This is a genomic window from Komagataeibacter sp. SM21, assembly GCF_041402665.1.
GTDB classification, from domain to species: Bacteria; Pseudomonadota; Alphaproteobacteria; order Acetobacterales; family Acetobacteraceae; genus Komagataeibacter; species Komagataeibacter saccharivorans.
The window spans coordinates 57,020-170,136 of the sequence record NZ_JBGLOV010000003.1; the positions used below are offsets into that span (position 1 = coordinate 57,020).

Below are 113,117 nucleotides of genomic sequence, written 5' to 3' on the forward strand. Positions count from 1 at the left end.
TGGAAGTCAGCAATAGCGGCCGCGTCGGCTACGGCTTCTGAGCGCGGGGGGACCGATAGATATGCCCGATACTGTATCCGTGTCCCCCTTTTCCCGGCTCGGGATCGTGGTGGGAATGGAAGCGGAAGCCTCGCTGATCCGTCCCTTCCTGCCCGATGCGCGTTTCGGGCTGAGCGGCGCGACCCTGTCCGGCGCGCGGCAGGTGGTGCTGGACCTGCTGGAAAGTGGCGTTGACGCGCTGCTGTCCTTTGGTCTGGCGGCGGGGCTTGATCCGGCACTTGCCCCCGGCGCGGTTGTCATCCCGCAGAATGTGATGGTGAATGGTGAACGTCTGCCCGCCTCCCCTGCCCTGCTGTCATGGCTGGGGGCCGACCGGGCGGACGTGGTTGGCGGCGACCTGCTGCATAGCGACGTGATCGTCACCGCCGCGACGCGCAAGACCGCCCTATTCCGCCAGACCGGCTGCGTGGCGCTGGATATGGAAAGTGGCGTGGTCGCGGAAATGGCCGCCGCGCGCAAGGTGCCCTTTGCCGTGATGCGCGTCGTGTGCGACCCGGCGGACCGCACCCTGCCGCCTGCCGCCGTCGTGGCCCTGCGCCCCGATGGCCGACTGGCCGTTGGCGCCCTTACGCGCAGCATCCTGTGCGATCCGTTGCAGATTCCAGCACTGATGCGCGTCGGTCGGGATGCGGGCCATGCCCGCAAGGCGGCACAGGCCGCACTGGCCCGGCGTTTTGGCTGATCCGGTCGCGTCCTGCGCCACGCGGATGTGATATGCGCGCCCCCGCCGCCCATGGGAACATGGCGGGCAGTCATGAAGAAAGCAGGGGCAGAAATATTTTAACACGCTGATTTAAAAATACTTTCTGACCATACGCCGCGTGATCCACCACTCCGGGCGTATGTGCTGAAGGGAAATCTGCCAGCACGCACCCTTCCTTGACGCTGCCCGCGATGCAGGCAATTGATTCGCATCAATGTCAGACACACCATATCGGCGTGACATGGCGCAGGCCAGACAAAGACATTAAGGGGAGACAGGCATGACACGCGCTGTACTGGCGCTGAACGCAGGATCGTCCAGCCTGAAGTTTGCCCTGTTTTCCATAGAAAAGGGCGAGGGGGCTACAGCGCCCAGCCACCGCATTGCATCGGGCGAACTGGAAGGCATCGGCACCCACCCCCATTTCATCGCCCATGATGCCAGCGGCCATACGCTGGTGGACGAACGCTGGGACCCCGCCACAACCGGACAGGCGGGCGACGATGCCCATCACGGCCCCATGGCCACCCTTATGGACTGGGTCGGCAGGCAGCTTGGGGATGTAGATCTTATGGCGGTTGGCCACCGCGTCGTGCATGGCGGGCCGGAATTCATCGCCCCCGTGCGGATCACGCCCGACATACTGGACCGGCTCACGGCCCTGACCCCCTTCGCCCCCCTGCACCAGCCCGGCAGTCTGGCCCCGATCCGCGCCCTGCTGGCACAGAAACCCGACCTGCCGCAGGTCGCGTGTTTTGATACCGGTTTCCATCACACCATGCCCGCCGTGGCGCAGGCGCAGGCCCTGCCCCGCGAATATGCCGCGCGCGGGGTGCGCCGGTACGGATTCCATGGACTGTCCTATGAATATATCGCATCGGCCCTGCATGACTGCGCGCCCCGCCTGTCGGAAGGGCGGACCATTGTGGCCCATATCGGCAGTGGCGGCAGCCTGTGCGCCATGCGCGGCGGCCGCAGCGTGGATACGACCATGGGCTTTTCAGTGCTGGACGGGCTGGTGATGGGCACGCGCTGCGGCCATCTGGACCCCGGCGTGATCCTGTACATGCTGCGCGAGGAAGGGCTGGGCGCGGCGGAAATCGAGAATATTCTCTATCATCGCTCCGGCCTGTTGGGTGTTTCGGGCGTCTCTGCCGATATGCGCGACCTGCACGCACGTGCGGCGATCAGCCCGGAAGTGACGCAGGCGCTGGACCTGTTCACCTACCGCTTCGCCCAGGAAGCAGGCGCCATGATGGCCGCGCTGCAGGGACTGGACGGGCTGGTGTTCACCGCCGGCATCGGGGAAAATGATGCAATTATCCGCGCTGCGATCTGCGCGCGGCTGGAATGGGCGGGTATCCGCCTTGATGCGCAGGCCAATGCCGCGCATCGGGACATCATCAGCACGCCCGACAGTGCTGTGGAGGTGCGGGTCATTCCCACCGATGAGGAAACAACAATCCGTCGGCATGTGCTGATGTGCCTGGCCTGAACGCAGGCCGCACAGGGATGGAATATCTCGGAAGGAACGCAAATGAGTGAAACTGCATCCGCGAACCCGCTGTCCACAGCGGATGTCGCGCTTTTCAACAAGTGGTGGCATGCAGCAAACTACCTCTCGATTGCCCAGATCTACCTGATGGCGAACCCGCTGCTGCGTGAACCGCTGAAGCTGGAACATACCAAGCCGCGCCTGCTCGGGCACTGGGGCACCACACCGGGGCTGAACTTCCTTTACCTGCACCTCAACCGCATCATCCGTGAACAGGACCGTAGCATCCTGTTCGTGGCGGGGCCGGGCCACGGGGCGCCGGGTGTGATCGCCAGCACCTATCTGGAAGGGACATACAGCGAGTATTTCCCCGCCGTGACGCAGGATGCGGACGGGCTGGCCAGACTGGTCAAGCAGTTCTCCTTCCCCGGCGGGATTCCCAGCCATGCGGCCCCCACCACGCCGGGTTCCATCCATGAAGGCGGCGAACTGGGCTATTCCCTGTCCCATGCCTATGGCGCGGCGTTCGACAATCCCGATCTGGTCGTGGCCTGCGTCGTGGGCGATGGCGAAGCCGAAACCGGCCCGATGGCGACATCGTGGCACAGCAACAAGTTCCTTGACCCCAAGACCGATGGCGCGGTCCTGCCGATCCTGCACCTGAACGGTTACAAGATCGCCAACCCCACCGTGCTGGCCCGCATCCCCGCCGAAGAACTGCTGAGCCTGTTCCGTGGCTACGGCTATGAGCCGATCGTGGTGGAAGGTGACGATCCCGACACCATGCACCAGAAGATGGCCGTGGCGATGGATACGGCCTTTGCGAAAATCGCACAGATCCAGAAGGCCGCGCGTGAGCAGAACCAGACCGCGCGCCCGGTCTGGCCCATGATCATCATGCGCACGCCCAAGGGCTGGACCTGCCCCAAGACGGTGGACGGGCTGCGGGTCGAAGGGTACTGGCGCGCCCATCAGGTGCCCATTACCGACATGACCAATCCCGAGCACCTGAAGCTGCTCGATACCTGGCTGCATAGCTACAGGCCGGAAGAGCTGTTTGACGAAAACGGCACCCTGCTACCTGAAATCGCGGCCCTTGCCCCCAAGGGCAACCGCCGGATGAGCGCCAACCCGCACGCCAATGGCGGCCTGCTGAGCCGCGACCTGCGCATGCCCGATGTTGCGGATTATGCCGTTACCGTATCCTCGCCGGGGCATGAACTGGGCGAAGGCACGCGCGTGCTGGGTAGCTGGCTGCGCGATGTGATGAAGGCGAATCTGGGTGCGCGCAATTTCCGCGTGCTGGCGCCGGATGAAAACAATTCCAACCGCCTGAACGCCGTGCTGGATGTCACCAACCGCGCATGGAACGCCGAGACCTTTGATTATGACGACCACCTGTCGGTGGACGGCCATGTCATGGAAATCCTGAGCGAGCATACCTGTCAGGGCTGGCTGGAAGGCTACCTGCTGACGGGCCGCCATGGCTTCCTGTCATGCTATGAGGCGTTCATCCACATCGTGGATTCCATGGTCAACCAGCACGCCAAGTGGATCAAGCAGGCGGATGAAGTGGCATGGCGCGCGCCGATCCCCTCACTCAACTACCTGCTGACATCGCATGTCTGGCGGCAGGACCATAACGGGTTCAGCCATCAGGACCCCGGCTTCATCGACCATGTGCTGAACAAGAAGGCCAAGACGGTACGGGTGTTCCTGCCGCCTGATGCCAACACCCTGCTGTGTGTGGCCAAAACCTGCCTTGAAAGCCGGGACCGCGTGAACGTGATCGTGGCGGGCAAGCAGCCCGAACCGCAGTGGCTGGATATGGATTCCGCCATCGACCATTGCGCCAAGGGCATCGGTATCTGGGAATGGGCCAGTAACGACAAGGACAGCGGACCCGATGTGGTCATGGCCTGCGCGGGTGACGTGCCGACCATGGAAACACTGGCTGCGGTGCAGATCCTGAACCATCACGTGCCGGACCTGAAAATCCGCGTGGTCAACGTGGTGGACCTGCTGACCCTTGAATCACAGTCCCAGCACCCGGACGGGCTGGATGACTTCACCTTCGACAGCCTGTTCACCACGGACAAGCCGGTCATCTTCGCCTTCCACGGCTATCCGGCGCTGATTCACAAGCTGATCTACAAGCGGACCAACTGCCGTAACTTCCACGTGCATGGCTACCGTGAGGAAGGTTCCACCACCACGCCGTTCGACATGACCGTGCGCAATAACCTCGACCGGTTCCATCTGGTGCAGAACGTGATCCGCCGGGTGCCGGGTCTTGCATCCAAGGCGGCCTATGCCAACGAGGCGATCTGCGACAAGCTGAACGAACACCACCGCTACGTGGCGGAATATGGACAGGACCTGCCGGAAGTACGCAACTGGCGCTGGTCCTGAACCAGTCGCCGGTATCACTCCGGTCAGGAAAGGGGGCAGCAATGCCCCCTTTTTTATGGGAATTAAGGAAGGAAGGGCCAGCCTTATTACCCCATGAGAACGCCTGATATGGCAGGCGCCACAATGCCCGTATTCAGCCTGACCCGGCCTGCTGCTCCGGCGCAGATTCCTGTGGAGCGGGCGCAGGCGCGTCACCGGGCGACGGGGGCAGCGGCACGATGCGCATGGGCGGGCGTGGCGGTCTGTCATCCGGCGGGGAAGCAGGTCCCGGCGGCTGCACGACCGGCTGGGGCGTTACTACAGGTGGGGGCGGTGACACAGGTGCCGGTTGTGACTGTTGCGCAGGCGGTAGCGTCGGCACCGGACGCGGCACAACAGGGATTGGGGGCACGGCAGACCGTTGCCCGGTGGGCGACGGCGGCGGGACATAGGCGACAGCCGGTTGCGGTCGGGACGGCAGTTGCGCGATGGGACGCGGCCCGGCTGACGGCGGTGTGGATGGAGATTGTGCTGCGGGGGATGGCTGACCCGCTGTATTGGACGCTGCAAGGAACTGGGCAAAATCAGCCTGTATTTTCTGGGCCTGCGCCGGATCGGACAGGGGGGCCTGGGGATCGGACGTGTCGATCACGATCACCCGGTCCCCTTCCAGCGCTGTGGGGACATGTTCCGCGCCCAGCAGGGCGCGCACGCCGCGCGCCTTCTGCGGGTCGGTCTGCGCGATCAGGTCAAGCTGGCGGTCCAGCAGGCCATGGCGGTCGATAAAACTGTTCACGCGCGCCGGGATGCGGATGCACCCTTCCGAATCCGCCTGCCCCAGCCGGGATTCAAGGAAGGTCGGGTCCGTGGCATGCATCTCCAGCCGGACGACCGCCACGCTTCCCTTGCGCCGCCAGTCCTCTGTCGTCTGCCAGCCGAAATCCCATACCCGCATGCCCTTTTCGCCATTGCCGCGTATGCCGTGTTCGTTCCTGGTGCCCAGTGCGCGATACCCGTAAATCTGGCCATCATTGACGAAGATGCCTACCGGCGTGCGGAAATGTTCCTTCCGCCCCGGTCGACCCGTGCTGACCGCCACCATGCCCAGCGGGGTCAGTTGATGGGCCGCCGTATCAGCCAGCACGAACCACATGAGCTGAACGGTGGGCGCACGGTCCACCACCAGCACGATTTCCGCATCCTGCGGCCAGCCATTGGCCTGATCCAGCACATCGACCGTCAGGGCCATGGCGCGCTGTGTCTGGCGCGGGCGCATCTGCCGGACACCAAGTTCGTGCTGCATGTCATGCTGGAGCATGCTGGCGGCATCGGGGACGGAGGTGGCCCCCGCACGGGCACCACCCTGCGTCATGAACAGGATGGTCAGGACCAGGAAACGCAACCGGATCAGGCGCATCGGAAACATCATGCAGGCAGGCTACCTTGGTCGGGGACGTGCAATAACCCTGTTATATCGTATTTGGTCATATGTTCGCAGCATGCTGACATTCCGTAAATCACATATCCCACCCGCGCGGCGCGCCGGACCGGCCCCACAGTCAGCCGCCCCGGTCATGTAACGGGAAATACAGGGCGGATATTTGTGGGATCTTAATATTTTACCTGTCTGCTACGATTTTTAATGTGGTGGATTCCCATGCGCATCTTAATAACCGGCGGGTGCGGGTTTATCGGGTCGGCGGTCGTGCGCCATCTGATCAGACACACGCGCCATGAAATCCTGAATATCGACTGCCTGACCTATGCGGCCAGCCCGCATGCGGTGGAGGAAGCGACTTCTTCCTCCCGCTATCGCATGCGGCATTGCGACATATGCGATACGTCCGCCGTGCTGGCGGCATTTGAGGCCTTCCAGCCCGATGCGGTGATGCATCTGGCGGCCGAAAGCCATGTGGACCGTTCGATCGACAGCGCGCATGCCTTCGTCCAGACCAATGTGACGGGCACCTTTTCCATGCTGGAGGCCGCGCGCATGTACTGGCAGGCGCTGCCCCCCGTGCTGCGGGACAGTTTCCGCTTCCATCATGTCTCCACCGATGAGGTGTTCGGCATGCTTGGCCCGGACGATCCACCCTTTACCGAAACCACGCCCTACAGCCCCAGCAGCCCCTATTCCGCCAGCAAGGCGGCATCCGACCATCTGGTGCGGGCATGGCGGCATACTTACGGCCTGCCGACCTTCATTACGAACACCACCAATAATTACGGTCTCTGGCATTTCCCTGAAAAACTCGTGCCGCTGACGATAATCAACGCCATCGAGGGCCGCGCCCTGCCCATTTATGGCGCGGGCGACAATATCCGTGACTGGCTGTTCGTGGACGACCATGCACAGGCGCTGGTATGCGCCGTGGAACGGGGCCAGCCGGGCGAAACCTATGCCATAGGCAGCCGCCAGCCCCGTACCAACCTGCAGGTCGTTCGCACCATCTGCGACATTCTGGATGAACTGCGCCCCGACCCGATGGGAACGCATGCGCGGCTGATCGAACATGTTCAGGACAGGCCGGGCCACGATTTCCGGTATGAAATCGACCCATCCCATGCGGAACAGGCGCTGGGCTGGACGGCACGGCATGATTTTGAAAGCGGCATAAGGCTGACCGTGCGCTGGTATCTCGACCATGCGCCGTGGTGGCAGGCCATCCGTAACCGGCGCTATGGCGGCCAGCGGCTTGGACAGGTGGCATGATGCGGCATGACGAAGGGCAGAAGCCTGCTACCAGGGGCATCCTGCTGGCAGGGGGATCGGGCACGCGCCTGCATCCCATGACGCTGGCGACCAGCAAGCAGTTGCTGCCGGTCTATGACAAGCCGATGATCTATTATCCGCTATCGACCCTGATGATGGCGGGTATCCGCGATATCATGATCATTTCCACGCCACAGGACCTGCCGCAGTTCCAGCGCCTGCTGGGGGATGGCGCGCAGTTCGGTGTCCGCTTCACCTACCGTATCCAGCCCGCGCCACAGGGCATTGCGCAGGCATTCCTGATCGCGGGTGACTGGCTGGCGGGGGCACCGTGCGCCCTGATACTGGGTGACAACCTGATTTTCGCCGATCACCTGCCCGCCATGCTGCGCACCGCGGCCCACCGGCCCGATGGGGCGACGGTTTTCGCCTATCAGGTGCGCGATCCCGAACGCTATGGGGTCGTGACATTCGATCGTCATGGCCGGGCGCTGGACATTGTGGAAAAACCTGAACACCCCCCTTCCAACTGGGCTGTGACCGGCCTTTATTTCTACGATGGACGGGTGGGAGAGTTTGCCACCCGCCTACACCCCTCCGCACGCGGTGAACTGGAAATCACCGACCTCAACCGCCTGTATCTTGAAGACAGCACGCTGCATGTCGAACGGCTTGGGCGCGGCTGCGCATGGCTGGATGCGGGCCTGCCCGAAAGCCTGATGCTGGCGGGGTCATTCGTCCATACCGTGCAGTCACGTCAGGGCATGCTGGTCGGATCGCCAGAGGAAACGGCCTTCCGCATGGGTTACATAAACGAAAGCCAGCTCCGCACGCTGGCCGGGCAGATGAAAAAGACCGAACTGGGGCGGACACTACGCGATATCGCGGACCGGCAGCCGGTCTGAGGGGGGCGGGAAAACGCCCCTCCGCGCGCCCCTATTTCCGTCCGTGGGCGCGGCGGTCACAGGCATGGCGCCAGATGTTGCACAGCCCCATGCAGGTTCCCCCGCCCATCACCACCACGGCCAGAGGCGCGGGGCTGTGGAATGGCACATGGCCCAGAATGAAGCCGCTGCCTGCGGCGAGGGAGAACTGGATCGTGCCCATCAGCGCCGACGCGCTGCCAATCTGGTGGCCGTGATGGGTAAAGGCCATGACCGTTGCATTGGGTCCCACAAACCCCAGCGAGGCGGTAATGCACATGATCAGCACGCAGACCAGCAGCGGATGCGCCGGACCCGCCACACCCGCCAGCGACAGGACAAGACAGGTCAGCGCGGCCAGCAGGCAGCCCACCACCCCCCGGTCCAGCAGGCGCGACAGCGACACGCGATGCACCAGCATGCCATTAAGCTGGGCCGTGGCGATGAACATGCCCGCATTGAGGCCAAAGAACGCCCCGAACTGACCGGGCGTGAAATGCAGCAGGTGTTCAAACACCATGGGTGCCGAGGTGATGTAGGCGAACATGATGAAGGACGAAAAACTGTTGATCAGCGCACTGGACATGAACACCGGCTCACGCACCAGCCCGGCGTAGCGGGCAATCATGCCGGTGGCGGAAAAGGTGATCCGTTTTTCCCGTGGCATGGTGTCGCCCAGTGTCGCCACCACCACCACCAGCGCCAGTACGCCGTACCAGACCGCAATCCAGAAAATCCAGCGCCAGTGCCCGACGGACAGCACCAGACTGCCCAGCGAGGGCGCCAGTATGGGCATGACGCCAAAAACCAGCATAAGCTGCGACATGATCCGCGCGCAGGTCGCTCCGGTCGCCACGTCGCGCACGATGGCGCGTGGAATGACCGCGCAGGTCGCCCCACCCAGTGCCGCGATAAAACGGCACAGGCAGAACAGGTTGAATGACGTGACCTCCGCACAGCCAAGGGAGCCGACCGAAAATAGCACCAGCCCCCCCAGAAGCGGCACGCGGCGTCCCAGCCGGTCGGATATGGGACCAAGGCTGAACTGCCCGATCGCAAGCCCCGCGAACCACGCCGCCAGCGTGATCTGGCTGGCCCCGGCCTGCCCGCCCGCCAGTTCCTGATCCATGGCCGGAAAGGCGGGCAGGTACATATCCGTGGCAAGGGGCCCGATTGCCGTCAGCAGCCCCAGCAGGGCAATCATCCAGAATGGCAGGGCGGAATCGGACGGGCGAGGAGCAGGCATGATGATCCGGCAGGGAAATTAAAAAGGCATGCACGCGGCAGGCGGAAGCATATCCCCGCATTTCATGCCGCTTGTCCATCAATGCTATCGCATGAAACACATGCCAGCGGCGTAACCCCCACGCCGTACCATGCAGCCTGCCGTGTCAGACCCCGAAACTGGCCACCAGATCCGTCAGTCCGATCTGGCGGTGACGTTGCAGCCGGGCCGCGACCAGCACGGCGCGGGCTTCCGCAATGGCCTGATCCAGTTCGGAATTGATGATGACATGGTCGAATTCGTTCCAGTGCGAGATCTCGTCGCGCGCGGCCTGCATGCGGCGCGCGATCTCATCGGCCTCATCCGATGCGCGTCCGTTCAGGCGACGTTCCAGTTCCGCGATGGACGGGGGCAGGACGAACAGGCCGACCACATCAGCGGGCAATGCCGCACGGATCTGGCGGTGTCCCTGCCAGTCGATGTCGAACACCATGTCGCGCCCTTCCGCCAGGGCCTGTTCAACCGGCGCGCGCGGCGTGCCGTATCCCCGGCCGAATACGGTCGCCCATTCCAGCATCTCGCCTGCTTCCGCCATGCGGCTGAATTCTTCCATGGTGCGGAAGTGGTAATGGATTCCGTCACTTTCCCCCGGTCGGGGCTGGCGGGTGGTGACGGACACGGAATGCAGCAACTGGGGTTCGGACGCGCGCAGCGCATTGGCGATGGTGGACTTGCCCGCCCCGGACGGGGCTGAGATAACCAGACATACCCCCCTGCGCCGAACCGGAACCGCCGGGGTTGCACGGGGGGGGCTGAAGGTCTGGCTCATGCGGTTCTCCATAATTGGTGGCCGTACACAAATACCGGCCGGCTGCGCAAAGGGGGTAGCGCAGTTCTAACAGGGTGTATGTATTCTGCGAACATGAAACAGGAATCGATACTCATCACCGGCGCCTCCTCCGGTATCGGACGCGGCATCGCCCTGGCCCTTGCCCGGCCGGGCCGCAGGCTGCATCTGGGGGGGCGAAACCACGCCAACCTGCGTGACGTGGCGGCACGCTGCATCGCACGCGGGGCGGATGCGCGCATCCGGGTGCAGGATGTGCGCGAACGCGCGGGCATGGATGACTGGATAACCGGCACGGGCACGCTTGACCTCGTTTTTGCCTGCGCGGGGATTACGGCATCCACCCGGGGCGGCGAGGAAGCCCCCTACGAACCGGATGACCAGATCCGGCGCATGTTCGCCACCAACGTGGACGGCGTGATCAATACGGTGCTTCCGGCGCTGCAGGTCATGCGCGCCCAGCCGCGCGGGAGCGATGGCGTGCGCGGGCGCATCTGCGCCATGTCATCCGTGGCGGGGCTTGTCTCGTTTCCCGGAACGCCGTCCTATTGCGCGTCCAAGGCGGCGGTGGACCGTTTCATGGTGGCGACGGGCGGCAACATGGCGCGGGCCGGTATCCTCCTGTCCAGCGTGTGCTGCGGTTTTGTCGCAACCCCCATGACCGCAGGCAACACTTTCCCCATGCCCGGCCTGACACAGACCGGCGATGCCGTGCGCGCCATCATATCCGGCGTGGCGGAGGGCAGGCGGCGCATCTTCTTCCCGTGGTGGCTGGCCGCGGGGTCGCGCTTCATGGACCTGCTGCCCATCAGGATTGCGGAATCCTACTATTTCCGTCAGGCGGCGGGACAGGCAGGCACCATGCCCGAAACCGGCCTGACACCCGAAGACGGGACAGCACCATCAGCATGAACGTGGACTGCATGAAGGTCAGGGTCGGTCACAGTCGATGAACCTGTGCCGCGTTTTTATCCTGCGCCCGGTTGCGACCACGCTGCTGGCCGCAGCCATCCTGCTGTCCGGACTGTTTGCGTATCGGGTGCTGCCGGTGGGCGATCTGCCCGATATTGCCGTTCCGGTCATCTACATCATGGCCACGCAGCCCGGTGCGTCACCCCAGCAGATGGCAAGTTCCGTCACCACCCCGCTGGAACGCAGGCTGGGACAGATCGCGGGTGTCAGCGAGATTGAATCCGATTCAAGCCAGGATACCGCCTTCATCCTGCTGACGTTCAACGAAACCACCAATATCGACGCGGCGGCCAACGATGTTGAAGCCGCGCTGCGCGCCGCGCGCGCGGACATGCCCGCCACCCTTCAGTCCCAGCCGCAGTACTGGAAGGCCAACCCGTCCGACAACCCCATCCTGATCCTTGCCCTGACATCGGACACGCAGCCGGTATCGGAACTGTACGACATCGCCAAGACCCGGCTGCAGCCCCTGCTGTCGCAGGTGCAGGGGGTGGGCTGGGTGGAAATCGCGGGCAGTTCGGCCCCTGCCGTGCGGGTGGAAATCAATCCGTGGCCCCTGTTCAAATACGGGCTGGGGTTCGAGGACATCCGTTCAGCCCTTGCTTCAGCCAACGCCAATACGCCCAAGGGCATCATAGAAAACGACACCACCCGCTATACGCTGGCCACCAACGATCAGGCCCGTGTGGCGGCGCAGTACCGCAACCTGGTCATCGGCTACCGTGACAGCCGTCCCGTAAGGCTGCAGGACGTGGCCAGCGTGCGTAACGGTGTGGAAAACGAACGCCAGATCGGCTTCCTGAACGGTCACCGCGCCGTCATGGCCATCATCCGCCCCCGGGCGGGGGCCAACGTCATCCACGTCATTGATGAAATCAAGGCCCGCGTTCCCACCCTGCGCGCGGCCCTGCCGCGTGGGGTCACACTTGTCCCGGCCATGGACCGTTCCGTTACCATCCGCGCATCGCTGGCGGATACGCAGTGGACGCTGCTGGCATCGGTCGTGCTGGTGGTGGGGGTGGTGCTGGTTTTCCTGCGCACGGTGCGCTCGACCCTGATCCCGGCCATTACCGTCCCCATTTCGCTGGCGGGTACGCTGGCGTTCATGGCGCTGTTCCATTTCTCGCTCGATATCCTCTCGCTCATGGCGCTGACGATCGCGACCGGCTTCGTGGTGGATGACGCCATCGTGGTGCTGGAAAACATCGCCCGCCACATGGAAGCCGGCATGGACCGCAAGGCTGCCGCGCTACGGGGATCGCGTGAAATCGGGTTTACGGTGCTGTCGATCACCATATCGCTGGTGGCGGTATTCCTGCCGCTGCTGCTGCTGGCGGGCACGCCGGGCAAGGTATTTTTCGAGTTTTCCATGACACTGGCGATCACCGTCACGGTCTCGCTGGTACTGGCGCTGAGCCTGACGCCCATGATGTGCAGCCTGTTTCTGGAAGTGGGCGAGAAGGCGCCCCCCGATGCCACCGCGCCATGGTGGCGGCGCTGGCCGCATCGCGCGGGCGACAGGCTGGAATGCGGGTACCAGTGGCTGCTGCGCCATTATGAACGCTCCCTGTCACTGGCGCTGCGCCATCATGTCCTGACCGCCATTACCCTGCCGCTCAGCCTTGGGGTGATGATTGCGGTGATCGTGTTCATGCCCAAGGGCATCCTGCCGAAGGAGGACGTGGCCCTGGTCATGAACTTCTTCCGGGCCGACCAGACCACGTCCTTTCCCGCCATGACGCAGAAAATCCGCGCCATAAGTGACGCGATGATGGTGGACAGGGACACGCAGGAAGTCATCGCCTTTTCCGGGGACACCAATATCGAAGGCCAGGCTTTCGCGCAGATGATCGACCGTTCCCGGCGCGATGACAGCCCGGACGACATGATCGCCCGCATCCATAAACGGCTGGAGGATATTCCGGGGCTCGACATTTCACTGTTTTCGGCAGGCGACATAAGCGGCGGCGGCGGACGGCAGAAGGAAGGCGCGTACCGCTACCTGCTGACCAGCGACAGCGCCGATGACATCTATACATGGGTGCCAAGACTGGCCGCCGCCCTGCGCACGGCCCCGGCCCTGCGCGATGTGACCACGAATGTCATGAATAACGGCGCGGCGATCCATGCCGACATCATCCGCGATCTTGCGGCGCGCTACCTTGTCACGCCACAACTGGTCAGCAACACGCTGTACGATGCCTTTGGCCAGCGCGCCGCATCCAATATCTCGACATCCCTCACCACCTATCATGTGGTGATGGAAGTTGCCGACCAGTACCGGACATCGCCCGATATCCTGAACAGCTTCCGCATCTCGACCGCCGGGGGCAGTCCCGGCGGCGGCACGGTATCCAATACCGTGCGCGTCACGACGCAGGCCGGGACACAGGCCAGCCGCAGCACGCAGCTCAGCCAGCAGTCCTTTCGCAACCAGATCGCCAACCGGCTGGCGGGGGGCAGTGCCGCGTCGAACGGCTCGGCCGTATCCTCCTCCACCGAGACCATGATCCCGCTTTCCGACGTGGCGCGTCTGGTGCCGCGTCCCACCGCCATCACCGTTTCCCATCAGGACGGGTTCGTTTCCGCCGCCATTTCCTTCAACCTTGCCCCCGGCATGGCGCTGAGCGATGCATCCGCCACCATAGCGGACACCATGATCAGGCTGCATGTGCCCCCTTCCATCCATGGCGGGTTCACCGGGCAGGCAGCCCAGTTCCAGTCAGCCATCATCAACGAGGTACTGATTTTCATCGCGGCCCTGTTCACGATCTACGTGACGCTGGGCATCCTGTATGAAAGCTACATCCACCCGCTGACCATCATGTCCACCCTGCCCTCCGCCGGGGTGGGGGCGGTGCTGGCGCTGTGGGCCAGCGGGCAGGAATTTTCGCTCATCACCATGATCGGGATGATCCTGCTGGTCGGGATCGTGAAAAAGAACGCCATCCTGATCGTGGATTTCGCCCTGCATGCCGAACGCGACCGGGGACTTTCCCCGCGCGATGCGATCCATGACGCCTGCATCCAGCGTTTCCGGCCCATCCTCATGACCACGCTGGCCGCCGCCCTTGGGGCCGTGCCACTCATCACCAACAGCGGCTACGGCATAGAAATGCGCCGCCCGCTGGGCATTACGGTGGTGGGCGGGCTTATGATGAGTCAGTTGCTGACGCTGTACACCACGCCGGTGGTCTATCTTTACATGGAACACATCCGCACATGGACCGTAGACAGGGCCAGACGGCTGCTGGCGCGCAGGCGGGGATGAAAAAATTTTCCATAAGCAAAAAAAGGGGGTTGCAGGGGTCAGCCGTGTCGGCTAGAAACCGCCTCACAGCGCACCCGTAGCTCAACTGGATAGAGCACCAGACTACGAATCTGGGGGTTAGAGGTTCGAGTCCTTTCGGGTGCGCCACTTTCCTTAAAAAACAGACTGTCATTCGGAAAATCGCCCTGAGCGGTCCCGTGCGCGCATCTGCGCGTCAACGACAGTCCATGCGGAGCCTGCCTGCCTGGTGGATCGCACGATCCGGTCGCGCGCGGTTTCCGTCATGCGCCACGGTGCCCGCCTGTGTGCAAGCCAGCCCTTCCCATGCGGGGGCGGGACGTTCCAAAAAGAAAGGTGCCTGCCGCCTGCGGGGCTGCTACACCCGTGGCTGATCTTTCTTTGTCTGAATTCAGGAAACAAGAATGAACGGGTCCGGCCTCCCCGAAAACATTCCCCCCCACGCGGAACCCGCATCGGGTGGCGGCGTCCTTTCGTGGATTGACCGCAGGCTTCCTGTCATCAGTGCTTTCCGCAAGGAATATGTGGACTTCCCCATGCCGCGTAACCTGAACGCGCTGTGGAATTTCGGGGCGATCCTGTGCGCCGTGCTGGTGCTCATGCTGGCGACCGGCATTTTCCTTGCCATGAACTACACGCCCACCGCGGCGGGCGCTTTCATGTCCATCGAGATGATCGAACGCCAGTTGCCCGGCGGCTGGGCGCTGCGCGCCATGCATGTCACCGGGGCGAGCCTGTTCATGGCCGCACTTTATATCCACCTGTTCCGGGGGCTGTACTATGGCTCCTACAAACAGCCGCGCGAGATTTTGTGGCTGTCGGGGCTGGGGCTGCTGGTCATGGTCATGGTCACAGCCTTTGCGGGCTATGTCCTGCCATGGGGGCAGATGTCCTACTGGGGGGCGGATGTTGCGGGCAAGGCGGTGGGGGCCGTGCCGGTTATCGGCCCCACGCTTGAACACATCATGGAAGGCAGCGACCAGTTGGGGGATATTTTCATCCACCGCTTTTTCGTGCTGCATTTTGTCATGGCCTTCGCCATCGTCGCCATTGTCGGGCTGCATGTCGCGGCCCTGCATGTACCGGGGCCGAACAACCCGACCGGCAAACCCCTGAACGCGCACGACACCGTCCCTTTCCATCCGTACTACACCACCAAGGACCTGACCGGGCTGGTGGTATTCGCACTGGTGTTCGCAGCCCTCGCCTTCCTGTGGCCCGACCTGCTGTCCGAACCGGAAAACTACCGTCCCGCCAACCCCCTGCACACGCCCGCCGATATCGAACCGGAATGGTATTTCCTGCCCTTTTACGGGATGCTGCAGTCTGTTCCGTCAAAATTCGGCGGCCTGCTTGCAGCAGGGGGATCAATCGCGATCCTGTTCGCGGTGCCATGGCTTGACCGATCCCCCATCCGTTCGGCCCGCTTGCGTCCGCTGTGCCGGGCTGGCATGGCGGGGCTGGTGGCGGCTTTCGTGCTGATGGGGCTGGTTGGACGCCACCATGCCGAAGGGGGCTGGATGATCGTGGGCCGGATCGCGACACTGTATTATTTCAGCTACTTCCTTGTGCTGCTGCCCCTGTGCGCACGGTGGGAAATGCGCGGCACGGCAGGCTGAGCCTGCCATCGCGCACGGTCCGCAAGCCGTGACTTGACGGGCGACGCCGCCTTCACACACTCTCTGCCCGACCGGGGTGCCCTGCAACAGAAGTGCCGGGCTGAGATCACACCCGTTGAACCTGATCTGGGTCATGCCAGCGAAGGGAGGCGTCCTGCCATGGCCCACCAAGCCTGCGCCCTGCCTGCCATCCGTCGCTGATACGCTGGAAGGAAGGCACATGCGCACCCTTGTCCATCATCTTTTCGCCCTGCTGGGGCTGCTGGCCTGCATGGTCGTGGCGACACCCGTGCGCGCCGCCGACCGGCAGGTGACCGTGGTGCTGGACTGGTTCCTCAATGCCGATCATGCCAGCCTGCTGGCCGCGCAGTATAGCGGCGCCTTCACCCGCCATGGACTTGATGTCAGGCTGATCGCGCCTGCCGATCCCGGATCGCCCGCCCGTCTGGTCGCGGCGGGACAGGCGGATATGGCCGTTTCCTACCAGACACAACTGGGCATGCTGGCCGATCAGTCCATTCCGCTGATGCGCGTGGGCACGCTGATTGACACGCCGCTCAACGTCCTGATCGCCAGTGACACCATCCATACCATTGCGGACCTGAAGGGCAGGACGGTCGGCATTTCCATGCCGGGGGTGGATGATGCGGCACTGGACGCGATGCTGCATTCGGCGGGGCTTGGCCTTGCCGACGTGCATCAGGTCAATGTCAATTTCCAGCTTGAACAGGCAATCATAAGCCATGCGGTGGATGCGGTGATCGGGGCCGTGCGGACCTATGAACTGATCGACCTGCAACAGAAAGGCGTCAGGGTTTCAGCCTTCTTCCCCGAGGAGCACGGCGTGCCCATGTCCGATGAACTGGTCCTGCTGGTGGGACGGGATCATGTGCGTGAGGCATGGATACGCGCCTTCATGGATGCACTGGCGGAAGGGACGAATACGCTTATCAACCACCCCGACACCATTCTGGCGCAGGCGATCCACGATCACCCGGAACTCGACACCCCGCTGAACCATGCGGCGTGGCAGGCGACGCTGTCGCGGCTGTGCAAACAGCCCGCGCTGCTGAACATACCGCGCTACCGGGCCTTTGCCGCCTTCCTGCATGCCCACGGCATGATGACCCGCGACATTGCGCTGGAACAGTATGCGGTTGACCCATTCAGCCTTGATCCCGCCCCCTGAAACCAGCCCCGTGCGGCGATCAGTCCTGTTCAAGGGCCATGTTATTGAGCATGTCGCGCCTGTGCGGCAGGAACGTCGTTACCCGCAGGCCGTGCCATGCGACGATGCTGTCCCCCAGGAACATGGCCAGCGCGATAACGGTGCAGACCAGCGCATTGCCGAACATGAGCACCAGCCACCAGGCGATGGCGGAATCCCGCACGCTGCCCAGAAACAGCGCGAAAGCTGACCCGCAGGCGGATGCGCCGCCCACACCGGCGAACAGGATCGCGGCATCCAGCAGCAGCGTGCGGTAATGCAGGTGGGTCAGGCGGCGCAGCAGCACGCTGGTGCTGTCCTTTCCCTTGGTGTCCGTGGTGTCATCCGCATTTTCCAGCTTGTCGCGCACCGTCTCGATATGATCACTGACGCGGGCAAGCCGGGTGTTGAACATGTTCAGCAATGTACCGATGCCGGACAGCATGAAGACGGGTGTCAGGGCTGTCTGGATCAGATGGGCAACGCCATCGACGGAATCATCGGGAATAAGGCCGGGAAAGGCAGACACTGCGGATATATCCTTGGATGCGGTCAGGACCTGCGTTTTTTGGGCTTATCCCTGCCCCCGTCAAGGGGCAGGATCGATACAGACAAGAAAGGAGCCACCGTCATGTCGCATAACTACGCCACGCCGCTTACGCCTGAAAAACGGCTGACGCGCGTCCTGTCCCGCATTCCCGACGACTGGTCCGTAAACATCGACCGGCAACCCGACGGTAACGGCGGCACCTGCTGGCGCGCGCGCCTGACGCTGCCCGGCGATGATGCACTGGACTGGACCGCCCCGCAGGGCACGATGGTCGAGGCGCTGGAAACCGCGTGGCGTCAGGCCCGCGCCCTGCCGGGTGGTGAGGTAGGCCCGCAGGTTACAGTCAAGAATTAAGTCAATAAAATATAAACACAGCTTTGTGATGATGTGTGCTGTATTTCCGGTTGGATGAACCCCTGCCCCCATCTGATTTATTGAACAGAATCTGGAAATTCATGCGCACACGATTGTTTGATGCATCCGATACAATGTTTCGTATCCGGACCATTCCTCTCCGTTCCGGGCGGGTGCGTACTGCAATATCGTACGGAACCGGTCGGGAAACACACAGCTTTTTCAGGATGACTGTTTTTTGAACCTTGCATAAAAAAAAAGGAATATTTGCTAACAAATTCCTTCCGCCCATCGGAAACCCGCTGTTTTTCTCCTGCCCGTGCAAGGAAGAATCCCTGCACGCTCATGCCCCGGTTCCGTCGGGATACGCGCCCTGGGACAGCCACCAGCCCCCATTGACCCGCCGGGTTTTATACAACAGGAATGCGGACAGGGAGTTTAATACTATGTCGGCTGGAAAATTGGCGCGTATTGGCGCAGTAGTTGTTATGGCAAGTAGCGGGGCATCCCTTGCCTGCCCTGAAGACGCGCGTGCTGATGATTACAGTGAACTCCTCGATATCCTGAAGGCGAAGGGCAGCCTGACACAGGGCGAATACCGCGGCCTGCTGGCCCATCATATGCAGCATGCGCGCGAAGCGGCCTCCGCCGCACGTGCGCAGCAGTACATGCCTGCCCAGCGTCGTACCACCATTCCCGCATCCACCCACACCCAGATGCGCACCGCCATGGGCCAGAAAATCCAGCCGCCCGGCCAGATCGACATCGGTGGCGGGATGGACCCCAACGATGTACTGGCGCAGGCCCAGCAGGCGGCGGCCAGTGCGCAGGCCAGCGCGGCATCGGCGGAATCCACATGGCTTGCAGCCCAGCACACCATGGACAGTTCATCGCTGGTGCATGTGGACAAATACGTGCCCGGTGGCGGCCTGACCTTCAAGGCAGGGCCGATCGACATCAACCTGTCCGGCTTCATCAACGGCTTTTACACCTATAACAGCCCGGCTGGCGGCCATCCGGTTGCGGGCGGTGTTTCCACCGGATCGAGCGGGTTCGATTCCTCCGCGCTGCGTAACGGCCTGCTGCCCGCGGGCCTGATCCTGAAGCTCAAGACCACACAGAACGGCATCGACCTTGCCGCCGTGATGGGCATGTATCCCGGCATCAACAATGCCAAGAACGGCGCATTCAACGCCAATACGGGTGGTAGCCCGGTCGGGCTGGGAACCGCCGGCATCGATTTTCGTCAGGTTTACGTGACGGCGGGCAACAAGAAATGGGGCACGTTCAAGATTGGTCGTGACCTTGGCATCTTTGGCGGCGACGCCATCCTTGATGACGCCACGCTGCTGAGTGTCGGTTCAACCGGCAGCAACTCGGCGCCGGGCAATACGTCGCTGGGCCGTATCGGCGTGGGTTATGTGTATGCGGACTGGATTCCGCAGATTTCCTATCAGTCGCCCACCATCAAGGGGTTCCAGGGCACGATCGGCATCCTGCAGCCGCTGGATGAATTCGATTTCTCGGGCGATGACGCCAATGGCAATGCCTATTCGGCCAGTTCCACCCAGCACAGCTCGCCCATGATCCAGGGCAAGGTGACCTATGACTTCAAGATCGGCGGCCTGAGTGCCCGCATCTGGGCCAGCTTCCTGACCCAGCACCAGCAGGACCTGACCGTAAGCCGGACAACAACCGTCAACACGGCCCTGCTTGAAGCCAGTGGCGGGATCTACAACATGGCCACAACCACCACGGCAGATATGGCGGTCAATCCGGGCCAGAAGCGTGGCGTTACGGCGGAAGCGGGTGAAATCGGCACGAAGCTGACCTACGGACCCGCGCAGTTCGTCGGCTATTACTACCGTGGCAGCGGGCTGGGCACGACCGGCCTGTTCTTTGATGGCGTGGCCAGCAACGGCCGCAAGCGTGCATCGGAAGGCTATTATGTCCAGATGATGTACAACTTCACCAAGCGCTTCAAACTGGTGGGCAGCTATGGTGTCAGTAACCTGTATCAGGCACCGGGCGAGGATGATCCGGATCTGGTCCGCCGCAATGAATCCGAAGTGGGCGCCGCCTACTATAAAATGACGGACTGGCTGAATCTGGTGGCGGAATATGCCCATACCAGTTCGGCAGCACACGGACCGTACAAGGAAAGCGACAACAGTGCTTCCGGCGGTATGATCCTGCTGTTCTGAGCGTTTAACGCCATCCGGGCGAGAACATCCTGACCGGGGCAGACGGGCATACCGTCTGCATCCGGATGCGGGTTAACCTTATCCCCCACTGCGACGGCTGGTGGCGGGGCGGTCTTGCATAGGTCGTGTTCGTACAGATTACGTAGAAGTTTTTGGTGAAGCCTTTTTCAAAAAGGTGGCACCCAAAAACTTTTATTTCTATTTATCAATAAGTTATTTCAAAACGGGAATGGTCTGGACAGGTCGCGCAGCCCCGCGCCATAAAAACTGGCTGCAACAGGGACTGTTCTCCGGAAAAGGGTAAAGACGAGGCCCGCTTTCCCTGTTTCCACACCGCCATCAAACGACCGCGTTCGTCACCGGTCCGGGCATCTGGCCGCCGGAAGCAGTTTGCTGCAAAAACGGGTCCTGCCGTAATGCACCGGAAGAAAGGCAACAGATGCCCACACCATCACGCTGGCCTCTACGGGTCGGGATTGTCGGTTATGGATTCGCCGGGCGCACATTCCATGCGCCACTTATTGACGCAACACCCGGTCTGGCGCTGGTCGCCATCAGTTCGGGGCAGCGCGCCCTTGTGGCACAGGACTGGCCGCAGGTTCAGGTGGTGGATACGCCCGATGCGCTGTTTGCCCTGCCCAATCTCGATATGGTGGTGATCGCCTCCCCCAACGAAACCCATGCACCACTGGCACGCGCCGCCCTGCATGCGGGGCTGCATGTGGTGGTGGACAAGCCCTTCACCCTTGATCTGGCGCAGGCCCGCGCACTGGCCGATGAGGCACAGGGCTGTGGCAGAATCCTGTCCGTTTTCCAGAACAGGCGGTGGGACAGCGATTTTCTGGCAATCCGCAACGGCCTGAATGCCGGAATGATTGGGCGGGTGGCCACGTTTGAATCCCGTATGGACCGTTTCCGTCCGCAGGTGCGCGACCGCTGGCGCGAAGCCGATATGCCCGGCAGTGGCCTGTGGTTCGACCTTGGCCCCCATCTGGCCGACCAGGCCCTGCAACTGTTCGGCCTGCCGGATTCCATACAGGCCACGCTTGCCTGCCAGCGCGATGACGCCAGCATTGATGACTGGGCGCAGGTGATACTTCTCTACGGGCAGATGCGCGTCAGCCTGCATTGCAGCATGCTCGCAGCATGGCCCGGCGCACGTTTTGCGGTACATGGCACAGGTGGCACGCTGCTCAAGCGCGCAGCGGACCAGCAGGAAACCCAGCTTCGCACGGACATGGTTCCCGGTGCCGATGGCTGGGGCGCGGACCCTGACGACATGCTGGTATTCGATGGCACGGATACACCCCGCGCCGTGCCCTCTCCACCGGGCGACCAGCGTATCTATTATGCGCTACTTCGTGATGCCGTCATGGGCCATCGCGCGAACCCGGTTCCCCCCATACAGGCCATTGCCGTCATGGCTGTGCTGGAAACCGCCGCACGATCTGCCCGGGACGGCAAAAGACTTTCCCTCCCCCTGAACGAAGAAGAAAAAGCCCTGTGGGCGCAGGCATGGGAACGTTAGGGCCGATCAGTCCGGCTGGCGGATCACGCCATACAGCCCGATATCGAGATATTTGCCGGTGGAATAATTCAACCCGCGCTGCTGTCCCAGTTCATGCAGGTCCAGTCCATCCTGCATGGCGCGGGTGCTGAAGGCCACCAGATCCTGTGCGCCGACCAGCACCAGAGCGCATTTCTGGTTCTGTTGCAGGAAGTCCGCTGCTGCCGTGGCGCCCATCAGCCGTGTATTCTGACCCAGCAGAAAAACAAGGCTGGGTTCGGAATCCGATACGGAAGCCACGACCGTCTGCGCGCAGGGACGATGATCATCAACCATGGCGGCAAGGCGGGGGCTGAGCCAGATGGTCTGCAGACGTGGAATAACAGTAGAAAAAAGCCCCACATGGATAATGACCGCAGCCGCCACCGCAGCCATGACGGCGCGCAGCATATCCCGGTGCACGATCAGATAACCCGACAGCACCAGCAGGGGTAACGCACCGGCCGGGATCAACATGGCTGCGGGGGAAAAGGTGCCTTCCATCCGCCACAGCAGCACCGGACCCGCAAATGCCAGAACCGAACCCAGCGTGAACCAGAGCACCGCATAGGCCGCAAGCACGCCCCGCGCCCATATCGCATGCGGCCACTCCCAGCGGGAGGAATAGGACACGACGGCAGCCGCCGTCAGGATGGCGATGGCGGGATAGGTCGGCAGCACGTAATGCGGCAGCTTGGTGGCGATGGCTTCGAACACCAGCCAGTGCGGCACGATCCAGCACAGCAGATAGCGCACATGCGGTTCAAACCGGCGCGCCCACACAAAAGGCAGGCTCATGGCCGCGAACAGCGACCCCGGCCAGAAAGCAAGGGCGAAAACCGCAAGGTGATAGCCCGGCGGCAGGCCGTGTGTTTCCTGCCCGCTCGCCACCTTGCCAAGGAAATTGCGACCGACTGAACGGGAAAAGAAATCCCCATGGCTTTTGACACCAATCGCCACGCACCATGGCACGACAATGGCCAGCATCAGCAGCCATCCCCATGAAGGGCGCAGACGCCGCCACCAGTCGATGCGCCGTTCCACCAGCGCAAGGGCCAGCGGCGTGCCAAAACCGGGAATAAGGATGACCGGCCCCTTGAGCATGAGGCCACACCCCAGCGCCGTCCAGTAAAGCAGCGCTGCGGCCAGAGGCGTTGCAAGATCACGTTCGCGGTCCAGATAGGCCCGCAGCAGTCCGCATTGCGCCAGCAGCACGCATAGCAGCAGCGTGGTATCAATGGTGGCCATCCGCCCTTCCGCCGTCATCAGCACGGACACGGCCAGCAGGGCCGCAGCCAGCAATCCGCAGGCAGGGCCAAACAGTGCTGCCCCAATCCACGCGGTCAGGACGGCGGCAGCGGTGACAGACAGAAGTGAGGGAATGCGGTAGGGCCAGACAGCGTGCGTGTCCTGCATGCCGGTCAGGCGGACGGCAGCCGCTTCCAGCCAGTAAATGCCAGCAGGCTGCAGGTAGCGGGGCTGATCGAGAAAGCGGACATCGACATAGTCGCCACCATGCAGCATCTGCGCCGTGGCTTCCATGTAACGCGGTTCGTCACGATCCAGCGGCGGCAGCGTGGCCCGCCCGGGCAGGAACAGGACAAACACGGACAGCGCCACCAGAATATAGTGGCGCAACGTCAGACGCGTCATGGCATGGCCCCTTCAGCGTTCGGTAACGCGTTTCGGTATCCTGGCGCGGCTGTTCAGCCACATGACACCCAATATGTCCCGGACGCCTACGATGGCCCGGTTGAAATTGGTATATTTGGAATATCCGTGCAGCCGGTTGCGATGATGGACCGACATGCACACCAGCGGTACGCCCCGCCGCCCCATAAGGGAAGGCAGGAAACGGTGCAGTCCCTCGAACTGGGGCAGACAGAGGAAATCGGCCCGCCGGAACGCCTTGAGCGAAGCACCGGTATCGGGGCAGCCATCATTCAGCAGGCGACTGCGCAGGCCGTTGGCGAAACGCGACGCCAGCCTGCGCGACAGGGTATCGCGCCGCTTGGTGCGCACCCCCACCACAAGCGGGGCACGTCCCCTGGCCGAACGACACAGGTCAAGCATGGGTGCGAAATCGGCGGGGTTGTCCTGACCATCCCCATCAAGGGTAATGACCCATTCGCCCCGCGCGGCTTCCATGCCGGTGCGCAGACCCGCGGATTTACCACAGGGCCGGTCATGACTGATGATACGCAGGTCTGGCAGGATACCGTCATCCCTTACGGCCTTCAGGGCCGCAACCGTATCATCCGTGCTGCCGTCATCGACAAAGATGACCTCGGCTGCAGGTAACTGGTGCAGGGATGCCGCTATTTCCTGACAGAGGGGGCGGATGTTCTCCCCCTCGTCCAGCACGGCGGCGATGATGGAAACAACAGGGGCGTCATCCGCCCCATCGCGTATTTCCGACATTGCGGCTGTCAGCAAGGGCTGTCAGGCAGCGCGCTGGGAAAGGACTGCCGGCATGTCGCTGATCGACTTGTCAACGATCTTGCCATCGGTATCGGCGTTCAGGCTGGCGGCCAGCGTCTCACCCGTGGCCTGAATGGCAATTTCAATGGCCATTTCACGCACTTCCCGCAGGGCGGAGCGTTCAGCCGATGCAATACGATCCTTTGCCATCTGTTCGCAGCGTGCGGCTACGGCGGCGGCATTCTTATTGGCCTGTTCCGCAATGATGGCGGCTTCCCGCAGGGAATGTTCGACCAGTTCCTTGGCCTCGGCGATGGCCGCTTCCCGGTCACGGGTGGCGTCCTCAAGCATCTGCTCGGCCTCACGGCGCAGGCGCGCGGCTTCATCAAGCTCGGCGCGGATGCGTTCCGCCCGTCCGTCCAGTGCGCTCATCAGGGGCTTCCACAGTGAGCGCCCGAACAGGACAAAGAACAGGACAAAGGCAACAGCCGACCAGAAACGGGGATCATGAAACATGATTATGACCTGTCTGTCTTGGGCAGCGCGGGTCAGAGACCACGTGCTGCCGCAGCAGAACCGACCTTTGCCGTCACGAAATCGGCCGGGGCGGCAATGCCGGATAACTGATGGATCAGCGTTTCCGCCGTCGTTGTGGAAATCTCACGCACGGATGCCAGTGCCGTTCCGCGTGCCTGCGCAATGCGGGTTTCGGCATCATGGATTTCCGCAGCCAGCCGTGCATTCATTTCCTCGGTCTGCCGGGCGGCGGCAAGACGTGCCTCCTCGACAACCTTGTCCACATTGGCCTGTGCTTCCGCCAGGGCATTACGCCGTGCCGTATGCAGTTCGGCCACTGCTTCGTCCGCGCGGGTCTTGGCCTTGTGCGCGATACCAAGATCCGTCTCGATCGTCTGGCGACGCAGCGACAGGACCTTTTCCACCTTCGGCAGGGCCGAACGGCTCAGCAGAAGATAGAGTACCAGAAAAATGCCAGCGCCCCACACCACCTGACCGATGACATAGGGATTGCCGAAATCAAGCTGGGGCATGCCCTCGGCGCGCGCGCCAGGGGCGACCATGGCCATCAGCGGCAGAGCCAGCGCGGACGAGGCCAGCAAGGTCCCCGCCCTTCGGATGTTTTCATACACCACGGCGCGCGCCATGTTCGCCTCCAGCGTATCAGACGAACAGGATCAGGAACGCGATCAGCAGCGCATACAGGGCAACGGCTTCCGTCAGGGCGAAGCCCAGCATGCCGAGACCGAACACGTGCGGACGTGCGGACGGGTTGCGCGCGATGCTGCTGACCAGCGTGGAGAAGATGTTACCAAGGCCAATGCCAACGCCGGCGAGGGCGATAACGGCGATACCGGCACCAATTTCACGGGCTGCTGCGATATCCATGTCTTATTTTCCTTGTTTCAGACGTTCTGGATTGAAGCGATGGAAGACGGCGTGCGACCCGTTAGTGGGCCACCGCCTCCCTCAGATAGATGCAGGTAAGGATGGCAAACACGTAGGCCTGCAGGGCACCCACCAGCAATTCGAGTGCCATCAGCGCGATATTGATGACCACGGGACCAACGGCGATCACATCACCGAAGAAGCCCAGACCGGCCAGCATGATCGTGAAGGCGGCAAACATGTCGAACATCACGTGACCGGCGACCATGTTTGCAAACAGACGGATCGACAGGCTCACGGGACGTGAAAGAAACGAAAGGATCTCGATCGGGATCAGCAGCGGGGCAAGCGCCTTAGGCGCGCCGGCGGGCATGAAGTGGGCGAAGAACTTCGCCCCCTGCACCTTGAGCGATACGATGATCGAGAGGCAGAACACCATCAGCGCCAGCGCCAGCGTCACGGCGATATGGCTGGTGAAGGCGAAGGAGAAAGGCAGCAGGCCGAGGTAGTTACCGGCCAGGATGAAGAAGAACAGCGTGAACACGAACGGGAAAAACGCCCGTCCTTCAGCGCCGATCGTATCGACCGCCATGTTGTAGATGAAATCGTAGCACATCTCGGCCGCGGCCTGGAGCCGTCCCGGCACCACGGCCGCCGGACGCATGCCCAGATACAGGAACGCCAGAACCACAATGGAGGCGACAATCATCATCATGGGGGACTGGCTGAACCGCAGGGATTCACCAAGTACTCCCAGAACTGGATGGAGCTCGAACTGACCGAGCGCGTCGATGGATGATCCGGCCGCCAACTTCGTTCTTCCCTATATCCGTCCTGAGCCGTTATCCGGCCCGTCTGCCTTCGTGTTTATGGCATCGGGCCTGACAAGACGCCAGACATTAAGCACACCCGCCACACCCCCGAAAAGCGAGAACACGATAAGGAACCAGGGCTTTGAATGCAGCCAGTGGTCAAGCCCCCAGCCCATCGCAACCCCGACCACAAGCGCCGATACGAGTTCCGTCCCGGCCCGGAGCACCAGCCCCAGATCGGACATCGTTCCACCGGTGGCCTGTTCGGCTGCCGCGCGCGGTTTGACGCGCTCACGGGCAGCTTCCAGTCGCCGGTCAAAGGACTCGCCTGAAGGCCTGTTATCCTTATCCACTTCTCGCACCTCCCATAGGGTGCAGGCGCTAGCTAACGATGCAGCAATAACCTGTCAAGCAAGGGGCGGCAAACAAACGCTCCATCCCCGCATCTTTTTTATCGCGCATGCGTTGTCCGCCCCCTTATTCGGCGGTCGAACCACCGGGAATGACATCATAACCCGAACTGCCCGGAAACGCGCCGGGCGGCGGTGCGTCAGCGGGTTCGATATGGATGGCCTGACTGATATCCGGGCCGATTTCACGCGCGTTGATGGCCGTCCCGCGCTCACCGGCGACACCGATACCAATGGCATGCAGCGTGGCGCCCGGCCGCAGCCATGCGGCAAGGCGGGCAGCATTGGTTTCACCCACGTAAATCACGCTGTGATCACGCATGATGACGCCCTGCACCTTGCCCTGCATGTCATATAGCGGGGCAAGGATCGTGCCATCGACCGGAACATCCGGCCCGATGCTGGGGGAATCAGATGGTGCGACAGCCGTGGCGGAACGGACATCGGCAATACGCTGCCCGCGTGGCCCGGTTACGGCATAGGCGCGCACGATGGGCCTGCCTACGCCCTTCAGCCCGGCTACCGTCACCTGCTCGCCGGGGCGGACGATGCCGGGCAGGCTGTCGCCCAGTTCGTGCGTACAGAAAACCTGCGTGCCATCAGCCAGCAGCAGGCCGGACACCTGCCCCGACGCCGTCAGGATATATTGCGTGACCTGACCCGTCGTGACCGGCAGGGGCGCGATATCGAACACCAGTGCGGGCTGCGCAACGGCTGGCATGGATGGCGCGGGATGCTGCACGGCCCCTTTTCTGTCGGCTGCATGGGCGCTGCCGCCCACAAGGCTGGCTGCCACAAACACGCCCGCAAGAAGGCGGCAGGGGGAATGTCGATAAATGTCCATGCAGATACCCGTCTCTCATCTAGCCTGACCGGCATCTGGCCGGACCGTGTCATCTCATTCCATCCCTGCCATGCAGGCAAGGGCCGTGTGTTCGGATCAGTGCCGGAAATGGCGCATACCTGTGAACACCATGGCAATGCCCGCCCTGTCGGCTGCGGCGATCACCTCATCATCCCGGATCGAGCCGCCGGGCTGGATCACGGCGGTTGCACCGGCGGCGATGGCGGCTTCCAGCCCGTCGGCGAACGGGAAGAACGCATCCGACGCCACGACGCTGCCCTGGGTCAGCGGATGGTCGATACCGGCTGCGTTTGCGGCATCCGCGCTCTTGGTCGCGGCGATGCGCGCGGAATCAACGCGGCTCATCTGGCCGGCCCCGATGCCAACCGTGCTCTGGTCCTTCGCATAGACAATCGCGTTGGACTTGACGTGCTTGGCCACACGGAAGGCGAAGATCAGGTCAGCCATTTCAGCCGGAGTCGGCGCACGCTTCGTCACCACCTTCAGCGCATCCGGCATGATGCGGCCGCTATCGCGTGTCTGGGCCAGGAACCCACCGGCTACCGAGCGGACAACCACCCCACCCTGCGCGGGATCGGGCAGGGCCCCCGTCAGCAGCAGGCGCAGGTTTTTCTTGCGGGCAAGGATCTGGCGGGCTTCCTCCGTTGCGTCGGGGGCGACGATCACTTCCGTAAACAGGGTGGCGATGCGCGCCGCCGCTTCAGCTTCCAGCGTGCGGTTCAGCGCCACGATGCCACCGAAGGCCGAAACCGGATCACAACGCAGGGCATTGTCCCATGCCTGCGCCTGTGTCGCCGCTGTCGCAACGCCGCAGGGGTTGGCGTGCTTGACGATCACGACCGCAGGCTCATCGAACTCGGCCACGGCCTCGAACGCCGCGTCGGTATCGTTGATATTGTTGTACGACAGGGACTTGCCCTGAATCTGGCGGGCCGTGGCGACACCGGGGCGGTTGCTGCCATCGGTGTAGAAAGCGGCCTTCTGGTGGGGGTTTTCACCATAGCGCAGGCTTTCGCGCTTCTCGCCCGCAACAATCATGCGTGGCGGCAGGATCTCGCCTTCCTGTCCGGCGAACCATGCGGCGATGGCGGCGTCATAGGCCGCCGTGCGGGCATAGGCCGCCCCGGCCAGCTTCGTGCGCTGGTCCAGCGTGGTGCCGCCATTTTCCAGCGCGGTGATGACATCGGCATACTGCGCCGGATCGGTCACGATCGCGACATGGGCATGGTTCTTGGCTGCGGCGCGGATCAGGGCCGGACCGCCGATATCGATATTCTCGATGCAGTCCTCCGCCCCCGCGCCGGAAGCAACCGTGGCCTCGAACGGGTAAAGATTGACCGCGACAAGGTCGATCGGCGCGATCTGGTGCTCTTCCATCTGGCGGACATGGGCGGGCAGGTCACGACGGCCAAGGATGCCGCCATGCACCTGCGGCACCAGCGTCTTGACGCGACCATCGAGGATTTCCGGAAAACCGGTATGCTCCGACACGTCGCGCACCGCGATACCGGCCTCACGCAGGGTGCGGGCGGAGCCGCCCGTGGAGAGGATCTCGGCCCCATGGGCGACAAGGGCGCGGGCCAGGTCAAGCAGGCCGGTCTTGTCGGAAACGGAAATCAGGGCACGCCGAACCGGCACGGTCTTGGGGGGGGTCATCAGCGGGTGACCTTTCACGCAAGCTGGAAATGAGCCAATGCGGGTGGATTAGTCCAACCGCGCCGTCAGGGGCAATAAGCGAAATGCCATGACTGCCCCCTATGGGGCAGAAATCAGGGATAGACGCATGCCTGCACGGCCGTCAGCAGGTCGGGCATGACGGGCACGTCACGCCCATCAAGCATGTGGACGCCGCGCGCGCCCAGACTGTTGACGGTCAGGATGGCCGTTGCCCGATGTAGCGCCAAGGGCGACAGGCGGCGGACATGCAGCAGCCCCGCATCCAGCAGGACGCCACGGGCGGTGCCGGGCAGTGCCCCATCGGTTACGGGCGGGGTGACAAGCTGGCCGTCAATACAGGCCAGCAGCGTGCTGGCGCTGGTTTCCGCCACATATCCCGCGCGGTTGAGCATCAGGGCGTCATCGGCTCCCGCCCGTGCCGCCGCCATGCGGGCAAGGATGGAAGGCAGGTAATTCAGGCTTTTGATACGCGACAGGACGCTGTCCTCGTCACGCCGGTATTCCACCGTAACCAGCTTTACGGGGGTAGGGGGAACGACACCCGCCGAAGCCGTGATCAGCACGGTGGGGGTGCCGTCCACAGGTGGCAGCAATCCACGCGGCCCGGTCCCCCGCGTGCAGGTCAGCCGGAGCGAACCCGCCGTCAGATCGCAGACCGTCAGCATTTCGTGCACGCCTGCCGCAATGCACTCCCGGTCGGGCGGCGCCAGCATGAGGGCACGCGCACCATCCGCCAGCCTGTCCATATGCCGGGAAAAATGACTTACCTGCCCATTGGCGACGCGCATGGTCTCGAACAGGCCATCGCCCAGCAGAAAACCACGGTCCGCCGGATCAATATGCGCCTGACCCGCTGGCAGAAGGCGACCGTTCAGCCATACCGGCAGGGCCGTGGGCACGGTCATGACGCAGGATCACCTTCATCGGGCCGGGTGCTGAAAATACCCAGCAGGGCCGCGATTTTAAGCTGCATTTCGCGGTATTCCCGCATCGGATCGGAATCATACGTAATCCCGCCCCCTGCCGCGGCAATAATGTGGTTCCGTGTCATGACTAGCGAACGGATGATGACGGAACTGTCCATCACGCCATCACACCCGATCCACACCACGGCCCCGCAATAGGCCCCCCGGGCCGAGGCTTCCAGTTCGTCGATTATCTGCATGGCCTGATGTTTTGGCGCGCCGGTAACAGACCCCGGCGGCAGGGTCGCGTCCAGAAGGTCAAACGCGTCGCATCCCCCGCGCAACTGCCCCGTCACTTCCGATACAAGATGATGCACATGGGTAAAACGCTCCACCCCGAACAGTTCGGGCACACCCACACTGCCCAGTGCGGCCACACGCCCGATATCGTTACGCATGAGATCAACGATCATCAGGTTTTCGGCCCGTTCTTTCGCATCGTGGCGCAGGTGGCGGGCCAGACGTTCATCTTCCGCCGGGGTCAGGCCGCGCGGCGCCGTGCCCTTGATGGGGCGTGTGCGTATCGTCCTTTCCGCATCGAGGGATAAAAACCGCTCGGGCGAGGCGCTGAGCAGCGCGCAGGTACCATCGCCGCCCAGAAACGCCCCGAAAGGCGCGGGAGACCCGGCACGCAGGGTCCGGTAGACATCAATTGCCGCAAGCCCGGCGGGGCGGTCCGCGCGCATGCGCCCTGTGATGTTGACCTGAAAGACTTCCCCCGCCGCGATCCGTTCAACCGTACGCGCCACGCTCGCCCTGTAGGCTGCGCCATCCTGATCGGCCACAAAATCCAGATGTGGCAGCGCAGGCATATCCCCCGCCGGTGCGATCGCATCCCATTGCTGGCGGAGGTCCGCCACCCGTCCGGCGGGCATGGTCGTGGGGTCTGCTGCCGCCAGCCATGCTTCTTTCCGTTCACGATCCAGAACGAAGGCATGATCGTAAATGCCAAAGGCGGCTTCCGGCTCCCCCGCTTCGCCCTCATGCCGCGTGGAAACGCCCTCCATCCGCTGGCCCACGCCATAACCGATAAAACCGATGGCCCCACCGGCAAACGGAACCTCCACCGGGCAGTCCCCCGCCGGGACGCACAGACGCAGTTGTGTTGCCAGATCATGGGATGTGGCCGCACCATCCAGCCAGCACCTTCCGGCATGCTGGACAATCACATGCACCGGTTCACGGCATACGATCACCCAGCGCGCGCGCGGCCCCACCTCACCACCGCTATCCAGACAGGCCAGCCATGGCTGGTGCCCCCATGCGGCCAGTACCCCGTCCACGTCACGCCATGGCAGGGGGCATGCAACCGGCGGTGCCTTATTCATCCGCAGGCTGTCGCGCAGCAGCGGCGTAATCCATCAGCATGGTGCTGACCTCGCGCCCGTCGGCCGCTTCCAGCGCGCGACAGGCCATACGGCGGCAGTCATCCATGGCCAGCGCCCGGATCGCGCGTTTGACGCGCGGCACGGCGGAGGCATGCATGGAAAAGGACCGTATTCCCAACCCGACCAGCAGGGGCACCGCTATCGGATCGGATGCCATTTCCCCACACAGGGAAACCGGCCTGCGATGCCGCAGGGCCGCATCCGCCGCCATGCGCACCAGTTGCAGCACGGCGGGATGGAACGGATCATACAGCGCCGCGACATCCGTCGCCGCCCGGTCCGCCGCAAGGGTGTACATGGTCAGGTCGTTGGTACCGATGGCCAGGAATTCCGCTTCCTGCGCGAGTACATCCGCCATAAGGGCGGCGGCTGGCGTTTCGATCATGATGCCAAGGGGCGGCAACGGGTCGGGTATCTCCACCCCCTTGCGCCGCAACCTGCGTCCGATGCGGGCATAGATGTCACGCGCGGCCCGCAATTCCCCCACGGATGAGACCAGCGGCAGCATCACCCGCACCGGTCCCGCACGGGCCGCGCGCAGGATGGCGGCAAACTGCGTTTCCAGCAGGCCGCGATGCTGAAGCAGCAGCCGGATGCCACGGACGCCAAGGGCGGGATTGGTATCGCCGCTTTCGCCAATCCCGGCACGCGACAGGGCATCGCTGTTTTTTTCGCTGCCCCAGTCCACCACGCGAATCGTCACCGGGTCCCCGGCCATCGCTTCGATCAGGGGCAGGTAGACCGCTTCCTGATGCAGTTCATCGGGCAGGGTTTCCGCATTCATGAACAGGAATTCGCTGCGCAGCAGTCCGATCCCCCCGGCGCCGGACTGCGCGATCATGGGCAGTTCGGCCGGGATTTCCAGATTGGCCTGCAGGATCACGACCTCCCCGCTGGAAAGCCGGGCCGGAAGCCTGCGCAGGCGGCCCAGCATCTGGCGTTCGCGCGCATAGGCGGCGACATCGACCCGCGCGGCAGCGGCGGTGCGGGTGGACGGACGCACGATGACCTGCCCCGTCGTGCCATCCACCACAAGCCGCGTCCGCCGCCCAAGCTGTGCCAGCAGGCCATGGGCAGCCAGAACCGCCGGGATACCCAGCGCGCGCAGCAGGATGGCGGTATGCCCGGTGCTGCCCCCTTCTTCCGTCACCACGGCGGCGATACGCGACGGATCGATCAGGGCGGCATCGGCGGGGCGAAGCTGTTCGGCAACCAGAATGGCCCCATCGGGCAGGGCGGAAAAAGAGCGGTAGGGCGTGCCGCTTAGGTTTCGGATCAGCCTGCGCCCGATTTCCCGAAACTCCCCCGCGCGGCGCCTTGCTGCCACCGCGTCTTCCCCTTCCGGGGCGGGCCTGCCGGGCGGGGCGAGCATGAAGCCCGCAAGCGCTTCGGTTTCCTGCATGACGGCGGCTTCGGCCACCATGCCCTGATCCAGTCGTCCCTCGATCCCGCGACGCAGGCGCGACGGGCCAAGCATGCGCCGGTAGACTTCCAGCAGGGAACCGATTTCCACCTGCCCGTCCTCGGGCAGAAGGGCAAGGCGGTCATGCAGCCGACCAAGCTGGGCGACGGAGCGGCTGATCGCATCATGCAGGCGCGTGCGTTCATGGGCCGGATCACAGTCGCGCCGTGCCATATCGACCGGCGGCGGGGCCGGTTCATGCGCGATCGCGGCATAACCGATCGCAACACCGGGAGAGACAGGCTGACCTTCAAGCCGGATTTCACCTGGCCGCCCCCGACGCGCGGGGCGGCGTTCAGTCGTCTTCATCAAAGCCGGCCCGGACCAGCCTGAGCAGGGCCGACAGCGCCTGCGGACCCTGCGGCCCCTGGGTACGGATGCAGATCGTCTCGCCCCTGCCTGCCCCCAGCATCATGAGCCCCATGATGGAATGGCCCGAAACCGTCATGTCCACATGGATGACATCGACCGTGGCGTCGAATTTTTCCGCAACCGTCACAAACCGCGCGGCGGCGCGCGCATGCAGCCCGCGCTGGTTCACGATACGGGCCTGTGCTTCGTGCGGCGTATCCTGCGCCATGCGATCAGCCACCATGACCGGCCACGCCATCGATCTGGCCCAGACAGTCCCCCGTACCGGACAGGCAGGCCGGCGGCAGGTGCGATGCGACCGATATGTACCGCCTGCCCGCTTCTTCCGCCCCGTTCAGGCAGTCCTGCATGCTGGCATGGCCGCGCATCTGCGCAAGCTTGACCAGCATGGGCATGTTCACACCCGTCAGCACTTCCACCCGATCGTTCTGCAGGACGGATATCGCAACATTGGATGGCGTGCTGCCAAACATGTCGGTCAAAAGGATCACCCCCTGCCCGCTATCGACGGAGTCGATGGCTTCCAGCAACCCACAGCGACAGGTTCCCGGTAACGTCGCAGGGGTCACGTTGAACACCGTCGCCTGCCTCTGCGGACCCACGACATGTTCGAGTTCCCCCTTCAGGGTCTCACCCAGAATACCGTGCATGACAAACACAAGACCGATCATGTGTGGGCTGTCCGCTCCGTTGTCTCTGACAGTCCACGCGGGCGGTTGGCCCAGCGCCAGCTGCTGCGGCCCTGACGGGCCAGTTCACGATGCATGACCACGACCGGCCACGCGTCAGGGGAATGGGCATTTTCCGCCCGTTGCGCAAGCCTGCGCGCAAGCGCTTCGACAAGGGTGACGGAACGGTGCCGCCCCCCCGAACAGCCGATCGCGATGGTCGCGTATTTCTTTCCTTCGCGCACGAAGCGCGGCAGGACAAGGTCCAGAAGCCCCGCCATCCGGTCCAGGAATTCCTGATAATCGGGATCGCGCGCCACATAATCCGCAACCGCCGCATCCAGTCCGGTCATGGCGGACAGGGCTGGGTCGTAATAGGGATTGGTCAGGAAACGGGCATCGAACACCATGTCCGCTTCCCGCGGCAGGCCGGCGGGAAAGGCAAAGGACATCAGCGCCACGGTCAGCCCGTCCACACCGCCCGCCGACCATTCGCCAAACCGGGCTTCGACAAGCTGGCGCAGTTCCGGCGGTGGCAGGTCGGAGGTATCAATGACGACATCGGCCGCTTCGCGCAGCGGGGAAGTCAGCCGGATTTCAGCTTCGATCCCTTCCTTTACGGTGCCATGGGCTGCCTGCGGGTGACGCCTGCGGGTGGCGGTATAGCGGCGCAGGAGCACGCTTTCCTCCGCCGTGGCGTAGATCAGTTCGGCATTCAGCGCCGGATTGACGCGCAGCCGGGCAAGGGCGGCAAGCACGGCGGAAGCATCGAAGCCACGGGTGCGGGAATCCACCCCCACCGCCACGGGCCGTTCGGCGCGGGCCACGATTTCATCCAGCATGCCCAGCGGGGGATTGTCGATCACCTCATGCCCCAGATCCTCCAGAATGCGGAGAATCGAGGATTTCCCTGCGCCGGACAGCCCGGTCACAAGCAGGATACGACGCGGGAGAGGCGTATCTTCATGCATGGTGTCAGTCACGCAAAATCCTGACTTCTGTCAGCCATATGCCAAATGACAGATCGCTGTATCATGACGGGATCGAAACCTTTTCCTATTCTTATTGTCCCCTGAAAAGACAATCATGAAAAGTGGTGGCAGCATCACATCTGCCCTTCATCCAGCAGGTGCCTGTTCCCGGCGGTACAGTCCAGCACCAGCCCGATCCGCGCCACGGCGGATGGCAGTGCGGGATCAATAAAAAACTCCGGCAGGCCCGTCAGCCTGTCATGTCCGGGATGACCCGGCAGCCGGGGTGGATAGTCTGCTACCCCCACCAGTCGCGCGACCGCAGCCACCCGCACCCGCGCACGCCAGTCCATGCGTATGATCCCGATACCACGAACCTCCAGCAGGCCGGCAAGTTTCGGTGGCGCGCTGGCCCACCCATCATGCAGGCAGACACGGTCATCCGCCACCAGATCGTAACCCGCATCGACAAGGCGCAGCAACAGGTCGGACTTGCCTGCCCCCGACGGCCCGGTCAGCAGAATGCCCTGCCCGCGCCGTGCGGCGCATGAAGCATGGATCTGGATCGGAACGGTCATAAATCAAGACTTATCCGAAAGCCGTCGTTTCGGGGAAAGAAAAATTTTTATGGACAAAAGATGACCATTTTGTGATTCTATGGGGGATGCAAGAAAACACGCCGTTTCGCCCGCCGCCAGAAATACAGATCCGGCACCTGACGGGTATCGACGCCCAGACCGGGCAGTTTCCGCCCGATGTGTTCGCCCAGATCCGGCAGGCCCTTTCCGTCGGAATCAGCAACCTGACCCGACAGGGCATGACGGCGCAGGATGTAACCCGTATCGTATTCATCCTGAGTGAAACCGAAGGGTTCAACGCCTGCTTTCCGCTCCTTCACGACCTGTTCGGCCGTACCTGTCCCGCGACCACGCTGCGGCTGGTCAGTCATTTCGACACGCCCGGCCAGCTTGCGGAAATCGAACTCATCGCCCTGCCGGAACACGAAGCCACGGACGCGTAAAATGCTGCCGCCATCCGGCGCGGTCATGACAGGCGATATATTTTTTAAGGAAAGGATGTGGTGGAGCTGAGGGGAATCGAACCCCTGACCTCCTCATTGCGAACGAGGCGCTCTCCCATCTGAGCTACAGCCCCACATCTTTGCGCGATAAATACCGTCCCTGCCCCGCAAGTCAAGGCCCATTTTCTGGTCCTGAACCTGTTTTCTGCCCGATCCGGCGACTTCATGACAGTTGTATGCGCACGCCACGGACACTAAATTCCATTTCCCGTCATCTATGAAAGTTGGCCCGTTGATTTCCATCATCTTTCAGCTGCTGTTTGAACTTATCCAGCTTTATACATGGGTCGTGCTGCTGGCCTGCCTGTTCAGCTTTCTCATCGGTTTCGGCATTCTGGACCCGCGCAACCAGATTGTCTGGAAGATGTCCAATTTCCTGTACCGCATGACCGAACCGGTGCTGCGTCCGATCCGCAATATCCTGCCGAATGTGGCCAACATCGATCTCAGCCCGCTCGTGCTGCTTCTGCTCATCCAGTATGTGTTGATACCGGTGATGGCCAAAATCTATGGCATGCTGATGCTTGGGGTCGCCTGATCCGCCGCGACCCGTTCCCGCGGCCCGTAGGGAAAGACGGGCAGGACCATACCGGCCCTGCCATTCCCGCGACCGTGATCTGAGGAGTTATATCACATGAAGACATCAAACCGTTTCCTGGCCCTGCTCGCCGCCCTGCCGGTGGCCGCGGCCCTGTCGGGCACGCCCGCGCATGCGCAGGGTTTTGGCGGCCTCGCGGGCGGTGGCTCGTCTGGTGGACTGGGTAATGCGGCGGGACTGCTTTCGGGCAGCGGGCTGAACGTTCCCTCCGTTTCCTCCCTCGCCCCTTCCAACGTTACCGGCCTGCTTGGCTACTGCGTGCAGAACAACTACCTGCAGGGCAACAGCCCGACCACGCTGCTGTCCTCGCTGAAGCAGAAGGCGGGCATGGATACCACCGGCAGCCAGTACACCAACGGCCAGAAGGGTATTCTGGATACGGGCACCGGCAATACCTTCTCCCTGTCCTCGCTCAGCGGGAACCTCAAGCAGAAGGTCAGTACGAAGGTCTGTAACGCGGTCCTGAAGCAGGGTTCGTCCCTGCTCTGATCCGTGGCTGCTGTTGTCCGCCTGTTTTCAGAACGGGCGGACAACAACCATGATGACAATGATCATCATGAGAACGGTCGGCACTTCATTGGCGATACGATAGAACCGTTCGGTATGGGTATTGCGATCATTGGCGAAATCCCGCCGCCACCGTCCGCAGGCCCCGTTGAAACCCGCCAGTGCGATCACCGCCGCAAGCTTGGTCATCCACCAGCCTGCATGCCAGTCCACCAGACCCGGAATGCTTGCCAGCAGGCCACCGAATACGAAGGTGCTGATCATGGCGGGCAGCATGATGAACCGCTGCAGCCGGTATTCCATACCCTTGAAACGTTCGGATTCCGCTGATCCCACCGCCACCTGGCAGTGATAGACGAACAGGCGGGGCAGGTAGAACACGCCCGCCATCCACGCGATGAGCGAGATGATATGGAAGGCCTTGATCCACAGCATGAAGGGGATCAGCACTTCAGCCATTTCCGTTCGCATCCCCCTGCTGGCTGGCCATGATCCGGCGCAGCAGCGGCACGAATTCATCCAGATGCGCGATACGCAGCAGACCCGGCCATGACGGTGCGGGCAGTTCGGCGGAGCGCAGCAGCACGCAGCCCATGCCGGCGCTACGTGCGGCACGGGCGCCGGTTTCGGTATCTTCCAGCACGATACATTCGCCCGGCGGCACGCCCTGTGCCTGTGCCGCCGCGAGATAGACCGCCGGGTCCGGCTTGGGACAGCCCATATCGCGTGCGGAGTGGATGCACGTCGGCACGATCAGGGCATCCAGACCGGTCCGGCCAAACTTCGCCTCCATTTCCTGCACCGAGGAGTTGGAGCCGATGCGGTAGGGCAGGCCAAGTGCGGCCACGCCATGCAGCATGGCGGGCGCGCCTTCTATGGTTTCAGCCTCATTGCGCATGAGGGAAACAAGGTTGCGCTGCATCTGCGCGGGCCAGTCGGCAGGCAGGGTAATGCCCTCCGCCTGTTCGATCTCATGCTTGAGCGCGGTCAGCGCATGCCCCGCGAAACGGTGGACCGCGTCCTCGTCGCTGATCGTGCGCCCGTGTTCACGTAAGGAGCGGGCGATCATCCGGCATGAAGGCCCCTCACTGTCGATCAGGACACCGTCACAGTCAAAGATGACCAGCTTGAGCGCGCCATCGGGGCGCAGGGCGGCAGGCAGCATCATTCACACATCCCGGATGGTCTTGATCAGGTCGCCGACATGCTCGGGCGGGGTGGCGGGAATGACGCCATGGCCAAGGTTGAACACATGCGGCCGGCCCTTCATGGCGTCACGGATGGCGCGGGCTTCGGCGCGCATGCCTTCCCCGCCAGCCAGCACGCGGATCGGGTCGAGATTACCCTGAAGCACCAGCGTATCAGGCACCTGCGCGGCCACGGCCTTCATATCGGCCCCGGTATCGAGCGCCATGGCGTTCACGCCGGTCTGGTGCCCGTATTCAATCGCCATAAGCCCGCCAAGACGTGGGAAGCCGATAACAGGCGTGCCGGGATGGCGCGACCTGATGATTTCGGTAATCCGCCGCGCAGGTTCGATGACATGCCTGCGGAACTGCGACGGTGGCAGCAGGCCGGACCAGCTATCGAACAGCATGACCGCTTCCGCGCCCGCTTCGATCTGGGCGCACAGCATGTCAGCCGTCGCGGTGGTCAGCAGGTCGATCAGCCGATCGAAGAAGGCCGGGTCGGTATAGGCAAGCCTGCGGGTTTCCTCGAACTCCCGCGAGCCATGGCCTTCGACCATGTAGCACGCCACGGTGAACGGTGCGCCCGCGAAACCGATCAGCGTGACCTGTCCCGGTCTGGCCGGACCGATCGCTTCCGGCCCGTCCACGATCCTGCGCAGCCGCTGGAGGGTTTCCATGACCGGCTCGATCGCTTTTGTGACCCGGCCCGGATCAAGCCGTTCCAGATCCGCCTGTGAACGCACCGGGCCCAGCACAGGTCCCCTGCCGGGCACGAAATCAAGCGACTGACCCATTGCCCAGGGCAGGATCAGGATATCCGAAAACAGGATCGCGCCATCCATGCCGAAACGGCGGATGGGCTGCAGCGTGATGTCTACCGCCATGTCCGGCGTCATGCAGCGTGTCAGGAAGTCCGCTTTTTCACGCAGGGCCCGGAATTCCGGCAGGAACCGGCCCGCCTGTCGCATCAGCCATACCGGAGGCGGCCATGTTGCCTCTCCCAACAGGGTAGCGAGCAGGGGTTTGCGTGTTTCAGTCATCGATCCGTCGTTCTGTTTCGTTGTGGCCGGACTATCTCGTACTTTCCCGCCGACGGATAGCGGGCAGGCGCGATGCGCGCGCTCCTTTCAAAACAATAAAAGAAAAGAGAAAGAAAATTTTTGATGTGCTTTAAGTGCTGTGGATGACGGGGTACCCGCACTTCCGAAAATGTACCCCACTTTTCCCACAGAGTGTACAGTTTCCGACTCCAAGGATTCCCGTGGGTCGGGAGAGTTATCCAGATTGTACCGACATAAGCCTGTGTACAACCCACCGCGTCCGCAGGTGTACCCGTTGTCCACGGTACTCGGTACGGCGCAGAACTGTTTGGAGTACTGTCCCCATGTACCCCAGTACTCGAACGCGTCGAATTTCATGTTTCATTTCATCAGTACGGAGAAGGTGATGCCGGGCGACTCGAATTTAGTACTAAAGACGCATCCGTTACAGGCGGAGTCGCCCCCGATAGTACTGGCCAGCCGTTCAGCCGCCCGCCGCGCCCTGCTGGAATCGGCGGGCCTTTCGGTGACATGCCGCGCGGCGGAGGTGGATGAACACGCCATCCGCCAGCATTGCCGTGCACAGGAAATGGATGCCAGCCAGACCGCCCTCGAACTCGCCCGCGCCAAGGCGCGGGCGACACGGGCTGATCCGGGTGCGGTCGTGATCGGCGCGGACCAGATGCTGTCCTGCGCGGGGGAATGGTTCGACAAGCCCGAAAACCTTTCGGTCGCGCGCTGCCACCTCCGCACCCTACGAGGAAAGGCCCATATGCTGCATACGGCGGTGGTGATGATGCGTGATGGCCGCGAAACATGGCGCCATGTCGCGTGCCCCGTGCTGCATATGCGCGCGTTCAGCGATTCTTTTCTGGATCGTTATCTGGCGATCGAAGGGGATGCGATTCTGTCCTGTGTCGGCTGTTACCGGCTGGAAGGGCCGGGCATCCACCTGTTTTCCCGTATCGAGGGCGATCACGCCGCCATCCTCGGCCTGCCATTGCTGCCCCTGCTGGATGCGCTCAGGGCCGATAATATCATCATGCGATAAATCGGTTTGCGGGGGGTTGCATTGCCCGGAACTAATGGTTATACCCCGCGAACCGAACCACGGTTGGCCAGAATAAACGGCCACGCGGGTTGGAATAGTGGGGCCATAGCTCAGTTGGGAGAGCGCCTGAATGGCATTCAGGAGGTCAGGGGTTCGACTCCCCTTGGCTCCACCAGATTCCTTATCTGGTACCCCCTCTTCAAATAAAAATCAGTCTTTTTCAGCCCCTTATGCTGTCGCGTATGGGGCCTGTTCCATTTTGGCCTTAATCAGTTCGTAACATGTATCGCGTTAAGACTGCTTTTCAGGACAACGTGATGGAACCCCGGTGTTTTCGCACGGGGGAACAGGCAAAGAGCGGATCGGTATGCGGATTTTTACCCAGTTTGGACGGGCGGGTGATCAGGGCGTCTTTTCTACCCTGACAGTCGATCACGCGCGGCACTGCCAGCGGCATGCGCCGGGGCATGCATCATGAAGGTGGAAACACTGCCCCTGGACGGGCTGCTGCTGCTCACTCCACCGCGTTTTGAAGATGAGCGTGGTTTTTTCAGCGAGACCTATAATGCCGCCACCCTGGCGGAAATCGGTATTACCGCGCCCTTCGTGCAGGACAATCACAGTCTTTCACGCCACAGGGGGGTGGTGCGGGGGTTGCACTGTCAGGTTCCGCCCTGTGCGCAGGGCAAGCTGGTGCGGTGCACACGGGGTGCAATCTGGGACGTAGCGGTTGATGTGCGCATGGGATCACGGAGCTTCGGGCAGTGGGCCGCGGTTACCCTGAGTGCGGAAAATGGCAGCCAGTTCTGGATTCCCCCCGGCTTCCTCCATGGTTTCTGCACCCTGGGTGACAATACGGAGGTGCAGTACAAATGCACCGACCTGTGGGACCGCGCCTGTGAACGCAGCGTGCGCTGGAATGACGAGAGTCTGGGCATCGACTGGCCCGTCAGCGACTGTCAGGCCATCGTGTCCCCCCGCGATGAACAGGCCCTGCCGTTTTCCAGTGTCATTGACTGGTTCGTCCTGCCATGACCGGACCGGGCCGGCGCATGGTATCCCGTTCGGGTTCGCGTATTCTGGTCACGGGCGGTTCGGGCCAGCTCGCCACGGCCCTGATGCGGTGCGGGGGGGCTACGGTTACCGTAGTGGGGCGTCCGCATTTCGATTTCAGCCTGCCGGATACCGTCGTGCGGACCATGCAGGAAATCCGGCCTGACCTTGTTATCAACGCCGCCGCATGGACGGCGGTGGACGCGGCGGAAGACCAGCCCGGCCCGGCCCGGCAGGTCAATGCCGAAGGGCCGGCCCTGCTTGCATGGCTCTGCGCGGGGCAGGCCGTGCCGCTGCTGCATGTTTCCACCGATTATGTCTTCAGTGGCCTGAAGGGCCACCCCTATACGGAAGAAGATGCCCCCGATCCCCGCAATGTCTATGGCCACACCAAGGCGGAGGGGGAAAGAGCGGTCCTGCATGCCTGTGCGCATGCGATGGTGTTGCGCACGGCATGGGTTTACGGGGCGCGGGCAGGGAATTTTGTCCACACCATCGTTCATGCCGCGCGAAAGCGGCCGCATTTAAAAGTGGTGGCGGACCAGTGCGGTAATCCGACCTGTGTGGAGGATCTGGCCCATGTCCTGCTGCATATCGCCCGACGGATACTGAAAGCGGGCTGGCAGCCCTGTTACCGGGGCATATTCCATGTTGCGGGACAGGGCAGTGCGACATGGCATGAACTGGCCTGTGCCGCACTGGATCATGCGGCCCGGCATGGCCACCCTGTGCCGCCGGTCCTGCCTGTTGACACCACGCAGTGGCCCACCCCGGCTATGCGGCCCGTGGATACGCGGCTCGACTGCACACGGCTGGGGCAGGTATTCGGCCTTGAACTGCCCCACTGGCGCGATAGTATCGGCCCGGTCATCGGTGCGATGCTGCAGGGCGTCATCGCCCCCGTTTCACGCTGAATGGTCCAGTTCATCCAGTTCGATCATCCCGGCCTCGCCACTTTGCGGTGGGGGAATGACGGGCATGGCCTGTTCGGTGGCCCTGTCACCGGGATGGAGCCGCCGGACCACGCCAAAGGCTGTCATGACGGCATATGAGCCGAACAGCACGCAGCCCAGAACCTGCCCTACCTGCACGCCCGCAGGCCCGAATTTCATGCCCACCCATACAAACGGAATGGTGCCCAGTGTCGCCCGTCCCCAGTTGAACAGGGTCGAATACAGGGGGCATCCAAGGTTGTTGAACGCGGAATTGGCCACGAACAGCATGCCGATGAAGACATAACCGGCAATGGTCCAGTTGCAGAACAGGTGGATCAGCATTGCCGCCGTTCCCTGCGCCGAGAATACGCGCACCACCAGATCCTGTGTCAGGAACAGGATCATCCATGTCAGCGCAACGCAGCCCGCGACCAGCCATAGCGATGCTACAAGGGTTTCGCGCACGCGATCGAGTTTCCCCGCCCCCAGATTCTGCGACATGATGGGACCAACCGATCCCGTCAGCGCAAAGACGAAGGCGAAGGCCACCGGCACGATGCGTTCGATGGTCGCCTGCCCGGCCACTGCCGCCAGCCCGAAACCCGCCATCGCATGCGTTACGAACACGCTGCCGACAGGCGTTGCAAGATTGGTCAGGATGGCGGGCATCGCAACCTGCGCCACCAGTCTGGTATCGCTCAGCACATGAGTACGGACCGGCCTGCCGAACAGGCCATGCTGACGCACGCAGCGAAAGCCGACCAGAGCCACGATCGCGCGCGACACGATGGTGCTGATGGCGGCCCCTTTCAGCCCGAGGCCCAGCCCAAGAATCATTACCGGATCGGCAATGGCCGATATGATCGCCCCCATCAGCGTCACGTTCATGGAAATGCGCGCCGCCCCGATTGCACGCAGCAGGCCCGAGCATCCCATGCCCACAGCAATCAGCGGCAGGCCGGGGGAGACGATTTCAAGGAAAACCGTCGCCTGTCGCGCGGCCTCCCCCTTTGCGCCCAGCAGGATCAGCAGCGGACCCGCCAGCCATGCGGTGGCGATGCCGATCAGCAGGCACAGCCCGACCATGACGATGCCGAAGGAGGATGCGACCCGTTGGGCCTGTTCAATCCGGCCCGCGCCGATCAGCCTGCCGCTGATGGCACCGATCCCGATGGACAGGCCGATGGAGACCGCGATCTGCACATAGCTCACCACGCCCGCGAAGCCGATTGCCGCGGTCAGCGCCGGATCGCCCAGCCAGGAAATGTAGAAAAGGTTCAGCAGATCGACGACAAAGACAGCCATGAGGCCAATGGCCCCCGTCCCTGCCATGACAACGACGTGGCGGACAATTTTCCCTGTGCAGAATGTCGCATGTGGTCGGGTTGTGGGTTGTCCCCCCATCGGGTGTCCTGTCTGCTGCAGGGCGGATGATGTGGCCGGGCCTGCGGTGATCCGTCCCCTGTATGATGCGGGGCAATGAATGTCGGCACAAGGCCCTTGTAGCCCCTGTTTTCCGGGGCGCGGGAGACAAATGACGCGCTGTTCTTCATATACTTCGGGTTGATTGTGCGGTGCAAAATAAACATATGAATTGTGCAGTGCAAAAAAAGTAAAATTCCTTTTTTATTTATATTTATTGTTGACGTTTGAAAATAAGAATGGCATACATAATCACACGAAGCCTGCTGGCTTCCATAAATACCAAGAATAGCCGGTATAAATGCCGGACAGGATACAGTGCCAATGCACGGTTGTCCTACTGGCGGGGTCCCCCTTGTGGGGACCCTGTTTTTTTGTGTGGCGGAAAATGGCGGGGTGCCATCCGTCTTTTACGTATCTTGTCCGTGCGGGCTTTCTCTACCCTGCAACGGGTTCCTGAAGTTGCGGGAACCATCTCGTTTAGGGAGGAATACCCGATGTCCAGACTGACAGCGGCCGAACGTGATGCCTTGCCGGATTCAGCTTTTGCCCTGCCCGGCCGACGTTACCCCATACCCGACGCCACCCATGCGCGTGACGCCCTGGCGCGGGCCAGTGAAATGCTGCATCGGGGGGATCTGACACAGCGGGACTATGACACGGTGGTCGCCCGCGCCCATGCCGTGCTGGAAAACGAATAGCCGTACATGAAAAAAGGGGCGCGGGAATGAAGCCCGCGCCCCTTTTGCAGCCATGGACCCTAAGGGTCAGCCAGCCTTGTCGAGTTCCGCTTCAAGCTGCGGCAGGATCGTGAACAGGTCGCCCACGATACCGTAATCCGCCACCTGGAAGATCGGTGCTTCCGGGTCCTTGTTCACCGCGACAATGACCTTGCTGTCCTTCATCCCCGCGAGATGCTGGATCGCGCCGGAAATGCCAAGGGCGATATACAGTTCCGGCGCCACGATCTTGCCGGTCTGCCCGACCTGGTATTCGTTGGGCACGAAGCCTGCATCCACCGCCGCGCGGGATGCGCCGATGGCGGCGCCAAGCTTGTCGGCCAGCGGGTTGAGGAGCTTGAAGTTCTCCTCGTTCTGCATGCCACGTCCACCGGATACCACCACGCGCGCGGATTCCAGTTCCGGGCGTTCGGACTTGGACAGTTCGGTCGAGATGAAGGTCGATCCCCCCGGACCCGCAGGCAGGGCGACTTCCTCGATCACCGCGCTGCCGCCCTCGGCAGGAGCCGGATCGAAGGAGGAGGCGCGGACCGTGATGATCTTCTTCGCATCGGCGGACTTTACCGTCGCCAGCGCGCTGCCCGCATAGATCGGGCGCACGAAGGTATCGGCATCGTTGATGGCGACGATATCGGGGATCGGCTGCACATCCAGAAGTGCTGCCGCACGGGGCAGCGCATTCTTGGCCGATGCGGACGATGCGGCAAGGATATGCGTATAGCCACCCGCCAGATCGGCCAGCAGGGCTGCGACAGGTTCGGCAAGTTCGCTGTTGCCGGTGCTGTCAGCAACCTGGATAACCTTCTTCACGCCCGGAATGGCCGCTGCCGCCTTCGCTGCCCCAGCCGCGTCGGCACCGGTTACCAGCACATCAACATCGCCCAGCTTCGCCGCCGCCGTAATGGCCGAACGCGATGCCTGCCGGATCGCGCCACCCTCATGATCCAGATAAACGAGAACGGTCATGATCAGATCACCTTTGCTTCGTTGCGCAGACGCGAAACCAGTTCATTTGCCGAATCGAGCTTGATGCCCGCCTTGCGTTCCGGCGGCTCGGCCACGGAAATCACGCTCAGGCGCGGGGTCATGTCCACGCCCAGATCAGCCGGCGTGATCTTTTCCATCGGCTTCTTGCGCGCCTTCATGATGTTGGGCAGCGAGGCGTAACGCGGTTCGTTCAGCCGCAGGTCCGTCGTGATGATGGCGGGCAGCGCCAGCTTGATGGTCTGCAGGCCGCCGTCGATTTCACGCGTAACGGTCACGGCGCCATCCGCCACGTCCACTTTGGAGGCGAACGTCGCCTGCGGGCGGTCCAGCAGCCCCGCCAGCATCTGGCCGGTTGCGTTCATGTCATCGTCAATGGCCTGCTTGCCAAGGATGATGAGGTCGGGCTTTTCCTTCTCCACCAGCGCCTTGAGCACCTTGGCCACCGCCAGCGGTTCCGTCACCACATCGGTTTCCACCAGAATGGAGCGGTCAGCACCCATGGCCATGGCGGTGCGCAGGGTGTCCTGTGCCTTCGCTTCCCCGATCGAGACCGCGACGATCTCGGTCGCAACGCCTTTTTCCTTCAGGCGCACGGCTTCTTCGACCGCAATTTCGTCGAAGGGGTTGATGGACATCTTGACGCCAGCGGTTTCCACGCCGGAACCATCGGCTTTTACGCGAGGCTTGATGTTGTAATCGATCACGCGCTTAACGGGTACGAGAACCTTCATTGCATATTTGCCTGTCTGTCTTCGGATAAGGGCAACGTGTTTGGCAGATACATACCGTACCTGCCGCCGGATTACATCCCGCCCGGATAGTTGGGGCCGCCTGCGCCCTCCGGCGTGGCCCAGTCAATGTTCTGGGCCGGGTCCTTGATGTCACAGGTCTTGCAGTGCACGCAGTTCTGCGCGTTGATCTGCAGGCGCGGGTCCGTATCCTCATCCGCCACTTCGTACACGCCCGCGGGGCAGTAACGGCTTTCCGGCGCGCGGAAGATGTTCCAGTTCACCGTTTTCCACAGCGACATGTTGCGCACCTTCAGGTGGACGGGCTGGTCCTCCTCATGATTGGTGGCGGACAGGAAGACCGAGGACAGGCGGTCGAACGTGATCTTGCCATCCGGCCTGGGATACTGGATCTGCGGGGAGACGGCTGCCGGTTCCAGGGTCTCGTTATCGCCATGGCGGGTATGCAGCGTCCACGGCGCGCGGCCGCGCAGCAGCATGGCGTCGATACCGGAATACAGCGCGCCGCCCTTCATGCCGAATTTGGCGAAGGCGGGGCGGATGTTGCGCACCGCGCGCAGTTCGGTCCACAGCCACGAATCCCGGATGCGGCGGGTATAGGAACCCGGCTCCACGCGGCTGGTGATCAGGGCTTCCGCCACGGCTTCCGCCGCCAGCATGCCCGATTTCATGGCCGTATGGGTGCCCTTGATCTTGGGCACGTTCAGGAAGCCTGCCGTATCGCCAATCAGCGCCCCGCCGGGGAAGGTCAGGCGGGGAATGGACTGGATGCCGCCTTCGGACAGCGCGCGCGCGCCATAGGCGATGCGACGGCCACCTTCAAAATACGGGCGGAAGGCCGGATGCAGCTTGACGCGCTGCATCTCGTCAAACGGGGACAGCCATGTATTGGGGTAGTCCAGACCGACCACGAACCCGTAGGAGACGAGGTTGTCGCCAAAATGGTACATCCACGCGCCGCCATAGGTCCGGTCATCCAGCGGCCAGCCGAAGCTGTGCTGCACCATGCCGGGGCGGTGCATTTCCTTGGGGATTTCCCACAGTTCCTTGATGCCCAGCCCATAGGTCTGGTCATCCACGCCCTTGCGCAGGTTGTACATCGCCATGACCTGCTTGGTCAGCGATCCCCGGCAGCCTTCGGCGAACAGGGTGTATTTCGCGCGCAGTTCCATGCCGGGGGCATAGTTGTCGCCCGGCTGGCCATCGCGACCCACACCCATGTCACCCGTGGCAACGCCCGCGACGCGGCCATCATCGTCGATCAGCACTTCGGCACCGGCAAAGCCGGGATAGATTTCAACCCCCAGCTCTTCCGCCCGGCCGGCAAGCCAGCGGCAGAAATCACCAAGGCTTACAATGAAATTGCCGTGGTTGCGCATATGCGGCATCACGCGTTCAAGGAACGGGACTTCAAGGCTGTTGTCCTGTGTCAGGTAGAGCATCTGCTCCTCTGTCACGGGGGTGTTCAGCGGGGCGCCCTCTTCCCGCCAGTGGGGCAGGAGTTCTGCCAGCGCGCGTGGTTCGATTACGGCACCCGACAGGATATGGGCGCCAATCTCGCTGCCTTTTTCAATCAGGCATACGCTGGCGTCGGGGGCAAGCTGGCGCAGCCGGATGGCCGCCGCCAGGCCCGACGGGCCGCCGCCAACGATGACGACATCGAATTCCATAGTCTCGCGCGGAGTCTCGCTCATGCCTCTGTTGTCCTCTTGCGTCATGACCGGGATGACATGGGATGAATGGGATTACACTTGGTGGAAACGCTTCCTAGAACCGTTTTGGCGGGGAATAAAGGTTTGTTTCGTATCGAACCGGCAACGGACAGGCAACCGTCCGCGCCTATGTGACGCGCGGCGGGCGGGCCAGTTCATTCATGGCCTGCCATTCGGGGCCAACATAATTGACGATCAGTGTCCGGCGCACGCCGCTCAGCGCGCGCGGCACGAAGCCGTGCCATGAATGGTCCGATGGAATGAACAGCAGGCCGGAATTGAAGGCGCCCGATGCACGCGCTACGGGCGTGCCCTCCGCCGTCATGATATCCGTGCCCCAGTCATGGGCATCCGCCCCCATGGAAAGCGATACCAGAAGCGTCAGCCGCTTGGCCCCGATATCGGTATGGGGTTCAAGCCAGAAGCCATCGGCATCCAGACAGAGTTCAAGGCGCAGGGCCGCATCTTCAATCCGAGCATTGCACTGCGTGGTGAATGTCGCACGGGTGTGCGGGTCATCAAACAGGCGGGCCAGATGGTCCAGCGCGGGGCTGGCTGCCCGCCGTGCGGGCGTGATGAACAGCCGCTGCCCGTTGCGCCCGGCCCGCTGTCCGCCACTGTTCCCGCCGATGAACTGACTGTCCGGCATCCATGTCACCAGCGCGGATGCAACCGGGGCGGGCAGCACGTCATGAAGCTGCCAGTGCGGAAAGGGCCATGGCTGGACCGGGCTGTTGGCAAGGGCCGCGATAACGCAGTTGGGGTGCATGGGGGGACGTTTTACCTGCTGGATGCTACGCGGTTGCAGGACAGGGAAGGCAGGCGTCCTTACAGGGCGCTGGCATGGAGTGGCGTGGTCTGCGGCGACAGGTAGCGATCGAACACGGCGGCGACATGGCGCACGAAGGGACGCCCCTTTTCGGTAACGCGGACATGCCGCGCGGTCATGCTGACCAGCCCGTCGCGCATCATGGGGGCCAGCCGGGACAGTTCGGTATCGAAACTGCTGGCGGGCAGGTCATGGTCAAGGATGATCTGGTCCACATCGACCTGCATGGTACACATGATCTGTTCGATTATCGTGGCGCGCACACGGTCGTCATCTTCCAGCCGCACGCCGCGCACAACGGGCAGGCTGTCCGTTGTCTGCGCCATGAGCCGGGCATAGGCGGCGGATGACACCGCATTCTGTGTCATGCCCCCGGGCAGGGAGGAAATGGCCGACGCCCCTACCCCGATCAGCGCGGCGGCGCCATCAACCGTATAGCCCTGGAAATTGCGGTGCAGCGTGCCCGCCCGCATGGCGCGGGCCATGCTGTCATCGGGGCTGGCATAATGGTCCAGCCCGACGGGCAGGAAGTGATCATGGCGCAGCACGGCGTCGATGGCGGCGCGCTGTTCGATACGGGCCTGCGCATCCGGCAGTTCACCCACCGGCATCAGGTTCTGGCGTTTCTGCTTCCATGGCACATGGGCGTAGCCGAATACGGCCAGCCGGTCGGGGCGCAGCGTGGCCACGGCCTGCGCCGTGCGGGTGACGCTGTCGGTGTCCTGCCGCGGCAGACCATAGATCAGGTCGATATTGACGGATGCCACCCCGGCATTGCGCAGCGCATCCAGACAGGCGCGGGTCTGTTCCCAGCTCTGTATCCGGCCGCACGCATCCTGCACCTGTGGGTCAAGGTCCTGCACGCCCATGCTGGCGCGATTGAAGCCAAGTTCATGCAGCAGGGCGGGATATTCGGGCGGGAGATGACGGGGATCGACCTCGATGCTGATTTCGGCATCGGGCGTGATCGTGAAATTCTGGCGGATGACCTGCATGACCCGGCGCATGGCGCCTGCGGGCAGCGTGGTGGGCGTGCCGCCACCCCATTGCAGGTGGGTGACACGACGGCCCGTGCCGATCAGTTTCAGGATCCGGCGCAGTTCCTCATGCAGCAGGGCCGCGTAGGCCGCCCGTGCATCCGTATCGCGCAGTACGGCGGTATTGCACCCGCAGAACCGGCACAGCGTGTCGCAGAAAGGAACATGTAGATAAAGGGAGACCGGCTGCGTAGCCGGCAGGGCGGATAGCCATTCCTGACTGTCCACCGGGCCCACCGCATCGGAAAACTGCGCTGCGGTGGGGTAGCTGGTGTAACGCGGCAGATTGCCCCCGTAGCGGGAAAGCAGGGTGCTGTCTGCCGCGTTCATGTCATTAGAACCGGTAGGCGATACCAGCGGAAACGACGGTCGGGTCGAGCGAGTCGTGGGCTTTGATCTTCACGCTTTCGCTGTCGTTTTCAGCCCATGCATGCATGCGCACGAACATCTGCTTCACGTCGAAGTTGAAGAACCAGTTGCCGACGAGCTGGTAATCCACACCGGCGTTGATGGACGGGCCACCCGTGAAGCCGGAGTTCAGCTTGCTGACCGCACCGCCCAGCGCGCCGCTGGCGTTCATGTTGTGGAACCACATGAAGGTACCGCCAACGCCCACATACGGATTCAGGCGCTTGTGCGGACGGAAATGCCACGCCACCGTCACCGTCGGCGGCAGGACCCATGCGCTGCCCACATCCAGCTTGCGGCCCACTGCACCGCCTTCTGCCGAGACTTCATGACGGGTGCTGGTGGCGATCAGGTCCAGCGAGATGTTGTCGGTCACGAAGTATTCGAACGTCAGTTCCGGCATGACCTGATTGGTGGTCTTGATGCGGGTCCCGTTCAGGGACGCGCCGTTCAGCCAGACCTTGCTGTCACGATCTTCCGGCAGCACGCCCACGGCGGACAGGCGGATCATGAAGTCGCCACGGCCCAGACCGATCTTGGTGCTGGCGCAGGTCTGGAAGATGCCGCAACGGCCCTTCGGCTGTGCCGGTGCGACAGGGGCCGCCAGCGGTGCGTTGACATAGGTGGTGGGGGCTGCGGTCTGCGCATGGACCGCGACCGGGGTCAGCGCCGCGGCGCCAAGCACGGCCGACAGGGCAAGGTTACGAACGTTCTTCATCGTGGGCAGACCTTAATTTTGATCTCAACTGGGTAGCAGCGGAGAGTGTTAAGAATATTCGATGTGATTTGATCTGTGCAGAAATCACGCCCACCTAACATTCGGCTTTGATGTGAATCAATCAAAGGGGGCGATCTATTTCCTTATTGCGCTCGATCCTCACTGTTCGTTCGGTAATGTGGCTTGTTGAACACAGTTTTGGGACCGGGATGTCCCTGTTCGTGATCGGGTTACTGTAGGAAAAGGTACGGATTGCAGTGCAGCCCAGTTCACGGGCCAGCGCTTCCATGGCGGGCAGCAGGGCGTCGATGATCTGCTGTTTGTGGGCATAGGACAGCGTGATGATGTAATCCGCCGTCAGCGTATCGCCTGAATACAGGTCAAACCCCCGGCGGAAGGTCGCCATGGCGCAGGGCGGGCGCGCCGTGCCGTAATGGGCGACCAGTATCCCTTCGCGCACATGTTTTGCCGGGCGCGACAGCCTGCGTCCGATGCGTCCCCATTCCTGCAGGCTGATATGTGGAAACGACATCCGTACAAGGGGATACAGCAAAGGAATGTCGGCAGGGGCCAGTCGTCTGACCAGTGGCGGAGGAGCGGCCTGCACGCGTCGTATCTTTCTTGGGATGGGGGTGGAAAATTTCCATTTATGCTTGGTCTGATGACTGAATATTTCATGGATCAACGCATTGATTTACATCAATCCATCGGCCATACTTGCCGTCCATTGCGAATGATCCACGGTATTTTCCGGGTCATGGACGATTCCGGTTGCACGTGGCCGGAACGCAGGCACCTGAAAGTAATTGGGAATAATTATGTCGGATATGCCTTCGTGTCAGTTCGAGTCGCGGCCACGGCGTATCATGATGGGCTCTTCCGGCCTGCAGACCGATTTCTGCGCCACCTGCACCGTCCGCCCCAACAGCGTGTGTAACGTCATTGATGAAGGGGACATTTCCCGCCTGGCGGAAGCGGCGGTGGAAACCATCATTCCCCCCGGTCGCGGCTTCATCGAGGAAGGCGCCCCCGCCACCGATTTTTTCAATGTGACAGCAGGCACCGTCAAACTGTTCAAGGCCCTGCCCGACGGGCGGCGCCAGATCACCGGGTTTGCCGCGCCGGGACATTTTCTGGGGCTGGCGGTATCGGACAGCTATGCTTTCGGGGCGGAAGCCATCGATACGGTGCGTGTCTGCCGTTTCTCCCGCGAGAAGATGACCGAACTGCTGGATGATTTCCCCAAGCTGGAACGTCGCCTGCTGGAAGAGGCATCCAATGAACTTGTCGCGGCCCAGAACCAGATGCTGCTTCTGGGCCGCAAGACGGCACGGGAACGGGTCGCCAGTTTCCTGCTTGACCAGATGCGCATCGGTCAGCCGCCCGCTGGCAATGGTGGTCCCTGCCGGCTCAACCTGCCCATGACGCGTGGGGATATTGCCGACTACCTTGGCCTTACCATTGAAACCGTCAGCCGCACGCTAAGCTGGATGCGCAGTCAGGGCATGATCGAGGTCGGCAAGGGTTATGCCATTACCCTGCTGTCGGTTTCCCGGCTGGATGTGCTGGCTTCCGGTAACGGTTAGTCCTCCGGTCCGGGCAGGTTATCCGCCGTATCGGTGCCGGAAGGGGCGGGCGACGTATCGGAAAAGAGGGGTTTCTGCGGCGTCGTATGCGCAGGGCCACCCACGATATGGCCGATCGGGGTCAAGATCTCCACATGGTCGCAGATGATCTTGAAGACCGCCAGCAGGGGCACGGACAGGAACGCCCCGAAAATTCCCCATAGCCAGTCCCAGAACATGAGCGACGCCATCACCAGAACCGGATTGAGGGTAAACCGGCGGGCCAGCACCATGGGGGTTATGGTCTCGCCTTCCGTCAGGTGAATGCACAGATAGATGGCGGGCGGCAAAAGCGCCTGCCACACGGACGGGTAAACAAACAGGCCCACCAGAAAATAGATGATGATGCCCATCATCGGGCCGATGATGGGAATGTAGTTCAGCAGGAACGCCATCACCCCCCACAGCAGGGCATTGGGCATGCCCAGCAGCCAGCACTGCGCCATGTTCGCCAGCCCGACCAGGCTGTTGATGATGGTGATGGTGGCCAGATACAGGGAAACATTGCGTTCGATCTGGTAGGCGATCTGCACGGTCCGGCGCTTGTCGGCGAAGGTGGGCATGATCTCCACAAACCGCCGGAGCAGGCTGTCCCCCTGCGCAAGCAGGAAGAACAGCATCAGGATCATGGTGAAGAACTGGCCCATGAACGCCTGCGTGCCCAGCAGGATGGACGAACTGAACCGGTCCAGACCGCCACCGCCGGGTGTGGACACGACAATGACATGCTCGTTCGTCGTATCGGCGGGCGTGGCATGGTCGAGATGACTGCCCGCGATTGTCATGAAATTGCGGATGCGGTCCGAAGCGCTGGTCAGTAACTGGAAGGGACCGCGCAGGAAGGCCAGACGGTCGCGCAGGGTGTTCAGCGCTTCGGGCGCGCGTTCCAGCCAGCCGGTGGCGGGCACGGAAATGGCGGTGCCCACAGCGCCCACAATGCCGAACACGCACAGGATCAGGCACAGCGCCGCCAGTGGCTTGGGCAGGTGCAGCCGGGAATGCAGGAAACGCATTGGCGTCGAAAGCAGCAGGTTGACCACCAGCGCCAGGATCATCGGCAGGACAATGGCCGATGCGAAATACAGCGTGTAGAAAACCGCCAGCACGCTGAGCAGCAGCAGGCAGGCCGTGCGCAGGTCGATCCGGCTGTGGCGCATGACCTCGATGGCGCGGCGCTGCTGGATCTGCTCATAGGACGGGTGCGGGGGCTCGGGGGGCGGTTGTGTCTCGGGCGGCATCAATCGGGTCCTGGCATGTGCTGGCGCGGCCCAGACAGCGGGGGCAGTACATATGTAGGTACCGGCGTACCGGGGGTACGCAGGTACGGCAATCCGTCCCTTTATGGGCCTATATGGGGGATGGGGCCAAGGTTTTTGGCACATTCCGGCTACGCAGGGATTGCAGGCGCGCGCAGCGTACACGCTAACGTGAATTTTCCGGCCGCATATGGCGGGAAACAAGGGTTGAAAGCGGTATTGGACAGGGGTCAAATACCCTGACGGGAAGGCTTCTGCCTTCTGGCATCGCAATCAATGGAGAAGTCCCATGGCCTGGAATACCCCCAAGATCGTTGAAGTCCCGCTGGGCGCTGAAATCAACAGCTACGTGTGCGGCGAAAAGAAGTAAGGATTGTCGCCGCCTGTCTCGCACAGGCGGCGATTTTCTTTTACACTCTGCGTCCATGATCGACATTATCGTTCTCGGCGCGGCGGCGGGCGGTGGATTTCCGCAGTGGAATTCAAACGCTCCCGGTTGCAGGCGGTCAAGGGCCGGCGATCCAGCAGCCCCGCCCCGCACACAGGCTTCCATCGCTATCAGTGGGGATGGAAGGCACTGGTTCGTGGTCAATGCCTCCCCCGACCTGCGAACCCAGATAAACCAGACCCCCGCGCTGCATCCGCGCGAAGGCCTGCGCTCCACCCCCATAGCCGGGGTGATCCTGACGGGGGGCGAGGTCGATACCATTACCGGCCTGCTGACCCTGCGTGAGCGTGAGCCCTTTACCCTGCTGGCCACGACCGAAGTGCTGGCCATGCTGGATGCCAATCCCATATTTGAAGCCCTGAACCGCGAGGTCGTCCCCCGCGAGACCATGGCGCTTGACCAGCCGCTGCCCCTGCGCCTGCGTGACGGGTCGCCCGCGGGCCTGACCATCGTGCCGTTTGTGGTGCCGGGCAAGGTGCCGCTTTATGCCGAGGCCGGGCCTGATCCTGCCGCCATCTGCGAAAATGGGGAAACGATCGGCCTGGAAATATCGGACGGCGCGCATCGCGTCTGTTTCGTGCCCGGCTGCGCGCGCATGACCGATAACCTGCGGGTGCGCCTGCGTGGGGCGGATGCGGTATTCTTCGACGGCACGCTGTGGGTGGATGATGAGATGATCCGCGCGGGGCTGGGTGAAAAGACTGGCCGCCGCATGGGGCACATGTCCATCGACGGGATGGAAGGCACCATCGCCGCCCTGCGTGACCTCGGGATCAAACGCAGGATTTTCATACACATCAACAACTCCAACCCTGTCCTTCTGGCGGATTCCCCTGAACGCGCCCAGGTCGAGGCCGCAGGGTGGGAAGTCTCCCATGACGGGATGAGGATTACAGCATGAGCGGACACCTGCTTTCCCCCGATGAACTTGAGGCGGCCCTGCGGGCCATCGGGGCGGAACGCTACCATAACCTGCACCCCTTCCACCGGGCGCTGCATGACGGCAGGCTGACGCGTGCGCAGGTGCAGGCATGGGCACTGAACCGCTATTATTATCAGGCCAGCATCCCCGCCAAGGATGCGACGCTGCTTGCGCGCCTGCCCACGGCGGAACTGCGGCGCGAATGGCGGCGCAGGCTTGTTGACCATGATGGCGACGCACCGGGCACCGGAGGCGTGGCACGCTGGCTGAAGCTGACGGACGGGCTGGGCCTTGACCGCGCCTATGTCGAGTCGCTGGAGGGGCTGCTGCCCGCCACGCGCTTTGCGGTGGATGCCTATGTCGCATTCGTGCGTGACCGCTCCATTCTGGAAGCGATTGCCTCTTCCCTGACCGAACTGTTCTCGCCCACCATTATCAGCGAACGGGTCGCGGGGATGTTGCAGCATTATGATTTCGTGAACTCCGAAACGCTGGCCTATTTCCATCCGCGCCTGACACAGGCCCCGCGCGATTCCGATTTCGCGCTGGCCTATGTGAAGGAACATGCCCGCACGCCGGAGCAGCAGAAGGCGGTGCTGGACGCGCTCAAATTCAAATGCGCCGTGCTGTGGTCGATGCTGGATGAGCTGGAATATGCCTATGTAACCCCCGGTCGCATTCCCCCCGGCGCCTTCCGCCCGGATGCGGCATGACCGCCAGTCTGGCAGAAGACAGCATCATCCGTTTCGCGCGCGGGGTCAGGTTACAGCATGACCGCGTGCGCGAACGCTGGATCATTCAGGCGCCGGAACGGGCCTTCATTCCCGATCCCGTCGCGGCGGAGGTGCTGAAGCTGGTTGATGGGACCCTTACGCTGGGGCAGATCGTGGCGGAACTGGCCAGCCGCTTCGCCGCCCCCGTTGACGTGATCGGGCGTGATGTCCATGTCATGATCACCGATCTGATTAACCGGCAGGTGCTGGTGGCATGACAGACACCCTTCTCTCCCCCATGAGCCTTCTGGCGGAACTGACGCATCGCTGTCCGTTGCAGTGCCCGTACTGCTCCAATCCGCTGGCGCTGGAACCGCGCAGGAACGAGCTGACCACGGCCGAATGGATCAGCGTGCTTGATCAGGCGGCGGAAATGGGGGTGCTGCAGGTCCATTTCTCGGGTGGCGAACCCATGAGCCGCCCTGACCTGCCCGAACTGGTGCGCCATGCGGTGGGGCTTGGGCTTTATACCAATCTCATCACCTCCGGCGTGCTGCTGAACGAGAAGACTTTTCCCGTTCTGGTGGAAGCAGGGCTGGATCATGTCCAGCTTTCCTTTCAGGACATTGATACGGCCAATGCCGAACATGTCGGCGGCATGAAGGGCGCGCAGGCCCGCAAGCTGGAAGCCGCCCGGCTGATCGCGGCCGATGGCATGCCCCTGACGCTGAATTTCGTCATTTACCGCGAAAATGCTGCGCGCGTTCCGCAGATGCTCGATGCCGCCGTGGAAATGGGCGCACGCCGTGTCGAGATCGCCCATACCCAGTATTATGGCTGGGGCCTGGCCAATCGGGACGCCCTCATGCCTACGCCTGCCCAGCTTGAACTGACAACGCAGGCGGTGGAAGCCGCGCGGGTAAAATATGCGGGCCGCCTGACGATTGATTACGTCACGCCGGATTATTATGCCGACCGGCCCAAACCGTGCATGGGGGGATGGGGGCGGCGTTTCATCAACATCTCGCCTTCCGGTCGCGTGCTGCCGTGTCATGCGGCGGAAACGATCCCCAACGTCACCTTCCCTGATGTGCGGCACGATACGCTGGCATGGATCTGGCGTGAATCCCCGCTGTTTACCATGTTCCGTGGCACGGACTGGATGCCGCAGCCCTGCCGTAGCTGTGACCAGCGCGAAAAGGACTGGGGTGGCTGCCGCTGTCAGGCGCTGGCGCTGGCGGGGGATGCGGCCGCGACCGACCCGGTCTGCAGCCGTGCGCCGGATCACGACCGGATCGTGAAGGTGCTGGAAACCCTGCCCGCCGAACCGCCGCCATTCCGGTACCGGCGCTACACCCGCGCTACGGATGAGGTCGGCTGACCTCGGCTTTCGTCTCCACACGTGGCAGGCAGATTACGAAACGTGCCCCCAGCACGTGCCCTTCGGCGTCCATGCGGTTTTCGGCGCTGATGGTGCCACGCAGGGCTTCGATGATCTGCCTGCTGATCGACAGGCCCAGTCCCGAATGCTGGCCGAAATTCTCGCTGCTGGGCCGTTCGGAATAAAAACGGTCGAAAATGCTGTCCAGCTTGGCCTGCGGGATGCCCGGCCCGTCATCACTGACCGCGATTTCAATCATGCCGCCTGACGGGACGGCGCTGAGCAGGATCTTGCCATCGGGCGGCGAGAAGGAAATGGCGTTGCCGATCAGGTTGCGCAGCACCTGTACCAGCCGGTCTTCCACCGCCAGAACGGTCAGTCTCTGGCCCACGCTGTCACCGCTGCTGGCCACTGCCATATAGGGCTGTCCGGGCTGGCGTGTCGCCTGGTGTATTTCCGCAAGGACGGACAGAAGCGGCACGATCGCCACGGGTTCGGCGCGGGCGCGGGACAGTTCGGCATCCACGCGGCTGGCATCCGAAATATCGGTAATCAGCCGGTCAAGGCGGCGCACGTCGTCATTGATGATCGACATGAGGCGGCGCTGGCGTTCGGGGTCCTCGATCCGCAGCAGGCTTTCGATGGCCGACCGGATGGAGGAAAGGGGATTCTTGATCTCATGGCTGACATCGGCGGCAAAACGCTCGATCGCGTCCATCCGCGCCCATAGCGCGCTGGCGCTGTCCTGCAGGGCGCGGGCGACCTCCCCGATCTCGTCACGGCGGGCAAGCAGCCGGTCGGGCACCATGTCGGTCCGGTTGGCGGATTCACGCATGGTATGGGCCGATGCCGCCAGCCGCAGCAGCGGGCGTGCGATGGTCAGCGACAGATACCATGACAGCAGGATGGTCAGCGCCAGCGCCATGAGGAACAGCGACAGGATGGAGGAGCGCACCGCGAACAGGGAGCGGTCCACGTCCCGCGCCTCACGCGTAAGCTGGATGATGCCGACGGTGGTGCGTCCGTCATGCATCACCGGCTCGGCAACCGTGACCATAAGCTGGTGGTTGGCGTTGCGGCGGATATAGGGCGGGATTTCCATGATCCGCGTGCCATCGGGCTGCGTGACAGGCTGGATGGAAGGATCGGAATCAGGGGTGTCCAGCGTCATGATCCGCTCACCCGACAGGGTGGGCAACTGCGCCAGAAGCCAGTTGTAAAGCCGTTCGCCCATGTTGAGCGATGGGGGGTGGAAGGGGGGGTGTTCATCCTCCTCCACGCCGGGTGGTGGGGGCCTGCCATTTTCGGCATGGCGGTCGGCCTGTTCCACCCGGCTGTCGGCCACCACGTGTCCGTCGGGCGCGAACAGGCGGGCATGGGCGCTCGGGCTGGGTTCGGTCAGGCGCACCAGCAGCGGGCGGGCCAGCGCGGGTTCCAGCGTTACATCGCGGTGCGAGACGATGATGGCGCTCTGCCCCAGTGCCCCGGCATAGATGCGTGCCTGTTCACGCAGTGCCGAGACCTCCGCTTCCAGCAGGCTGTTCTGGAACTGCGTCAGGTACAGCAGGGTCAGCGCCAGCAGGCCCAGCGGCAGGGTGTTGACCAGCAGGATGCGCCGCATGAGCGGTGACACCAGTCGGGTGCGGTATTCCATGAACTCCGCAACCGCATTGCCGCCTTTCGTGCCCCGGCGGCGCGGGATCAGGCGGCGCAGGCGCGCGGGCAACGGCAGGGAGGATAGGACAGGATGCGGCATCCGGCTGGATCATTCTTCCTTGTAGCGGTAGCCAATGCCGTACAGCGTCTCGATCTGGTTGAACTCCTCGTCCACCTGCCGGAATTTCTTGCGCACGCGCTTGATGTGGCTGTCGATGGTCCGGTCATCGACATAAATGTTCTCGCCATACGCGGCGTCAATGAGCTGGTCGCGCGACTTGACCAGGCCGGGGCGCGCCGCAAGGGCCTTGACCAGCAGGAATTCCGTAACCGTAAGCTGGATGTCACGGCCATGCCACAGGCACTGGTGGCGGGTTTCATCCAGTGACAGCGCACCGCGCACCATGGTGCCGGTGGGGCTTATGCCTGCGGCCTCGCTGCGGCTGACTTCATTGCGGCGCAGCAGCGCGCGGATGCGTTCAAGCAGCAGGCGCTGGGAAAATGGCTTGGTGATGTAGTCATCCGCCCCCAGCCGCAGGCCCATGAGCTGGTCCACCTCCTCATCCTTCGATGACAGGAAGATCACCGGTAGCTGCGAGCGCGTGCGCAGGCGCTGGAGCAGCTCCATCCCGTCCATGCGGGGCATCTTGATATCCAGCACCGCAAGGTCCGCCGGTCGGGACAGCAGCCCATGCAGCGCGCTTTCGCCATCGGTGTAGGTCTGGACGATGAAGCCTTCCGCCTCCAGCGTCATCTGTACGGAAGTCAGGATGTTCCTGTCATCGTCAACCAGCACGATTGTCTGTTTCGTTGGCTCCATGGGGGCTCTCTTTTTGCTTGGCTGCCTGTCCGGGCATGGCCGTGGGCATCTTGCCCGACAGGCGCGGGCAGCATAGCGTTATATGTATCCGCATGTCATGAGGGGATGCGGGTATCCTGTTTCACTGGAATGTCACCCACATTCCGGCTGCCCGCCCGGGGCAGGGACGTTACGCAAAAACGGCATGTCTGCCGCCGTGTAACGCCTTGTCCATCGGCCAGTCGTTACCTACTTGTAAGAGCATGAGCGAGAACACAGATCCCAACCCCTTTGCCGATGCCGCACCCGGCGACGGCACCCACGCCCCCGCACCGGATGAACAGGCTGCGCACGCCGAGACATCCGCGCAGCCCGAGGGTGCATCCAACCCGCGCATAGCGGAACTGGAGGCCGAGGTCTCCGCAATGCGTGACAAGTGGATGCGCGCGGAAGCGGAGATGCAGAACGTGCGCACCCGCGCCAAGCGCGAAGTGGAAGACGCCCGGCAGTACGCCGTGCAGAAATTCGCCAAGGACGTGGTCGAGGCGGCCGAGAACCTGAAGCGCGCGGTGGCCAGCCTGCCCCAGCCCACCGAAGGTGAGGACAGCATCCTGACCAGCATGCGTGAAGGTATCGAAAGCACCGAACGGTCGTTTATCGGCATTCTGGAACGCAATGGCATCAAGGCGGAAGACGCGAAGGGCAAGCCCTTTGACGCCAACCTGCATCAGGCCATGGCGGAACAGCACAGCGACGAACACCCGCAGGGCACGGTGATGGAAGCCTGGACACCGGCATGGACGCTGCATGGGCGTCTGCTCCGGCCCGCCATGGTTGTCGTGTCGAAGGGACCGGCGCAGGCGGGGTGAAATCCCTGTCCGCGCGTGCTTCCTTCCCCTTGAAAGCCGCGCGCGGGATGCCTACATCGGATTGTAACACCGGTGAACGGGCGGATGTGGAAAAGACAGTCCCCTGTTGTGCCGGACGATATGAAAGAAAGGGTCTGTCCCGATGCTTCGGGTCCGGACAGGCCGCTGAAAAGGAGAGTATCTGAATGAGCAAGGTTATCGGTATCGACCTTGGTACGACCAATTCCTGCGTTGCCGTACGCGAAGGCGACGAAACGCGGGTGATCGAGAACAGCGAAGGCGCACGCACGACCCCGTCGATGGTCGCCTTCACCGACAGCGGTGAAATGCTGGTCGGTCAGGCCGCGAAGCGTCAGGCCGTCACCAACCCGTCCAACACGCTGTATGCGGTCAAGCGCCTGATCGGGCGTCGTTATGATGACCCGACCGTGGCCAAGGACAAGGGGCTGGTTCCCTACGAAATCGTCAAGGGCGACAATGGCGATGCGTGGGTCGAGGCACAGGGCAAGAAATACGCCCCCGCCCAGATTTCCGCTTTCATCCTTGGCAAGATGAAGGAAACCGCCGAATCGTATCTTGGTGAAGCCGTCAAGCAGGCCGTCATCACGGTTCCGGCCTACTTCAATGACGCCCAGCGTCAGGCCACGAAGGACGCGGGCCGTATCGCCGGTCTGGAAGTGCTGCGTATCATCAACGAGCCGACCGCTGCCGCGCTGGCCTATGGCCTGCAGAAGAAGAACAGCGGCACCATTGCGGTCTATGACCTTGGTGGCGGCACGTTCGACGTTTCCGTCCTCGAGATTTCCGATGGCGTGATCGAGGTGAAGTCCACCAACGGTGACACCTTCCTCGGCGGTGAAGACTTTGACGCCCGCATCATCAGCTACCTCGCCGATGAGTTCAAGCGCGACCAGGGCATCGACCTGCGTCAGGACAAGCTGGCCCTGCAGCGCCTGAAGGAAGCGGCGGAAAAGGCGAAGATCGAACTTTCCTCCTCCAAGGAAACCGAGATCAACCTGCCGTTCATCACCGCTGACGCGTCCGGCCCGAAGCACCTTGTGCTGAAGCTGACCCGCGCCAAGCTGGAAAGCCTGGTTGACGACCTGATCCAGCGCACGCTGGAACCCTGCCGTGCGGCCATGAAGGACGCAGCCGTGTCCGCGGCCGAAATCGATGAGGTCATCCTTGTCGGCGGCATGACCCGTATGCCCAAGGTGATCGAGGCCGTTAAGCAGTTCTTCGGCAAGGACCCCGCCCGCAACGTGAACCCCGATGAAGTCGTCGCCATTGGTGCGGCCGTTCAGGGCGCGGTGCTGCAGGGTGACGTGAAGGACGTGCTGCTTCTGGACGTGACGCCGCTGTCGCTGGGTATCGAGACGCTGGGTGGCGTGTTCACCCGTCTGATCGACCGCAACACGACCATCCCGACCAAGAAGAGCCAGACCTTCTCGACCGCGGAAGACAACCAGAACGCCGTGACCATCAAGGTCTATCAGGGCGAACGTGAAATGGCGGCTGACAACAAGCTGCTGGGCAACTTCGACCTGACCGGCATCGCCCCCGCCCCGCGTGGCGTGCCGCAGATCGAGGTGACGTTCGACATCGACGCCAACGGTATCGTGTCCGTCTCGGCCAAGGACAAGGCGACCAACAAGGAACAGCAGATCAAGATCCAGGCTTCCGGTGGTCTGTCCGAGTCCGAAATCGACAAGATGGTGAAGGATGCCGAGGCCAACGCCACGGCGGACAAGGCCAAGAAGGAACAGGTCGAGGCCCGTAACCAGGCTGAAGGTCTGACCCATCAGGTCGAGAAGTCGCTGAGCGAAGCTGGCGACAAGGTTCCGGCGGCTGACAGGACCGAAGCGGAAGAGGCGATCGCCGAAGTCCGCAAGGCGCTTGAAGGCACGGACAGCGAAGCCCTGAAGAAGGCGACCGATCGCCTGACGCAGGCCGCCATGAAGGTTGGCGAAGCTGTCTACAAGGCTGGCGAGGGCGAGCCCGCACCGGGTGCCGCACCCGGCGGCGCGCCGAAGGACGAAAAAGTAGTCGACGCCGACTTCGAAGACGTGGACGACTCCAAGAAGTCCTGATTGACGCTGGGCGTCATACAGGCTCCGAAATGGCGGGGCGGACCTTCGGGTCCGTCCCACCCTTTCACCAGATGGCGCCCGTGCTTCTGTGAAGACGGGCGCTTTTCATATTCCGCATAACGACATGATCCGGAACGCGAGGATGACGCCGCGATAAGTCGGGCGGCCGCGTTTGCTAGAGGACCCCCATGGCCACCAAGATAGATTATTACGCAGTCCTTGAAATTTCGCGCGATGCCAGTGGTGACGAGATCAAGCGCGCGTATCGCAAGCTGGCCATGCAGTATCACCCCGACCGCAATCAGGGCGACGCGGAAGCGGAAAACAAGTTCAAGGAAATCAACGAAGCCTATGATGTCCTGAAGGACGATCAGAAGCGCGCCGCCTATGACCGCTTCGGCCATGCCGCCTTCGAGGGTGGCGGGCCGGGACATGGTCCCGGTGGCTTCGATTTCGGCGGTGGCGGACTGGGTGACATCTTCGAACAGATGTTCGGGGACATGATGGGCAACCGTCGTGACAGCCGCCGTTCGGGCGCCGACCTTCAGGTGCAGGTCACGATCACCTTTGCCGAGGCGTTTACCGGCGTCAAAAAGAAGATCACCGTCCCCACCCGCGTCATCTGCGAAAGCTGTGATGGTTCCGGCTCCGCCGACAAGGACCAGCAGCCCGAAACCTGCCCCTCCTGTCACGGGGCGGGCAAGGTGCGTGCGCAGCAGGGCTTCTTCTTCGTCGAACGCCCCTGCCCCACCTGCCATGGTTCGGGCCGCCTGATCCGCAATCCGTGCAAGGAATGTCATGGTTCCGGCACGGTGGAAAAGAACCGCAGCATCGAAGTCGCCATTCCCGCGGGCGTGGAAGACGGCACGCGCATCCGTATTTCCGGCGCGGGCGAAGCGGGCGGCAAGGGTGTTCCGGCGGGCGATCTGTATGTGCATGTCGCGGTGGAATCCCACCCGATCTTCCAGCGCGATGGCGCCAATATCTACTGCCGCGTGCCCGTGCGTATGGGACAGGCCGCCCTTGGAACCGAGATCGAGGTGCCGGTGGTTGATGGATCGCGCACCAAGGTCAAGATCCCGGCGGGTACGCAGACGGGCGAACAGTTCCGCCTGCGTGGCAAGGGCTTCTCGGTCCTGCGGTCTTCCGCGCGTGGTGACATGTATATTCAGGTCGTGGTGGAAACGCCCCGGCACCTGAGCAAACGCCAACGTGAACTGCTGGAGGAATTCGAGGACGACGCCGCAGGCCACGCCAAGGGCAGTCCCGAAAGCACCGGCTTTTTCAGCAAGGTGAAGGACTTTTTTGAAGGCAAGCTCTGACCCGGTCCGTCAGCCTTTGGCTGACATGACAGGGCGACAGTTGAAATTGCTGATTATTCAGGTGTAGGGTCGGACCACTATTCATGGTGAATCCCCCCAACTCGCACCATGAGTAGAGTCAGGCGGCGCGATCCCCCGGTCGCGCCGCCATTTTCATGTCGGCACTGGTGGAGAGAAACAGCATGAACGCGCAGCCATTGCGTATCGGGATCGCGGGCCTGAACGGGCGTGTCGGGCGTCTTCTGGCGGAAGAAGTGCCCGCGGGTGGCGCGGTTCTGGCGGGTGGTACGACGCGTGACGGCACGCCGGTCGCCGGTCTGGACTGCCCTGTTCATGCCCATATTGCCGACCTTGCGCGTGAGTGCGATGTGGTGATCGACTTCACCCATGCCAGCACGGTTGCTGCGCATGCCACGGCTCTGGCTGAAACGGGTACTGCATGGGTGCTGGGCACTACCGGCCTGTCGCCCGCGCAGCAGCAGGCGGTTGATGCGGCGGCACGTCAGGTTGGCGTGGTGCAGGCGGCCAATTTTTCGCCCGGTGTAACACTTGTCACCCGTCTTGCGCGCCAGATGGGGGCAGCACTGCCGGGCAGCGATTACGACGCCGAAATACTGGAAATGCATCATCGCCAGAAGGTTGATGCCCCGTCCGGCACGGCGCTGGCCATGGGGCGCGCCGTAGCCGATGGGCGCGGTATCCGGCTGGAAGATCATATCGAAAGCGGCCGTGACGGCCACACTGGCCCGCGCGCCGATGGTGCGATCGGTTTTGCCGCCCTGCGCGGCGGCCAGATTGTGGGTGAGCATTCGGTCATCTTCACCTCCGGCCATGAACAGATCGTCCTGACCCACCGTTCCTTCGACCGCAGGGTCTATGCAACGGGTGCGGTGCGGGCGGCAAAATGGCTCCGGGGGCGTCCTGCCGGTCTTTATGATATGGAAGATGTGCTGGACCTGAACGCAGGGTTCTGAAGGCGTGGCCGACTGGGGGCGGGATGGTGGTATTCAGGGAAATGGCTTGACGCTCGTTTCCGTTTACGCCAAACGCATGCGATCATTCGCCGGTTGATCCATAAGGCGTTATTCCTACTCCACATAAGGCAGACAGGACCATCATGCGTAATAAAGGCGATTTTCTGTTTACATCGGAATCGGTATCCGAAGGGCATCCCGACAAAGTCGCCGACCGGATCAGCGACACTGTTCTTGACGCGTTTCTGACAGCAGACGGTGAATCGCGGGTTGCGTGTGAGACACTGGTCACAACCAACCGCATCGTTCTGGCGGGTGAGGTTCGTGGTCCGTCTTCGGTCACGGCTGACCAGCTTATTCAGGGCGCGCGCGACGCGGTGAAGGATATCGGCTACGATCAGGCCGGTTTCTCATGGCGCAACGCCGAGGTCGAATACTACCTGCACGCACAGTCCGCCGACATCGCCGTGGGCGTCGACAGCGCCGGTGACAAGGACGAAGGCGCAGGCGATCAGGGCATCATGTTCGGTTTCGCCACGCGTGAGACCGAAAGCCTCATGCCCGCGCCGCTGTTCTATGCGCATGACATCCTGCACCGCGTGCGTGACCTGCGTAAGGCGGGCGACCCGCGTGCGGCGGCCCTGCAGCCCGATGCCAAGAGCCAGGTCACCCTGCGCTATGTCGATGGCAAGCCCGTGGGCGCCACCTCCGTCGTGATTTCCACCCAGCACGTTGAAGGGGCCAGCCAGGCCACCATCCGTGAGGAACTGGGCAGCATCGTGCGTGATGTCCTGCCGGAAGGCTGGATGCCGCCGGAAAGCGAATTCTACGTCAACCCGACCGGCATTTTCGTCATCGGTGGTCCCGATGGTGACTGCGGCCTGACGGGACGCAAGATCATTGTCGACACCTACGGTGGCGCGGCCCCGCATGGCGGCGGCGCATTCTCCGGCAAGGACCCGACGAAGGTTGACCGTTCGGCTGCCTATGCCTGCCGCTATCTGGCGAAGAACGTCGTGGCTGCCGGTCTGGCCGACCGCTGCACGCTGCAGCTTTCCTACGCCATCGGCGTGTCGCACCCGCTGTCCGTCTATGTCGATCTGGATGGCACCGGCAAGGACGTGGATGAGGAAAAGCTGGGCAACGTGCTGCGTGAAGTCATGGACCTGACGCCGCGGGGCATCCGCAAGCACCTGCGCCTGAACCGCCCGATCTACACGCAGACCTCGGCCTATGGCCATTTTGGTCGCACGCCCGACGCGGCGAAGGACGATTTCACGTGGGAGCAGACCGATCTGGTCGACGCCCTGCGCGGCGCGTTCAACCGCTAAGGTCGCATTCGGGGCGGGGCATCATGCCCTGCCCGCTTCGGTTGCATTATGCGACCGGGGCCTATCGGGGGCCTGCCATGACTGCTTTCACAAGCGGGTCGCGGCGGCCCCTGTTGCGTTTCATCACCGCCCCGTGGGGGTAATCATGTCGTGCGGTCCGTCCGTTACGGCAGCAGGAGCAGGATTTTCGGACCTATGACCGCCTCCGTGGATGTAAAGGCATCTCCAGACCGGCTTTACGGTCGCCATCGCGGCCATCCGCTGCGCGCGCGCCAGCAGCGGCTTATGGACCAGACCCTGCCACGGCTGCGTTTTGCGGAATCCGCCATTGCGGACCCGGCAACGGGCTTCGGGCGCGCGCCGGAACAGATATGGCTGGAAGTCGGCTTTGGTGGTGGCGAACATTCGCTGGCCCAGCATGCAGCCAACCCTGATGTAGGTTACATCGCCTGCGAGGTGTTCGAGAACGGACTGTGTTCCCTGCTCTCCCGCGTGGTGCCCGAAGGGGGCGAGGAAACCGCCCCCGTGCCGGACACGCTGCGCATATGGGATGAGGACGCCCGTATCCTGCTGCAACGCCTGCCTGATGCGTCGATTGACCGCATGTTCCTGATGTTTCCAGATCCATGGCCCAAATCCCGCCATGCCAAGCGGCGTTTCATCCACCCCGAGACCGTGAAGATGGCCGCGCGCATCCTGCGTCCCGGTGCGGTCTGGCGGGTGGCGAGCGATGATCCCACCTATCAGGCATGGGTGGAGGAAGTCATGGGCGCGCAGGACCTGTTCGAGACCGCGCCACCCGTAAAGCAGCGCCCCGAGGGCTGGCCGCCCACGCGATATGAAGCCAAGGCGCTGCAGGCGGGTCGCCAGCCGTTCTACTGGACGTTCGTGCGCCGCTGATTACGACAGCGCGGTACCTGTCAGCCGTTCCGCCACCGCCCATAGCCGCCGTGCGATGGCAAGGTCGCGGGCGGCAGGCGGGATGATCGCTTCGGCTACATGGCCACGGCGTTCGCCCCAGCCATCAGGGCCATAATAGCCGCCATCGCGGGCTTCGGCGGCCATGGCGGCGAATTCAATGGGCAGCGCGCCGTTGGCAGCGGACTGTCCCATCAGCCGGAAGGCCCAGATCGCGCCAAGGCGCGTCAGGCGTTCCTGTAATCCCTGCTTCGTACCCAGCCGGCTTGCGGCTATATCGGTCATGGACCAGCCCGGATGGGCGGCGATGGAATGCAGCGGCCAGTTATGTGTCCGGGCCTGACGATCCAGTTCCAGCGCGAATATCAGGTCGGCCAGCTTGCTCTGGTTATATGCGCGGAACGGGGCGTAGCGGCGGCGGGCCTGCAGGTCATCAAATACGATCCTGCCCGACAGGGCGGCGAGGCTGGCGACGGTCACAACCCGCCCGCCCTGCGGGGCCGCGCAGAGCAGCGTACGCAGCCGCGCCGTCAGCGCGAAGGGGCCAAGAAAATTGGTGCCGAACTGGAGTTCGAAGCCATCGGCGGTTTCCAGCCGGCGCGGGGTGCCCATCACCCCGGCATTGTTGACCAGTATGTCCAGCCTGTCCGTTTCCTGCGCCAGATCGTGGGCGAAGCTGGCAATGGAGTCCAGGCTGGCCATGTCCACCAGCCGGAAGGACGCATCCGCCCCCGGCACTTCATTTTGCATCCGCGCAAGGGCGGCGAACCCCTTTTCGGGGTTGCGCCCCGCCAGCATGACCCGTGCCCCACGCGATGCAAGACCAAGGGCGGTCTGGTAGCCAAGGCCGCCGGTCGCCCCCGTGACAAGGGCAAGATGCCCGTCCAGGCGTGGCGCCTGTTTGACTGTCCAGTGTCTGGTCATTTTTCAGTCTGCTCCCCGGATTGGTTCATTTCCCGTTCCGAAGCCGCTTCGGCCTCGGCCGCAAGGCGGGCTTCATGGCGGCGCAGGAAGATGACGGAACATAACAGCATGATCCCCCCACCGATTGCGACCGCTATTCCCACCGGCCCGGAAATGCGTGAAATGCTATGGCCAAGGTAATAGGCGGCATAGGCATACCCCCCGGCCCAGAATATGCCACCGATCGCATTGAACAGCAGGAAACTGGGCCACGGCATTTCATTGGCACCCGCCAGCAGGGCCACGAACATGCGCAGGAAGGCGATGAAGCGCCCGAAAGCCACGATAACCCCGCCATACCGCTTGAACAGGAAACGCCCGGTCTGCAGGCGGCGCGGGGTCAGGCCGATGCGGGTACCCTTGCGTTCCAGCAGCGGATGGCCAAGCCACCTGCCGATCAGGTAGCCGAAATTGTCGCCCATGATCGCGCCGATGATACCCGCCACCGCCACCCATGCGATGTCGAGCCGGTGCGTCGCCGCACAGTAGATCCCGGCGGAAATGAGCAGGGTTTCCGCCGGAAGGGGTGCCCCCATGCTTTCCAGCATGACGATGACGCCAATCACGCCATATCCGTAATGCTGGAAAAGATGTTCAAGATGCTGAAGCAGCGGACTACCTGTCAGAAAGAAAAAGATTATGTAGGTTACGGACCCAGCCCGTGGAAGCACGGTTTGCGCAATCCCGATCCCATTGTCACGCACAAATGGCAGGAGCAGAAACATGACCCAGTCCAGCACCAGCGGCAAGGCAGGCCCTGAAACCCGTCCGTATGGCACGTGGCCTTCCCCCGTCAGTGCGGCCCTTGTGGCGGGGAAGACGGTCTCCCTGTCCGATGTGCGGGTCGATGGCCGGGACATCTACTGGATCGAAGGGCGCCCGGCGGAAGGGGGCCGCAGGGTGCTGGTGCGTGCCCGGGCGGGACAGGTGGCGGATGTCACGCCGCCACCCTTCGATGTCGGCAGCCGCGTGCATGAATATGGCGGCGGCGCCTATACGGTACGACGCGGGCGCATTGCCTTCAGCAACCGCCGCGATGGCAGCCTGTGGCTGATGGAGGCGGACACGCCACGCTGCCTGTCGCGCGGTGAGGGGCTGCGTTATGCCGACCTGACGTTCAGTCCCGATGGCCGTTTCCTGTTCTGCGTGCGTGAAGATCATCGCGTGACGGAAGGCGAACCTGCCGCCGCCCTTGTGGTACTGGACTGTAACGCGGCAGGTGATCCCGCGTTCAATGGCGGGACGCCGCTGGTGATGGGGCCGGATTTCGTGTCCTCTCCCCGTCCTTCCCCCGATGGCCGGTATCTTGCATGGATCGAGTGGGATCATCCCGCCATGCCATGGGATGCCACGCGCCTGCGTGTCGCCAGCCTGTTGCAGGAAGGTGATGATCCGCCACGCCTTGCCGCGCCGTGGACCCTGGCCGGGGGTGATGGAACGGCGGAATCCGTTATCGAACCGAGCTGGGATGCGGCGGGGCGGCTGCTGGCGCTGTCCGACCGTACCGGATGGTGGAACCTGTATGGTTTCGACACCACGTCCGGGGTGGCGACGGCACTGGCCCCGATGGAAGCGGAAATCGGCCAGCCGCACTGGATTTTTGGCCTGCGCAGCTATGTGCCCCTGACCGATGGCAGCATTCTGGCGATGGTTGTCAGCGGGGGTGAGGCACGGATGGTGTCCATTCATGATGGCAATGTGACACCGCTGGATCTTGGTGCGCCTTCCGGCTGTCCCGCCCCGCTGGAAGGGGGCGGGTTTGCATGGCTCGATGCGCCATCCGACCGGGCGGCGGCGGTGGTCTGTGGACAGCCCGACCAGACCCCCCGGATATTGCGGCGGGCTGCCGACCTGCCGCTGGATACAGCCGATATCGCCCTGCCCCGCACCATCCGCTTTCCCCTGCCCGATGGCGACGGGCTTGGACATGCGTTTTTCTATGCCCCCGCCAATGCCCGTCATGACGGGCCAGTGGGGGAAAAACCGCCGCTGGTGGTCCTTGCCCATGGTGGGCCGACGGGGCGGGCCAGCACGGCGTTTTCGTTCAAGGTACAGTGGTGGACCAGCCGTGGCTTCGCCGTGGTTGATGTCAATTATGGTGGTTCGACCGGTTTCGGGCGCGCCTACCGGCAGCGGCTGGAACGCCAGTGGGGCGTGGTCGATGTGGATGACTGTATCGCCGCATGCGAATATCTGGCCCGGAACGGGCAGGTCGATCCGGCGCGTATCGTCATACGCGGCAGCAGCGCGGGTGGTCTGACGGTATTGCTGGCGCTGGCGCGATCGGACCTGTTTGCCGCGGGCACCAGCCTGTATGGCGTGACCGACCTGCGTGCGCTGGCGCAGGATACCCACAAGTTTGAATCGCGTTATCTGGATACGCTGGTTGGCCCCTTCCCTGCGGATGAAGCGACCTATCTTGCCCGGTCACCCCTTACGCAGGTCGCGCGCATCCATGCGCCGGTCCTGTTCCTGCAGGGACTGGAGGACAGGGTGGTGCCGCCCGCGCAGGCGCGGTCCATGGTCGCGGCCTTGCGTGGCGATGGCGTGCCCTGTGCGCTGTATGAATTTGAAGGCGAAGGCCATGGCTTCCGTCAGGAAGCGACCATCTGCAGGGCGTGGGAACTGGAACTGGCGTTCTACCAGCAGGTGCTGAGATTACCGGTGGCCCCTGCCCTTGCGGTCGATCTGGTGCCGCCCTTGCAGGGCGGGTGATCCCCTGCGGCACGTATTCCGGTGCCGGGCCGGTCTGTTCCCATAAGGAACGGGTGGTCCCCATGACACGGGGGCGGCGCATCCATGACCGGATATGCCGCCCGCCGCGTGGTGGTCAGTCGTCGTCGGTTTCTTCCGCGATGGCGGTGTTGCCCCGCGTCGGGCGGAAGCGACCCTGACGCAGTGCTTCCTCGATATCTTCCAGCGATGCACCGCGCGTTTCGGGCACCATGAAGAAGACAAACAGCACCGAAAGCAGGTTGACCCCGGCATAGAACCACATGGTGCCACCCAGCGTGATCTTGGTAACCAGCGTCAGCGCCGTGCTGGTCACCAGCAGGTCACTGCCCCACAGCATGGCGGCATGCAGGCTGGTGGCGTTGCCGCGCATGGACAGCGGGAACATCTCGGCCCCCAGCAGCCAGCCGACAACCTGTATGCCGCCCGCGTTGAACACCATGAACAGCAGCATGAAGGCAATGATCAGCCAGCTACCCATGCTGCCCGGCTGCGGGTGCATGAGGAACATGATGCCAAGGCCGATCAGGCTCAGCACGCTGCCCGGCCCCATGACCAGCACAAGGCGGCGGCGGCCGATCCGGTCAACGATGTTGGAACCCAGTATGGTCATGACCAGATAGATGATGGAAATGCCGATGCTGGCCATAAGGGCGGATGAACTGCCAAACCCCGCATCCGACAGGAAGGTCGGGGCATAATAGATCATCATTTCCAGGCCGCCCGCCTGCGTGAAGAACGCCACGCCAAGGGCCGCGACCAGCGCGGGGCGCACCCATGGCTGCATGATGCCGCGCCAGCCAATGTCACGGGGGTCGGTTTCCTCGTTCGCATTGGCGTGGATGTGGCGGATTTCACGGCGGATCTCACGCTTGGTGGTGCGGATGCGCTGCAACTGCTCCAGTGCGGAATCAAGGCTTTCATGTTCGGCCGCCCAGCGCGGGCTTTTGGGCAGGAAGAACATGGAGATGAACACGATGGCGGCGGGAATGGCCGCAATGGCCACCATGGGCCGCCAGCCCCACGCGTCACGCGCGGTAAAACCAATGATATTGGCGGCGAAAATGCCGATACCGATCGCGATGTTGAACATCGTCACCATGTGGCCGCGCTGGTGCGCGGGGGCCAGTTCCGAGATGTACATGGGCACCACCTGCGTGGAGCCGCCCACCGCAAGCCCCAGGAACACGCGCGCGGCGATAAGCATGTAGACATCCGGCGCGAAGGCGCAGGCCATGGCCCCCAGCACGAACACCGCCGTCACGATCATGACGGACATGCGGCGGCCGAAGCGTTCGGACAGCCAGCCCGTCATGAGCGAACCGATCACCGCGCCCGCCAGAATGGCGGAGGCCACCATCTCCTGATAGAAACTGCTCAGGTGGAATTCGCGGGTGATGAGCAGCAGCGCGCCCGATACGATGCCGGTGTCGTAACCATAGAGGCCGCCGCAGATGGCGGCCACGATGGCTGCGAGCCATAAAGTCTTGCGGGCATTGGGCGAGATTTCGATCTGCGACAGGTCGGGTAACGGTTCGGTGGTCTGCTGTTCAAGTGGGGCTGGCGGGGCTTGGTCATTCATACGGGTGCCTTCTCCTTCCTGTTGTAAATGCTTCGGTTCCGATCTGGTTCCCTGCATGGGGTCGCCCCGCCCTAGCGGGGCGGGGTGTGCAGGGCGGCTTTCGTGCTGGCGATCCGGTCCAGGGTCGCATGCAGGCGGGACCAGTCATCCATGGCGGCGATGGGCTGCCAGATGGCTTCCACCGTTTCAACGGCCATCATGGCCGGCGCCGCATTGCCAAAATATGAATGCGACAGGTCGATGCCCGCCGCGGGCTCATGCTGCATGATCCGGTCATGCACCGGCCGGAAACTGTCCTGTGCATAAAAGTCTCCACGCGGCCCTTCTGTCGCGCGTTTCTGGCTTTCGGGGCCACCATACCAGTCAAAAAACGGAAGTTCAAATCCAATCTGGCTTTCATCCATGAAAGAGAACAGATATTCCCGCAGTTCCATGGAGGATTTTCTTGAACTCTCTTTCAGTCCCAATCTTTTAAGGACTGTAATATCAAGGAATCTTTCATACCGTTCCCAGAACTTGTCAAAAATACTTTGTATCTTCTCAAGCGTGGAAAAAGGCAGCAGGCACTCCCCCAGCCGCGCCACGTTCCACGTCATCGCCTCTGGCTGGCGGCCATATGAATACAGGCCGGAGTGATCAAAATAGGCGGCGGTAAAACGGGGATCAAAACTGGGCAGGAACCGCCAGGGACCGTAATCGAAGCTTTCCCCGGTAATATTGATGTTATCGGTATTGAGCACGCCATGGACAAAGCCCGCCGCCATCCACTGGGCCGTCATTTCCGCCATGCGCAGGGTTGCGGCATCATACAGGGCCGCAGCAGGGTCGGCAGCGCCGGTCAGTTGGGGGTAATAGGTCTCGATCACATAGGCCACCAGCCGTTCCATGCTGGCCCGGTCATCCTGCGCCATCAGGCGCTGGAAGGTGCCGATGCGGATATGGGAATGGCTGAGCCGGGCCAGCACGCATGACCGCGTGGGCGAAGGTTCATCGCCACGATGAAGCTGTTCGCCGGTTTCAATCACGCTGAGCGTGCGGGAAGTCCGCACCCCCAGCGCATCCAGATGCTCACTGGCCAGGATTTCCCGCATGCCGCCTTTCAACGTCAGGCGGCCATCGCCGCCGCGTGACCAGGGCGTGGTGCCGCTGCCCTTGGTGCCGATATCGAGCAGGCGGCCATCCACTGCATCCATAAGCTGCGCAAACAGGAAGCCGCGCCCGTCCCCCAGATCGGGATTGTAGGAACGGAACTGGTGCCCGTGATAGCGCAGCGCCAGCGGGTGCGGCAGCGAACCGGGCAGCGGGTCGAAATATCCGAGATGGCGCGTCCACTCCGTATCATCGAGCGTATCGAGACCGATGCGCGGCGATACGTCGTCATTGCGGTAGCGCAGGATATGGGCCGGGAAGTCGGCGGCCTTCACCACATCGTAGAATTCATCGCCCAGCCGGCTGTGATGGGTGGCGGGTGCGTATCTGTCTGAAAACGGCATTTCTATATACTTTATGTGTGATAATAAATTATTACGTAACCGCATCACGAAGCGGCAGGTCGAGCGAAACGGGCGCCCTGCCCTGCATGCAGTCGGTCACTTCGCGGGTGGATACGGCGGCGGGATTGTCGGGTGTCCAGCGTGGGGCATTGTCCTTGTCAATCAGGCGCGCACGCACGCCTTCGGCAAAGTCGGGACGGCGCAGGAGGTGGTAGATCAGGTGGAATTCCTGCTCCAGCACGCTGTCCAGATCGGGCAGCCTGCGTGCGGCATGATACGCCGCAAAGGTGACATACAGCGAAAAGGGACTGGCGCGGTTCAGCGCCATCAGGTCCGCCTGCGCCCACTCCGCCGGGTGCGCGTGCAGCCTGCGCATGATTTGTGGCACGTCCGGCGCATCATAGACCGCTGCGATATCCGCAATATCCGGCCCGGATGGCAGGGCCGGACAGGGGGGCAGACTGTCCACTACCCTGCCCGCGGGCTGGTGGATGAGCGCGTCAGCCAGCGTATCGAGCATGCTAGAATGGGCCTGACGGTCCGCAAACCCGGCATCAAGGGCGGCGGTGGCGTTCATGTATCCGCCCGTCAGCGCAAGGCGCAACCCGCTCAGGCCCGGCGCGCGCGACAGCAGGTATGATCCGCCCGCATCAGGTGTCAGCGCAATGCCGGTTTCAGGCATGGCGAGGCACGACCGTTCGGTCACGATCCGGTAGCGGGCATGACCGCCCAGCCCGATCCCGCCGCCCATGGCGATACCGTCCATGAAGGATACGACCGGCTTCGGATACCCCGCCAGAAGGGATGCCAGCCGGTAGGTACGGCGGAATGGCTCGGCTGCCGCCATGGGACCATCGGTTTCAAGGCGGTGGAGGATGGCGCGGATATCCCCGCCCGCGCAGAAGGCCCTGGGGCTGGTGCTGTCCAGCAGTACGGTTGTGATGGCGGGATCATGCCGCCACGCCTGCAGGCGGGCGGTGATGTGGGTGATCATGTCGATGTTGAGGGCATTGAGTGCGCCCGGCCGGTTGAGCGTGATGCGCCCCAGTCCGCCCGTGTGGCGTATGTGGATCAGTTCAGGGTCCATACCATGGCTCCTTATGCGGTTTGCGGTATTCAACCGGCCCAGAATGCGCTACCCCGGCTACCGTCCGGCGTCACGGCTGCGTGCGGACCGACAGGCATGCAACAGCGACTGAGGCAGAGTATCATGGGAGTTGACGCCCTTACCTTCCGTAACGCCATGGCGCGGCTGGGCGCGGCGGTAAATGTTGTCACTACCGGAACACTGGATGATCCGGCGGGTTTTACGGCTTCCGCCGTCTGTTCGGTAACGGATACGCCACCGACTGTACTGGCCTGCCTGAACCGCAATTCGCGCGTGCGGGATCGCTTCCGCGTGGATGCGGCCATGTGCATCAACGTGCTCGCGGCCGAACAGATGGACATATCGGGCGTATTCGCCAGCCCGCTTGAGCAGGCCGAACGTTTCCGTTCCGGTCACTGGACCACGCTTACGACCGGTGCGCCCGTGCTGGAGGAAGCGATCCTGTCGCTCGACTGCCGGATTGAACGCATTGTGGAGGTCGGCACCCACAGCGTCATGTTCGGTGCAGTGGAAAGCGTGCGCACCAGCGGCCCGCGTGGCGGACTGGTCTATTTCAACCGTACCTACCACATGCTGCCCCACGCGACGGAAGAATAGCCACCGCGCCGCGCGTTAAGGAAAAATCCAGTCTTTTGCCCCATGAAAGGTCCGATGGACCGAAACGGGAGCACGGACACGATGGACAGGACGCCAGACAGGACAACCATGCGCGCGGGGCGGGTTCCTGTCTTGACGCTGCGTAGGCTGATCTGGATACATGCTGGGCTTGCCCTTTTCGTGGTACTGATCGCCATGTGGGTGGATTACCTGCCGGACTGATTCCCGCTCCTGTACAGGCATGCGGGCGGATATGCCGGCAACCGGACACAGGAGCATCGGCAGTGGCCCGCACGAAACAGATGGCCCGGACTGCGTCCCCGGCGGGGATGGAAGCACTGCTCGATCAGGCGGCTTCCCTGTGTCAGGCACGCTCCGTACGGCTGACGGACATACGCAGGCTGGCGCTGGGGCTGGTGCTGGCGTCCGACCGGCCGCTGGGGGCCTATGAACTGCTGGAACAGATCCGTATCAGCCGGGGCAGGCCGGTCGCCCCGCCCACGGTGTACCGGGCGCTGGATTTCCTGCTGGAACAGGGGCTGATCCATAAGATCGAACGTCTTTCCGCCTTTGTCGGCTGCCGGCACATGCTTGAATCCGGCCACGCCTGTCACGGGCACGTGCATGCGGCGCAGTTCCTGATCTGCAGCCAGTGCGGGCGTGTTACGGAACTGGATGATCCCCATATCGTCAGGGCGTTGCTTGAAGTGACGCGCGCGCGCGGTTTTTCGGTCCGGCAGACCACGATCGAGGCCGAAGGGATATGCGCCGCCTGCGCCTGAACGGGCGGCGGCGGTTTACCGGCATGGATGGGGCACGGGCATGGCGCAACGGCGAAAAGGCGGGATGGCTGAACTGCCGTTTGCGCCCATGCCGCGCAAACGCCGGCAGCGCAGGCCCCCTCCGTCCCTTCCGGCTTCCCCAACCATAGGTCCGTCCATACCCCAGTCCGACCTGTTCACCGGTGCCCGTACCGCCACACGGCACGTGCTGACCTATCTTGATACGGTCAGCCTCGGGCTGGGGATCGTGAACATGCGCAGCCTGCGTGGCGATGACGGGCCGGATGGCTATCTGTACCATGTGACGACCCGGACGGAGCTGGAAACGATACAGGCCCGGGGCACGGTCCTGTTCTCGGCCCGCGCGCCGCTGGTGCTGACGGAACGCAATGGCGTGCCCGCATGGCTTGCGGACATGATGGACATCACGGAACCCGATGGCGGGCAGGGGGAAGTGCCGGTCATTTTCCGCGTGAAACGCTTTGCCATCGATGGCCTGGTGGAAAATGATCCTGACCGGACACGGCGCTATGGTGTATCGTTCTATCTCCTGACCGGCGTGGCCGGGCAGGACTGAACATAATTTCCGGCAACAATAAAAATCATTACAGGACCGGCCCCCATGGGAAATCCATCCGAGACAACTGGATCTGATTCCACGCGACTGCGTACTCTTATTATCGGCTGCCTCGCCGCGCTGGCGGGGCTTATGGCGGGACTGGATATCGGCGTCATATCTGGTGCGCTGGACCTGCTGGCGCGGACTTTTCATGCCTCTACCCTGCAGCAGGAATGGATTGTCAGTTCCATGATGGCAGGCGCCGCCATAGGCTCGCTGTGCGGCGGGTGGATGTCGCACCAGATCGGGCGCAAGCATGCGCTGCTGGTCGGTGCGCTGGTATTCGTGGCGGGATCGCTGGCCTGCGCGCTGGCATGGTCGATTCCGTCCATGATCGTGGGGCGGCTGGTCATGGGGCTGGCCATCGGGGTGGCGGCCTTTACCGCGCCCCTCTACCTGTCCGAGATCGCAAGCGAGCAGGCGCGTGGCGCCATGATCTCGACCTACCAGCTCATGATCACGGCTGGCATTTTCATAGCCTTTCTCAGCAACACCATGTTCAGCTATTCCGGCAACTGGCGCGGCATGTTCGCGGTTGCCGCCGTGCCCGGCGTGCTGTTCCTGATTGGTGTGCTGTTCCTGCCCTACAGCCCGCGCTGGCTCATGATGCGGGGCCGCCGCAGCGAAGCGCTACAGGTGCTTGAAGACCTGCGTGATGACCATAGCGTCGCCATGCAGGAAATACAGAATATCAGCCGCCAGCTTCAGATGAAGCAGCGTGGCTGGAGCCTGCTGCGCCATAACGGCAATTTCCGCCGTTCCATCTTTCTGGGCATGGCGTTGCAGGTCATGCAGCAGCTCGCCGGGGTGAACGTGGTCATGTACTACGCGCCCAAGATCTTCGCGCTGGCGGGCTATGTAGGGCCTGCGCAGCTATGGTGTACGGCCATGGTGGGGCTGGTGAACATGCTGGCCACGTTCATCGCCATTGGCCTGGTCGATCGCTGGGGGCGCAAGCCGATCCTGTATACCGGCTTCGTTATCATGGCGATCGGGATGGGTTTCCTCGGGCTCATGCTGAATCGTCCCGTTCTGGGACAGACGGAACAGATCATCTCGGTCTTCATGCTGCTGATCTACATTTCCGGCTTCGCCATGTCCGCCGGGCCGCTGATGTGGGTCCTGTGTTCGGAGGTGCAGCCGCTGCAGGGACGTGACCTTGGCATTTCCATTTCCACCCTGACGAACTGGGTCGCCAACATGATCGTGGGGGCCAGCTTCCTGTCGCTGCTGCAATGGATGGGCAATGGCCCGACCTTCTGGCTGTTTGCCGGGCTCAACCTGTTTTTCGTGCTGGTGACATGGCGCTTCGTTCCCGAAACACGCGACATGTCGCTTGAAAAGATCGAACAGCGCCTGATGGCGGGCCTGCCGCTGCGTGAAATCGGGCAGGGCGATCCGCTGCCCGACTCCCGGTAATATCTGTCCGGCAGCCTGCACCGCAGGCTGCCGGGGTGCCTGTCAGCCTGCCTGCCAGCCATCCTGCTGCAGGGCGACACCCGCCAGATACAGGCTGCCGCATATGATGACGCGCGCGGGTGGTGCGTCCGGCGGTGCGGTACGGGTCAGGCTGGCCAGTGCTTCGCGCAATGTGGGGCCTGCCGTCGCCTTGCCGTTCGATGCCGCGATGATGTCGGCCACAGGCTGCGCCAGATGCTGGTCTTTTTCCGCCACGGCCTGCACGCTGGCCGCGCGGGTCAGGAGCGGGGCAAGAAAGCCGGTCGCATCCTTGGTCTGTTTCATGCCAATGACCAGATGGGTGGGCCGGTCAGGCCACGCATCCATCACCTGTGCCAGCACTTCGCCCGCGCCGGGGTTATGCCCGCCATCCAGCCACAGTTCCCAGCCTGTCGGCAGCATGGCGGCAAGCTGGCCGTCCAGTCGCTGCATGCGCGCGGGCCAGCGCGCATGCGCAATGCCGCCCCATGCCTGCTGCGGCAGGGGCAGGTCACTGGCGCGTAGGGTCGCCAGCGCCAGTCCTGCATTGTCGATCTGGTGGGCGCCACGCAGGCCGGGCAGGGGCAGGTCCAGCGTGCCGCGCGCATCGCGGTAGAGCAGGCCGGACCCATCCGCAGTGGCTTCCACGGACCATTCATGGTCGCGCCGCCAGAGCGGGGCTGCGTTTTCACGTGCCGTGCTGATCAGGACATCCATGACTTCGGAGGGCTGGCGGCCCGTGGCGACAGGCACGCCGGGTTTGATGATTCCCGCCTTTTCGCCCGCGATGGCGGCGAGCGTGTCGCCCAGAAACGCCTCATGATCCATGGAGATGGCGGTAATCGCGCATGCTGCGGGCTGCCGCAGCACGTTGGTGGCGTCACAACGCCCGCCCAGTCCCACTTCCACAATGGTCAGGTCCGCCGGGTGGCGCGCGCACAGCACGAAGCCTGCTGCCGTCAGGACCTCGAACACCGTAATCGGCGCACCGTCATTGACCCGTTCTATCTCTTCCAGAACCGCGGTCAGTTCGATTTCGCCTACGATTTCATCCGCGATGCGGAAGCGTTCGGTCACATGGACCAGATGGGGCGATGTCAGGACATGGACCCGCCATCCGCCCGCTTCGGCAATGGCGCGCATGAGGGCGCAGGTGCTGCCCTTGCCATTGGTGCCGGCCACATGGACCACCGGTGGCAGGTGCCGCTCCGGATGGCCGAGGCGCGCCAGCAGCGTTTCCAGCCGTGTCAGGGACAGGTCGATCAGGGCCGGATACAGGCGGTTCAGCCGTTCGAGTATCTGCCCCGCCCGACCGACGAATTCGGGCCCGAGGGTCCGTGCGCTCATGCTGGTATCCTGCCCGGGTTCAGGCGGCGGGACGGGCGATATGGCGGAAGTTGAGCTGCCCGATCAACTGCGCCAGAACGGTCCGCAGGTCGGCGCGCTTCACCACCATGTCGAGCATGCCGTGATCGAGCAGGTATTCCGCGCGCTGGAAGCCTTCTGGCAGCTTTTCGCGCACGGTATCCTCGATCACGCGCTGGCCCGCGAAGCCGATCAGCGCATTGGGTTCGGCAATCTGGACATCGCCCAGCATGGCGAAGGATGCGGAAACGCCGCCCGTGGTCGGGTTGGTCAGTACCACCAGATAGGGCAGACCCGCTTCCTTGAGCATTTCCACCGCGACCGTGGTACGCGGCATCTGCATGAGGCTGATCATGCCTTCCTGCATGCGTGCGCCGCCCGACGCGGTAAAGACGATCAGGGGGGACTGCTGGAGGATGGCCAGACGGGCTGCGGCAAGAAAGGCCTCGCCCAATGCCGCACCCATCGTCCCGGCGATGAACTCGAACGCCATCACGGCCACGACCGCGTTCTGGCCACCGATCAGGCCATGGGCGACCACCATGGATTCATCAAGGTGGGATTTGGCGCGTTCATCCTTCAGGCGGTCCGTATAACGCTTGCGATCACGGAAGGAGAGGGGGTCCACAGGCACCTTGGGCAGTTCGATACGGGTATATTCGCCGTTATCGAATGTCCATTCCAGCCGTTCGGCCACGCTGGCGCGCATGTGGTGGCCACAGTGCGGGCACACGTTCAGCGCCTTGTGCAGGTCCTTGGTCAGGATCATCTGCTCGCACGATTCGCAGTTGGTCCACAGGTTGTCCGGCACTTCCCGCTTGAGCAGGCCACGGATCTTGGGACGGACGTATTCGGTCAGCCAGCTCATATTGCCTCTCCCTCAGATAGTCTGGGCGCCTGTTCAATACAGGCAGATGAACGATTGGGCCAGATTGTCATTTATTTCCGCACGTCATGCACCGCATCCGCCAGCGCGCGCAACTGTTCCAGTACCGCGGGCACGGTGCGGCTGGTGGCCTGTCCTGCCGCGTCCAGCGTGCCTTCAAGCGTGTTGAGCAGGGCGGAGGCCACAACGGCGGCATCCGCCACGCGCACGGCGTTTGCCGCAAGTTCGGGTGTGCGGATGCCAAAGCCGATGGCGATGGGCAGGTCGGTCGCCCGGCGCAGGCGGGGCAGGGCCTGCGCCAGTTCATCGGTGCTGGCGGTGCGCGTGCCGGTCACGCCGGTAATGCTGACGTAATAGACGAAGCCGGATGCGCCGCTGAACACGACGGGCAGGCGTTCATCGGGCGTGGTGGGGGCGACCAGCCGGATGATGTCCAGCCCGGCCTGTGCCGCGGGCGCGCCGAGCAGGTCGGCTTCTTCCGGCGGCAGGTCAACCACGATCAGCCCGTCCACGCCCGCCTTCTTCGCATCCACGCAGAAGCGTTCCGGCCCGTACGCCTCGATCGGGTTGGCATAGCCCATCAGGATGATCGGGGTTTCGTCATCATCCGCGCGGAAGGCCGCGATCATTTCCAGCACGCGCTTCATGGTGGAGCCACCCTTCAGCCCGCGCAGGGCGGCCTGCTGGATGGTCGGGCCATCGGCAGACGGATCGGAGAAGGGAACGCCAACCTCGATCAGGTCGGCGCCCGCCGCGGGCATGCCGCGCAGGATGGCCAGCGCGGTATCGTAATCCGGGTCACAGGCTTCCACATACGGGATCAGGGCGCCACGGCCCTGCTGACGCAGGGTGGCGAAGCGGCGGGCGATGCGGCTCACAGTTTCACTCCCAGATGTTCGGCAACGGTGAAGATGTCCTTGTCCCCCCGCCCGGAAATGTTGACCACGAGGATTTTGTCCTTCGTCATATCTGGCGCGATCTTGGCGGCGTAGGCGATGGCATGTGCACTTTCCAGTGCCGGGATGATGCCCTCGGTACGGGTACAGAGCTGGAAGGCGTCCAGCGCCTCCTGATCGGTGGCGCCCACGTAATCCGCGCGTCCGATGTCATTGAGCCATGAATGTTCGGGGCCGACACCGGGGTAATCCAGTCCGGCGCTGATGGAATGGGCTTCCGTGATCTGGCCGTCCCCATCCTGCAGCAGATAGGTGCGGTTGCCATGCAGCACGCCCGGCTTGCCCCGTTCGATGGATGCGGCAGTGCGCCCGCTGTCCAGGCCGCAGCCCGCGGCTTCCACGCCGATCAGCCTGACGTCAGGATCATCAAGGAAGGGATGGAAGATCCCCATGGCGTTGGAACCGCCCCCGATGGCCGCAACGATCGCATCGGGCAGGCGGCCTTCGGCGGCCATGATCTGTTCTTTGGTTTCCACGCCGATGATGGACTGGAAATCACGCACCATCTGCGGATAGGGGTGCGGCCCCGCGACCGTGCCGACAAGGAAATAGGTATCATGCACGTTGGTCACCCAGTCGCGCATGGCCTCGTTCATCGCATCCTTCAGCGTGCCCGCACCGGCAGTGACGGGCACGACCTCGGCCCCCAGCAGGCGCATGCGGAACACATTGGGCTTCTGCCGCTCGACATCGGTGGCGCCCATGTAGATCGCGCATTTCATGCCGAACAGCGCGCATACGGTGGCGGTGGCCACACCGTGCTGGCCTGCGCCGGTTTCGGCTACGATGCGGGTGCGGCCCATGCGGCGGGCCAGCAGGATCTGCCCCATGACGTTGTTGAGCTTGTGGGAACCGGTGTGGTTCAGTTCCTCACGCTTCATGTAGATTTTCGCGCCGCCCAGTGCGTCGGTCATGCGGCGGGCGAACCACAGCGGGCTGGGACGGCCTACGTAATCTTTCAGGTAGTAATCCAGTTCGCGCCGGAATTCGGGGTCCGCCTGCGCGGCCGTGTAGGCGGCGTCCAGTTCCAGCAGCAGCGGCATCAGGGTTTCGGCGACGAAACGACCGCCAAAAATTCCAAAACGCCCGCGGCCGTCGGGACCGCTGCGCAGGCTGTTGGCGCCTGCCTGTGTATCTGTTGCGCTCAACTTCGCTACTCCGCAGGAAATTAGGTGCGTGGCTCTGTAGTCGTGAATGCAGCCGTCCCGGGCCGCGTATCTGGCGGTTCTGGACCGGATGGCGACAAAATACCAGCCCCCACGGCGTGCGGGCGACATGTCATGATTTGACATGTTTGCTGCCGCATGATGGATGGACACCGTCGGAACCTAAGAAAGACAGCCCATGTTTCTAGCGCATCGCCCCGGCAGCCCGGCCCAGACCGTGACCACGCCAGCCGACGGGACGGGAGCCGCGTGGCTGGACCTGCTCAATCCCACCGAGGAGGAGGAAGCCCTTGCCGCCCAGGTGACCGGCCTGCGCATTCCCACCCGCGCCCAGCTTGATGAGATCGAGAGTTCATCGCGCCTGTTCATGGAAGGGGACGCCGTCTATCTGTCGACCCCGCTGGTGCGCAAGACGCCCGATGACTTTTTTGTTTCCCCCGTGGGCTTCGTGCTCATGAAGGACCGGCTGCTGACCATCCGCTATACCGGGTTCAGCGCGTTTGACGTGGTGGCCCGGCAGGTGGCGAACCAGAGCACGGCGCTGGGCGCAAACGAGGCGGGCATACTGCTGCTGGAAGCGATCGTTGACCGGCTGGCGGATATTCTGGAGCATCTTGGCCAGGCGCTCGATGGCATGTCGCGTGATGTGTTCCAGTCCGAGGAACCGGGGCAGGCGCAGGCGGGCACCCTGCTGCGCAACATGCTGCGCCGGGTGGGCCGGTCGGGGGATCTGGGATCGTCCGTGCGTGACAGCCTGCTGGGGCTGGAGCGTATTTCGATCTTTCTGGGCGAAAACAAGCGCCATGACCTGTCCGACCGGTTGCAGGCGCGGCTGGGCACGGTGGAACGCGATATCCGTTCCCTGAATGATTTCGTGTCACAGACCGCCAACAAGGTGCAGTTCCTGCTGGATGCGACGCTGGGTTTCATCAGCATCGAGCAGAATAACGGCATGAAGATACTGACCGTGGTCAGCTTCATCGGTGTCGCCCCGACACTGGTGGCTGGTATTTACGGCATGAATTTTCACGACATACCGGAACTGAACTGGAAATACGGTTACTGGTATTCGCTGGGACTGATGGCGGCGACCGTCATACTGCCCCTGTTGTGGTTCTGGCGGCGTGGCTGGCTGGGGAAACAGTAATATCAAGTAATGGTGGCAACGCGGATGCCGGAATGTGTGCCGATTCGGCTGTTCCGGTAGTATAAACCCGGCATCTGCCATTCCGCTACTGGTGGCAGGGTCTTCCATGTCCCGCCACGTCGGATTGCCATGGTAACTGAAATTGTATCAGGTCATTGAAAAGTAACGTTTTGTCAGGGGATGGTAGCCGGATGCCATTTCCCTTTCGTCACGGGCTGCCCCCGCGGGTCCATTCGTGCCGTATGCAGGCCGGACTTGACGGGAAGGGAACCATGGGCTTATGATCGGGTTGTTCCACACGGCATATCCTGCCTGTCCGGAATCCCCGCCTTAATCAGTCAAGCAGCATCAACCGTTTCGTCAGAATATGGTCAAGGCTCAGCGCCCGGCGCGTCCCTTGTCAACTGATCGCTGGCTTCTGTTTTCCCTTCGTGAACTGCCCACTTATAGGCATATCCTGCATGCAACTCGCCGAACTCAAGGCCAAATCCCCAGCAGACCTTCTGGCTTATGCTGAAAGTCTGAACATTGAAAACGCATCATCTCTTCGCAAGCAGGAGCTGATGTTCACGATCCTCAAGACGCTGGCCGACAACGATCAGGCCATCTATGGGGACGGCACGCTTGAAATCCTGTCTGACGGATTTGGTTTCCTCCGCTCGCCAGAGGCCAATTACCTGCCCGGACCGGATGATATCTACATTTCCCCCAGCCAGGTCCGGCGTTTCGGCCTGCGCACCGGTGATACGGTTGAAGGCCAGATCCGCGCGCCGCGTGATGGTGAGCGGTATTTCGCCCTGCTCAAGGTCAATGCGATCAATTTCGAACCGCCCGAGGCGGTGCGCCAGCGGATCAATTTCGATAACCTGACGCCGCTTTATCCCGAACGCCGCCTGCAGATGGAAGTCGAGAACTCGACTGTAGGCGGTGCGGCTGAGCCCCCCGTCAATGGCAAGGGGAAGGGCAAGACCCCGAACCGCGATTTCACGTCCCGCGTGATCGATCTGGTCTCCCCCATCGGCATGGGTCAGCGCGCGCTGATCGTCGCCCCGCCGCGTACCGGTAAAACCGTGATGCTGCAGAGCATCGCGTCCTCCATCGCCGCGAACCATCCCGAAGTCTTCCTGATCGTGCTGCTGATTGACGAGCGGCCGGAAGAAGTGACGGATATGGCGCGTTCCGTGCGGGGCGAAGTCGTTTCCTCCACCTTTGACGAACCTGCGACCCGGCATGTGCAGGTGACGGAAATGGTGCTGGAAAAGGCCAAGCGTCTGGTCGAGCACAAGCGCGATGTCGTGATCCTGCTGGATTCGATCACGCGTCTGGCCCGCGCGTACAACACCGTTGTGCCTTCATCGGGCAAGGTGCTGACGGGTGGTGTGGATGCCAATGCGCTCCAGCGTCCCAAGCGCTTCTTCGGTGCGGCCCGTAACATTGAGGAAGGGGGATCGCTGACCATTATCGCAACCGCCCTGATCGATACCGGCAGCCGTATGGATGAAGTCATCTTTGAAGAGTTCAAGGGCACCGGTAACTCGGAACTGATCCTTGACCGCAAGCTGGCTGACAAGCGCACATTCCCCGCCATCGACATCACCAAGAGCGGTACCCGTAAGGAAGAACTGCTGGTGGATCGTGCCGATCTGGCCAAGATGTGGGTGCTGCGTCGTATCCTTGCCCCGATGGGCACGATGGATGCGATGGACTTCCTGCTGGACAAGCTGAAATACAGCAAGAGCAATCACGATTTCTTCGATGCGATGAATACCTGATCATCGCGCGATTGCGAAAAATGCAGAAAACCCCGGCTGAAAGGCCGGGGTTTTTTATTGTCCTATCCTGTTTTCAAACAACCTGTCAGGGGATCAGGATTGTGCTGCCGGTGGTTTTGCGGGATTCCAGCGCAATATGCGCCTGTGCGGCATCGCGCAGGGGGAAACGCTGTCCGATATGGGGTTTGATTACGCCTTTTTTCACCAGTGAAAACATCTCCCTCGCCGCATGGAGCAGGGCAGGACGCCGCGCGATATAGGTCATGAGCAGGGGACGGGTCAGGTACAGGCTGCCATGGGCTGCCAGCGTACCCACGTCTACGCCGGTGACGGCGCCCGACGCGTTGCCATAACTGACCATCAACCCGCGCGGTGCCAGACAGGACAGGCTGGTTTCAAACGTGGCCTTGCCGATGCTGTCATAAACCACGGGCAGCATGCGGCCCGCAGTCAGGTCGCTGACCCGTTCCTTAAGCCGGTCCGTGCCGATAATGACATCCGTTGCACCATTGGCCTGCGCCAGTTGCGCCTTCTCCTCCGTGGAGACGACACCGATGACGCGCGCGCCCAGATGCCGTGCCCACTGGCACATGAGCAGCCCCACGCCCCCTGCGGCGGCGTAGACCAGTATGTCATCGCCGGGCTGCACGCGATAAACCTCACGCAGCAGCATGTGCACGCTCAGTCCGCGCAGCATGATGGCAGCCGCCGTGCTGGTTGCGATGTCATCGGGCAGGGTAACAACCTTATCCGCTGCGATCGTGCGGAACGTGGCATAGGCGCCCGGTGTGGCGGGGTAGGCGACGCGCATACCCGGCGAGAGATCTTCCACTCCGGGGCCAACCGCTGTTACGGTGCCAGCACCTTCCATGCCCGGGATGCCGGGCAGGGAGGGGAATTTGTACAGTCCGCTGCGGAAATAGGTATCGATGAAATTGACACCGATGGCTTCCTGCCGCAGTACGATTTCACCGGCGGCCGGGGTAGGAACGGGCTGTGTTTCCACTGCCAGCACATCCGGGCCTCCGTATTCGTGGACGCGGATAACGGTATTCATGGCGGACCTTCCGTTATTATTGCACGGTCATTCTTTATCTTGATGAGGCAGGAAGTGTTTCAAGGTCCTGCAGGAACTGCCGGTCGCGTGCGCCTTCATCGCCGGGATAGGTTTCAGGGTCGTAGTCCGCACAATCCGTGAAATCGATGCGATGGCAGGGGATCAGGATGGGAATGGGATTTTCAGTGCAGGCGCTCAGGATGCTTTCGGGTGTTACTCCGGCCTGACGTGCCGCTTCCTGCCAGTGAACCTGCTGGCCTGCGGGAATGGTGCGGATGAACTTCCATGCGGCAAGCTGTTCGTCCGTGCCATAAGGGGCCAGTGGCAGATCGCATAGCGAAAGTTCGCCGTCGAAATACGCATCCAGCCAGGCGCGGGCGGCTAGCAGGACCGGTGTTTCCTCCTGATCGCGACCCCAGCCCCAGTCCAGGGCGACAATCTGCTCGTCTTCCGCCGAGACGGTCAGGGGGGCCAGTGGCGAGTGCATTGAAAGTTGTGGCATGAGTCACCTTGATCAGGACAAAGAGGTGAACGATAACGCCGTTCCCGGGACGGACAAAATGATGATGCGATGACGGAGATGTTTATGCAGGAACGTGATGGACATCCGCCGGTCATTTTTGCGCTGGCCAGCGGGCTGTCCCGTGCCGCCATTGCGGTGATGCGCCTGAGCGGGGCGGGAACGGGCAGGATTGTCGAAAGCCTGACCGGACGGTTGCCTGCGCCGCGCCGGGCTTCGTTGCGGGGGCTGTGGCGGCGCGATGGGGCGGAACCTGTCCTGCTGGACCGGGCGCTGGTGCTCTGGTTTCCTGGACCCGACAGCTATACGGGTGAAGACAGTGCCGAACTGCACCTGCATGCGGGGCCTGCGGTTATCAATGCCGTTGCCGATACGCTGGTGGCCCTCGGTGCCCGCCCGGCGGAACCGGGGGAATTCACCCGCCGGGCCTTTGCCCATGGGCGGATGGATCTTATGCAGGCGGAAGGCATAGCCGACCTGATTGATGCCGAAACCGAAGCCCAGCGCCAGCAGGCGCTGGCGCAGGTTGATGGGGCGCAGAGCCAGTTGTACCAGAAATGGGCAGACAGGCTGCGTACGTTCCTTGCGCATCAGGAAGCACTGATCGACTTCCCCGATGAAGAACTGCCACCGGAAGTTGAACGGGGGTTGCTGGACGGAATGCGTGTATTGCATGACACCATGCAGACCTATCTGGCCGAAGGGGCGGGGGCCGAGCGGCTACGGCGTGGACTGGTCTTTGCGATTGTGGGGGAACCCAATGTTGGCAAATCCAGCCTGCTGAATGCGCTGGCGGGGCGGGATGCCGCAATCGTTTCCTCCCGTGCGGGGACCACCCGCGACGCGATCGAGGTGCGTATGGTGCTGGGTGATGTGCCGGTAACGCTGGTCGATACCGCCGGACTGCGTGAAACGGATGATGAGATCGAGGCTGAAGGGGTCCGGCGTTCACTGTTTCACGTGAAACAGGCTGACTGTGTGGTGCAGGTTTTTACCGGTGATGTGGTACCCGCACCGGTGGAAGGGAATAGCCTGCTGGTATGTAACAAGACAGACCTGTATCATGCGCCTGAAGGCACGATTGGCATCAGTGTACTCACCCATTCCGGCATGGATGTGTTAAGGACCGTTCTGGCCGACAGGGCGCGCGCGCTGACATCGGGCCGGGCTGCTGCACCTTTTACCCGCGCGCGTCATCGTGCGGCGCTGGAGGAAACGGTGCATCATATCGGGCGGGCGCTTGATATGAACTGGCCGGAAATGCGTGGGGAAGAAATGCGGCTGGCCATGCGGGCGCTGGGCCGCCTGACGGGGGCCGTGGATGTGGAAGCCCTTCTGGATACGGTGTTTGGCCAGTTCTGTATTGGCAAGTAGGAGCAAGACTGGATGAATCGCGCATATGATGTGATCGTCGTCGGTGGGGGGCATGCGGGATGTGAAGCCGCCGCTGCCGCTGCACGTACGGGCGCACGCACCATGCTGCTGACGCATCGGCGCGAGACCATTGGCATCATGTCCTGCAATCCGGCCATAGGCGGGATCGGCAAGGGACATCTGGTGCGCGAGATCGATGCGCTGGATGGGCTGATGGGCATTGCCGCCGATCGGGCCGGGATTCATTTCAAACTTCTCAACCGGTCCAAGGGGGCGGCCGTGCATGGCCCCCGTGCGCAGGCAGACCGGACACTGTACCGGCAGGCCATACAGGATCTGCTGGCCGCGACCGATGGACTTGATATTGTCGAAGGGGCAGCGGCCGACCTGCTGACGGATGCGCAGGGACAGGTTGAAGGTATCATCTGCGAGGACGGGCGCAGCTTTTCATCCGGTGCCGTCGTGCTGGCGACCGGCACGTTCCTGCGGGGCACCATCCATGTCGGGCACGACAGCCAGCCTGCGGGGCGGGTAGGAGATCGTCCCGCCAATGCGCTGGGCACGCGGCTGGAGGCGCTTGGGCTGCGGATGGGACGGCTCAAGACGGGAACGCCTGCGCGTATCGCGCGTGACAGCATCGACTGGGACAGTCTGCCTGAAGACCGTGGGGATGCGGTGCCCGAACCATTCAGCCGCATGACGGATGGTATCGCCAATCCCATGGTGTCCTGTCGGATCACGGCCACTACGCCGCGCACGCATGAGATCATACGCGAAAACCTTCAGCTTTCGGCCCTGTATGGCGGGGCGATATCGGGGCGTGGGCCACGCTACTGCCCCTCGATCGAAGATAAGGTCGTACGCTTTGCCCAGCGCGAATCCCACCAGATCTTCCTGGAGCCGGAAGGGCTGCCAGGCAATCCGGAGGGAAATCTGGTCTATCCCAACGGTATTTCCACCAGCCTGCCCGAACATGTACAGCTTGAAATGCTGCGCAGTATTCCGGGGCTGGAAAACTGCCGCATCGTCCGGCCGGGCTACGCAGTGGAATATGATTATGTGGACCCGCGCGAACTGGCCCCCACACTGGAACTGAAAAACATGCCCGGTCTGTTTCTGGCGGGTCAGATCAATGGCACCACTGGTTATGAGGAAGCTGGCGCGCAGGGCCTGATCGCGGGTGTGAACGCCGCCCGGCATGCGGCGGGGCAGGCGGGTGTTACCCTCGATCGTGGCGATGCCTATATCGGTGTGATGATTGACGACCTGACAACGCAGGGCGTGTCCGAACCCTACCGCATGTTCACATCCCGCGCGGAATATCGCCTGACCCTGCGCGCGGATAATGCGGACCTGCGCCTGACGCCGCGCGGGTTGGAATGGGGATGCGTCGGGACGGCGCGTGCTGTCCGTTTTCAGTCCGATTGCACCGCGATTGATGTGGCGACCACCCGGGCCCGCAATGAAACTTATGGCACCGATGTCCTGCGCAAGGCAGGTGTGAATGTCTCGGCAGACGGGCGGGCACGTTCGCTTCTGGATGTGCTGGCGACGGATGCGTCACCTGAAACGATTGTGGGGATTGCACCGTGGTTTGCCGAATTATCCCCCCGCGTAGCCCAGCATCTGACGACGGAAGCCCGCTATAGCGGTTACATCTCCCGTCAGGACCGCGAGATCCGCCAGTTGGCTACCGAAGGAAAAATCACCCTGCCGACTGATCTCGATTATGGTCGGGTTGGTGGCCTGAGTACGGAAATGCAGGAACGGCTTGCACGGGTGCGGCCCGTAACATTTGGGGCGGCGCAGCGTATTCCGGGAATCACGCCTTCCGCCCTTGTCGCGTTGCTTGCACATATCCGCCAGAAGCAGGTGATGGCATGAGCGGCCCGGCTGCCCTTGCGCCCGATATGGCCGATGTTTCACGTGAAACACGCGACCGGCTGGAAAAATATGCGGATATCCTGCTGCGCTGGAACCAGCGTATCAATCTGGTTTCCCCACATGACCTGCCGCATTTGTGGTCGCGGCATATAGCCGATAGTCTGCAGCTTGCCGGACAGATACCGCCCGGCGGTACAAGGCTTGTGGATATGGGGTCGGGCGGCGGTTTTCCGGGACTGGTGATCGCGTGCGCTACGGATGCGCAGGTTACCCTTATTGAGTCGGACCAGCGCAAGGCCGCCTTCCTGCGCGAAGCCGCACGGGTGGCGGGCGTGCAGGTGAGTGTCTGCGCCCGGCGTCTGGAGGTGGCGGATGTGCCCCCCGCGCAGGTGGTGACAGCCCGCGCCCTTGCCCCGCTGTCGCGCCTGCTGGAATGGGGCGCGCGCTTCCTTCAGCCCGATGGGTTCTGCCTGTTTTTGAAAGGACGGAATGCCGAAGCGGAATTGACGACAGCCCGTGCCGGTTGGCACATGGCGACAACCCGGATTCCAAGCCGTACAGATACGGATGGTGTGATTCTAAAATTGAGCGATATCAGGCGTGTCAGAGACCATAACAATGAATGAGACGGGAAGTCAGACAGCATCTTCCCCCCGCATTATCGCGCTGGCCAACCAGAAGGGCGGCGTTGGCAAGACAACGACAGCCATCAACCTGGCTGCGGCCCTGGCAACTTCCGGGCTGAAGGTTCTGCTGGTTGACATGGACCCGCAGGGCAATGCCTCCACCGGCCTTGGGGTGGGGTATGATGCCCGGCGCAGCGGCACCTATGCCATGCTGGAAGATGGCGCGCGCGCCACGGCTGTGGTGCAGGCCAGCGAGCTGCCCGGCCTGTCCCTGATCGCGGCGGATACGGAACTGGCTGCGGCCGAACTGGAACTGGTCATGGCCGACCGGCGCGAATATCGCCTGCGCGATGCACTGGCCCAGATCGGCGCGGATTATGATGCCATCCTGATTGATTGCCCGCCCAGCCTTGGCCTGCTTACACTGAATGCCCTTGTGGCGGCGCAGTCCGTGATCGTGCCGCTGCAATGTGAATTCTTTGCGCTGGAAGGGATCAGCCAGTTGGTGCGCACCGTCAACAGCGTGCGGCAGTCGCTCAACCCGGCGCTGAAGCTCGATGGTATCGTGCTGACCATGTATGACCGGCGCAACAACCTGTCCGAACTGGTGGCCGATGATGCGCGCAGCTTCTTCGGTGATAAGGTGATGGACACGCTGATCCCCCGCAATATCCGCATCTCCGAAGCACAGAGCCACGGCCAGCCGGTCATGAATTATGACAGCCGTTCGTCGGGTAGTCAGGCCTATCAGGCTCTGGCGGCCGAAGTATCGGACCGTCTGGCCCTGCGCGGGACACGAAAAGGGAAAGCACGCTGATGAAAACCAGGAAGGATGCGGCCCGTCCCCGTCTTGGGCGGGGGCTGGCGGCGCTGCTGGGCGAACAGGTCAACATGCTTCCTGCCGCCCCTGCGGTCGAAGGGCGCAGGAGCGGTGGTGAGATCATTTCCAGCCTGCCGGTGGACGTGCTGGAACCCAGCCCCTTCCAGCCGCGTCAGCAGATGGAACCCGGCGCACTGGATGAACTGGCCAGTTCCATCCGCGTGCGCGGTGTGCTGCAACCCATTCTGGTACGCCCCCATCCGCAGCGTAATGGTGTCTACCAGATCATCGCGGGTGAACGTCGCTGGCGTGCCTCCCAGATTGCGGGACTGCATGACGTGCCGGTTCATATCCGCGCACTGGACGATGGCGATGCGATGGCCGCGGCGCTGGTAGAAAATCTCCAGCGCGCGGACCTCAATGCCATCGAGGAAGCGGAGGGCCTTCAGCGGCTGCTGGATGATTACGAGCTGACGCAGGATGAACTGGCCAGCGCCATTGGCAAGTCGCGTCCACATGTGGCGAATATGGTGCGCCTGCTCCAGTTGCCGCCACCCGTGCGCGACGCGGTGCGGCATCGGGGGCTGTCGGCAGGGCATGCCCGTGCCCTTCTGGCGCATGCCGATCCGGTTGCCGCCCTGAAGGTTGTGCTGGGGCAGGGGCTGAATGTCCGCCAGACGGAAGCTCTGGCCAAACAGCATGAACGCAAGGCAGCCGCCACGCGGGAGAAGGCGGAAAAAAGCGCCCGTAATCCCGAAATCACGTCGCTGGAGCGCGAGCTTACGGCCCGGCTTGGGGTAAAGGTCCAGATCACGTTTGATGGCAAGGGGGGCAGCATAAAAATCGATTACCGTTCGCTGGAACAGTTCGATGGCCTGCTGCGTCTCCTGCAACAGTAGAAAATTCAAAAAAATTCAAAAACCCCCTTGTCAGGCAGTAAGATAGGCTGCTAGAAGCCCTCTCACCCAAGCGGTAACCCTGTGGGCGCATAGCTCAGTTGGTAGAGCAGCTGACTCTTAATCAGCGGGTCCAAGGTTCGAGCCCTTGTGCGCCCACCATAGGGTTTAATAAGGTTACAGAAGTCCCCATCAAGGCTCCGCCGATGGGGATTTTTTGTGTCATGTCCGCGCGGTCGTCCGCTTTGCGGCACGGTTCTGGTCAGGCGGCAGGGGAAGGGCAGCATGGCATACCCATTCCCTTCTGCCCCATATTCATCTAGGCAGACGGGATGAACGCCCACCGTCCCCTGATTGGTGTCACACTGGACAGCGAACAGCCATCCGCTGATGGACAGCCCGGCTATTCGCGCTTTCCATGGTACGCCATCCGCCAGAATTATATGGATATGATCGCCGAATGCGGCGGACTGCCGGTTGCCCTCGCGCATGATCCTGATCTGGCGACGGCACTGGTCGCACGGCTGGACGGGCTGGTCGTGACCGGTGGCGCCTTTGACGTGCCCCCCGATCTGTACGGGGCGGCGGACCAGCATGCTACGGTCCAGACAAAGCCACGGCGTACCCTGGCGGAAACGGCGCTGGTCCATGCCGCACTGGCGCGTGGCATACCGGTGCTGGGCATATGTGGTGGCATGCAGTTGCTTGGCGTGCTGCTGGGCTGCACGCTGGTGCAGCATATTCCCGATACCTATCCCGCTGCACTGCCGCATGAGCAGTCTAATCCCCGCAATCAGCCGGGGCATGATGTCGCCATCGTGGCAGGCACACGTCTGGCCCGGCTGGTGGGTCAGGACAGGTTGCCGGTCAATTCCGCGCATCATCAGGCCGTGGCGGATGCGGGGCGGGGGGTTATTTGTGCTACGGCCCCCGATGGAGTGGTGGAGGCGATTGAACTGCCCGACCATCCATTCTGTATCGGGGTGCAGTGGCATCCTGAATTTGGCATATCGACAGGAGACCGTCTCCTGTTCGAAGGGTTGATCGACGCTGCGAGGCAGACAGGAACATGACACAGGATAATTCCACGCCATCCGCAACCGCGCGCGGCGACCGTATCGCCAAATGGCTGGCCCGTTCCGGCGTGGCCAGCCGGCGTGATGCGGAACGCATGATTGCCGAGGGCAGGGTGCGCCTGAACGGTGCGGTCGTGACCCACCCCGCCACCTTTGTCGATGCCGCCGATATCGTGCAGGTGGACCAGAACGTGGTCAGCGCTCCCGACCGTACTCGGCTGTGGCGCTATCACAAGCCCGACGGGCTGGTCACCACGCATCGCGACCCGGAAGACCGTCCCACCGTGTTCGATTCCCTGCCGCCGGGTCTGCCGCGCGTCATCAGTGTCGGGCGTCTCGACCTGAACAGCGAGGGACTGCTGCTGCTGACCAATGACGGTGAACTGGCCCGCAGGCTGGAACTGCCCAGCAATGGCTGGATACGGCATTACCGTGTGCGTGTTTTTGGCGTGGTGGACGAACGCATGCTGGCCTCCCTTGCAAAGGGGAGTGAGTTCGAGGGCGTGCGCTACGGTCCGATCGAAGCGCATCTGGATTCCAGCAGGGGTGACAACGCGTGGCTGACCGTCTCCCTGCGTGAAGGCAAGAACCGCGAAATCCGTAAGGTCATGCGTGGGCTGAACTTGCATGTCAGCCGCCTGATCCGTACCTCTTACGGGCCTTTCCAGCTTGGCACGCTGTCGCGTGGCGAACTGGAGGAAGTGACCGGCAAGGTAATCCGTGAACAGGTTCCCGGCCTTGTGGGCGGCAAGACGTCGCGCCGGGCGTAATGCGGATCATCGCGGGAGAATGCCGGGGCCGCAGCCTGCACGCGCCGCCGGGACAGACAACACGCCCCACGGCTGATCGGGTCAGGCAGGCCCTGTTCGACAGTCTGTCCCACGCGCCTTGGGCGGGAGCGGACATGATCCGGGGTGCGCGCGTGCTGGACGGATTCGCCGGAACGGGCGCGCTGGGGCTGGAAGCCCTGTCACGCGGGGCTGGTGCCGCGATTTTTGTGGAACAGGACCGGGCTGCGCTTCGCGCGCTGCGCGAGAACGTCACGGCATGTGGTATGTCCGGGCGGGCCGTGATCCGCGCGATGGACATGCTGCGCCTGCCGCCCTGCGATCCGGTAGGACCTGTGGATCTGGTTTTCCTTGATCCCCCTTATAACCGTGACCTGCCCGCACGCGCGCTGGCCGTGCTGGAGCGCGGCGGATGGCTGCGGCCCTCGACGCTTATTGTCGTGGAGACTGCGGCGACCGAGTCCCTTCCGGTTGCGGCCGAGCGGCTGTTGCTTGAACGGCGGCACGGGGCTGCGCGGCTGTCCGTGTGGCGGCATGAATCAGGTGCTGCCGCGTAATTCATTGCCGTATTTTATGTAAAGCGGCCTTCTGTCCACGGGGCGGACAGGGTTATAGTTACACCGTTTAGCGGAAATGATGGCATGATGCGCGACGGTCATTTCTCCAGTGCCTCTGGTTCCCGGCGTCCATGTGCGCGGGACTATCTGATCAGGATATGGATTTTTGGCGATCTTCAGCCGTTTTATCCCTGAATCGTTCTCTTCGGACTCGATGCGTTCGCGCGTGCGCGAACGTTTGGCCGAAGCCGGGGGGCTGGGGTTGTGGAGTCTGGCCCTGTGTCTTGCCATCGCGTTATGGAGCTATGATCCGCGCGATCCATCCGCCAATACCTCCAGCTCGCAGCCACCCGCCAATCTGCTGGGCCGTCCCGGTGCGTATATGGCCGATATCATGCTGCAGGATTTCGGCATCGTGGGGGTGCTGGCCATTCTGTGTCTGCTGGCATGGGGCTGGCGCCTGATCCGCCATCGTGGGCTGGCTGCTGTCATACTGCGTATCGTCGCCCTGCTGTGCAGCCTGCCTGTGGTGGCCGCCGATATCGCGGCCGTGCCGCTGCTGGTGCCGGGTTTCCCCGCTGCCCTGTGGCCGACCGGTGCGGGGCTGGGCGGTGCGGTTGGCCTGTCCATCGCCCATATGTCCATTCAGGCGGCCACCGTGTTCGTGGGACGCGGTGGCCCCGCCCTTGTCTGGGTGCTGGGCCTGACGCTGGGGCTGCTGCTGCTGCTGCTTGCCTTCGCGCTCTCCTTTGCTGAATGGAAAGGGATCGGGCGCGGTATCAGGTTCCTGCTGCGTCAGCCCGTAGTGCTGACCCGCTGGCTGCGTCGTGTAACCCATCATGCCGCCGAAGCCCGGAAGGCGAGGGAGGAGGAGACGCACCAGCCCGCGCCCGGCCGCGCTGCCGCCTACGTCCCGCCTTCATCCGTAATGGGGGAAGCGGGGCTGGAGGCGTCACCTTTCCTCAAGACCGCGCATGGTATGGAACCTAGTCTTGAGGAGATGCCCACGCCCCGCATGGCGGCAGGTACGGCCATCATGCCCGTGGCGGACCCGGCGGCGGCAAAGGCCGTGCCTTCCCCCGCGGCGAAGACCGTATCCGCGCCTGTCCGGGCGGCGGAAGACCAACCCCGCCCGGCTGTCGCCGCACGTAAGGCGGACGGGCCTCGCGCGCCACAGGTATCCCTTCAGACAAGCTGGATGCATCCGCCCGGCATGGATGAGGAAATCACCCAGCCCCTGCTGATGGGTGCTCCATCATCCGATCGCCTGCCCTGGCATGAGGACCCCGCGCCTGAGGAAACGGGTGCGGTCCTTACCCCTGCGCATGATGAACTGCCGCCCGGTATTGCGGAACCCGCCCGACCGACGCTCCTGTCGCGCTTCTTCTCCGGTGGCGGCAGGACGGCGGCGGAAGAACCCGCTTCCATGCCGGATGCCTATGATCCGTCCCCCATGGCTGGCGCGGAGGAGACGACCTACACCACCCCGCCGCAGCCGGAATGGCAGTTTCCATCCCTGTCGCTTCTCAAGCCCCCGGCATCGGACGAGACGACAAAACCCACCGAGGAACTGCTTCAGGCCAACGCGGCCCATCTTGTCACGGTCCTGTCGGAATATGGCGTGCAGGGTGAAATCGTGGCCTATCACGCAGGGCCGGTTGTCACGCTGTACGAACTTCAGCCCGCGCCCGGCATCCGCGCCGCGCGTGTCATAGGGCTGGCTGACGATGTCGCACGCTCCCTGTCGGTGCTGAGCGTGCGGATCGCCACGGTGCCCGGACGTAACGTGATCGGGATCGAGGTCCCCAATACGCGGCGTGAGACCGTCTATTTTTCCGAACTGCTCATGGACCCGCAGTGGTCGCATTCCCGCGCACGCCTCAATCTGGCGCTGGGCAAGGATATCGCGGGCGAATCCGTATACAGCGACCTTGGCTCCATGCCGCATCTGCTGATCGCGGGCACCACCGGTTCGGGCAAGTCCGTTGGCGTGAACGCCATGATCCTGTCACTGCTCTATCGTCTTTCGCCCGAGCAGTGCCGCCTGATCCTGATTGACCCCAAAATTCTGGAACTCTCGATTTACGAGGGCATTCCCCATCTCATGACCCCGGTGGTGACGGAACCGGCCAAGGCGGTCGCCGCCCTGAAATGGGCGGTGCGCGAAATGGACCGCCGCTATCGCGCCATGGCGCATCTGCAGGTGCGTAATATCGCCAGCTACAATGAACGCGTGGCCGAAGCGCGTGAACGCGGCGAGATCGTGACCCGTCGCGTGCAGACCGGTTATGACCCTGAAACCGGCAAGCCCACGTTCGAAGAGCAGCAGCTTGCCCTCGACTCCCTCCCTTATCTCGTCATTGTTGTGGACGAGATGGCCGATCTCATGATCGTGGCGGGCAAGGAAATCGAAGCCCTGCTGCAACGTCTGGCACAGAAGGCGCGCGCGGCGGGCATTCACCTGATCCTTGCCACCCAGCGTCCGTCGGTCGATGTGATTACCGGCACCATCAAGGCCAATTTCCCGACCCGCATTTCCTTTCAGGTCATCAGCAAGTTCGACAGCCGTACCATTCTGGGCGAGCAGGGGGCCGAGCAGCTTCTGGGCCGTGGCGACATGCTGTTCATGCAGGCTGGTGGCCGGATCACGCGTGTGCATGGTCCCTTCGTGGATGATAACGAGGTCGAGGCGGTCGTGGCCTTCCTGCGTACGCAGGGCGAACCGATCTATGACGACGATGTCATTTCCCCGCAGGAAGAAGAAAGCACGAACAAGCCTTTCTCCGCCCCGGCAGGCGGTAGCGAGGATGACGGCCTGTTCGCGCAGGCGGTCGAGGTCGTCGCGCGGGAAGGCAAGGCGTCCACGTCGTTTATCCAGCGGCACCTGTCGATTGGCTATAACCGTGCGGCCAAGATCATCGAACAGATGGAAAAGGAAGGGCTGGTCAGTGAGGCCAATCACGTGGGCCGGCGTGAAGTCCTGATGCGTCGCCCATCGGATGACGAATGAGGGGCAGGACCATTCCGCCCCTGCCTGCGCACCCTTCATCTCCGCTACCTTTTACGGTCCTGTACCGCGATAACCGTTTTGTGATTCTGGACAAGCCACCCGGTCTGCCCGTCCATCCCGGCCGGGATGGCGGCCCGAGTGTGGAGGACTGGTTCCCCCTGCTGTCGCGCCATCGTAATGGCCCATGGCTGGCCCACAGGCTGGATCAGGACACGGCAGGCTGTCTTGTCGTGGCGTTGCGCAAGCAGGCCCTTGTTGCGGCGCAGGCGTGTTTTGCGGCGGGACAGGCGCGCAAGGTCTACTGGGCCATGGTGCAGGGAACACCGGCCGCGTCATCGGGCGTGGTGAATGCGCCGCTGGCGCGGGTAGAGTACGGGCGGCAGTGGCATATGCAGGCCGTAAAAGAAGGGGGCCAGTCGGCCCGTACGCGCTGGCGCGTGCTGGGGCAGGGGCGCGATGCGCAGGGTGCGCCGGTAAGCTGGCTGGAACTGGTACTCGATACCGGGCGAACTCATCAGGCGCGGGCGCATTGTGCTGCCATCGGATGCCCCATACTGGGTGACGGGCGATATGGCGCAGCAGGGATGGGGGCGTTATACCTCATGAGCCGGAGCATTTCCCTCCCGCTGGACGTTCCCGTGCATGCCACGGCCATGCCCCCGGAGCATATGCGCCTGCTTATGGCCCAGGCAGGCTGGACCCTGCCGTCCGACAACGTGGAATAAGGAAGCAGCACGGTGTTCGCCCACACATTGACGCAGGAACTGATGCGCGTTCTGGAACGGCCAGACCTGCGCGTGATTGCGGGGGAACGGCGGATCGCGCTGGACCCCGCGCTGGACCTTCCATTCCGTATCCAGCCCGATGGGGGCGTCGTACTGGGACTGCCGGTGCAGGGACAGCAGGAGGTCACGGCCTTTTACCTGCGTCATGCGCTGGAACTGGCCGTCCTGCGGGAAACCGCGCCGGAGCGGCCCATGTGCGCGGCTTTCTGCGCGGCACGGACGGCGGCGCTGTTCTGGTATCTCGATACCGGTCGGCAGGATGCTGACGCACCTGCCGCATGGGTGCCGATCATGGCGGGGGATGACCTGCCGGGTGTTTCCGTCCTGCAGGAAATCTGGCCCGCGCTGGCTCTTCTGCAACCCGCCCTTTCCCAACGGGGTGGGCGATGTTCCTTTCCACAACTGCATGACAGGCTGCAGGCCCTGTGGCCGCTGCTGGGGCCGACCGAAAGCCTTATGGCTACGGGGGGCGATGCGCGGCTGGCGGTCGATCCGGCAACCGGACTGAATCACTATGGCTGTTCGCACCGGCCGCGTCCGTGGGCCATTACCTTTGCCTCCTCCACCGCGTCTTCCCTGTCCGAACGGGGTTTTGCAGGGGCCGAGACGGCGCGGCTGTCCCTGCTGGCAGGCGCACTGCATGGCAGGACGGACGCGGCTGCGTGCAGTCTCGATGCCGGCATACAGGCCCAGATCGCCGCCCATTTCGGCCTGACGGCGGAGGAAGGGGTCGTACTGGCTCCCTCTGGCACCGATTGCGAACTGTATGCACTGGCCCTTGCCGCGCGGGCGCCCGGCGGGCGTCCCGTCGGCAATATCCTGATTGCGCCGGAAGAAACCGGCAGCGGCGTGCCTCTTGCCGCCATGGGGTGTCACTTCGCCAATGATACGGCACGTGGCCTTGCGGTTACGCGCGGCGCGCGGATCGACGGGTTTCGCGCCGATACGCTGGTGGTGAATGTTCCCATGCGGGATGCGGATGGACATGTCCGCGCACCGGCGGATGTGGATGCGGAGACGTGTCGCCTGACGCATGAACTGCGCCATGCGGGTCGCCATGTGCTGCTGCATCGCCTCGACCTGTCCAAGACCGGCCTGCTGGCACCGGGACTGGACGCACTGGAACAGGCATGCGCTCCTGATGGGCATGATGGTGAGTGTCCCGATGTGGTGGTGGATGCCTGTCAGGCCCGGCTCGACCCGCTCAGGGTACGGGCCTATCTGGACCGGGGCTGGATGGTCATGGTCACCGGCTCCAAATTCTTTACGGGGCCGCCTTTCTGCGGGGCGCTGCTGTTACCGGCTGCGGTGCGGCGCAGGCTGGATGGGGGTAATCCCCTTCCTGCGGGTCTGGGGGCGTATAGCCATCGCCATGCCTGGCCTGCGGGCCGGGCGGTGGATGTGCTGCCGGTGGGGCATAATATCGGCCTGATCCTGCGCTGGCGGGCCGCGCTGTCGGAAATGGCGGCACTCAGCGCCATCCCCCGCGCGGTGGTCCATGACCGGCTGAAGCATTTCCTTGCCGCGGTGGAGGCACGGATCACGCGCGACCCCCATCTGGAACTGCTGCCCCCGGTACCGCCGCAGCGGGCTGATCTGGATAACGCATGGGACTGCCTGCCAACGATCATGAGCTTTTTTGTCCGTGCGCCGGACAGTAAGGCCGGAACCTTCCGTCCGCTGGCGCTGCCACAGGCGCGTCAGCTTTATGCGTGGCTCAATACCGACCTGTCGGACCTTGTTCCGGCCAATGATCCGGATGCGGCTGTCGCGTCCGTCCTGTGCCATATCGGCCAGCCCGTGCCGCTGGCCCATCCCGACCTGCCCGGCGTTCTTGCGGGCGCGCTGCGGATTTCGGCCGGGGCGCGACTGGTTTCGGGCGAACCTTCCCATGAAGGGATGGACCCCACTGGCCGCCTCCAGCGCGAGGCACGCAATGTGAGCCGGGTTCTCGACAAGGTCGGACTGATCGTGCGGCACTGGTCGCGGCTCAGCGCCGCCAATCCGGCGCAGACCTACCTGCCACACGGCTGGCAGGTCAGGGCAATCCTGCCCGCCTGAATTTTCCTGATTTTCCTTCCCGACGGATTTTGAGTGTGACGACGCAGAACAATCACGGCAATTTTCTCGATACCCCCCAGCTTCAGAAGGGTGTCACCCGTTTCTGGCTCATCCGCCACGCGCTGGTCGAACAGAATGCCCGCATGCGGTTGTATGGCGCGATGGACGTGCCGCTCTGCCCCGACAGTCTGGTAGCCCAGCGGCGCATGTACGAATCACTGGCCCACCGGCTGCCGCGTGGCGCCCTGTGGTTCACGTCCCCCCTGTCACGTACGCAGCAGACGGCCCGCGCCATTCAGCAGGCCGGTTATGGCGAGCATGCGTGGCAGGTGGAACCTGACTTTACCGAACAGTCCATGGGCGACTGGCACGGCATTACGCACGATACGCTGCCCAACAGGCTGAGCCAGCCCGCCCATCCTTTCTGGTCCGTCAGTGCGACCGAACTGCCGCCGCAGGGCGAAAGCATGGTGCAGGTCTGTTCGCGCGTCGGGGCCTGCCTGGACCGGCTGGCTGACCAGAACGCGGGTCAGGACATGGTGGTGGTCAGCCATGGGGGTGCCATCCGGGCCGCGCTGGCGCATGCGCTGCGCGTGCATGCCGAAACCGCATTGCATTTTTCCATCCAGAATCTGGCGCTCAGCGTGATTGAACGCCTGACGGAAGGGTGGCGTATCGTGACCGTCAACGAACTGCCCATGCCCTGACCGTGTCGGATTGCCCCGTATCCTGCCCTATTGCGGACCGGAATAGAGCAGGCAGGTAAGGGCGCAGGTCTGGCCCGTCCTTACGGGGCGGTAGCGGGTGGTGTCATCCGCCGTGGCCATTCCTGCTACGATGGCGGCGGTGGCAAGAACCAGTGTCAGTGTATGCATGACCTTACCCCCCAATAAATGGGCCGGTTATGATCCGGGCGATGGCGCGGCCCGGAAAAGACCGGCCTGCCCCTGCGTACGTAACGATACTGTCAGGTCCGGGTTGCCTGAATCCAGTCCAGAACGTGCGACCGCCGGGGCGCCGATCGATGGCGGTGCAGGGCCCGGCCTTGCCGGGGCGTGCGGGCTTGCTATCGTAGTGCCATGATACGCTCACGCCCGTTACCGGCCCATTTCATGGATATCGCGATGGAGGAGGCGCAGGCCGCCGCCCTGCGCGGGGAAGTGCCGGTGGGCGCTGCCCTGTCCGGGCCGGACGGGCAGTTGCTGGCCCGCGCGGGCAACCGGGTGGAAGAATGGCATGATCCCTCCGCCCATGCGGAAATGCAGGTGATGCGTGCGGCAACCGCGCAGCGCAGCGGGCGTCGGCTTGCGGACTGCGTGCTGTACGTCACACTGGAGCCTTGTCCCATGTGTGCGGCGGCGGCCACGCATTTCCGGGTGGGGCGGATCGTATTCGGCGCCTATGACCCCAAGGGCGGCGGCGTGGAGCATGGTCCGCGCGTGTTTTCCCATCCCGGCTGCCTGCATCGCCCCGAAATCGTGGGGGGCGTGCGCGAGCGCGAAACGGGACGGATGCTACAGGATTTTTTCCGCCACCTGCGTGCCTAACCTATTTGTCATGCAACGGTATAGGAGGGGTCGGCTCCCTTGTGGCACAGTGCAGGGAATGGGATTGTAGGCATCGGCGATCAGTCCCGTCCGTTGTTTCGAGTTTGCAGCAGGACCATCATGTTCAGGGGTATCATGTCAGACGTATTACGGTCGAACACCATTTCCTTGCGCCGGTTTCGTGGCTCGCTGCTGGCTTCTCTGGTGGCCAGCACGGTAGTCGGGGGCGGTCTGCTCGCCGCCCCTCCGGCCCGGGCCGATGACAGTGGGGTTATCCGCCCTGATACGCAGATTCAGCAGCTGCCGAATTTCGTCCATCTCGTCAAACAGGTCAAACCCGCGGTCGTATCCATCACCGCGCGCATCAAGGACCCGGACATGAGCGAGGAGCAGGGCGCGGGTGGCATGCCCGGCGGCGGCTTCCCGTTCCCCTTTCCGTTCCAGATGATGCCGCAGCAGTCCCACCAGACGGTGGAGGCGCGCGGATCGGGCTTCATCATCTCGCCCGACGGGTATGTGGTGACCAACAACCATGTGGTGAAGGGTGCGACCAAGGTTACGGTCACGCTGGATGATGGCACGGCGCTGCCCGCCAAGATCGTGGGACGCGATTCCAAGACCGATATCGCCCTGCTGAAGGTCTCGCCCACAAGCAAGCTGCGCTTTATCGAACTGGGCGATTCCGATCGGGTCGAACCGGGTGAATGGGTGGTTGCCGTGGGCAATCCCTATGGTCTGGGCGGGACGGTCACGGCCGGTATCGTATCGGCCCGGGGCCGCGACATTGGCGATGGCCCGTATGATTCCTTCATTCAGGTGGATGCCCCCATCAACCGGGGCAATTCCGGCGGTCCGCTTTTCACGCAGGATGGCAAGGTGGTGGGCGTGAATACCGCCATCCTGTCGCCATCGGGTGGTTCGATCGGGATCGGCTTCGCCATTCCTTCCGATACCGTCAAGAATGTTGTCGACCAGCTTGAAAAGACCGGCCACGTCACACGCGGTTACCTTGGGGTGACAGCGCAGGTCATCACGCCATCCATGGCCAGCGCGCTTGGCCTGAAGCCTTCGGCATCCGGTGCGCCCGCCACCGGCGCGCTGGTTGCCAGCGTAAGCTCCGGCAGCCCCGCCGAAAAGGCCGGACTGAAGGCAGGTGATGTCGTAACCGAACTCAATGGCCGCGCCGTCGATACGCCGCATACTCTGGCGGTGGAGGTGGCATCCATCACCCCCGGCACGAAGGCTTCCATTTCCTACCTGCGCAACAACAGGCCGCAGACGGCAAGCGTTACGATCGCCAGCCTTGGCAAGGGTGGGACAGCCGACAGCACGGTGGGTGATACCTCGCACGATGCGGAGAAGGGACCCCGCCTTGGCGTGACCCTCGCCCCGCTTACGCCTGACATGCGCCAGCAGCTTGGGCTGGAAGAAGGGGTGCGCGGTGTGGTCGTAAGTGACGTGCAGCCCGGTTCGCCTGCGGAACAGGCCGGTATCCATGCCGGTGATGTCATTCAGGCCGTGGGCGAGGTGCCGGTTGAAAACCCCCGCGCGACGGTTTCCGCCATAAGGCAGGCCCTGCAGGCCAACCATTCCGTGCTGTTGCGGGTGGTGCGTAACGGGCAGAGCGTTTTCGTGGCGGTCAGCCCCAATGCGGATGACAACGATGCCCCGACGGGTGAGGACGACGACCAGTAAGTCATCCCCGATCAGTCGGTTCGCGTGGTGGCCGGGGCGGCGACGTCCCGGCCATTTTTTATGTGCGGTGACGGTACAGGGAAATTTTTTTTAACGTTTGCGCCAGAAAACCCGCAGGCAATGATTGTCGCCCGGTAGCTTCTTGCCTTATCTGCTCGCATTGCCATGTTTCTTTCCGGAGGGATGATGACCGGCCCAGCAGTATCCGATGCGCAGGAACCATCTGGCGCGCGCCTGATTGATGGAAAGGGATTTGCCGCCCGCCTGACGCAGGATATCGCCACCGAAGTCCGCGCCTTCTATGACCGTCACCATGTCACACCCGGTCTTGCGGTCGTGCTGGTGGGAAATGATCCGGCCAGTGAGGTCTATGTGCGCAACAAGGCGCTGCAGACCCATCGGGCAGGCATGCGTTCGTTCATGCATATGCTGCCCGCGACCACATCACAGGAAGAACTGCTGGGCCTGATTGCCCGACTGAATGCCGATCCGGAAATCCATGGTATTCTGGTGCAGTTGCCGCTGCCAGCCGGACTGGACCCGGTTGCGGTGACCAACGCCATCCTGCCTGAAAAGGATGTGGACGGGCTGGGCGTGGTCAATGCGGGACGGCTGGCGCTGGGCCTGCCTGGTATCGTGCCCTGCACGCCACTGGGCTGCCTGCTGCTGCTGCGTCATTACGTGGGGGACATGCGTGGCAAGGACGCGCTGGTGATCGGTGCGTCCAATCTTGTGGGTCGTCCCATGGCGGAACTGCTGCTGCATGAAGGCTGCACCGTAACTGTTGCCCATATCGATACCCGCGATACGGCGGCCCTTGCACGGCAGGCGGACATCCTTGTCGTGGCGACGGGGGTGCGTGAACTGGTGCGCGGTGACTGGATCAAGCCCGGTGCCACCGTGATTGACGTGGGCATATCGCGTGTCACCCTGCCGTCAGGCAAGACACGGCTGGTGGGCGACGTGAAATTTGACGAAGCCGTGCAGCATGCGGGCCTCATTACGCCTGTGCCCGGTGGGGTCGGCCCCATGACGATTGCCTGCCTGCTGCGCAACACGCTTGATGCGGCACGGGTGATTGTTGAAAAGCGGACGGCGTGAAATGACCCTGACGTCTGTTGAACTGATCCCGCGCGATTCCGAAACGCTGCTGCGTGACGCCCATGAGGTCCGTCAGTGTTTTCCCGATGCGCAGATGATCAATATCCCCGATCTGCTGCGCTTTCCGCTGCGAAGCTGGGAAGCCGCGACCCTGATCCGGCCGGTCTTTCCCCGCGTGATCCCGCATATACGCGCAATCGACATTGCCCCCAATGCGCCGCTGCCCGGCGCGGATGATGAGGGCCTGACCGAAGTGCTGGTGGTGCAGGGCGATCCGCCATCGGACCTGAAGCACCGTACCTATCCCAATACCAGTGAAAGCGTGATCACCCGTTATCGCCGTGAGGCACCGCACCTGACGGTCTATGCCGCCTTCGATCCTTACCGCCGTGCGCCGTATCAGGAAATGGAAGCCGTTGCGCGCAAGAAGGATGCCGGGGCGGCGGGATTATTTACCCAGCCCGTATTCGATATGCGCATGCTGGATCTGTGTATGAACTGGCTGCATGGGGAAAACGTGTTCTGGGGCATTTCCCCGGTAGTCGGCCCAAAATCGCGTTCGTACTGGGAAACGACGAACCACGTCATTTTCCCCCCGGACTTTGAGCCGACGCTGGAGGCGAACATTGCTTTCGCCCGCCAGATGATGGCGGCAGTCGCGCAGGCGGGCGGCAACACCTATCTTATGCCGCTGCGCGTCAATCTGGAGCGTTACCTCGCGCCCTTGTGCAGGTAGCATCCCGTCGCGCGGCTAGATCCAGCCGCGCGCCCGGATCAGCCCGAATGCGGCGATTGTGACCATGCAGGTAATGCGTCCATCCGTAATCATCGCCTCCATTTCCGGCAGGGTTACGGTATGGCAGGTAATGTCGGCTTCCGTTTCCTCGCGCTGGTGCGGACCCTGCCGCAGGCCGGTGGCAAGGTAAACACGGCCCTTCTGGGTGGTGATGCCCGCACCCTGGTACAGCAGGCCGGCATCGCGCATCGTATCAGCGACAAGGCCGGTTTCCTCGCGCAGTTCGCCGCGTGCGACCTCATCGGGGGCGGCATCGGGGCGGTGTTCCCACATGCCCATGGGCAGTTCCCACATCCGTTTCTGCACAGGATAGCGGTACTGGCGGATAAGGGTCACGCGCGGGCCGTCGGCATCGTTCCATAACGGCAGGATCACGACAAAATCGCCCCGTTCGACCACGCCGTACAGGCCCTGCCTGCCATCGGGGCGGATGATGATGTCCTCCCTCACGCGCGTCCATGGGTTTTCATAGGCCACGCGGCTGGAGACGGTGATGTATCCACCCGCATCGGGTGTTGGGGATTGCGTCATGTGGCGTGCATCCTGTGTCATCATGCCCCGTGCCGCCCGTTTGCGTCCCGCACAGGAGATTGTGTAGGGCTAAAGGTGATCGCCCGGGTTTTTAAGATTTTTCCTTAATCCGTATTGTGCTTTCGTTACAAAGCCATTTTCTCAGGCAGGTCAGGATTGCCGTCACGCGCGCGCCGGCCGGGGCGCCTGTTTCTCAGTTCGTGGAGTGTATGCGTATCATGTCCGGCTCGCAGGCATCATCGGTGTCCCATACACGGCGGATACTGGCCGTCGTGCTGTTCAACCTCCTGTGCTATATCGATATCGGCCTGCCGATGGCGGTCATTCCGGTTTTTGTAAATCAGGTGCTGGGCTACAATACCGTTCTGGCGGGGCTGGCCGTATCCGTGCAGTATCTGGCGACATTTGCTTCGCGCGCCAGTGCGGGGCGGCAGACGGACCGGCTGGGGGCCAAGCCCACCGTTGTCCGGGGGCTGGCCATCTGCACGCTGTCGGGGGTCATGCTGCTTCTGTCCGGCGCCCTCATGCATTTTGCCGCGCTGTCCATGGGATTGCTGATCCTGAGCCGCATCCTGCTCGGAATCGGGGAAAGCTGGACCGCCACGGGCGCCATCATGTGGAATATCGGCCGCGTAGGGGCGGCGCGGACCGCGCAGGTCATCTCCTGGAACGGGGTTACATCCTATGGCGGGATCGCGCTGGGCGCACCCATTGGTCAGGTCCTGTCCGGCCTGCCCCTGCCATTTGGCGGTCTGACCATGGTGGGGCTGTTATCCGCCGCCCTTACCCTGTTCGGGTTCGTGCTGGCCCGCCGGTATGAACCGGTGCCCCCGGTACCCGGCAAGGGGCCGCCCATGCCATTCAAGGCCGTGTTCATGCGCGTCCTGCCGCATGGAATCGTGCTGGCCTGCGGTTCGGTGGGGTTTGGCACGATTTCCGCCTGTCTGGCCCTGTTCTATGCCCATAATCACTGGCAGGGGGCTGCCGTGGCGCTGACCGGGTTCGGGGTCATGTTCAGCCTCATGCGCTTCCTGTTCGCCCGCCAGATCGACCGGCGCGGCGGGCTGGTGGTCGCTCTGGTATCGCTTGTGGTGGAAACGCTGGGACTGGTCGTTCTGTGGCAGTGTGACAGCGTGCCGGGGGCAGCACTGGGGGCCGCGCTGACAGGAGCCGGTTTCTCACTGGTCTTTCCTGCCATGGGGGTGCTGGCGGTGGCTCGGGTCGGGCCGGAAAACAGGGGTTCGGCGCTGGGTGCGTTTTCCGTTTTCCTTGATATAGCCGTGGGCCTGTCGGGGCCGCTGCTGGGCCTGGTGATCCAGACAATGGGATATGGCGCGCTGTTTCTTGTCTCCGCCCTGTTTACGTTCGCCGGTGTGGGTGCGACCATTGCGCTGAAATTCCTGCCCCGCTGAAGGGTGGTGCGGGCAAAGTGACATAGCTGCGGGAGCTGAGCTGGAGAAATGCAGATTTCATCTGTTGCCGTTTTTTGTGGATCGCGTTTCGGGGCGCGGGCGGAATACGCGGCGCAAGCCCGCGAACTGGGCACGGCACTGGGGCAGGCCGGTTTGCGGCTGGTTTATGGTGGGGGCCATGTCGGGCTTATGGGCACCGTGGCGGATGCAACGCTGGCGGCTGGCGGGGCCGTTACCGGGGTTATCCCTTCCTTCCTGCACACGCGCGAGATCATGCATGAAGGGGTGACGGACCTGACCGTGACGGAAAGCATGCATGAGCGCAAGGCGCTGATGTTCGAGGCATCCGATGCCTTTGTGGTGATGCCCGGTGGCCTTGGCACGTTTGACGAGACGATCGAAATCATGACCTGGCGGCAGCTTCGCCAGCATGACAAGCCCATCTACATCGTCAATATCTCCGGCTGGGCGGACCCGCTGCTGGCGCTGGTCGATGCCAGCATCGCTGATGATTTCGCAGCCCCTACGGCCCGCGCGCTGTTCGAAGTGGTGCCCGATGTGGCGGCACTTATGGCGACGCTGGCCGAACTGCCGGCCCGTAGTGACGCGCGTGACAGGGTCACGACATTGTAAATCTTTTCATCTTCCTCTTGCGTAAAGGGGCATGGGCTTGTATAGCCGCCTGCAACGGAGTGTAGCTCAGCCTGGTAGAGCACTGTGTTCGGGACGCAGGGGCCGGAGGTTCGAATCCTCTCACTCCGACCAGTTTTGCAGGCCGGTTACCGTAAGGTAACCGGCCTGTTTCTGTTTGTACCGGTGGCCCTGCTCATGTTGCGGCAAGGGGGGAAATGTTTTACCTTCCCACGCCGAGTGATAAGGGGGCGCGTTGCCATTGCAGCGTGCCTGTATCCGTATGTTAATCCCCGGGACATCGCTGAATTATGCAAGTTTCTCCTGAACCCGTGCCGCAGTCAGCGCATGAAGTGAAAACAGCCCGCCCGGGGCCAGCCCTCAGCATCATCATTCCCTGCTATAATGAACGGGGCAATATAGAACCCCTGTTCAATGGCGTTGCGCGTGCGGTGACTCGTTATGACTGGGAACTGATCTTTGTCGATGACAGTTCCCCTGATGGCACCATAGACGAGGTATGGCGTCTGGCGCAGATGGACAGCCGGGTACGCGGCATCCTGCGGGTTGGGCGGCGCGGGCTTTCATCAGCCGTGATTGAAGGGATACTGTCATCCTCCGCCCCCGTGGTGGCGGTGATGGACGGGGACCTGCAGCATGACGAAACCCTGCTGGAACAGATGGCTGATGCCATAACCCGCAATGGATATGACGTGGCCATCGGCAGCCGTCATGTCGAAGGTGGTGATAACAGCGGCCTTGCCAATAGCTGGCGGCTGTTCCTGTCCAATGCCGGAATCCGGCTTGCGCAGTTCTGCCTGCCGGTGCGCGTCAAGGACCCGATGAGCGGCTTTTTTGCAGCCCGCCGCGATCTGTTTGTCCAGTCCGTCAGCGACCTGTCGGGCACCGGGTTCAAGATCCTGCTGGATATGCTGATGGTCCAGAAAACCTCCCCCAAGGTCATCGAACTGCCATTTGTCTTCCGTACCCGTAACGTGGGGGAAAGCAAGATGGACCGGAAAGTCCTGTTCCAGTTCGCGCATATGATTGTGCATCACATGCTCAGGAAAAACAGCCGCGTCTCACGCCAGCCATCATCGTGACGATAAGACCCGGCAGGGGTGTTTCTTCATATACCGCATAAGATTTCCTGTTCCACCTGGGAACAGGCCTCCTTCCGTATGCAACAGAGTAGTGACCGGAAGGGGGTATTTTACGGACCGCCAGCCTGTCGGCGACCCAGAAGAACCGGGGCAGAGCAATCCGTCAGTTCAGGAACGTTCCCGGACCCGATGAGAAGGGACCATATTTTTCTACGGACCGGCTCAATTCATAATGAAAAATGAATGTGGGATATGAAAAAGAATAACGGGATAAATGTATCCTTCATAATATTCATATTTGTTATTTCTTTTTTGTATCGGTTTTCGATACCGTATTTCTATCCTGCCGCCCTGCGGGCTGATGAAGTCTTCCAGACCCTTGAACCTGCCCATCGTTTGCTGACCGGTCATGGCGTGACGACATGGGAATGGCAGGCCGGTATCCGGAACTGGCTCTTTCCGGATATGATCGCCGGGGTGTGGCGTGTAACCGACGCGCTCGGGCTCGGTCATTCCCCTTTGTGGATACAGGGCATCCTGTGTGTCCTGTCGCTGGGGCTTGTTGCGGTCTTCATGGCGCTGGGGGCAATTGTGGCGGGGCGGACAGGGCTGGTGGCCTGCGGCCTTGTCGGTGCCCTGTGGCCGGATCTTGTGCTGGGTGCTTCGCGTACGACGACGGAGGTGCTGGGCGGCAATCTGCTGGCGCTGGGCACGCTTATGGGGGTGGTAGCCCATGCATTGCCGTCCGCCGGTGCGTTTACGGTTTCATGGCGTCGATCCTATGATGTCGCCCTGTATGGGACGGCTGCGTTCTTTATCGGCTGTGGCGCGGGGCTGCGGTTCCAGCTTATGCCCGCTGGCCTTCTCGCGCTGGCGTGGATGGCCTGGTGGCTCCGGCGTCGCCCCGCTGTCGTGGCGCTTATGGCTGTCGCTTCTGCCTTGCCTGTAGCCGGTTACGGTCTGGTGGACCTGCATACGTCTGGTACGTTCTTTGGATCTGTTTTCCGTAATGTACATGCCAATATCGGGCAGAACATCGCCGCCACTTATGGAACGGCCCCATTCTATTTCTATATTGTCGATCTGTTGGGCCGATGGCAGGTCGGTTTTGCCATTGTCGCGCTCTTTTTCCTGCGCGGATGCCGTCAGTTCCCCATGCCTTCCGCAGTGGCGGGGATAATCATCCTTTCCCATTCAGTGATCGGGCATAAGGAACCCTCGTTCATTTATGGCGCCATTCCGCTTCTGCTTGCGGTGGCGGCCGTGCGGTTTGGTGAGTGGATGGATCATGTTCCCGTCCTGCGTCCGGGGCATTGGGCCATGATGGGGCTGGCCATCGTGTCGCTGTCCGGCTTTGTACAGCAAAATTACCTTGCCCGTATCCGCAACAGTAATGCCCTGATCCATTTGCAGCAGGTGGCGGCACGGCAGAAGGACCTCTGTGGACTGGCGTTTCCCGTGCGGGGCGAATGGGCCCATACGGGGGGGTATTCCTATTTCAGCCGCCGGGATGTCCCGATTTACTTCGCCGATGACGGGCCATCCCTTGCCGCCCTGTCGGGTGGTTATAACTACATCATAACTTATGGCCGGGCCTGGTCATCCCCACCCGAGGATTCCGCCATTGCCTGTCGACGGGAATTCTGCCTTTTCCGCGTCGCGCCTGCCTGTACTGCGCCGCCTGATTATGACCAGTTCAGTCAGGGCATGACCATTTATGAAAGCAGGATACATCAGGGGATCGGGAAGCTGTGAGATACGTAGCTGCTGCGGGGATCAGGAACCGGGTGCGCCGCGGTATTGTTGTGGGTATCGGAGATGCAAAGCGCCTTATGGGCCTGTGTGTTTATTATGGCGGTAAAGCTGTTTTCCCTTTGCGTCCCGGTGGCTGGGTTCCGCCAATCGGGAGGCACATGACCGTCGGTGCATTTCAGGCCGGACATAAAACCGGATTCTTCCGTGCTCCCTTCACGGGCGGCGTAGGCAATCTCTGTGCCTTTCAACAGGTGTCAGTTATCTGAAGCGGGTCTGCAGGGCAGTAATCGGAACCTATATGAAAACCAGAATCTGGGCTTACCTTCTTCTTGTGCATGTTGTGGTGCTTGCCTGCGTTGCGGTATTGGCCCTGCCTTCTGGCGGGGTTGTCGCGGCATCGTGCCAGTGGGACTGTTTCGACGCCTACATGCGTATTGCCCGGCAGGGATACGAACATGCTCCCTCCCTCGCTGCGCGTTGGCTGGGGGAGGCGAACTGGGCGTTCTTTCCTGCTTTTCCCCTTTCCATCCGGGGGATGGCGCATCTGACTGGCGTGTCGGTGGAAGCTGCGGGCATGATCCTGAACGCCATGCTGCTGCCTGTTGTGGCCTGT

Annotated in this window: 107 protein-coding genes, 5 tRNA genes, 1 pseudogene and 1 riboswitch (2 of these 114 running past the window's edge); of the genes and pseudogenes, 65 read left to right on the plus strand and 48 right to left on the minus strand. The window is 62.8% G+C overall.

The features are described 5' to 3' along the window. The 4 genes from shc to ACBR42_RS04190 all read left to right on the plus strand — a co-directional run. Positions 1–41: the 3' portion of a squalene--hopene cyclase gene (gene shc / locus ACBR42_RS04175; protein WP_371207343.1), read on the plus strand. It extends 2,002 nt beyond the left edge of the window; 41 of the gene's 2,043 nt are visible here — the last part of the coding sequence; its start codon lies off the left edge, out of view; the stop codon is at positions 39–41. 20 nt (positions 42–61) lie between these two features. Continuing rightward, a complete protein-coding gene (locus ACBR42_RS04180; RefSeq protein WP_118962682.1) occupies positions 62–742 on the plus strand; it encodes a hypothetical protein in 681 nt (226 codons plus the stop codon). A 301-nt stretch (positions 743–1,043) separates the two neighbouring features. Further along, positions 1,044–2,258, plus strand: coding sequence for an acetate/propionate family kinase (locus tag ACBR42_RS04185; protein WP_371207344.1), 1,215 nt, complete (start codon positions 1,044–1,046; stop codon positions 2,256–2,258). Positions 2,259–2,300: 42 nt separating this feature from the next. Further along, positions 2,301–4,670 carry a phosphoketolase gene (locus tag ACBR42_RS04190; RefSeq protein ID WP_110546849.1) on the plus strand — a complete coding sequence of 790 codons (2,370 nt, stop codon included), beginning with the start codon at positions 2,301–2,303 and terminating at the stop codon, positions 4,668–4,670. Positions 4,671–4,803: 133 nt separating this feature from the next. Here the strand turns inward: ACBR42_RS04190 and ACBR42_RS04195 are convergent, their stop codons facing one another. Further along, the gene (locus ACBR42_RS04195) at positions 4,804–6,078 is read right to left on the minus strand and encodes a L,D-transpeptidase (protein ID WP_371207346.1); all 1,275 of its coding nucleotides are present in this window, start codon (positions 6,076–6,078) and stop codon (positions 4,804–4,806) included. A gap of 228 nt (positions 6,079–6,306) precedes the next feature. Between ACBR42_RS04195 and rfbB the strand changes: the two genes are divergently transcribed. After that, positions 6,307–7,362, plus strand: a complete 1,056-nt coding sequence (gene rfbB / locus ACBR42_RS04200) for a dTDP-glucose 4,6-dehydratase (RefSeq protein ID WP_102324922.1) — start codon at positions 6,307–6,309, stop codon at positions 7,360–7,362. After that, on the plus strand, positions 7,362–8,267 hold the full coding sequence (gene rfbA / locus ACBR42_RS04205; protein ID WP_102325270.1) for a glucose-1-phosphate thymidylyltransferase RfbA: 906 nt from the start codon (positions 7,362–7,364) through the stop codon (positions 8,265–8,267). The genes rfbB and rfbA overlap by 1 nt, the downstream gene beginning before the upstream one ends. Before the next feature lie 31 nt (positions 8,268–8,298). On the opposite strand, the gene ACBR42_RS04210 is transcribed toward rfbA, so the two are convergent. Further along, positions 8,299–9,531, minus strand: coding sequence for a multidrug effflux MFS transporter (locus tag ACBR42_RS04210; protein ID WP_282759059.1), 1,233 nt, complete (start codon positions 9,529–9,531; stop codon positions 8,299–8,301). A 145-nt stretch (positions 9,532–9,676) separates the two neighbouring features. Then, positions 9,677–10,339 carry a guanylate kinase gene (gmk, locus tag ACBR42_RS04215; protein WP_371207347.1) on the minus strand — a complete coding sequence of 221 codons (663 nt, stop codon included), beginning with the start codon at positions 10,337–10,339 and terminating at the stop codon, positions 9,677–9,679. Between the two features lie 93 nt (positions 10,340–10,432). Between gmk and ACBR42_RS04220 the strand changes: the two genes are divergently transcribed. The 5 genes from ACBR42_RS04220 (at position 10,433) to ACBR42_RS04240 (ending at position 17,426) form a co-directional block, all read left to right on the plus strand. Beyond that, positions 10,433–11,269: an SDR family oxidoreductase gene (locus ACBR42_RS04220; protein ID WP_162900414.1), complete on the plus strand. Its 837-nt coding sequence runs from the start codon at positions 10,433–10,435 to the stop codon at positions 11,267–11,269. 37 nt (positions 11,270–11,306) lie between these two features. Continuing rightward, on the plus strand, positions 11,307–14,600 hold the full coding sequence (locus ACBR42_RS04225) for an efflux RND transporter permease subunit (RefSeq protein ID WP_118962678.1): 3,294 nt from the start codon (positions 11,307–11,309) through the stop codon (positions 14,598–14,600). A 70-nt stretch (positions 14,601–14,670) separates the two neighbouring features. Continuing rightward, positions 14,671–14,747, plus strand: a tRNA-Arg gene (locus tag ACBR42_RS04230). Between the two features lie 275 nt (positions 14,748–15,022). Then, entirely contained in the window at positions 15,023–16,237 is a 1,215-nt protein-coding gene (locus ACBR42_RS04235) for a cytochrome bc complex cytochrome b subunit (protein ID WP_371207348.1), read from the plus strand. A gap of 62 nt (positions 16,238–16,299) precedes the next feature. After that, positions 16,300–16,402: riboswitch (TPP riboswitch) on the plus strand. Between the two features lie 106 nt (positions 16,403–16,508). After that, positions 16,509–17,426 carry an ABC transporter substrate-binding protein gene (locus ACBR42_RS04240; protein ID WP_371207433.1) on the plus strand — a complete coding sequence of 306 codons (918 nt, stop codon included), beginning with the start codon at positions 16,509–16,511 and terminating at the stop codon, positions 17,424–17,426. Positions 17,427–17,445: 19 nt separating this feature from the next. Here the strand turns inward: ACBR42_RS04240 and ACBR42_RS04245 are convergent, their stop codons facing one another. Next, positions 17,446–17,973, minus strand: a complete 528-nt coding sequence (locus ACBR42_RS04245; RefSeq protein ID WP_165927309.1) for a DUF2721 domain-containing protein — start codon at positions 17,971–17,973, stop codon at positions 17,446–17,448. A gap of 102 nt (positions 17,974–18,075) precedes the next feature. On the opposite strand from ACBR42_RS04245, the gene ACBR42_RS04250 reads away from it, so the two are divergent. The 3 genes from ACBR42_RS04250 to ACBR42_RS04260 all read left to right on the plus strand — a co-directional run bounded on the left by ACBR42_RS04250 (position 18,076) and on the right by ACBR42_RS04260 (position 22,080). Continuing rightward, entirely contained in the window at positions 18,076–18,348 is a 273-nt protein-coding gene (locus ACBR42_RS04250; RefSeq protein ID WP_371207349.1) for a hypothetical protein, read from the plus strand. A gap of 446 nt (positions 18,349–18,794) precedes the next feature. Further along, complete coding sequence (locus ACBR42_RS04255) at positions 18,795–20,552, plus strand: porin (RefSeq protein WP_174234088.1); 1,758 nt, start codon at positions 18,795–18,797, stop codon at positions 20,550–20,552. A 439-nt stretch (positions 20,553–20,991) separates the two neighbouring features. Then, complete coding sequence (locus ACBR42_RS04260; RefSeq protein ID WP_371207350.1) at positions 20,992–22,080, plus strand: oxidoreductase; 1,089 nt, start codon at positions 20,992–20,994, stop codon at positions 22,078–22,080. Positions 22,081–22,086: 6 nt separating this feature from the next. Here the strand turns inward: ACBR42_RS04260 and ACBR42_RS04265 are convergent, their stop codons facing one another. From ACBR42_RS04265 to ACBR42_RS04340, 16 genes are all read right to left on the minus strand, one after another. Further along, positions 22,087–23,751, minus strand: a complete 1,665-nt coding sequence (locus ACBR42_RS04265) for a glycosyltransferase family 39 protein (RefSeq protein ID WP_118962672.1) — start codon at positions 23,749–23,751, stop codon at positions 22,087–22,089. A gap of 12 nt (positions 23,752–23,763) precedes the next feature. Beyond that, on the minus strand, positions 23,764–24,519 hold the full coding sequence (locus ACBR42_RS04270; protein ID WP_371207434.1) for a glycosyltransferase family 2 protein: 756 nt from the start codon (positions 24,517–24,519) through the stop codon (positions 23,764–23,766). A 21-nt stretch (positions 24,520–24,540) separates the two neighbouring features. After that, a complete protein-coding gene (locus ACBR42_RS04275; RefSeq protein ID WP_371207351.1) occupies positions 24,541–25,035 on the minus strand; it encodes a F0F1 ATP synthase subunit B in 495 nt (164 codons plus the stop codon). A gap of 32 nt (positions 25,036–25,067) precedes the next feature. Next, positions 25,068–25,682 carry a hypothetical protein gene (locus ACBR42_RS04280; RefSeq protein ID WP_102324936.1) on the minus strand — a complete coding sequence of 205 codons (615 nt, stop codon included), beginning with the start codon at positions 25,680–25,682 and terminating at the stop codon, positions 25,068–25,070. Positions 25,683–25,698: 16 nt separating this feature from the next. After that, entirely contained in the window at positions 25,699–25,923 is a 225-nt protein-coding gene (locus tag ACBR42_RS04285) for an ATP synthase subunit C family protein (RefSeq protein ID WP_003616715.1), read from the minus strand. Between the two features lie 61 nt (positions 25,924–25,984). Then, a complete protein-coding gene (locus ACBR42_RS04290) occupies positions 25,985–26,734 on the minus strand; it encodes a F0F1 ATP synthase subunit A (RefSeq protein ID WP_102324937.1) in 750 nt (249 codons plus the stop codon). A 12-nt stretch (positions 26,735–26,746) separates the two neighbouring features. Next, complete coding sequence (locus ACBR42_RS04295; RefSeq protein ID WP_102324938.1) at positions 26,747–27,088, minus strand: AtpZ/AtpI family protein; 342 nt, start codon at positions 27,086–27,088, stop codon at positions 26,747–26,749. 124 nt (positions 27,089–27,212) lie between these two features. Then, positions 27,213–27,989, minus strand: a complete 777-nt coding sequence (locus ACBR42_RS04300; RefSeq protein WP_118962670.1) for a hypothetical protein — start codon at positions 27,987–27,989, stop codon at positions 27,213–27,215. A 96-nt stretch (positions 27,990–28,085) separates the two neighbouring features. Beyond that, a complete protein-coding gene (gene purH / locus ACBR42_RS04305; protein WP_110546836.1) occupies positions 28,086–29,666 on the minus strand; it encodes a bifunctional phosphoribosylaminoimidazolecarboxamide formyltransferase/IMP cyclohydrolase in 1,581 nt (526 codons plus the stop codon). A 113-nt stretch (positions 29,667–29,779) separates the two neighbouring features. After that, positions 29,780–30,592 (minus strand): aminotransferase class IV, encoded by an 813-nt coding sequence (locus ACBR42_RS04310; protein ID WP_371207352.1) that lies wholly within the window; start codon positions 30,590–30,592, stop codon positions 29,780–29,782. Then, a complete protein-coding gene (locus ACBR42_RS04315) occupies positions 30,589–31,980 on the minus strand; it encodes an anthranilate synthase component I family protein (RefSeq protein ID WP_371207353.1) in 1,392 nt (463 codons plus the stop codon). The genes ACBR42_RS04310 and ACBR42_RS04315 overlap by 4 nt, the downstream gene beginning before the upstream one ends. Continuing rightward, on the minus strand, positions 31,973–33,811 hold the full coding sequence (gene ptsP, locus ACBR42_RS04320; RefSeq protein ID WP_371207354.1) for a phosphoenolpyruvate--protein phosphotransferase: 1,839 nt from the start codon (positions 33,809–33,811) through the stop codon (positions 31,973–31,975). Before ptsP ends, ACBR42_RS04315 begins: the two co-directional genes overlap by 8 nt. After that, positions 33,798–34,097: an HPr family phosphocarrier protein gene (locus ACBR42_RS04325; protein WP_371207355.1), complete on the minus strand. Its 300-nt coding sequence runs from the start codon at positions 34,095–34,097 to the stop codon at positions 33,798–33,800. Before ACBR42_RS04325 ends, ptsP begins: the two co-directional genes overlap by 14 nt. Then, on the minus strand, positions 34,087–34,545 hold the full coding sequence (locus ACBR42_RS04330; protein WP_371207356.1) for a PTS sugar transporter subunit IIA: 459 nt from the start codon (positions 34,543–34,545) through the stop codon (positions 34,087–34,089). The genes ACBR42_RS04325 and ACBR42_RS04330 overlap by 11 nt, the downstream gene beginning before the upstream one ends. Next, the gene (rapZ, locus tag ACBR42_RS04335; protein ID WP_102324945.1) at positions 34,542–35,513 is read right to left on the minus strand and encodes an RNase adapter RapZ; all 972 of its coding nucleotides are present in this window, start codon (positions 35,511–35,513) and stop codon (positions 34,542–34,544) included. Before rapZ ends, ACBR42_RS04330 begins: the two co-directional genes overlap by 4 nt. Positions 35,514–35,647: 134 nt before the next feature. Next, the gene (locus tag ACBR42_RS04340) at positions 35,648–36,091 is read right to left on the minus strand and encodes an HPr kinase/phosphorylase (RefSeq protein WP_132305207.1); all 444 of its coding nucleotides are present in this window, start codon (positions 36,089–36,091) and stop codon (positions 35,648–35,650) included. 86 nt (positions 36,092–36,177) lie between these two features. Between ACBR42_RS04340 and ACBR42_RS04345 the strand changes: the two genes are divergently transcribed. Then, the gene (locus tag ACBR42_RS04345) at positions 36,178–36,534 is read left to right on the plus strand and encodes an endoribonuclease L-PSP (RefSeq protein ID WP_102324947.1); all 357 of its coding nucleotides are present in this window, start codon (positions 36,178–36,180) and stop codon (positions 36,532–36,534) included. 58 nt (positions 36,535–36,592) lie between these two features. On the opposite strand, the gene ACBR42_RS04350 is transcribed toward ACBR42_RS04345, so the two are convergent. Then, a tRNA-Ala gene (locus tag ACBR42_RS04350) sits at positions 36,593–36,668 on the minus strand. Between the two features lie 143 nt (positions 36,669–36,811). Between ACBR42_RS04350 and ACBR42_RS04355 the strand changes: the two genes are divergently transcribed. After that, positions 36,812–37,132, plus strand: a complete 321-nt coding sequence (locus tag ACBR42_RS04355) for a YggT family protein (RefSeq protein ID WP_102324948.1) — start codon at positions 36,812–36,814, stop codon at positions 37,130–37,132. 96 nt (positions 37,133–37,228) lie between these two features. Beyond that, positions 37,229–37,681 carry a YjjA family protein gene (locus ACBR42_RS04360; RefSeq protein WP_102324949.1) on the plus strand — a complete coding sequence of 151 codons (453 nt, stop codon included), beginning with the start codon at positions 37,229–37,231 and terminating at the stop codon, positions 37,679–37,681. A 27-nt stretch (positions 37,682–37,708) separates the two neighbouring features. On the opposite strand, the gene hemJ is transcribed toward ACBR42_RS04360, so the two are convergent. Genes hemJ through hemE form a run of 3 tightly spaced genes read right to left on the minus strand, consistent with a single transcriptional unit; the run spans position 37,709 to position 39,929 of the window. Beyond that, on the minus strand, positions 37,709–38,158 hold the full coding sequence (gene hemJ / locus ACBR42_RS04365; RefSeq protein ID WP_110546831.1) for a protoporphyrinogen oxidase HemJ: 450 nt from the start codon (positions 38,156–38,158) through the stop codon (positions 37,709–37,711). Next, positions 38,151–38,864, minus strand: a complete 714-nt coding sequence (locus ACBR42_RS04370; RefSeq protein ID WP_371207435.1) for an HAD family hydrolase — start codon at positions 38,862–38,864, stop codon at positions 38,151–38,153. The genes hemJ and ACBR42_RS04370 overlap by 8 nt, the downstream gene beginning before the upstream one ends. 3 nt (positions 38,865–38,867) lie before the next feature. After that, positions 38,868–39,929: a uroporphyrinogen decarboxylase gene (gene hemE, locus ACBR42_RS04375; protein ID WP_110546830.1), complete on the minus strand. Its 1,062-nt coding sequence runs from the start codon at positions 39,927–39,929 to the stop codon at positions 38,868–38,870. Positions 39,930–40,335: 406 nt separating this feature from the next. Here hemE and ACBR42_RS04380 point away from each other — a divergent pair, with 406 nt between their 5' ends. The 4 genes from ACBR42_RS04380 (at position 40,336) to rfbD (ending at position 42,947) form a co-directional block, all read left to right on the plus strand. After that, positions 40,336–40,980, plus strand: coding sequence for a nucleoside triphosphate pyrophosphatase (locus ACBR42_RS04380; protein WP_371207357.1), 645 nt, complete (start codon positions 40,336–40,338; stop codon positions 40,978–40,980). 99 nt (positions 40,981–41,079) lie between these two features. Next, a tRNA-Ala gene (locus ACBR42_RS04385) sits at positions 41,080–41,155 on the plus strand. A 299-nt stretch (positions 41,156–41,454) separates the two neighbouring features. Beyond that, a complete protein-coding gene (gene rfbC, locus ACBR42_RS04390; RefSeq protein ID WP_102324953.1) occupies positions 41,455–42,015 on the plus strand; it encodes a dTDP-4-dehydrorhamnose 3,5-epimerase in 561 nt (186 codons plus the stop codon). Continuing rightward, positions 42,012–42,947, plus strand: a complete 936-nt coding sequence (gene rfbD / locus ACBR42_RS04395; protein ID WP_371207358.1) for a dTDP-4-dehydrorhamnose reductase — start codon at positions 42,012–42,014, stop codon at positions 42,945–42,947. The genes rfbC and rfbD overlap by 4 nt, the downstream gene beginning before the upstream one ends. Here the strand turns inward: rfbD and ACBR42_RS04400 are convergent. After that, positions 42,939–44,372 carry an MATE family efflux transporter gene (locus tag ACBR42_RS04400; protein ID WP_102324955.1) on the minus strand — a complete coding sequence of 478 codons (1,434 nt, stop codon included), beginning with the start codon at positions 44,370–44,372 and terminating at the stop codon, positions 42,939–42,941. The two genes, rfbD and ACBR42_RS04400, sit on opposite strands and share 9 nt — an antisense overlap. Before the next feature lie 515 nt (positions 44,373–44,887). Here ACBR42_RS04400 and ACBR42_RS04405 point away from each other — a divergent pair. Beyond that, entirely contained in the window at positions 44,888–45,091 is a 204-nt protein-coding gene (locus ACBR42_RS04405) for a hypothetical protein (RefSeq protein ID WP_102324956.1), read from the plus strand. Positions 45,092–45,157: 66 nt separating this feature from the next. Here the strand turns inward: ACBR42_RS04405 and ACBR42_RS04410 are convergent, their stop codons facing one another. The 7 genes from ACBR42_RS04410 to ACBR42_RS04440 all read right to left on the minus strand — a co-directional run bounded on the left by ACBR42_RS04410 (position 45,158) and on the right by ACBR42_RS04440 (position 52,102). Continuing rightward, positions 45,158–46,096, minus strand: coding sequence for an electron transfer flavoprotein subunit alpha/FixB family protein (locus ACBR42_RS04410; protein ID WP_102324957.1), 939 nt, complete (start codon positions 46,094–46,096; stop codon positions 45,158–45,160). 2 nt (positions 46,097–46,098) lie between these two features. Beyond that, a complete protein-coding gene (locus ACBR42_RS04415; protein WP_371207359.1) occupies positions 46,099–46,848 on the minus strand; it encodes an electron transfer flavoprotein subunit beta/FixA family protein in 750 nt (249 codons plus the stop codon). Positions 46,849–46,919: 71 nt separating this feature from the next. Next, positions 46,920–48,560, minus strand: coding sequence for an electron transfer flavoprotein-ubiquinone oxidoreductase (locus ACBR42_RS04420; RefSeq protein ID WP_102324959.1), 1,641 nt, complete (start codon positions 48,558–48,560; stop codon positions 46,920–46,922). A 145-nt stretch (positions 48,561–48,705) separates the two neighbouring features. After that, positions 48,706–49,347, minus strand: a complete 642-nt coding sequence (locus ACBR42_RS04425; RefSeq protein WP_102324960.1) for a hypothetical protein — start codon at positions 49,345–49,347, stop codon at positions 48,706–48,708. A 59-nt stretch (positions 49,348–49,406) separates the two neighbouring features. Next, on the minus strand, positions 49,407–50,774 hold the full coding sequence (gene hemN / locus ACBR42_RS04430) for an oxygen-independent coproporphyrinogen III oxidase (protein WP_371207360.1): 1,368 nt from the start codon (positions 50,772–50,774) through the stop codon (positions 49,407–49,409). A gap of 4 nt (positions 50,775–50,778) precedes the next feature. Then, entirely contained in the window at positions 50,779–51,570 is a 792-nt protein-coding gene (locus ACBR42_RS04435) for an OmpW family protein (RefSeq protein ID WP_102324962.1), read from the minus strand. Positions 51,571–51,691: 121 nt separating this feature from the next. Next, complete coding sequence (locus ACBR42_RS04440) at positions 51,692–52,102, minus strand: hypothetical protein (RefSeq protein WP_258373382.1); 411 nt, start codon at positions 52,100–52,102, stop codon at positions 51,692–51,694. Positions 52,103–52,388: 286 nt separating this feature from the next. Here ACBR42_RS04440 and ACBR42_RS04445 point away from each other — a divergent pair, with 286 nt between their 5' ends. Further along, complete coding sequence (locus tag ACBR42_RS04445) at positions 52,389–53,156, plus strand: Crp/Fnr family transcriptional regulator (protein WP_110546825.1); 768 nt, start codon at positions 52,389–52,391, stop codon at positions 53,154–53,156. On the opposite strand, the gene ACBR42_RS04450 is transcribed toward ACBR42_RS04445, so the two are convergent. Next, positions 53,153–54,433, minus strand: coding sequence for an AI-2E family transporter (locus tag ACBR42_RS04450; protein WP_174234087.1), 1,281 nt, complete (start codon positions 54,431–54,433; stop codon positions 53,153–53,155). The two genes, ACBR42_RS04445 and ACBR42_RS04450, sit on opposite strands and share 4 nt — an antisense overlap. Before the next feature lie 307 nt (positions 54,434–54,740). On the opposite strand from ACBR42_RS04450, the gene pqqA reads away from it, so the two are divergent. The 5 genes from pqqA to pqqE are packed head-to-tail and all read left to right on the plus strand — an operon-like array spanning position 54,741 to position 57,915. Next, entirely contained in the window at positions 54,741–54,821 is an 81-nt protein-coding gene (gene pqqA, locus ACBR42_RS04455) for a pyrroloquinoline quinone precursor peptide PqqA (RefSeq protein ID WP_010508617.1), read from the plus strand. Positions 54,822–54,876: 55 nt separating this feature from the next. Continuing rightward, positions 54,877–55,800, plus strand: a complete 924-nt coding sequence (gene pqqB, locus ACBR42_RS04460) for a pyrroloquinoline quinone biosynthesis protein PqqB (RefSeq protein ID WP_371207361.1) — start codon at positions 54,877–54,879, stop codon at positions 55,798–55,800. After that, complete coding sequence (gene pqqC / locus ACBR42_RS04465) at positions 55,797–56,534, plus strand: pyrroloquinoline-quinone synthase PqqC (protein WP_102324965.1); 738 nt, start codon at positions 55,797–55,799, stop codon at positions 56,532–56,534. Before pqqB ends, pqqC begins: the two co-directional genes overlap by 4 nt. Beyond that, complete coding sequence (gene pqqD, locus ACBR42_RS04470) at positions 56,531–56,812, plus strand: pyrroloquinoline quinone biosynthesis peptide chaperone PqqD (protein ID WP_371207362.1); 282 nt, start codon at positions 56,531–56,533, stop codon at positions 56,810–56,812. Before pqqC ends, pqqD begins: the two co-directional genes overlap by 4 nt. Next, positions 56,809–57,915 carry a pyrroloquinoline quinone biosynthesis protein PqqE gene (gene pqqE / locus ACBR42_RS04475; protein WP_110546822.1) on the plus strand — a complete coding sequence of 369 codons (1,107 nt, stop codon included), beginning with the start codon at positions 56,809–56,811 and terminating at the stop codon, positions 57,913–57,915. The genes pqqD and pqqE overlap by 4 nt, the downstream gene beginning before the upstream one ends. On the opposite strand, the gene ACBR42_RS04480 is transcribed toward pqqE, so the two are convergent. Continuing rightward, positions 57,896–59,671, minus strand: a complete 1,776-nt coding sequence (locus ACBR42_RS04480; protein ID WP_102324968.1) for a stimulus-sensing domain-containing protein — start codon at positions 59,669–59,671, stop codon at positions 57,896–57,898. The two genes, pqqE and ACBR42_RS04480, sit on opposite strands and share 20 nt — an antisense overlap. A gap of 9 nt (positions 59,672–59,680) precedes the next feature. Beyond that, entirely contained in the window at positions 59,681–60,391 is a 711-nt protein-coding gene (locus ACBR42_RS04485) for a response regulator transcription factor (protein ID WP_102324969.1), read from the minus strand. Positions 60,392–60,633: 242 nt separating this feature from the next. Here ACBR42_RS04485 and ACBR42_RS04490 point away from each other — a divergent pair, with 242 nt between their 5' ends. The 6 genes from ACBR42_RS04490 to ACBR42_RS04515 all read left to right on the plus strand — a co-directional run bounded on the left by ACBR42_RS04490 (position 60,634) and on the right by ACBR42_RS04515 (position 67,856). Then, positions 60,634–61,239 carry a nucleotide exchange factor GrpE gene (locus ACBR42_RS04490; protein ID WP_102324970.1) on the plus strand — a complete coding sequence of 202 codons (606 nt, stop codon included), beginning with the start codon at positions 60,634–60,636 and terminating at the stop codon, positions 61,237–61,239. Positions 61,240–61,424: 185 nt separating this feature from the next. Then, positions 61,425–63,329, plus strand: coding sequence for a molecular chaperone DnaK (gene dnaK / locus ACBR42_RS04495; RefSeq protein WP_102324971.1), 1,905 nt, complete (start codon positions 61,425–61,427; stop codon positions 63,327–63,329). Between the two features lie 188 nt (positions 63,330–63,517). Further along, positions 63,518–64,651, plus strand: a complete 1,134-nt coding sequence (gene dnaJ / locus ACBR42_RS04500) for a molecular chaperone DnaJ (protein WP_102324972.1) — start codon at positions 63,518–63,520, stop codon at positions 64,649–64,651. A gap of 182 nt (positions 64,652–64,833) precedes the next feature. After that, positions 64,834–65,625 (plus strand): 4-hydroxy-tetrahydrodipicolinate reductase, encoded by a 792-nt coding sequence (gene dapB / locus ACBR42_RS04505; protein WP_371207364.1) that lies wholly within the window; start codon positions 64,834–64,836, stop codon positions 65,623–65,625. Positions 65,626–65,768: 143 nt separating this feature from the next. Beyond that, positions 65,769–66,956, plus strand: a complete 1,188-nt coding sequence (gene metK / locus ACBR42_RS04510) for a methionine adenosyltransferase (protein ID WP_102324973.1) — start codon at positions 65,769–65,771, stop codon at positions 66,954–66,956. Positions 66,957–67,151: 195 nt separating this feature from the next. Then, complete coding sequence (locus ACBR42_RS04515) at positions 67,152–67,856, plus strand: tRNA (guanosine(46)-N(7))-methyltransferase TrmB (protein ID WP_102324974.1); 705 nt, start codon at positions 67,152–67,154, stop codon at positions 67,854–67,856. Here the strand turns inward: ACBR42_RS04515 and ACBR42_RS04520 are convergent, their stop codons facing one another. Next, positions 67,857–68,798 (minus strand): oxidoreductase, encoded by a 942-nt coding sequence (locus ACBR42_RS04520; protein ID WP_371207365.1) that lies wholly within the window; start codon positions 68,796–68,798, stop codon positions 67,857–67,859. Continuing rightward, a complete protein-coding gene (locus ACBR42_RS04525; protein ID WP_371207366.1) occupies positions 68,795–69,562 on the minus strand; it encodes a DedA family protein in 768 nt (255 codons plus the stop codon). Before ACBR42_RS04525 ends, ACBR42_RS04520 begins: the two co-directional genes overlap by 4 nt. On the opposite strand from ACBR42_RS04525, the gene ACBR42_RS04530 reads away from it, so the two are divergent. Further along, positions 69,561–71,552, plus strand: coding sequence for a prolyl oligopeptidase family serine peptidase (locus tag ACBR42_RS04530; protein WP_371207367.1), 1,992 nt, complete (start codon positions 69,561–69,563; stop codon positions 71,550–71,552). The genes ACBR42_RS04525 and ACBR42_RS04530 overlap by 2 nt on opposite strands. A gap of 115 nt (positions 71,553–71,667) precedes the next feature. Here the strand turns inward: ACBR42_RS04530 and ACBR42_RS04535 are convergent, their stop codons facing one another. From ACBR42_RS04535 to ACBR42_RS04545, 3 genes are all read right to left on the minus strand, one after another. Further along, a complete protein-coding gene (locus tag ACBR42_RS04535) occupies positions 71,668–73,152 on the minus strand; it encodes a sugar porter family MFS transporter (protein ID WP_102324978.1) in 1,485 nt (494 codons plus the stop codon). A gap of 71 nt (positions 73,153–73,223) precedes the next feature. Continuing rightward, the gene (locus ACBR42_RS04540; RefSeq protein WP_371207368.1) at positions 73,224–74,645 is read right to left on the minus strand and encodes a protein adenylyltransferase SelO; all 1,422 of its coding nucleotides are present in this window, start codon (positions 74,643–74,645) and stop codon (positions 73,224–73,226) included. 31 nt (positions 74,646–74,676) lie between these two features. Then, positions 74,677–75,732: an enoyl-CoA hydratase/isomerase family protein gene (locus ACBR42_RS04545; RefSeq protein ID WP_371207369.1), complete on the minus strand. Its 1,056-nt coding sequence runs from the start codon at positions 75,730–75,732 to the stop codon at positions 74,677–74,679. A 123-nt stretch (positions 75,733–75,855) separates the two neighbouring features. On the opposite strand from ACBR42_RS04545, the gene ACBR42_RS04550 reads away from it, so the two are divergent. The 5 genes from ACBR42_RS04550 (at position 75,856) to ACBR42_RS04570 (ending at position 79,170) form a co-directional block, all read left to right on the plus strand. Further along, positions 75,856–76,350 (plus strand): flavin reductase, encoded by a 495-nt coding sequence (locus ACBR42_RS04550; protein WP_102324981.1) that lies wholly within the window; start codon positions 75,856–75,858, stop codon positions 76,348–76,350. Between the two features lie 81 nt (positions 76,351–76,431). Further along, a complete protein-coding gene (locus ACBR42_RS04555; RefSeq protein ID WP_243705181.1) occupies positions 76,432–76,572 on the plus strand; it encodes a hypothetical protein in 141 nt (46 codons plus the stop codon). Positions 76,573–76,634: 62 nt separating this feature from the next. After that, positions 76,635–77,132, plus strand: a complete 498-nt coding sequence (locus ACBR42_RS04560) for a Fur family transcriptional regulator (protein ID WP_243705182.1) — start codon at positions 76,635–76,637, stop codon at positions 77,130–77,132. Between the two features lie 64 nt (positions 77,133–77,196). Then, positions 77,197–77,709 (plus strand): hypothetical protein, encoded by a 513-nt coding sequence (locus ACBR42_RS04565; RefSeq protein WP_371207370.1) that lies wholly within the window; start codon positions 77,197–77,199, stop codon positions 77,707–77,709. A 45-nt stretch (positions 77,710–77,754) separates the two neighbouring features. Further along, positions 77,755–79,170, plus strand: coding sequence for a sugar porter family MFS transporter (locus ACBR42_RS04570; protein ID WP_102324984.1), 1,416 nt, complete (start codon positions 77,755–77,757; stop codon positions 79,168–79,170). 42 nt (positions 79,171–79,212) lie between these two features. On the opposite strand, the gene ACBR42_RS04575 is transcribed toward ACBR42_RS04570, so the two are convergent. The 4 genes from ACBR42_RS04575 to trpB all read right to left on the minus strand — a co-directional run bounded on the left by ACBR42_RS04575 (position 79,213) and on the right by trpB (position 83,543). Then, entirely contained in the window at positions 79,213–80,535 is a 1,323-nt protein-coding gene (locus ACBR42_RS04575; RefSeq protein WP_371207371.1) for a folylpolyglutamate synthase/dihydrofolate synthase family protein, read from the minus strand. Positions 80,536–80,554: 19 nt separating this feature from the next. Continuing rightward, positions 80,555–81,421 (minus strand): acetyl-CoA carboxylase, carboxyltransferase subunit beta, encoded by an 867-nt coding sequence (gene accD / locus ACBR42_RS04580; protein ID WP_102324986.1) that lies wholly within the window; start codon positions 81,419–81,421, stop codon positions 80,555–80,557. 71 nt (positions 81,422–81,492) lie between these two features. Then, positions 81,493–82,317: a tryptophan synthase subunit alpha gene (gene trpA, locus ACBR42_RS04585; RefSeq protein WP_371207373.1), complete on the minus strand. Its 825-nt coding sequence runs from the start codon at positions 82,315–82,317 to the stop codon at positions 81,493–81,495. Then, positions 82,314–83,543 (minus strand): tryptophan synthase subunit beta, encoded by a 1,230-nt coding sequence (gene trpB, locus ACBR42_RS04590; RefSeq protein ID WP_371207374.1) that lies wholly within the window; start codon positions 83,541–83,543, stop codon positions 82,314–82,316. Before trpB ends, trpA begins: the two co-directional genes overlap by 4 nt. A 196-nt stretch (positions 83,544–83,739) precedes the next feature. Here trpB and ACBR42_RS04595 point away from each other — a divergent pair, with 196 nt between their 5' ends. Both ACBR42_RS04595 and rho read left to right on the plus strand, forming a co-directional pair. Continuing rightward, a complete protein-coding gene (locus ACBR42_RS04595) occupies positions 83,740–84,708 on the plus strand; it encodes a magnesium transporter CorA family protein (RefSeq protein ID WP_102324989.1) in 969 nt (322 codons plus the stop codon). Positions 84,709–85,169: 461 nt separating this feature from the next. Next, positions 85,170–86,480 (plus strand): transcription termination factor Rho, encoded by a 1,311-nt coding sequence (rho, locus tag ACBR42_RS04600; RefSeq protein ID WP_102324990.1) that lies wholly within the window; start codon positions 85,170–85,172, stop codon positions 86,478–86,480. Positions 86,481–86,565: 85 nt separating this feature from the next. Here rho and ACBR42_RS04605 read toward each other — a convergent pair whose 3' ends face one another. Together ACBR42_RS04605 and ACBR42_RS04610 are read right to left on the minus strand one after the other, a co-directional pair. Further along, a complete protein-coding gene (locus tag ACBR42_RS04605; RefSeq protein WP_118962649.1) occupies positions 86,566–87,537 on the minus strand; it encodes a quinone oxidoreductase in 972 nt (323 codons plus the stop codon). Between the two features lie 34 nt (positions 87,538–87,571). Continuing rightward, positions 87,572–88,024 carry a methylated-DNA--[protein]-cysteine S-methyltransferase gene (locus ACBR42_RS04610; protein WP_102324992.1) on the minus strand — a complete coding sequence of 151 codons (453 nt, stop codon included), beginning with the start codon at positions 88,022–88,024 and terminating at the stop codon, positions 87,572–87,574. Positions 88,025–88,123: 99 nt separating this feature from the next. Here ACBR42_RS04610 and mnmE point away from each other — a divergent pair, with 99 nt between their 5' ends. The 13 genes and pseudogenes from mnmE to ACBR42_RS04675 all read left to right on the plus strand — a co-directional run bounded on the left by mnmE (position 88,124) and on the right by ACBR42_RS04675 (position 102,641). After that, positions 88,124–89,431: a tRNA uridine-5-carboxymethylaminomethyl(34) synthesis GTPase MnmE gene (mnmE, locus tag ACBR42_RS04615; RefSeq protein ID WP_371207436.1), complete on the plus strand. Its 1,308-nt coding sequence runs from the start codon at positions 88,124–88,126 to the stop codon at positions 89,429–89,431. 12 nt (positions 89,432–89,443) lie between these two features. Then, positions 89,444–91,315, plus strand: coding sequence for a tRNA uridine-5-carboxymethylaminomethyl(34) synthesis enzyme MnmG (gene mnmG / locus ACBR42_RS04620; RefSeq protein WP_371207375.1), 1,872 nt, complete (start codon positions 89,444–89,446; stop codon positions 91,313–91,315). 26 nt (positions 91,316–91,341) lie between these two features. Beyond that, positions 91,342–91,941, plus strand: a complete 600-nt coding sequence (gene rsmG, locus ACBR42_RS04625) for a 16S rRNA (guanine(527)-N(7))-methyltransferase RsmG (RefSeq protein WP_282758039.1) — start codon at positions 91,342–91,344, stop codon at positions 91,939–91,941. After that, positions 91,934–92,758, plus strand: coding sequence for a ParA family protein (locus tag ACBR42_RS04630; protein WP_110546808.1), 825 nt, complete (start codon positions 91,934–91,936; stop codon positions 92,756–92,758). The genes rsmG and ACBR42_RS04630 overlap by 8 nt, the downstream gene beginning before the upstream one ends. Continuing rightward, positions 92,758–93,660, plus strand: coding sequence for a ParB/RepB/Spo0J family partition protein (locus ACBR42_RS04635; RefSeq protein ID WP_102324996.1), 903 nt, complete (start codon positions 92,758–92,760; stop codon positions 93,658–93,660). Before ACBR42_RS04630 ends, ACBR42_RS04635 begins: the two co-directional genes overlap by 1 nt. An 83-nt stretch (positions 93,661–93,743) precedes the next feature. Further along, a tRNA-Lys gene (locus ACBR42_RS04640) sits at positions 93,744–93,819 on the plus strand. A gap of 170 nt (positions 93,820–93,989) precedes the next feature. Then, positions 93,990–94,730, plus strand: a complete 741-nt coding sequence (locus tag ACBR42_RS04645; protein WP_371207376.1) for a gamma-glutamyl-gamma-aminobutyrate hydrolase family protein — start codon at positions 93,990–93,992, stop codon at positions 94,728–94,730. After that, positions 94,727–95,503 (plus strand): pseudouridine synthase, encoded by a 777-nt coding sequence (locus ACBR42_RS04650; protein ID WP_102324998.1) that lies wholly within the window; start codon positions 94,727–94,729, stop codon positions 95,501–95,503. Before ACBR42_RS04645 ends, ACBR42_RS04650 begins: the two co-directional genes overlap by 4 nt. Continuing rightward, positions 95,503–96,078 carry a 16S rRNA (guanine(966)-N(2))-methyltransferase RsmD gene (gene rsmD / locus ACBR42_RS04655; RefSeq protein WP_132305245.1) on the plus strand — a complete coding sequence of 192 codons (576 nt, stop codon included), beginning with the start codon at positions 95,503–95,505 and terminating at the stop codon, positions 96,076–96,078. Before ACBR42_RS04650 ends, rsmD begins: the two co-directional genes overlap by 1 nt. Before the next feature lie 166 nt (positions 96,079–96,244). Continuing rightward, entirely contained in the window at positions 96,245–99,088 is a 2,844-nt protein-coding gene (locus tag ACBR42_RS04660; protein ID WP_371207377.1) for a DNA translocase FtsK 4TM domain-containing protein, read from the plus strand. After that, a pseudogene (locus tag ACBR42_RS04665) lies at positions 99,085–99,844 on the plus strand (RluA family pseudouridine synthase). Before ACBR42_RS04660 ends, ACBR42_RS04665 begins: the two are co-directional and overlap by 4 nt. After that, positions 99,826–101,934 (plus strand): hypothetical protein, encoded by a 2,109-nt coding sequence (locus ACBR42_RS04670; protein ID WP_371207378.1) that lies wholly within the window; start codon positions 99,826–99,828, stop codon positions 101,932–101,934. Before ACBR42_RS04665 ends, ACBR42_RS04670 begins: the two are co-directional and overlap by 19 nt. A 35-nt stretch (positions 101,935–101,969) precedes the next feature. Continuing rightward, on the plus strand, positions 101,970–102,641 hold the full coding sequence (locus ACBR42_RS04675) for a histidine phosphatase family protein (RefSeq protein WP_110546802.1): 672 nt from the start codon (positions 101,970–101,972) through the stop codon (positions 102,639–102,641). Positions 102,642–102,668: 27 nt separating this feature from the next. Here ACBR42_RS04675 and ACBR42_RS04680 read toward each other — a convergent pair whose 3' ends face one another. After that, complete coding sequence (locus ACBR42_RS04680) at positions 102,669–102,809, minus strand: hypothetical protein (RefSeq protein WP_162900411.1); 141 nt, start codon at positions 102,807–102,809, stop codon at positions 102,669–102,671. Between the two features lie 237 nt (positions 102,810–103,046). On the opposite strand from ACBR42_RS04680, the gene ACBR42_RS04685 reads away from it, so the two are divergent. The 4 genes from ACBR42_RS04685 (at position 103,047) to ACBR42_RS04700 (ending at position 107,013) form a co-directional block, all read left to right on the plus strand. Then, complete coding sequence (locus ACBR42_RS04685) at positions 103,047–103,481, plus strand: nucleoside deaminase (RefSeq protein ID WP_371207379.1); 435 nt, start codon at positions 103,047–103,049, stop codon at positions 103,479–103,481. Positions 103,482–103,601: 120 nt separating this feature from the next. Beyond that, complete coding sequence (locus ACBR42_RS04690) at positions 103,602–105,176, plus strand: Do family serine endopeptidase (protein ID WP_102325005.1); 1,575 nt, start codon at positions 103,602–103,604, stop codon at positions 105,174–105,176. Positions 105,177–105,362: 186 nt separating this feature from the next. Then, positions 105,363–106,277 carry a bifunctional methylenetetrahydrofolate dehydrogenase/methenyltetrahydrofolate cyclohydrolase FolD gene (folD, locus tag ACBR42_RS04695; protein ID WP_102325279.1) on the plus strand — a complete coding sequence of 305 codons (915 nt, stop codon included), beginning with the start codon at positions 105,363–105,365 and terminating at the stop codon, positions 106,275–106,277. A 1-nt stretch (position 106,278) separates the two neighbouring features. Continuing rightward, entirely contained in the window at positions 106,279–107,013 is a 735-nt protein-coding gene (locus tag ACBR42_RS04700; protein WP_118962640.1) for a methylenetetrahydrofolate reductase, read from the plus strand. A gap of 15 nt (positions 107,014–107,028) precedes the next feature. Here the strand turns inward: ACBR42_RS04700 and ACBR42_RS04705 are convergent, their stop codons facing one another. Then, complete coding sequence (locus ACBR42_RS04705; RefSeq protein ID WP_102325007.1) at positions 107,029–107,604, minus strand: NUDIX hydrolase; 576 nt, start codon at positions 107,602–107,604, stop codon at positions 107,029–107,031. Positions 107,605–107,813: 209 nt separating this feature from the next. Here ACBR42_RS04705 and ACBR42_RS04710 point away from each other — a divergent pair, with 209 nt between their 5' ends. The 6 genes from ACBR42_RS04710 to ACBR42_RS04735 form a co-directional block, all read left to right on the plus strand. Next, the gene (locus ACBR42_RS04710) at positions 107,814–109,016 is read left to right on the plus strand and encodes an MFS transporter (protein WP_102325008.1); all 1,203 of its coding nucleotides are present in this window, start codon (positions 107,814–107,816) and stop codon (positions 109,014–109,016) included. Between the two features lie 48 nt (positions 109,017–109,064). Continuing rightward, complete coding sequence (locus ACBR42_RS04715; protein WP_371207380.1) at positions 109,065–109,649, plus strand: TIGR00730 family Rossman fold protein; 585 nt, start codon at positions 109,065–109,067, stop codon at positions 109,647–109,649. A 55-nt stretch (positions 109,650–109,704) separates the two neighbouring features. Then, a tRNA-Pro gene (locus ACBR42_RS04720) sits at positions 109,705–109,781 on the plus strand. A gap of 176 nt (positions 109,782–109,957) precedes the next feature. Further along, complete coding sequence (locus tag ACBR42_RS04725) at positions 109,958–110,749, plus strand: polyprenol monophosphomannose synthase (RefSeq protein ID WP_118962639.1); 792 nt, start codon at positions 109,958–109,960, stop codon at positions 110,747–110,749. 252 nt (positions 110,750–111,001) lie between these two features. Further along, positions 111,002–112,504 (plus strand): mannosyltransferase, encoded by a 1,503-nt coding sequence (locus ACBR42_RS04730; protein WP_371207381.1) that lies wholly within the window; start codon positions 111,002–111,004, stop codon positions 112,502–112,504. Positions 112,505–112,802: 298 nt separating this feature from the next. Next, positions 112,803–113,117 carry the beginning of a hypothetical protein gene (locus ACBR42_RS04735; RefSeq protein WP_371207382.1) on the plus strand. 789 nt of this gene lie beyond the right edge of the window, so 315 of the gene's 1,104 nt are visible here — the first part of the coding sequence; the start codon lies at positions 112,803–112,805; its stop codon lies beyond the right edge, outside the window.

What these genes read in the sequence shown, in the direction of transcription:
- ACBR42_RS04685 (WP_371207379.1), top strand. Translation starts at nt 103,047, where the DNA reads ATGGATATCGCGATGGAGGAGGCGCAGGCCGCCGCCCTGCGCGGGGAA.
- ACBR42_RS04415 (WP_371207359.1), bottom strand. Translation starts at nt 46,848, where the DNA reads ATGAAGGTTCTCGTACCCGTTAAGCGCGTGATCGATTACAACATCAAG.
- rsmG (WP_282758039.1), top strand. Translation starts at nt 91,342, where the DNA reads ATGGCCGATGTTTCACGTGAAACACGCGACCGGCTGGAAAAATATGCG.
- rfbC (WP_102324953.1), top strand. Translation starts at nt 41,455, where the DNA reads ATGAAGGTGGAAACACTGCCCCTGGACGGGCTGCTGCTGCTCACTCCA.
- accD (WP_102324986.1), bottom strand. Translation starts at nt 81,421, where the DNA reads ATGAGCTGGCTGACCGAATACGTCCGTCCCAAGATCCGTGGCCTGCTC.
- ACBR42_RS04255 (WP_174234088.1), top strand. Translation starts at nt 18,795, where the DNA reads ATGTCGGCTGGAAAATTGGCGCGTATTGGCGCAGTAGTTGTTATGGCA.
- ACBR42_RS04260 (WP_371207350.1), top strand. Translation starts at nt 20,992, where the DNA reads ATGCCCACACCATCACGCTGGCCTCTACGGGTCGGGATTGTCGGTTAT.
- ACBR42_RS04345 (WP_102324947.1), top strand. Translation starts at nt 36,178, where the DNA reads ATGCAAGAAAACACGCCGTTTCGCCCGCCGCCAGAAATACAGATCCGG.
- ACBR42_RS04555 (WP_243705181.1), top strand. Translation starts at nt 76,432, where the DNA reads ATGGACAGGACGCCAGACAGGACAACCATGCGCGCGGGGCGGGTTCCT.
- ACBR42_RS04300 (WP_118962670.1), bottom strand. Translation starts at nt 27,989, where the DNA reads ATGGACATTTATCGACATTCCCCCTGCCGCCTTCTTGCGGGCGTGTTT.
- ACBR42_RS04185 (WP_371207344.1), top strand. Translation starts at nt 1,044, where the DNA reads ATGACACGCGCTGTACTGGCGCTGAACGCAGGATCGTCCAGCCTGAAG.
- ACBR42_RS04410 (WP_102324957.1), bottom strand. Translation starts at nt 46,096, where the DNA reads ATGACCGTTCTCGTTTATCTGGATCATGAGGGTGGCGCGATCCGGCAG.
- ACBR42_RS04330 (WP_371207356.1), bottom strand. Translation starts at nt 34,545, where the DNA reads ATGATCGGTCTTGTGTTTGTCATGCACGGTATTCTGGGTGAGACCCTG.
- ACBR42_RS04610 (WP_102324992.1), bottom strand. Translation starts at nt 88,024, where the DNA reads ATGCACTCGCCACTGGCCCCCCTGACCGTCTCGGCGGAAGACGAGCAG.
- dnaJ (WP_102324972.1), top strand. Translation starts at nt 63,518, where the DNA reads ATGGCCACCAAGATAGATTATTACGCAGTCCTTGAAATTTCGCGCGAT.
- ACBR42_RS04710 (WP_102325008.1), top strand. Translation starts at nt 107,814, where the DNA reads ATGCGTATCATGTCCGGCTCGCAGGCATCATCGGTGTCCCATACACGG.
- ACBR42_RS04265 (WP_118962672.1), bottom strand. Translation starts at nt 23,751, where the DNA reads ATGACGCGTCTGACGTTGCGCCACTATATTCTGGTGGCGCTGTCCGTG.
- ACBR42_RS04635 (WP_102324996.1), top strand. Translation starts at nt 92,758, where the DNA reads ATGAAAACCAGGAAGGATGCGGCCCGTCCCCGTCTTGGGCGGGGGCTG.
- pqqC (WP_102324965.1), top strand. Translation starts at nt 55,797, where the DNA reads ATGAGCGGACACCTGCTTTCCCCCGATGAACTTGAGGCGGCCCTGCGG.
- metK (WP_102324973.1), top strand. Translation starts at nt 65,769, where the DNA reads ATGCGTAATAAAGGCGATTTTCTGTTTACATCGGAATCGGTATCCGAA.
- hemJ (WP_110546831.1), bottom strand. Translation starts at nt 38,158, where the DNA reads ATGGCTGAAGTGCTGATCCCCTTCATGCTGTGGATCAAGGCCTTCCAT.
- rfbA (WP_102325270.1), top strand. Translation starts at nt 7,362, where the DNA reads ATGCGGCATGACGAAGGGCAGAAGCCTGCTACCAGGGGCATCCTGCTG.
- ACBR42_RS04275 (WP_371207351.1), bottom strand. Translation starts at nt 25,035, where the DNA reads ATGTTTCATGATCCCCGTTTCTGGTCGGCTGTTGCCTTTGTCCTGTTC.
- ACBR42_RS04605 (WP_118962649.1), bottom strand. Translation starts at nt 87,537, where the DNA reads ATGAATACCGTTATCCGCGTCCACGAATACGGAGGCCCGGATGTGCTG.
- ACBR42_RS04180 (WP_118962682.1), top strand. Translation starts at nt 62, where the DNA reads ATGCCCGATACTGTATCCGTGTCCCCCTTTTCCCGGCTCGGGATCGTG.
- ACBR42_RS04380 (WP_371207357.1), top strand. Translation starts at nt 40,336, where the DNA reads ATGCCGGGCGACTCGAATTTAGTACTAAAGACGCATCCGTTACAGGCG.
- ACBR42_RS04565 (WP_371207370.1), top strand. Translation starts at nt 77,197, where the DNA reads ATGGCTGAACTGCCGTTTGCGCCCATGCCGCGCAAACGCCGGCAGCGC.
- ACBR42_RS04250 (WP_371207349.1), top strand. Translation starts at nt 18,076, where the DNA reads ATGTCGCATAACTACGCCACGCCGCTTACGCCTGAAAAACGGCTGACG.
- hemE (WP_110546830.1), bottom strand. Translation starts at nt 39,929, where the DNA reads ATGACTGAAACACGCAAACCCCTGCTCGCTACCCTGTTGGGAGAGGCA.
- ACBR42_RS04310 (WP_371207352.1), bottom strand. Translation starts at nt 30,592, where the DNA reads ATGACCGTGCCCACGGCCCTGCCGGTATGGCTGAACGGTCGCCTTCTG.
- ACBR42_RS04405 (WP_102324956.1), top strand. Translation starts at nt 44,888, where the DNA reads ATGTCCAGACTGACAGCGGCCGAACGTGATGCCTTGCCGGATTCAGCT.
- ACBR42_RS04490 (WP_102324970.1), top strand. Translation starts at nt 60,634, where the DNA reads ATGAGCGAGAACACAGATCCCAACCCCTTTGCCGATGCCGCACCCGGC.
- ACBR42_RS04575 (WP_371207371.1), bottom strand. Translation starts at nt 80,535, where the DNA reads ATGAGCGCACGGACCCTCGGGCCCGAATTCGTCGGTCGGGCGGGGCAG.
- hemN (WP_371207360.1), bottom strand. Translation starts at nt 50,774, where the DNA reads ATGAACGCGGCAGACAGCACCCTGCTTTCCCGCTACGGGGGCAATCTG.
- ACBR42_RS04370 (WP_371207435.1), bottom strand. Translation starts at nt 38,864, where the DNA reads ATGCTGCCTGCCGCCCTGCGCCCCGATGGCGCGCTCAAGCTGGTCATC.
- dapB (WP_371207364.1), top strand. Translation starts at nt 64,834, where the DNA reads ATGAACGCGCAGCCATTGCGTATCGGGATCGCGGGCCTGAACGGGCGT.
- mnmE (WP_371207436.1), top strand. Translation starts at nt 88,124, where the DNA reads ATGCAGGAACGTGATGGACATCCGCCGGTCATTTTTGCGCTGGCCAGC.
- ACBR42_RS04420 (WP_102324959.1), bottom strand. Translation starts at nt 48,560, where the DNA reads ATGAGCGAGACTCCGCGCGAGACTATGGAATTCGATGTCGTCATCGTT.
- ACBR42_RS04715 (WP_371207380.1), top strand. Translation starts at nt 109,065, where the DNA reads ATGCAGATTTCATCTGTTGCCGTTTTTTGTGGATCGCGTTTCGGGGCG.
- ACBR42_RS04525 (WP_371207366.1), bottom strand. Translation starts at nt 69,562, where the DNA reads ATGTTTCTGCTCCTGCCATTTGTGCGTGACAATGGGATCGGGATTGCG.
- ACBR42_RS04425 (WP_102324960.1), bottom strand. Translation starts at nt 49,347, where the DNA reads ATGCACCCCAACTGCGTTATCGCGGCCCTTGCCAACAGCCCGGTCCAG.
- rfbD (WP_371207358.1), top strand. Translation starts at nt 42,012, where the DNA reads ATGACCGGACCGGGCCGGCGCATGGTATCCCGTTCGGGTTCGCGTATT.
- rsmD (WP_132305245.1), top strand. Translation starts at nt 95,503, where the DNA reads ATGCGGATCATCGCGGGAGAATGCCGGGGCCGCAGCCTGCACGCGCCG.
- ACBR42_RS04515 (WP_102324974.1), top strand. Translation starts at nt 67,152, where the DNA reads ATGACCGCCTCCGTGGATGTAAAGGCATCTCCAGACCGGCTTTACGGT.
- ACBR42_RS04190 (WP_110546849.1), top strand. Translation starts at nt 2,301, where the DNA reads ATGAGTGAAACTGCATCCGCGAACCCGCTGTCCACAGCGGATGTCGCG.
- ACBR42_RS04700 (WP_118962640.1), top strand. Translation starts at nt 106,279, where the DNA reads ATGACCCTGACGTCTGTTGAACTGATCCCGCGCGATTCCGAAACGCTG.
- ACBR42_RS04535 (WP_102324978.1), bottom strand. Translation starts at nt 73,152, where the DNA reads ATGAATGACCAAGCCCCGCCAGCCCCACTTGAACAGCAGACCACCGAA.
- ACBR42_RS04705 (WP_102325007.1), bottom strand. Translation starts at nt 107,604, where the DNA reads ATGACGCAATCCCCAACACCCGATGCGGGTGGATACATCACCGTCTCC.
- ACBR42_RS04680 (WP_162900411.1), bottom strand. Translation starts at nt 102,809, where the DNA reads ATGCATACACTGACACTGGTTCTTGCCACCGCCGCCATCGTAGCAGGA.
- ACBR42_RS04445 (WP_110546825.1), top strand. Translation starts at nt 52,389, where the DNA reads ATGTCGGATATGCCTTCGTGTCAGTTCGAGTCGCGGCCACGGCGTATC.
- ACBR42_RS04325 (WP_371207355.1), bottom strand. Translation starts at nt 34,097, where the DNA reads ATGGTGGCTGATCGCATGGCGCAGGATACGCCGCACGAAGCACAGGCC.
- ACBR42_RS04725 (WP_118962639.1), top strand. Translation starts at nt 109,958, where the DNA reads ATGCAAGTTTCTCCTGAACCCGTGCCGCAGTCAGCGCATGAAGTGAAA.
- ptsP (WP_371207354.1), bottom strand. Translation starts at nt 33,811, where the DNA reads ATGAAGACGACTGAACGCCGCCCCGCGCGTCGGGGGCGGCCAGGTGAA.
- ACBR42_RS04225 (WP_118962678.1), top strand. Translation starts at nt 11,307, where the DNA reads ATGAACCTGTGCCGCGTTTTTATCCTGCGCCCGGTTGCGACCACGCTG.
- ACBR42_RS04485 (WP_102324969.1), bottom strand. Translation starts at nt 60,391, where the DNA reads ATGGAGCCAACGAAACAGACAATCGTGCTGGTTGACGATGACAGGAAC.
- ACBR42_RS04645 (WP_371207376.1), top strand. Translation starts at nt 93,990, where the DNA reads ATGAACGCCCACCGTCCCCTGATTGGTGTCACACTGGACAGCGAACAG.
- folD (WP_102325279.1), top strand. Translation starts at nt 105,363, where the DNA reads ATGACCGGCCCAGCAGTATCCGATGCGCAGGAACCATCTGGCGCGCGC.
- pqqE (WP_110546822.1), top strand. Translation starts at nt 56,809, where the DNA reads ATGACAGACACCCTTCTCTCCCCCATGAGCCTTCTGGCGGAACTGACG.
- ACBR42_RS04400 (WP_102324955.1), bottom strand. Translation starts at nt 44,372, where the DNA reads ATGGGGGGACAACCCACAACCCGACCACATGCGACATTCTGCACAGGG.
- ACBR42_RS04550 (WP_102324981.1), top strand. Translation starts at nt 75,856, where the DNA reads ATGGGAGTTGACGCCCTTACCTTCCGTAACGCCATGGCGCGGCTGGGC.
- ACBR42_RS04235 (WP_371207348.1), top strand. Translation starts at nt 15,023, where the DNA reads ATGAACGGGTCCGGCCTCCCCGAAAACATTCCCCCCCACGCGGAACCC.
- pqqB (WP_371207361.1), top strand. Translation starts at nt 54,877, where the DNA reads ATGATCGACATTATCGTTCTCGGCGCGGCGGCGGGCGGTGGATTTCCG.
- ACBR42_RS04595 (WP_102324989.1), top strand. Translation starts at nt 83,740, where the DNA reads ATGTTTCTAGCGCATCGCCCCGGCAGCCCGGCCCAGACCGTGACCACG.
- pqqD (WP_371207362.1), top strand. Translation starts at nt 56,531, where the DNA reads ATGACCGCCAGTCTGGCAGAAGACAGCATCATCCGTTTCGCGCGCGGG.
- ACBR42_RS04545 (WP_371207369.1), bottom strand. Translation starts at nt 75,732, where the DNA reads ATGGACCCTGAACTGATCCACATACGCCACACGGGCGGACTGGGGCGC.
- ACBR42_RS04270 (WP_371207434.1), bottom strand. Translation starts at nt 24,519, where the DNA reads ATGTCGGAAATACGCGATGGGGCGGATGACGCCCCTGTTGTTTCCATC.
- ACBR42_RS04360 (WP_102324949.1), top strand. Translation starts at nt 37,229, where the DNA reads ATGAAGACATCAAACCGTTTCCTGGCCCTGCTCGCCGCCCTGCCGGTG.
- ACBR42_RS04440 (WP_258373382.1), bottom strand. Translation starts at nt 52,102, where the DNA reads ATGTCGTTTCCACATATCAGCCTGCAGGAATGGGGACGCATCGGACGC.
- ACBR42_RS04570 (WP_102324984.1), top strand. Translation starts at nt 77,755, where the DNA reads ATGGGAAATCCATCCGAGACAACTGGATCTGATTCCACGCGACTGCGT.
- purH (WP_110546836.1), bottom strand. Translation starts at nt 29,666, where the DNA reads ATGACCCCCCCCAAGACCGTGCCGGTTCGGCGTGCCCTGATTTCCGTT.
- ACBR42_RS04315 (WP_371207353.1), bottom strand. Translation starts at nt 31,980, where the DNA reads ATGAATAAGGCACCGCCGGTTGCATGCCCCCTGCCATGGCGTGACGTG.
- ACBR42_RS04210 (WP_282759059.1), bottom strand. Translation starts at nt 9,531, where the DNA reads ATGCCTGCTCCTCGCCCGTCCGATTCCGCCCTGCCATTCTGGATGATT.
- mnmG (WP_371207375.1), top strand. Translation starts at nt 89,444, where the DNA reads ATGAATCGCGCATATGATGTGATCGTCGTCGGTGGGGGGCATGCGGGA.
- rho (WP_102324990.1), top strand. Translation starts at nt 85,170, where the DNA reads ATGCAACTCGCCGAACTCAAGGCCAAATCCCCAGCAGACCTTCTGGCT.
- ACBR42_RS04480 (WP_102324968.1), bottom strand. Translation starts at nt 59,671, where the DNA reads ATGCCGCATCCTGTCCTATCCTCCCTGCCGTTGCCCGCGCGCCTGCGC.
- ACBR42_RS04285 (WP_003616715.1), bottom strand. Translation starts at nt 25,923, where the DNA reads ATGGATATCGCAGCAGCCCGTGAAATTGGTGCCGGTATCGCCGTTATC.
- ACBR42_RS04340 (WP_132305207.1), bottom strand. Translation starts at nt 36,091, where the DNA reads ATGACCGTTCCGATCCAGATCCATGCTTCATGCGCCGCACGGCGCGGG.
- pqqA (WP_010508617.1), top strand. Translation starts at nt 54,741, where the DNA reads ATGGCCTGGAATACCCCCAAGATCGTTGAAGTCCCGCTGGGCGCTGAA.
- rapZ (WP_102324945.1), bottom strand. Translation starts at nt 35,513, where the DNA reads ATGCATGAAGATACGCCTCTCCCGCGTCGTATCCTGCTTGTGACCGGG.
- ACBR42_RS04195 (WP_371207346.1), bottom strand. Translation starts at nt 6,078, where the DNA reads ATGATGTTTCCGATGCGCCTGATCCGGTTGCGTTTCCTGGTCCTGACC.
- ACBR42_RS04450 (WP_174234087.1), bottom strand. Translation starts at nt 54,433, where the DNA reads ATGCCGCCCGAGACACAACCGCCCCCCGAGCCCCCGCACCCGTCCTAT.
- ACBR42_RS04355 (WP_102324948.1), top strand. Translation starts at nt 36,812, where the DNA reads ATGAAAGTTGGCCCGTTGATTTCCATCATCTTTCAGCTGCTGTTTGAA.
- gmk (WP_371207347.1), bottom strand. Translation starts at nt 10,339, where the DNA reads ATGAGCCAGACCTTCAGCCCCCCCCGTGCAACCCCGGCGGTTCCGGTT.
- ACBR42_RS04220 (WP_162900414.1), top strand. Translation starts at nt 10,433, where the DNA reads ATGAAACAGGAATCGATACTCATCACCGGCGCCTCCTCCGGTATCGGA.
- ACBR42_RS04540 (WP_371207368.1), bottom strand. Translation starts at nt 74,645, where the DNA reads ATGCCGTTTTCAGACAGATACGCACCCGCCACCCATCACAGCCGGCTG.
- ACBR42_RS04240 (WP_371207433.1), top strand. Translation starts at nt 16,509, where the DNA reads ATGGTCGTGGCGACACCCGTGCGCGCCGCCGACCGGCAGGTGACCGTG.
- ACBR42_RS04650 (WP_102324998.1), top strand. Translation starts at nt 94,727, where the DNA reads ATGACACAGGATAATTCCACGCCATCCGCAACCGCGCGCGGCGACCGT.
- ACBR42_RS04520 (WP_371207365.1), bottom strand. Translation starts at nt 68,798, where the DNA reads ATGACCAGACACTGGACAGTCAAACAGGCGCCACGCCTGGACGGGCAT.
- ACBR42_RS04435 (WP_102324962.1), bottom strand. Translation starts at nt 51,570, where the DNA reads ATGAAGAACGTTCGTAACCTTGCCCTGTCGGCCGTGCTTGGCGCCGCG.
- dnaK (WP_102324971.1), top strand. Translation starts at nt 61,425, where the DNA reads ATGAGCAAGGTTATCGGTATCGACCTTGGTACGACCAATTCCTGCGTT.
- ACBR42_RS04630 (WP_110546808.1), top strand. Translation starts at nt 91,934, where the DNA reads ATGAATGAGACGGGAAGTCAGACAGCATCTTCCCCCCGCATTATCGCG.
- rfbB (WP_102324922.1), top strand. Translation starts at nt 6,307, where the DNA reads ATGCGCATCTTAATAACCGGCGGGTGCGGGTTTATCGGGTCGGCGGTC.
- ACBR42_RS04530 (WP_371207367.1), top strand. Translation starts at nt 69,561, where the DNA reads ATGACCCAGTCCAGCACCAGCGGCAAGGCAGGCCCTGAAACCCGTCCG.
- ACBR42_RS04730 (WP_371207381.1), top strand. Translation starts at nt 111,002, where the DNA reads ATGAAAAAGAATAACGGGATAAATGTATCCTTCATAATATTCATATTT.
- ACBR42_RS04690 (WP_102325005.1), top strand. Translation starts at nt 103,602, where the DNA reads ATGTTCAGGGGTATCATGTCAGACGTATTACGGTCGAACACCATTTCC.
- ACBR42_RS04280 (WP_102324936.1), bottom strand. Translation starts at nt 25,682, where the DNA reads ATGGCGCGCGCCGTGGTGTATGAAAACATCCGAAGGGCGGGGACCTTG.